Origin of the sequence: Hydrogenophaga sp. Root209 (assembly GCF_001428625.1) — a bacterium.
GTDB lineage: Bacteria > Pseudomonadota > Gammaproteobacteria > Burkholderiales > Burkholderiaceae_C > Hydrogenophaga.
Map to the genome: position 1 here is coordinate 165,228 of NZ_LMIE01000001.1, position 111,008 is coordinate 276,235.

At 66.1% G+C, this 111,008-nt stretch carries 106 protein-coding genes and 2 pseudogenes (2 of these 108 cut by a window edge); 47 read left to right on the top strand and 61 right to left on the bottom strand.

Annotated elements, in window-relative coordinates; genetic code table 11:
* The 3 genes from ASE11_RS00850 to corA all read left to right on the top strand — a co-directional run.
* A protein-coding gene (locus ASE11_RS00850; RefSeq protein WP_162258007.1) for a hybrid sensor histidine kinase/response regulator crosses the window boundary here: on the top strand, nt 1-78 show its 3' end. The gene continues 1,707 nt to the left of window position 1, outside the view; only the last 78 of its 1,785 coding nucleotides appear in the window; its start codon lies beyond the left edge, outside the window; the stop codon is at nt 76-78.
* Between the two features lie 4 nt (nt 79-82).
* The gene (locus tag ASE11_RS00855) at nt 83-1,330 is read left to right on the top strand and encodes a patatin-like phospholipase family protein (RefSeq protein WP_056264441.1); all 1,248 of its coding nucleotides are present in this window, start codon (nt 83-85) and stop codon (nt 1,328-1,330) included.
* A 209-nt stretch (nt 1,331-1,539) separates the two neighbouring features.
* Nucleotides 1,540-2,526: a magnesium/cobalt transporter CorA gene (gene corA, locus ASE11_RS00860; RefSeq protein WP_056264444.1), complete on the top strand. Its 987-nt coding sequence runs from the start codon at nt 1,540-1,542 to the stop codon at nt 2,524-2,526.
* Nucleotides 2,527-2,532: 6 nt separating this feature from the next.
* On the opposite strand, the gene ASE11_RS00865 is transcribed toward corA, so the two are convergent.
* The 6 genes from ASE11_RS00865 to ASE11_RS00890 all read right to left on the bottom strand — a co-directional run bounded on the left by ASE11_RS00865 (nt 2,533) and on the right by ASE11_RS00890 (nt 11,800).
* The gene (locus tag ASE11_RS00865; RefSeq protein WP_056264447.1) at nt 2,533-3,288 is read right to left on the bottom strand and encodes a 5'-methylthioadenosine/adenosylhomocysteine nucleosidase; all 756 of its coding nucleotides are present in this window, start codon (nt 3,286-3,288) and stop codon (nt 2,533-2,535) included.
* A gap of 13 nt (nt 3,289-3,301) precedes the next feature.
* The gene (locus ASE11_RS00870; RefSeq protein ID WP_056264450.1) at nt 3,302-4,990 is read right to left on the bottom strand and encodes a long-chain-fatty-acid--CoA ligase; all 1,689 of its coding nucleotides are present in this window, start codon (nt 4,988-4,990) and stop codon (nt 3,302-3,304) included.
* Between the two features lie 168 nt (nt 4,991-5,158).
* Nucleotides 5,159-8,602, bottom strand: a complete 3,444-nt coding sequence (locus ASE11_RS00875; protein WP_056264454.1) for a PAS domain-containing protein — start codon at nt 8,600-8,602, stop codon at nt 5,159-5,161.
* 197 nt (nt 8,603-8,799) lie between these two features.
* Complete coding sequence (locus tag ASE11_RS00880; RefSeq protein WP_056264457.1) at nt 8,800-10,224, bottom strand: NAD(P)(+) transhydrogenase (Re/Si-specific) subunit beta; 1,425 nt, start codon at nt 10,222-10,224, stop codon at nt 8,800-8,802.
* Nucleotides 10,225-10,309: 85 nt separating this feature from the next.
* A complete protein-coding gene (locus ASE11_RS00885) occupies nt 10,310-10,636 on the bottom strand; it encodes an NAD(P) transhydrogenase subunit alpha (RefSeq protein WP_056264460.1) in 327 nt (108 codons plus the stop codon).
* Between the two features lie 30 nt (nt 10,637-10,666).
* The gene (locus tag ASE11_RS00890) at nt 10,667-11,800 is read right to left on the bottom strand and encodes a Re/Si-specific NAD(P)(+) transhydrogenase subunit alpha (protein ID WP_056264464.1); all 1,134 of its coding nucleotides are present in this window, start codon (nt 11,798-11,800) and stop codon (nt 10,667-10,669) included.
* A gap of 115 nt (nt 11,801-11,915) precedes the next feature.
* Here ASE11_RS00890 and ASE11_RS00895 point away from each other — a divergent pair, with 115 nt between their 5' ends.
* A complete protein-coding gene (locus ASE11_RS00895) occupies nt 11,916-12,410 on the top strand; it encodes an NUDIX hydrolase (protein WP_056264469.1) in 495 nt (164 codons plus the stop codon).
* On the opposite strand, the gene ASE11_RS00900 is transcribed toward ASE11_RS00895, so the two are convergent.
* The gene (locus ASE11_RS00900) at nt 12,377-14,374 is read right to left on the bottom strand and encodes a sensor histidine kinase (RefSeq protein ID WP_082585421.1); all 1,998 of its coding nucleotides are present in this window, start codon (nt 14,372-14,374) and stop codon (nt 12,377-12,379) included. The genes ASE11_RS00895 and ASE11_RS00900 overlap by 34 nt on opposite strands.
* 303 nt (nt 14,375-14,677) lie before the next feature.
* Entirely contained in the window at nt 14,678-14,986 is a 309-nt protein-coding gene (locus ASE11_RS26085) for a hypothetical protein (RefSeq protein ID WP_162258008.1), read from the bottom strand.
* A 3-nt stretch (nt 14,987-14,989) separates the two neighbouring features.
* On the opposite strand from ASE11_RS26085, the gene ASE11_RS00905 reads away from it, so the two are divergent.
* From ASE11_RS00905 to ASE11_RS00915, 3 genes are all read left to right on the top strand, one after another.
* Entirely contained in the window at nt 14,990-16,639 is a 1,650-nt protein-coding gene (locus tag ASE11_RS00905; RefSeq protein ID WP_162258009.1) for an ATP-binding protein, read from the top strand.
* On the top strand, nt 16,636-17,670 hold the full coding sequence (locus ASE11_RS00910; protein WP_082585423.1) for a response regulator: 1,035 nt from the start codon (nt 16,636-16,638) through the stop codon (nt 17,668-17,670). The genes ASE11_RS00905 and ASE11_RS00910 overlap by 4 nt, the downstream gene beginning before the upstream one ends.
* 76 nt (nt 17,671-17,746) lie before the next feature.
* On the top strand, nt 17,747-19,108 hold the full coding sequence (locus ASE11_RS00915; protein WP_056264483.1) for a DUF3422 family protein: 1,362 nt from the start codon (nt 17,747-17,749) through the stop codon (nt 19,106-19,108).
* 6 nt (nt 19,109-19,114) lie between these two features.
* Here ASE11_RS00915 and mnmA read toward each other — a convergent pair whose 3' ends face one another.
* The gene (gene mnmA / locus ASE11_RS00920; RefSeq protein WP_056264485.1) at nt 19,115-20,269 is read right to left on the bottom strand and encodes a tRNA 2-thiouridine(34) synthase MnmA; all 1,155 of its coding nucleotides are present in this window, start codon (nt 20,267-20,269) and stop codon (nt 19,115-19,117) included.
* Nucleotides 20,270-20,485: 216 nt separating this feature from the next.
* Between mnmA and ASE11_RS00925 the strand changes: the two genes are divergently transcribed.
* From ASE11_RS00925 to ASE11_RS00960, 8 genes are all read left to right on the top strand, one after another.
* Nucleotides 20,486-21,553 carry an extracellular solute-binding protein gene (locus tag ASE11_RS00925; protein ID WP_056264488.1) on the top strand — a complete coding sequence of 356 codons (1,068 nt, stop codon included), beginning with the start codon at nt 20,486-20,488 and terminating at the stop codon, nt 21,551-21,553.
* Between the two features lie 3 nt (nt 21,554-21,556).
* Nucleotides 21,557-22,672, top strand: coding sequence for an ABC transporter ATP-binding protein (locus ASE11_RS00930; RefSeq protein ID WP_056264491.1), 1,116 nt, complete (start codon nt 21,557-21,559; stop codon nt 22,670-22,672).
* Between the two features lie 5 nt (nt 22,673-22,677).
* The gene (locus ASE11_RS00935) at nt 22,678-23,544 is read left to right on the top strand and encodes an ABC transporter permease (RefSeq protein WP_056265565.1); all 867 of its coding nucleotides are present in this window, start codon (nt 22,678-22,680) and stop codon (nt 23,542-23,544) included.
* 84 nt (nt 23,545-23,628) lie between these two features.
* A complete protein-coding gene (locus ASE11_RS00940; RefSeq protein WP_056264494.1) occupies nt 23,629-24,495 on the top strand; it encodes an ABC transporter permease in 867 nt (288 codons plus the stop codon).
* A 117-nt stretch (nt 24,496-24,612) separates the two neighbouring features.
* A complete protein-coding gene (locus ASE11_RS00945) occupies nt 24,613-24,870 on the top strand; it encodes a PepSY domain-containing protein (protein ID WP_056264497.1) in 258 nt (85 codons plus the stop codon).
* Nucleotides 24,867-25,394 (top strand): cytochrome b/b6 domain-containing protein, encoded by a 528-nt coding sequence (locus ASE11_RS00950; RefSeq protein WP_056264500.1) that lies wholly within the window; start codon nt 24,867-24,869, stop codon nt 25,392-25,394. Before ASE11_RS00945 ends, ASE11_RS00950 begins: the two co-directional genes overlap by 4 nt.
* A 27-nt stretch (nt 25,395-25,421) precedes the next feature.
* Nucleotides 25,422-25,826, top strand: coding sequence for an alternative ribosome rescue aminoacyl-tRNA hydrolase ArfB (gene arfB / locus ASE11_RS00955; protein ID WP_056264503.1), 405 nt, complete (start codon nt 25,422-25,424; stop codon nt 25,824-25,826).
* Between the two features lie 165 nt (nt 25,827-25,991).
* Nucleotides 25,992-26,735 (top strand): hemerythrin domain-containing protein, encoded by a 744-nt coding sequence (locus ASE11_RS00960; protein WP_056264508.1) that lies wholly within the window; start codon nt 25,992-25,994, stop codon nt 26,733-26,735.
* On the opposite strand, the gene ASE11_RS00965 is transcribed toward ASE11_RS00960, so the two are convergent.
* A complete protein-coding gene (locus ASE11_RS00965; RefSeq protein WP_235501156.1) occupies nt 26,732-28,105 on the bottom strand; it encodes a GAF domain-containing protein in 1,374 nt (457 codons plus the stop codon). The genes ASE11_RS00960 and ASE11_RS00965 overlap by 4 nt on opposite strands.
* On the bottom strand, nt 28,102-28,599 hold the full coding sequence (locus tag ASE11_RS00970; protein ID WP_235501157.1) for a hypothetical protein: 498 nt from the start codon (nt 28,597-28,599) through the stop codon (nt 28,102-28,104). Before ASE11_RS00970 ends, ASE11_RS00965 begins: the two co-directional genes overlap by 4 nt.
* Nucleotides 28,600-28,734: 135 nt before the next feature.
* On the opposite strand from ASE11_RS00970, the gene ASE11_RS00975 reads away from it, so the two are divergent.
* Both ASE11_RS00975 and ASE11_RS00980 read left to right on the top strand, forming a co-directional pair.
* The gene (locus ASE11_RS00975; RefSeq protein ID WP_056265570.1) at nt 28,735-29,337 is read left to right on the top strand and encodes a TetR/AcrR family transcriptional regulator; all 603 of its coding nucleotides are present in this window, start codon (nt 28,735-28,737) and stop codon (nt 29,335-29,337) included.
* A gap of 65 nt (nt 29,338-29,402) precedes the next feature.
* The gene (locus ASE11_RS00980; RefSeq protein WP_056264514.1) at nt 29,403-30,290 is read left to right on the top strand and encodes an alpha/beta hydrolase; all 888 of its coding nucleotides are present in this window, start codon (nt 29,403-29,405) and stop codon (nt 30,288-30,290) included.
* A 24-nt stretch (nt 30,291-30,314) separates the two neighbouring features.
* Here the strand turns inward: ASE11_RS00980 and ASE11_RS00985 are convergent, their stop codons facing one another.
* Nucleotides 30,315-30,788: a MarR family winged helix-turn-helix transcriptional regulator gene (locus tag ASE11_RS00985; protein ID WP_056264517.1), complete on the bottom strand. Its 474-nt coding sequence runs from the start codon at nt 30,786-30,788 to the stop codon at nt 30,315-30,317.
* A 103-nt stretch (nt 30,789-30,891) separates the two neighbouring features.
* Here ASE11_RS00985 and ASE11_RS00990 point away from each other — a divergent pair, with 103 nt between their 5' ends.
* The 3 genes from ASE11_RS00990 to ASE11_RS01000 are packed head-to-tail and all read left to right on the top strand — an operon-like array spanning nt 30,892 to nt 33,888.
* Nucleotides 30,892-32,094 carry a 3-hydroxybenzoate 6-monooxygenase gene (locus tag ASE11_RS00990; protein WP_056264520.1) on the top strand — a complete coding sequence of 401 codons (1,203 nt, stop codon included), beginning with the start codon at nt 30,892-30,894 and terminating at the stop codon, nt 32,092-32,094.
* A gap of 14 nt (nt 32,095-32,108) precedes the next feature.
* Nucleotides 32,109-33,167: a cupin domain-containing protein gene (locus tag ASE11_RS00995; RefSeq protein WP_056264524.1), complete on the top strand. Its 1,059-nt coding sequence runs from the start codon at nt 32,109-32,111 to the stop codon at nt 33,165-33,167.
* A 19-nt stretch (nt 33,168-33,186) separates the two neighbouring features.
* Nucleotides 33,187-33,888, top strand: a complete 702-nt coding sequence (locus tag ASE11_RS01000) for a fumarylacetoacetate hydrolase family protein (protein WP_056264526.1) — start codon at nt 33,187-33,189, stop codon at nt 33,886-33,888.
* A 13-nt stretch (nt 33,889-33,901) separates the two neighbouring features.
* Here ASE11_RS01000 and ASE11_RS01005 read toward each other — a convergent pair whose 3' ends face one another.
* From ASE11_RS01005 to ASE11_RS27035, 12 genes are all read right to left on the bottom strand, one after another.
* Complete coding sequence (locus ASE11_RS01005) at nt 33,902-34,477, bottom strand: hemerythrin domain-containing protein (protein WP_056264530.1); 576 nt, start codon at nt 34,475-34,477, stop codon at nt 33,902-33,904.
* A 1-nt stretch (nt 34,478) separates the two neighbouring features.
* Nucleotides 34,479-34,883, bottom strand: a complete 405-nt coding sequence (locus ASE11_RS01010; RefSeq protein ID WP_056264533.1) for a hypothetical protein — start codon at nt 34,881-34,883, stop codon at nt 34,479-34,481.
* 13 nt (nt 34,884-34,896) lie between these two features.
* The gene (locus ASE11_RS01015; protein ID WP_056264535.1) at nt 34,897-35,556 is read right to left on the bottom strand and encodes a nitroreductase; all 660 of its coding nucleotides are present in this window, start codon (nt 35,554-35,556) and stop codon (nt 34,897-34,899) included.
* Nucleotides 35,553-37,967, bottom strand: a complete 2,415-nt coding sequence (locus ASE11_RS01020) for an adenosylcobalamin-dependent ribonucleoside-diphosphate reductase (RefSeq protein ID WP_056264538.1) — start codon at nt 37,965-37,967, stop codon at nt 35,553-35,555. Before ASE11_RS01020 ends, ASE11_RS01015 begins: the two co-directional genes overlap by 4 nt.
* 105 nt (nt 37,968-38,072) lie before the next feature.
* Entirely contained in the window at nt 38,073-39,314 is a 1,242-nt protein-coding gene (locus ASE11_RS01025; RefSeq protein WP_056264541.1) for an NAD(P)H-dependent flavin oxidoreductase, read from the bottom strand.
* Nucleotides 39,292-39,990 carry a carbonic anhydrase gene (locus ASE11_RS01030; protein ID WP_056264544.1) on the bottom strand — a complete coding sequence of 233 codons (699 nt, stop codon included), beginning with the start codon at nt 39,988-39,990 and terminating at the stop codon, nt 39,292-39,294. The genes ASE11_RS01025 and ASE11_RS01030 overlap by 23 nt, the downstream gene beginning before the upstream one ends.
* On the bottom strand, nt 39,987-40,844 hold the full coding sequence (locus tag ASE11_RS01035; RefSeq protein WP_056264546.1) for a peptidylprolyl isomerase: 858 nt from the start codon (nt 40,842-40,844) through the stop codon (nt 39,987-39,989). The genes ASE11_RS01030 and ASE11_RS01035 overlap by 4 nt, the downstream gene beginning before the upstream one ends.
* A gap of 24 nt (nt 40,845-40,868) precedes the next feature.
* Nucleotides 40,869-41,600 (bottom strand): respiratory nitrate reductase subunit gamma, encoded by a 732-nt coding sequence (narI, locus tag ASE11_RS01040; RefSeq protein WP_056264549.1) that lies wholly within the window; start codon nt 41,598-41,600, stop codon nt 40,869-40,871.
* Nucleotides 41,597-42,310: a nitrate reductase molybdenum cofactor assembly chaperone gene (gene narJ, locus ASE11_RS01045; RefSeq protein ID WP_056264552.1), complete on the bottom strand. Its 714-nt coding sequence runs from the start codon at nt 42,308-42,310 to the stop codon at nt 41,597-41,599. The genes narI and narJ overlap by 4 nt, the downstream gene beginning before the upstream one ends.
* Before the next feature lie 141 nt (nt 42,311-42,451).
* Complete coding sequence (narH, locus tag ASE11_RS01050; protein ID WP_056264555.1) at nt 42,452-43,984, bottom strand: nitrate reductase subunit beta; 1,533 nt, start codon at nt 43,982-43,984, stop codon at nt 42,452-42,454.
* A 29-nt stretch (nt 43,985-44,013) separates the two neighbouring features.
* Complete coding sequence (locus ASE11_RS01055; RefSeq protein WP_056264557.1) at nt 44,014-47,832, bottom strand: nitrate reductase subunit alpha; 3,819 nt, start codon at nt 47,830-47,832, stop codon at nt 44,014-44,016.
* 45 nt (nt 47,833-47,877) lie between these two features.
* A complete protein-coding gene (locus ASE11_RS27035) occupies nt 47,878-48,327 on the bottom strand; it encodes an MFS transporter (RefSeq protein WP_414842417.1) in 450 nt (149 codons plus the stop codon).
* A gap of 26 nt (nt 48,328-48,353) precedes the next feature.
* On the opposite strand from ASE11_RS27035, the gene ASE11_RS27040 reads away from it, so the two are divergent.
* The gene (locus ASE11_RS27040) at nt 48,354-48,629 is read left to right on the top strand and encodes a hypothetical protein (protein WP_414842418.1); all 276 of its coding nucleotides are present in this window, start codon (nt 48,354-48,356) and stop codon (nt 48,627-48,629) included.
* Nucleotides 48,630-49,003: 374 nt separating this feature from the next.
* Here ASE11_RS27040 and ASE11_RS27045 read toward each other — a convergent pair.
* From ASE11_RS27045 to ASE11_RS01085, 6 genes and pseudogenes are all read right to left on the bottom strand, one after another.
* Nucleotides 49,004-49,462 (bottom strand): annotated as a pseudogene (locus tag ASE11_RS27045) (antiporter); the annotation flags it as partial.
* A gap of 24 nt (nt 49,463-49,486) precedes the next feature.
* Nucleotides 49,487-50,755: an MFS transporter gene (locus ASE11_RS01065; protein ID WP_056264560.1), complete on the bottom strand. Its 1,269-nt coding sequence runs from the start codon at nt 50,753-50,755 to the stop codon at nt 49,487-49,489.
* A gap of 172 nt (nt 50,756-50,927) precedes the next feature.
* On the bottom strand, nt 50,928-51,269 hold the full coding sequence (locus ASE11_RS01070) for a hypothetical protein (RefSeq protein WP_056264564.1): 342 nt from the start codon (nt 51,267-51,269) through the stop codon (nt 50,928-50,930).
* Between the two features lie 13 nt (nt 51,270-51,282).
* A complete protein-coding gene (locus tag ASE11_RS01075) occupies nt 51,283-51,966 on the bottom strand; it encodes a response regulator (RefSeq protein WP_056264567.1) in 684 nt (227 codons plus the stop codon).
* Entirely contained in the window at nt 51,963-53,873 is a 1,911-nt protein-coding gene (locus ASE11_RS01080) for a type IV pili methyl-accepting chemotaxis transducer N-terminal domain-containing protein (RefSeq protein WP_056264569.1), read from the bottom strand. Before ASE11_RS01080 ends, ASE11_RS01075 begins: the two co-directional genes overlap by 4 nt.
* Before the next feature lie 9 nt (nt 53,874-53,882).
* Nucleotides 53,883-54,398: an RrF2 family transcriptional regulator gene (locus tag ASE11_RS01085; RefSeq protein ID WP_056264570.1), complete on the bottom strand. Its 516-nt coding sequence runs from the start codon at nt 54,396-54,398 to the stop codon at nt 53,883-53,885.
* 111 nt (nt 54,399-54,509) lie between these two features.
* Between ASE11_RS01085 and ytfE the strand changes: the two genes are divergently transcribed.
* From ytfE to ASE11_RS01100, 3 genes are all read left to right on the top strand, one after another.
* Nucleotides 54,510-55,214, top strand: a complete 705-nt coding sequence (gene ytfE / locus ASE11_RS01090; protein WP_056264573.1) for an iron-sulfur cluster repair protein YtfE — start codon at nt 54,510-54,512, stop codon at nt 55,212-55,214.
* A 76-nt stretch (nt 55,215-55,290) separates the two neighbouring features.
* A complete protein-coding gene (locus tag ASE11_RS01095) occupies nt 55,291-55,698 on the top strand; it encodes a SirB2 family protein (RefSeq protein WP_056264575.1) in 408 nt (135 codons plus the stop codon).
* Nucleotides 55,695-56,123, top strand: coding sequence for a YbaN family protein (locus ASE11_RS01100; RefSeq protein ID WP_056265573.1), 429 nt, complete (start codon nt 55,695-55,697; stop codon nt 56,121-56,123). Before ASE11_RS01095 ends, ASE11_RS01100 begins: the two co-directional genes overlap by 4 nt.
* A gap of 83 nt (nt 56,124-56,206) precedes the next feature.
* Here ASE11_RS01100 and ASE11_RS01105 read toward each other — a convergent pair whose 3' ends face one another.
* The 4 genes from ASE11_RS01105 to ASE11_RS01120 all read right to left on the bottom strand — a co-directional run bounded on the left by ASE11_RS01105 (nt 56,207) and on the right by ASE11_RS01120 (nt 61,345).
* Nucleotides 56,207-57,403: a phosphoglycerate kinase gene (locus ASE11_RS01105; RefSeq protein ID WP_056264576.1), complete on the bottom strand. Its 1,197-nt coding sequence runs from the start codon at nt 57,401-57,403 to the stop codon at nt 56,207-56,209.
* A 95-nt stretch (nt 57,404-57,498) separates the two neighbouring features.
* Complete coding sequence (locus ASE11_RS01110) at nt 57,499-59,226, bottom strand: phosphoethanolamine transferase (protein ID WP_056264581.1); 1,728 nt, start codon at nt 59,224-59,226, stop codon at nt 57,499-57,501.
* A 74-nt stretch (nt 59,227-59,300) separates the two neighbouring features.
* On the bottom strand, nt 59,301-60,644 hold the full coding sequence (locus ASE11_RS01115) for a sensor histidine kinase (protein ID WP_056264582.1): 1,344 nt from the start codon (nt 60,642-60,644) through the stop codon (nt 59,301-59,303).
* Nucleotides 60,641-61,345, bottom strand: coding sequence for a response regulator transcription factor (locus ASE11_RS01120; protein ID WP_056264585.1), 705 nt, complete (start codon nt 61,343-61,345; stop codon nt 60,641-60,643). The genes ASE11_RS01115 and ASE11_RS01120 overlap by 4 nt, the downstream gene beginning before the upstream one ends.
* Nucleotides 61,346-61,440: 95 nt before the next feature.
* Between ASE11_RS01120 and ASE11_RS01125 the strand changes: the two genes are divergently transcribed.
* Nucleotides 61,441-62,193: a phosphatase PAP2 family protein gene (locus ASE11_RS01125; protein ID WP_056264588.1), complete on the top strand. Its 753-nt coding sequence runs from the start codon at nt 61,441-61,443 to the stop codon at nt 62,191-62,193.
* 3 nt (nt 62,194-62,196) lie between these two features.
* Here the strand turns inward: ASE11_RS01125 and ASE11_RS01130 are convergent, their stop codons facing one another.
* From ASE11_RS01130 to def, 4 genes are all read right to left on the bottom strand, one after another.
* Nucleotides 62,197-62,532, bottom strand: coding sequence for an AzlD domain-containing protein (locus ASE11_RS01130; RefSeq protein ID WP_056264592.1), 336 nt, complete (start codon nt 62,530-62,532; stop codon nt 62,197-62,199).
* On the bottom strand, nt 62,525-63,268 hold the full coding sequence (locus tag ASE11_RS01135) for an AzlC family ABC transporter permease (RefSeq protein ID WP_056264595.1): 744 nt from the start codon (nt 63,266-63,268) through the stop codon (nt 62,525-62,527). The genes ASE11_RS01130 and ASE11_RS01135 overlap by 8 nt, the downstream gene beginning before the upstream one ends.
* Complete coding sequence (gene fmt / locus ASE11_RS01140) at nt 63,268-64,248, bottom strand: methionyl-tRNA formyltransferase (protein WP_056264598.1); 981 nt, start codon at nt 64,246-64,248, stop codon at nt 63,268-63,270. Before fmt ends, ASE11_RS01135 begins: the two co-directional genes overlap by 1 nt.
* A 104-nt stretch (nt 64,249-64,352) precedes the next feature.
* Nucleotides 64,353-64,874: a peptide deformylase gene (gene def / locus ASE11_RS01145; protein WP_056264601.1), complete on the bottom strand. Its 522-nt coding sequence runs from the start codon at nt 64,872-64,874 to the stop codon at nt 64,353-64,355.
* 273 nt (nt 64,875-65,147) lie between these two features.
* Here def and ASE11_RS01150 point away from each other — a divergent pair, with 273 nt between their 5' ends.
* Together ASE11_RS01150 and dprA are read left to right on the top strand one after the other, a co-directional pair.
* Nucleotides 65,148-66,398 (top strand): LysM peptidoglycan-binding domain-containing protein, encoded by a 1,251-nt coding sequence (locus ASE11_RS01150; RefSeq protein ID WP_082585425.1) that lies wholly within the window; start codon nt 65,148-65,150, stop codon nt 66,396-66,398.
* 5 nt (nt 66,399-66,403) lie between these two features.
* On the top strand, nt 66,404-67,507 hold the full coding sequence (gene dprA, locus ASE11_RS01155; protein WP_056264604.1) for a DNA-processing protein DprA: 1,104 nt from the start codon (nt 66,404-66,406) through the stop codon (nt 67,505-67,507).
* 9 nt (nt 67,508-67,516) lie between these two features.
* On the opposite strand, the gene ASE11_RS01160 is transcribed toward dprA, so the two are convergent.
* The 8 genes from ASE11_RS01160 to ASE11_RS01200 form a co-directional block, all read right to left on the bottom strand.
* The gene (locus ASE11_RS01160; RefSeq protein ID WP_056264605.1) at nt 67,517-68,155 is read right to left on the bottom strand and encodes an MBL fold metallo-hydrolase; all 639 of its coding nucleotides are present in this window, start codon (nt 68,153-68,155) and stop codon (nt 67,517-67,519) included.
* Between the two features lie 689 nt (nt 68,156-68,844).
* Complete coding sequence (locus tag ASE11_RS01165) at nt 68,845-69,057, bottom strand: hypothetical protein (protein ID WP_056264608.1); 213 nt, start codon at nt 69,055-69,057, stop codon at nt 68,845-68,847.
* A gap of 61 nt (nt 69,058-69,118) precedes the next feature.
* Nucleotides 69,119-69,454: a cupin domain-containing protein gene (locus tag ASE11_RS01170; protein ID WP_056264611.1), complete on the bottom strand. Its 336-nt coding sequence runs from the start codon at nt 69,452-69,454 to the stop codon at nt 69,119-69,121.
* A 313-nt stretch (nt 69,455-69,767) separates the two neighbouring features.
* Nucleotides 69,768-70,433 carry an FMN-dependent NADH-azoreductase gene (locus ASE11_RS01180; protein WP_056264618.1) on the bottom strand — a complete coding sequence of 222 codons (666 nt, stop codon included), beginning with the start codon at nt 70,431-70,433 and terminating at the stop codon, nt 69,768-69,770.
* Between the two features lie 30 nt (nt 70,434-70,463).
* Nucleotides 70,464-71,582, bottom strand: coding sequence for an ABC transporter ATP-binding protein (locus ASE11_RS01185; RefSeq protein ID WP_056264620.1), 1,119 nt, complete (start codon nt 71,580-71,582; stop codon nt 70,464-70,466).
* Between the two features lie 34 nt (nt 71,583-71,616).
* Entirely contained in the window at nt 71,617-72,408 is a 792-nt protein-coding gene (locus tag ASE11_RS01190) for an ABC transporter permease (protein WP_056264624.1), read from the bottom strand.
* Nucleotide 72,409: 1 nt separating this feature from the next.
* Nucleotides 72,410-73,159: an ABC transporter permease gene (locus tag ASE11_RS01195; RefSeq protein WP_200959299.1), complete on the bottom strand. Its 750-nt coding sequence runs from the start codon at nt 73,157-73,159 to the stop codon at nt 72,410-72,412.
* Nucleotides 73,160-73,389: 230 nt separating this feature from the next.
* Nucleotides 73,390-74,526, bottom strand: a complete 1,137-nt coding sequence (locus ASE11_RS01200; protein ID WP_200959300.1) for a spermidine/putrescine ABC transporter substrate-binding protein — start codon at nt 74,524-74,526, stop codon at nt 73,390-73,392.
* 263 nt (nt 74,527-74,789) lie between these two features.
* Here ASE11_RS01200 and ASE11_RS01205 point away from each other — a divergent pair, with 263 nt between their 5' ends.
* The 5 genes from ASE11_RS01205 (at nt 74,790) to ASE11_RS01230 (ending at nt 80,460) form a co-directional block, all read left to right on the top strand.
* Complete coding sequence (locus ASE11_RS01205) at nt 74,790-75,509, top strand: DUF1989 domain-containing protein (protein ID WP_056264629.1); 720 nt, start codon at nt 74,790-74,792, stop codon at nt 75,507-75,509.
* Nucleotides 75,506-76,399: a polysaccharide deacetylase family protein gene (locus tag ASE11_RS01210; protein ID WP_056264633.1), complete on the top strand. Its 894-nt coding sequence runs from the start codon at nt 75,506-75,508 to the stop codon at nt 76,397-76,399. The genes ASE11_RS01205 and ASE11_RS01210 overlap by 4 nt, the downstream gene beginning before the upstream one ends.
* Nucleotides 76,389-77,744 carry an amidase family protein gene (locus ASE11_RS01215; RefSeq protein ID WP_162258010.1) on the top strand — a complete coding sequence of 452 codons (1,356 nt, stop codon included), beginning with the start codon at nt 76,389-76,391 and terminating at the stop codon, nt 77,742-77,744. The genes ASE11_RS01210 and ASE11_RS01215 overlap by 11 nt, the downstream gene beginning before the upstream one ends.
* Nucleotides 77,692-78,627 carry a LysR substrate-binding domain-containing protein gene (locus tag ASE11_RS01220; RefSeq protein ID WP_162258011.1) on the top strand — a complete coding sequence of 312 codons (936 nt, stop codon included), beginning with the start codon at nt 77,692-77,694 and terminating at the stop codon, nt 78,625-78,627. Before ASE11_RS01215 ends, ASE11_RS01220 begins: the two co-directional genes overlap by 53 nt.
* A 1,014-nt stretch (nt 78,628-79,641) precedes the next feature.
* Entirely contained in the window at nt 79,642-80,460 is an 819-nt protein-coding gene (locus ASE11_RS01230) for a hypothetical protein (protein WP_056264647.1), read from the top strand.
* 20 nt (nt 80,461-80,480) lie between these two features.
* Here the strand turns inward: ASE11_RS01230 and ASE11_RS01235 are convergent, their stop codons facing one another.
* Nucleotides 80,481-81,389, bottom strand: coding sequence for an AraC family transcriptional regulator (locus ASE11_RS01235; RefSeq protein ID WP_056264650.1), 909 nt, complete (start codon nt 81,387-81,389; stop codon nt 80,481-80,483).
* Nucleotides 81,390-81,550: 161 nt separating this feature from the next.
* Between ASE11_RS01235 and ASE11_RS01240 the strand changes: the two genes are divergently transcribed.
* The 3 genes from ASE11_RS01240 to ASE11_RS01250 are packed head-to-tail and all read left to right on the top strand — an operon-like array spanning nt 81,551 to nt 85,327.
* Nucleotides 81,551-82,024, top strand: coding sequence for a (2Fe-2S)-binding protein (locus ASE11_RS01240; RefSeq protein WP_056264652.1), 474 nt, complete (start codon nt 81,551-81,553; stop codon nt 82,022-82,024).
* Nucleotides 82,025-82,035: 11 nt separating this feature from the next.
* A complete protein-coding gene (locus ASE11_RS01245) occupies nt 82,036-84,273 on the top strand; it encodes a xanthine dehydrogenase family protein molybdopterin-binding subunit (RefSeq protein ID WP_056264653.1) in 2,238 nt (745 codons plus the stop codon).
* 7 nt (nt 84,274-84,280) lie between these two features.
* On the top strand, nt 84,281-85,327 hold the full coding sequence (locus ASE11_RS01250; RefSeq protein ID WP_056264656.1) for an XdhC family protein: 1,047 nt from the start codon (nt 84,281-84,283) through the stop codon (nt 85,325-85,327).
* Between the two features lie 3 nt (nt 85,328-85,330).
* On the opposite strand, the gene ASE11_RS01255 is transcribed toward ASE11_RS01250, so the two are convergent.
* Complete coding sequence (locus ASE11_RS01255; RefSeq protein ID WP_056265585.1) at nt 85,331-86,122, bottom strand: exodeoxyribonuclease III; 792 nt, start codon at nt 86,120-86,122, stop codon at nt 85,331-85,333.
* Nucleotides 86,123-86,132: 10 nt separating this feature from the next.
* Between ASE11_RS01255 and pyrE the strand changes: the two genes are divergently transcribed.
* The gene (pyrE, locus tag ASE11_RS01260) at nt 86,133-86,849 is read left to right on the top strand and encodes an orotate phosphoribosyltransferase (RefSeq protein ID WP_056264659.1); all 717 of its coding nucleotides are present in this window, start codon (nt 86,133-86,135) and stop codon (nt 86,847-86,849) included.
* A gap of 11 nt (nt 86,850-86,860) precedes the next feature.
* A complete protein-coding gene (locus ASE11_RS01265) occupies nt 86,861-87,553 on the top strand; it encodes a DUF4124 domain-containing protein (protein WP_082585429.1) in 693 nt (230 codons plus the stop codon).
* A gap of 27 nt (nt 87,554-87,580) precedes the next feature.
* Here ASE11_RS01265 and gatB read toward each other — a convergent pair whose 3' ends face one another.
* The 3 genes and pseudogenes from gatB to gatC form a co-directional block, all read right to left on the bottom strand.
* Nucleotides 87,581-89,062 (bottom strand): Asp-tRNA(Asn)/Glu-tRNA(Gln) amidotransferase subunit GatB, encoded by a 1,482-nt coding sequence (gatB, locus tag ASE11_RS01270; RefSeq protein WP_056264664.1) that lies wholly within the window; start codon nt 89,060-89,062, stop codon nt 87,581-87,583.
* A 2-nt stretch (nt 89,063-89,064) separates the two neighbouring features.
* Nucleotides 89,065-90,566 (bottom strand): annotated as a pseudogene (gene gatA / locus ASE11_RS01275) (Asp-tRNA(Asn)/Glu-tRNA(Gln) amidotransferase subunit GatA).
* Entirely contained in the window at nt 90,563-90,862 is a 300-nt protein-coding gene (gene gatC, locus ASE11_RS01280; RefSeq protein ID WP_056264667.1) for an Asp-tRNA(Asn)/Glu-tRNA(Gln) amidotransferase subunit GatC, read from the bottom strand. The pseudogene gatA and the gene gatC overlap by 4 nt, the downstream one beginning before the upstream one ends.
* A 294-nt stretch (nt 90,863-91,156) precedes the next feature.
* On the opposite strand from gatC, the gene ASE11_RS01285 reads away from it, so the two are divergent.
* Genes ASE11_RS01285 through mrdA form a run of 4 tightly spaced genes read left to right on the top strand, consistent with a single transcriptional unit; the run spans nt 91,157 to nt 95,711 of the window.
* Entirely contained in the window at nt 91,157-92,200 is a 1,044-nt protein-coding gene (locus tag ASE11_RS01285; RefSeq protein WP_056264671.1) for a rod shape-determining protein, read from the top strand.
* A gap of 60 nt (nt 92,201-92,260) precedes the next feature.
* Nucleotides 92,261-93,199, top strand: a complete 939-nt coding sequence (mreC, locus tag ASE11_RS01290) for a rod shape-determining protein MreC (RefSeq protein WP_056264674.1) — start codon at nt 92,261-92,263, stop codon at nt 93,197-93,199.
* The gene (gene mreD / locus ASE11_RS01295) at nt 93,196-93,726 is read left to right on the top strand and encodes a rod shape-determining protein MreD (protein WP_056264677.1); all 531 of its coding nucleotides are present in this window, start codon (nt 93,196-93,198) and stop codon (nt 93,724-93,726) included. Before mreC ends, mreD begins: the two co-directional genes overlap by 4 nt.
* A gap of 2 nt (nt 93,727-93,728) precedes the next feature.
* Nucleotides 93,729-95,711 (top strand): penicillin-binding protein 2, encoded by a 1,983-nt coding sequence (mrdA, locus tag ASE11_RS01300; protein ID WP_056264680.1) that lies wholly within the window; start codon nt 93,729-93,731, stop codon nt 95,709-95,711.
* Between the two features lie 115 nt (nt 95,712-95,826).
* Here mrdA and ASE11_RS01305 read toward each other — a convergent pair whose 3' ends face one another.
* Nucleotides 95,827-96,585, bottom strand: coding sequence for a sulfite exporter TauE/SafE family protein (locus ASE11_RS01305; RefSeq protein ID WP_056264684.1), 759 nt, complete (start codon nt 96,583-96,585; stop codon nt 95,827-95,829).
* 275 nt (nt 96,586-96,860) lie between these two features.
* On the opposite strand from ASE11_RS01305, the gene ASE11_RS01310 reads away from it, so the two are divergent.
* Both ASE11_RS01310 and ASE11_RS26950 read left to right on the top strand, forming a co-directional pair.
* Entirely contained in the window at nt 96,861-98,258 is a 1,398-nt protein-coding gene (locus ASE11_RS01310) for an ammonium transporter (protein ID WP_082585430.1), read from the top strand.
* A 123-nt stretch (nt 98,259-98,381) separates the two neighbouring features.
* Nucleotides 98,382-98,822 carry a hypothetical protein gene (locus ASE11_RS26950; protein WP_321166253.1) on the top strand — a complete coding sequence of 147 codons (441 nt, stop codon included), beginning with the start codon at nt 98,382-98,384 and terminating at the stop codon, nt 98,820-98,822.
* Here the strand turns inward: ASE11_RS26950 and ASE11_RS01320 are convergent.
* From ASE11_RS01320 to ASE11_RS01330, 3 genes are read right to left on the bottom strand one after another with little or no spacing between them, the layout of a single operon-like run.
* Nucleotides 98,819-100,462 carry a GMC family oxidoreductase gene (locus tag ASE11_RS01320; RefSeq protein WP_056264686.1) on the bottom strand — a complete coding sequence of 548 codons (1,644 nt, stop codon included), beginning with the start codon at nt 100,460-100,462 and terminating at the stop codon, nt 98,819-98,821. The genes ASE11_RS26950 and ASE11_RS01320 overlap by 4 nt on opposite strands.
* Nucleotides 100,459-100,755: a putative signal transducing protein gene (locus tag ASE11_RS01325; RefSeq protein WP_056264689.1), complete on the bottom strand. Its 297-nt coding sequence runs from the start codon at nt 100,753-100,755 to the stop codon at nt 100,459-100,461. The genes ASE11_RS01320 and ASE11_RS01325 overlap by 4 nt, the downstream gene beginning before the upstream one ends.
* A 13-nt stretch (nt 100,756-100,768) precedes the next feature.
* The gene (locus ASE11_RS01330) at nt 100,769-102,286 is read right to left on the bottom strand and encodes a CoA-acylating methylmalonate-semialdehyde dehydrogenase (RefSeq protein WP_056264692.1); all 1,518 of its coding nucleotides are present in this window, start codon (nt 102,284-102,286) and stop codon (nt 100,769-100,771) included.
* 107 nt (nt 102,287-102,393) lie between these two features.
* On the opposite strand from ASE11_RS01330, the gene ASE11_RS01335 reads away from it, so the two are divergent.
* The gene (locus tag ASE11_RS01335) at nt 102,394-103,344 is read left to right on the top strand and encodes a LysR family transcriptional regulator (RefSeq protein ID WP_056264696.1); all 951 of its coding nucleotides are present in this window, start codon (nt 102,394-102,396) and stop codon (nt 103,342-103,344) included.
* Nucleotides 103,345-103,369: 25 nt separating this feature from the next.
* Here the strand turns inward: ASE11_RS01335 and ASE11_RS01340 are convergent, their stop codons facing one another.
* Genes ASE11_RS01340 through ASE11_RS01350 form a run of 3 tightly spaced genes read right to left on the bottom strand, consistent with a single transcriptional unit; the run spans nt 103,370 to nt 106,163 of the window.
* Complete coding sequence (locus ASE11_RS01340) at nt 103,370-104,365, bottom strand: Bug family tripartite tricarboxylate transporter substrate binding protein (protein WP_056264700.1); 996 nt, start codon at nt 104,363-104,365, stop codon at nt 103,370-103,372.
* Nucleotides 104,362-105,102, bottom strand: coding sequence for an antibiotic biosynthesis monooxygenase family protein (locus tag ASE11_RS01345; protein WP_056264703.1), 741 nt, complete (start codon nt 105,100-105,102; stop codon nt 104,362-104,364). The genes ASE11_RS01340 and ASE11_RS01345 overlap by 4 nt, the downstream gene beginning before the upstream one ends.
* A complete protein-coding gene (locus ASE11_RS01350; RefSeq protein ID WP_056264706.1) occupies nt 105,099-106,163 on the bottom strand; it encodes a zinc-dependent alcohol dehydrogenase in 1,065 nt (354 codons plus the stop codon). The genes ASE11_RS01345 and ASE11_RS01350 overlap by 4 nt, the downstream gene beginning before the upstream one ends.
* A 122-nt stretch (nt 106,164-106,285) precedes the next feature.
* Here ASE11_RS01350 and ASE11_RS01355 point away from each other — a divergent pair, with 122 nt between their 5' ends.
* The gene (locus tag ASE11_RS01355; protein WP_056264709.1) at nt 106,286-107,209 is read left to right on the top strand and encodes a LysR family transcriptional regulator; all 924 of its coding nucleotides are present in this window, start codon (nt 106,286-106,288) and stop codon (nt 107,207-107,209) included.
* A gap of 18 nt (nt 107,210-107,227) precedes the next feature.
* On the opposite strand, the gene ASE11_RS01360 is transcribed toward ASE11_RS01355, so the two are convergent.
* Nucleotides 107,228-108,157: a LysR family transcriptional regulator gene (locus ASE11_RS01360; RefSeq protein ID WP_056264712.1), complete on the bottom strand. Its 930-nt coding sequence runs from the start codon at nt 108,155-108,157 to the stop codon at nt 107,228-107,230.
* 84 nt (nt 108,158-108,241) lie between these two features.
* On the opposite strand from ASE11_RS01360, the gene ASE11_RS01365 reads away from it, so the two are divergent.
* Nucleotides 108,242-108,985 carry a sulfite exporter TauE/SafE family protein gene (locus tag ASE11_RS01365; RefSeq protein ID WP_056265596.1) on the top strand — a complete coding sequence of 248 codons (744 nt, stop codon included), beginning with the start codon at nt 108,242-108,244 and terminating at the stop codon, nt 108,983-108,985.
* Nucleotides 108,986-109,163: 178 nt separating this feature from the next.
* Nucleotides 109,164-110,051 (top strand): Tim44 domain-containing protein, encoded by an 888-nt coding sequence (locus tag ASE11_RS01370; RefSeq protein ID WP_056264715.1) that lies wholly within the window; start codon nt 109,164-109,166, stop codon nt 110,049-110,051.
* Nucleotides 110,052-110,124: 73 nt separating this feature from the next.
* Here the strand turns inward: ASE11_RS01370 and ASE11_RS01375 are convergent, their stop codons facing one another.
* Together ASE11_RS01375 and ASE11_RS01380 are read right to left on the bottom strand one after the other, a co-directional pair.
* Nucleotides 110,125-110,553 carry an ankyrin repeat domain-containing protein gene (locus ASE11_RS01375; protein WP_056264719.1) on the bottom strand — a complete coding sequence of 143 codons (429 nt, stop codon included), beginning with the start codon at nt 110,551-110,553 and terminating at the stop codon, nt 110,125-110,127.
* Nucleotides 110,550-111,008, bottom strand: partial view of a hypothetical protein gene (locus ASE11_RS01380; protein ID WP_156406186.1) — the 3' portion only. 231 nt of this gene lie beyond the right edge of the window; only the last 459 of its 690 coding nucleotides appear in the window; the start codon falls outside the window, past its right edge; the stop codon is at nt 110,550-110,552. Before ASE11_RS01380 ends, ASE11_RS01375 begins: the two co-directional genes overlap by 4 nt.

Below are 111,008 nucleotides of genomic sequence, written 5' to 3' on the forward strand. Positions count from 1 at the left end.
CACAAACCGGTGGACTCCGCAGAGCTGCAGCAGTTCATCGCACGCGCGCGCCGGGCCGTCTCCGCTCCAACCCTGTAATCCCATGTCCCTCGACACCATCATCACGCACAACATGCTGGCGACTTCTTCATACGAAGTAAGGCCCGATGCGTGTGCACTGGTGTTGATGGGCGGTGGCGCGCGCACCGCCTACCAGGCCGGTGTGCTCAAGGCGCTGGCGGCCATGCAGCCACCGGGAAGCCACGCGTTTCCGTTTCAGTGGTTGTTCGGCACCTCGGCAGGCGCACTCAATGCGGCCTACCTGGGTAGCATCGCCCTGCAAGGCCTGCCTGCACTGCCGCAGCTGGCAACGTTCTGGATGGGACTGCGCTCGGAGCAGGTCTATCGGCTGGAGGCGCCAGGCTGGGTGCGAGCCAACCGCCTGGTGGCGGGCTGGACGCTGGCGCGTCAGGTCAAGCGCCACCGCGCCCTGCTCGACACGCTGCCGCTGGTGAACACACTGCACCGGGCGATCGATCTGCCGGGCCTGGAGTACGCGCTGGAGCAAGGCGCCATCCACGCGCTGGGCGTGACCGCCTCCAGCTACACGAGCGGCGAACACTGGACCTTTTGCCAGACCAGCACCGGCCACACCGTGCAGCCGTGGCACCGCCCGGGACGCCGGGCCGCTTTCCAGCCCATCACCATCGAGCACCTGATGGCGTCCAGCGCCATCCCGTTCCTCTTTCCGTCCGTGCCGCTGTGGGTCGAAGGCCACAAGGAGCATTTCGGCGACGGCTCGATGCGCCAGCTCTCGCCGCTGTCGCCGGCCATCCATTTCGGCGCGCGGCGGGTGCTGGTCATCGGCGTCGGGCAGCCCCAGCGCTCTGGCATGGTGGCGCGCACGGCGGGCGACCCCACGGCCGGCACCATCGCAGGCCACGCCATGGCCAGCGTGTTCCACGACACCCTGCAGGCCGATGTGGAGCAGGCCCAGCGCGTGAGCCAGACCCTGTCGCGCCTGCCTGCGGCCCTGGCCGCGGCCCTGCCCTACCGCCCGGTCGATGTGCTGGCCATCCAGCCGAGCTTTTCGCTCGATGAACTGGCGCGCAAGCACATCGGTGAATTGCCCGCGCCCACCCGCAATACCCTGGCCGGGCTGGGCGCGCTGGACACCGCGCGCGGTGCGGCCGGCAGTGCGGCATCGCTGGCCAGCTACCTGTTGTTCGAGCCGGGTTTCGTGCATGCGCTCATCGAGCTCGGCGAACACGATGCCTGGCGCCGGAAGGACGAACTGATGCGCTTCATGGCGCCTCACGCACCGCTTCCAGAAGCAGTGTCGGTGCCATAATTCGCCGGTCGAATCCACCCACGGAGAGCCTCATGGACAGCACGCCCCCCAGTTGCGTGCTTTCAGCCACCCCTGTCACCGTCTGACCGCTGCGCCTGGCGCGGCCATCTGGGTCGGGCGGTCCGCTGGCTGAAAGCACCCTACCCCGCCTTCGGGTCCGCCTGCGCGGCCCCGCCCTTTCAGACAGCAGACTTCGCCGGGAGCGCTCCATGCTCAACGTATTCACCCTGGCCAATGGCCGCCTCTTCCAGGAAGAGATCGAGTCGCTCGAAGAGCTGGCTCAATTCAAGCCGATCTGGGTCGACCTGGAAGACCCCACCCCCGAAGAACGCCGCTGGGTCAAGCAGCACTTCGGCTTGTCGATTCCCGAAGACGCGATGGACGAGGACATCGAGGAGTCGGCCCGTTTCTTCGAGGAAGACAACGGCGAACTGCACGTGCGCTCCGACTTTTTGATCGACGACGAGGAAGACCCGCGCGCGGTGCGAGTGGCCTTCATCCTCAACGAGCACAACGACACCTTGAAGAGCCAGGGCGTGCTGTTCTCCATCCACGACGAGGACGTGCCGGTGTTCCGCCTGCTGCGCATGCGCGCGCGCCGCATGCCCGGCCTGATCGAGGATGCCAAGGACGTGCTCCTGATGCTGTTCGACGCCGACGCCGAGTACTGCGCCGACACGCTGGAAGACATTTACGACGAGATCGAAACCGTGAGCAAAAAGGTGCTCAACAGCAACGCCTCGGACAACCTGCTGAGCGAGGCGCTGTCGGCCATCGCGCGCCACGAGGACATGTCGGGCCGCATCCGCCGCAACGTGATGGACACGCGCCGCGCGGTCAGCTTCATGATGCGCAGCCGACTGCTGAGCGCCGAGCAGTTCGAGGACGCGCGCCAGATCCTGCGCGACCTGGACTCGCTCGACAGCCACACCGCCTTCCTGTTCGACAAGATCAACTTCCTGATGGATGCGACGGTCGGTTTCATCAACATCAACCAGAACAAGATCATCAAGATCTTCTCGGTGGCCAGCGTCTCGCTGCTGCCTCCCACGCTGGTGGCCAGCAGCTACGGCATGAACTTCGCGTTCATGCCCGAGCTGCAGTGGCACTACGGCTACCCGTTGGCGCTGGCGCTGATGGTGTTGTCGGCCGTGGTGCCGATGCTGTACTTCCGGAAAAGAGGATGGCTGCGGTAGCCCGGATCAGCGCTGCGTCAAGAACGCGTCGATGATCGCGCTGCTGTAGCGGCTAGCCACCTCGCGCAGGAAGCGCGGAAAGTCCACGTGCGCGGCGTCGTCGGCGCGGTCCGAGATGGTGCGCACCACGGCCAGCGGCACACCGTAGTCGTGGCACACCTGGGCAAACGCCGCACTCTCCATTTCCACCGCAAGCGCCTCGGGCAGGGCCTCGCGCAGGGCCAGGCTTTCGGCGGTGGTCGAGACGAAGCGATCGCCGCTGATCAGCAGGCCTTGGTGGCAGCGCGGCGCTTGCAAGCCGAAGGCATTCAACACGTCGGTACCGAGCTGCGATGGCAGGGCACGCAGCACTTGCTCGCTCGCGCGCACCAGTTGCGCGGTGATCACAGCGTCGGCCTCAAAGGTGGAGCGGCCATAACCGGGCACCTCGTGACGTGGAAAGATCGGCGAGGCGTCCATGTCGTGTTGCAGAAACCGCTGTGCCACGACGACATCGCCCACATTGACGCCGTCACCCAGGCCACCGGCCACGCCGGTGAACACAATGCGCTGCACGCCGAAGCGTTCGATCAGTGCGGTGGCCGTGGTGGCCGCGGCCACCTTGCCAATCCCCGAGAGCACGGCCACCACGTCGTGACCGTGCAGATGGCCGCGCCAGAAGGCCCGACCTCCGATGGTCTGCTGCTGCTCGTCGGGCATGAGCGCCAGCACGGCGGCCAGCTCTTCATGCAGGGCGCTGACGATCGCAACGGGGGTCGTCAAGCGCAGGCCTCCTTCACTTCTTGTCACGCAACTCGCGGCGCAGGATCTTGCCCACCGGGGTCTTGGGCAGCTCGGTGCGGAACTCCACCACCTTGGGCTGCTTGTAGCCCGTGAGGTTGGCCTTGCAGTAGTCGCGCACCTGCGCTTCGGTCAGCGCCGCGTCCTTCTTGACGATGACGAGCTTGACCGCTTCACCCGATTTGTCATCGGGCACACCGACCACGGCGCACTCCATCACGCCGGGCAGTTGCGCCACCACGTCCTCCACCTCGTTGGGGTACACGTTGAAGCCGCTCACCAGCACCATGTCTTTTTTGCGGTCGACGATTTTGAAGTAGCCGCGCTCATCCATCACGCCCACGTCACCGGTCTTGAAGTAGCCATCCGGCGTCATGACCTTGGCGGTCTCGTCGGGTCGCTGCCAGTAGCCCGCCATCACCTGCGGGCCCTTGATCGCGATCTCGCCGGGCTGACCCAGCGGCACTTCGTTGCCATCATCGTCCAGGCACTTCATGTGGGTGTTGGACAGGGGCAAGCCGATGGTGCCGCTGTAGGCGGCGCTCGTGGTCGGATTGCAGGTGGCCGACGGGCTGGTTTCGGACAGACCGTAGCCTTCGCAGATGGGGCAGCCGGTCTTCTCCAGCCAGAGCTTGGCCACGGCGCCTTGCACCGCCATGCCGCCGCCCACAGACACCTTGAGGTTGCTCCAGTTCACGGTGTTGAAGTCGGGGTGGTTGGCCAATCCGTTGAACAAGGTGTTGACCGCGGGGAAGCTGTGGAAGGTGTGCTTGCTCAGCTCTTTCAACACCGCCGGCAGATCGCGCGGATTGGGGATCAGGATGTTCATGGCGCCGGTGCGCATGCCCAGCATCATGTTCACTGTGAACGCGAAGATGTGATACAGGGGCAAGGCACACACGCTGGTGGGCTGCTCGCCTTCTGGCACACGCTTCATCACCGGCTCGTTCCAAGCGTCGGACTGCAGCAGGTTGGCGATCACGTTGCGGTGCAGCAGCACGGCACCCTTGCTCACGCCGGTGGTGCCACCGGTGTACTGCAGCACGGCCATGTCGTCGGGCTTGATGTCGGGGCGCTTGAGCGTGCCGCGCGTGCCCTTGGCAATGGCTTCGTTGAAGCGCACGGCCTGGGGCAGGTTGAAGGCGGGCACCATCTTCTTGACGTTGCGCACCACATAGTTCACCAGCGCGCCCTTGAGCAGGCCAAGCTGGTCGCCCATGGCGGTGAGCACCACGTGCTTGACCGGCGTGTTGGCGATGCACTGCTGCAAGGTGCTGGCGAAGTTCTCGATGATGACGATGGCCTTGGCGCCCGAATCCTTGAGCTGGTGCTCCAGTTCGCGCGGCGTGTACAGCGGATTCACATTGACCACCACCAGTCCCGCGCGCAGGATGCCGGCCACCGCCACCGGGTACTGCGGCACGTTGGGCATCATGATGGCCACACGATCGCCCTTGACCAGCCCCAGGCCCTGGAGATAAGCCGCAAAGGCCAGAGACAGGCTGTCGGTCTGCGCAAACGTGATCTGCTTGCCCATGAAGCTGTAGGCTGGCCGGCTGGCGAACTTGCCGAAGCTCTCTTCCATGAGGTGCACCAGCGAGCTGTATTGCGTCACGTCGATGTCGGCGGGCACACCGGGTGAATACGAGCCCAGCCAGGGACGGTCGGCCGTTGAGTCGGTCATTCGGAATTTCCTCATTCTTGTGGATACAGCTGCCGCGCATTGTCTGTGGAAAGCAGGGCACGGGTCCTCGTGTTTTTCCCTTACGCGTGGCTGGCAGGCTACCTCAAAACCGCGTGGCAGGCTGTCGGGCTGCTACAAGAACCAGAGGGCCGGTGTCACGACCGGCCCTCAGTTTGCCCGTGGTGTGTCGAGGTGCTCGCTGATGGCTGCGCAGGTGCGCCCGATCTCTGAAGCAAAGCGCGCGATCTCATCGGGGTCGCGCACCCCCGTTCGCAGGTGCTCCTCCAGATGGCTGGCGACCTTGGCCGCCGCCATCAGCGCCAGTGCCGAGGCGCTGCCTCGCGTCTTGTGCACATGACGGATGAGGTCTTCATTGTCCAACGCATCGGCACGCTGCGCCTCGTCCTCATGCTCCTGCACAAAGCGGTGAAGATGGTGACGATAGTGCGCAAGGTCTTGCCACAGCTGCAACCCCACATTGAAGTCCACCAGCATCAGTTCGCCCGAAGACTCGGTCGGCGTCCCGGGCGACGGTGCATCGCTGGCCATCCCTTCACTCTCGGCAAGACCTCTGCCGAGGCGGAACAGCAGTTGGACAAGGCCATCAACATCAAACGGCTTGGTGACCACGGCGTCCATTCCGGCCGCCAGTGCGGCATCTCGCTGCTCGTTGAAGGCACTGGCCGTCAACGCCACGATGGGCAAGGTCTCGCACCCTGGCAGCTGGCGTATCCGCGACGTCGCCTGCATACCGTCCATTCCAGGCATCTGCAGGTCCATGAGAACGATGTCGCACACACTCCGGTCGACCTGCAGCATGTCCACCGACGCCTGTCCGTCGGCAGCCGTGATGACGGAAGCCCCTTGGCTGGCCAGAATGCTGCTGGCCAGCTCCCGGTTGGTGTCGTTGTCATCCACCACCATCACGCGGATGCCCCGCAGGGGCGTGGACTCACTTCTGGTCTTGCCATCCAACTCCGGTGACCGACCGCAGCGACGCATGGCTCTGTCGACGCTCTCTCGAAGCGTCGACGGCGTCACGGGCTTGACAAGCAAGGCGTCGAGCACCCCTTCGTCCACCAGCGACTCCAGAGAAAGCGTCTCACGGGCGCGAACCACCGCCACCAGCCCCAAGCTCCGTCGCGCCGTTGCCTCGCGCAGCTGTCGTGCCAGCGCAGGACCCAAGCCGTCGTCCGACCCCCATTCGATCAGGACCACATCCACCACGGGTTCTGCGCCGCTCCCGGCCACGGCAGTGGCAGCCGTCTCGCCGATGGCCGCGCTGGACACGCACCAGTCGAGCCCACGACAGATTTGAATCAGGTTGTCTCTGGTGCGCTCACGGGTCATCGCGAGCAGCGCATGCCGCCGCGCAAACGCCTCGGGCGCCGGCCACTCACCATCGTTGCCCAGCCCGACCTCTACCGTGAACCTGAATGCACTGCCACGCCCCTTGGTGCTTTCCACAACGATCTCGCTGCGCATCAGCTCCACCAGTTGTTTGGAAATCGACAGGCCCAGCCCGGTACCACCAAAGCGTCGCGAGGTCGACGCTTCGGCTTGCATGAATGGCTTGAAGAGGCTTGCCACCTCTTCGCGGGTCATGCCGATGCCCGTGTCTTCCACCGAAAACCTCAGGGTGACGCGGTCCTGAGCCCTGTCAACCACCGCGACCGACAGTTCAACGTGACCTTCGTGGGTGAACTTCAACGCGTTGCCCGCCAGGTTGATCAGGACCTGCTCGATCCGGAACGCGTCGCCCACCAAGTGCTGGGCTCCCATGGGCAGTGGAGCGACCAGCACCTCCACGGCCTTGCTCGACACCACCGAACCCATGATGACGGCGACGTTGTCGAACACCTTTTGCAGATCGAACGGGGCATTCTCGATCTTGAGCAAACCCGCCTCGATCTTGGAGAAGTCCAGAATGTCGTTGATCAGATTCAGGAGCGAGTGGCCGGCGCGCGCGATCTTTTCGAGTTTTTCTCGCGTGGAAATTTCACGGGTTTCGCGCTCCGCCAGATACGCCATGCCCAGCACCGCATTGAGCGGGGTGCGAATTTCATGGCTCATGTGGGCCAGAAATTCGCCTTTGGCCCTTGATGCCGCCTCGGCTGCCTCGCGCGCGCGCCGCTCGACTTCGGCTCGCCGCCTTTCCGTCTGGTCCAGCACGTAGGTGACCCGCAGCTGTTGCTCGCTGTCCAACATGGCCGACCCCACCAGCACAGGAACCCGCCGTCCGTCACGATGGAGCAGTTCCTTTTCGTACGGGCCGCACGCTCCCGTGAGGCGGATCTCGTCTGCGGTACGTGCGTCGGCCTCTTCATGCCCTTGCGGCGTCAGGCGGTCCCAATGCAAGTGGCCGGACAGCACATCCGAGCGCGAATAGCCCAGCATGTCGAGAAAGGCGTCATTGGTCTCTTCGATGCGCCCGTCGGCATGCCAGAACAGCACACCGATGATGTTGGACTCCACCAGACGATGGATCCTGTCCTGGTGTGCGCGCAATTCGCCGATGTCCCGCCCGACCAGCAGCACGCTGCCGACAAGATTCTGGGCGTCGAGCTCGGGCGTCAGGCTGACCAGGAAGTACGCCGGGCGACCTCTTGCGTCGGTCCAGTTCAGCTCAAAGTGCTGCGGCTCGCCACCTTGCAGACAAGCAAGCATTCGGTGCCTCAGCTCTTCACCCGGGTCCGCTCCCAAGCACTCCGCCGGCGTCATTCCGATCAGCGCGCCAGGTTCGCTGTGCGTGCGCTGGGCGAGCGCGGGATTCGCGTAAAGGCAGCATGAAGCCGCGTCGAACCGCGCGATGAGATCAGGCGAGTTCTCAACCAATGTGCGGAACTGGCGCTCCTTCGCCTCAAGCGCCTCCTGCAGGGCCAGCCGGGCCGAGACATCACGCGAAACCGTGATGAAGTGTGGCGCCTCTCCCTCGCCCATCGGCATCTTGGAGACCGACAGCTCGTACCAATGACGTCCTTGGGCGGTGTCGACGGAGATCACCTTCCCGAACGAAAGGCCCTTTTCGTCGGCCTCGCGAAACGCCGCCTTGGCGATCGCTGCGCTTGCGGGTGAAAGCACCTCGTCAAGCGTGCGCCCCAGCATGAAATCCCGCGATGCCGCGAGCAGTTCCGGATTCTTCGTCCACGTGTTGAGGTAGCGCCCTTCGGCACTGCCCTCAAACAGAAAGTCCGGAAAGGCATCGACAATGCCCTGCACGAAGGCGAGGGTTCGCTTCAACTCCTGCTCGACATCCCCTGGAGGATTGAGTTCGCCGGAATACAGCACCAGGAAGCGCTGGTCGCGCAAACTCAACGCCTGAAGACGGAACTTCGTGGCAACACGACGGCCGTCGACGGCCTCGTGCCACGACTGCCATTGAGTGGAACCGTCAGGTCGCCAGCGGGGGTTCGCAACTTCCGACCATTCCTGCCAGAGAGCCGCGTCGATGTCCTGAACGCACATCTGCAAAAGCTGCTGGCGATCACAGCCGCGCCATTGGCACGCTGCGTCGTTCGCGAACACCACTCTGCCGGCTGCGTCGGCGATCATGACCACCGAAGGATAGGCGCTGAGCCACCCGAGCAGCAACGCCGGCACCGGGTCGGACATGGCTTCTGCAGAGGTTGGCTCTTTCCAATGTTCCACAGTCCCTCGCGTCCTGCGCTTTTGGAATTTTCAGTTTAAGTCAGCTGGGAGCCAGCCGCTATCCCGTGTCCTCCCTGTGCTTGAGGCCATGGTCGCCGTGACCGGGGTCGTCGCTGATGAGCCAGGCAATGCCGCTCCAGAGACCCCCGATCAGGCCACACTCACTCGATCGCCTTGGTCATGTCCTCGACGACCTTCTTCGCGTCACCAAAAACCATCATGGTCTTGTCCATGTAGAACAGTTCATTGTCCAGGCCGGCATAGCCCGCGGCCATGGAGCGCTTGTTCACGATGACTGTCTTGGCCTTGTAGGCCTCCAGAATCGGCATGCCGTAGATGGCGCTGCCCTTCTGCAGCGCAGCCGGGTTCACCACGTCGTTGGCGCCCAGGATGATGGCCACGTCGGCCTGTCCGAACTCACCGTTGATGTCTTCCATCTCGAACACCTGGTCGTACGGCACCTCGGCCTCGGCCAGCAGCACGTTCATGTGCCCCGGCATGCGCCCGGCCACCGGGTGGATGGCGTACTTCACGGTGATGCCTTTTTCGGTGAGCTTGTGCGCAAGCTCTTTCACCGCGTGCTGCGCGCGCGCCACCGCCAGGCCGTAGCCCGGCACGATCACCACGGTCTCGGCGTTGCCCAGCACAAAGGCCGCGTCGTCGGCACTGCCACTCTTGACCGGCCGCGCCTCGGCCTTGGCGCCGCCGGCTGTTGCCGCCTCGCCACCGAAGCCGCCCAGGATCACGTTGAAGAACGAGCGGTTCATGGCCTTGCACATGATGTAGCTCAGGATCGCGCCCGAGCTGCCCACCAGCGAGCCGGCGATGATCAGCATGGAGTTGTTCAGGCTGAAGCCGATGCCCGCGGCCGCCCAGCCCGAGTAGCTGTTGAGCATGGACACCACCACCGGCATGTCGGCGCCGCCGATGGGGATGATGATCAGCACGCCCAGGATGAAGCCCAGAGCGATCACCAGCACGATGTCGATCCAGCTCTGCGAATGCCAGAAACCAAAAATGAAGAAGACGGTGGCCAGGCCCAGCAGCAGGTTGAGCTTGTGCTGGCCGGCGAACTGCACCGGCGCGCCCTGGAACAGGCGGAACTTGTACTTGCCCGAGAGCTTGCCGAAGGCGATCACCGAGCCGCTGAAGGTGACCGCGCCGATGAAGGCGCCCAGCGCGAGTTCGATGCGGTTGCCGCCCGGGATGGCCTCGCCCTTGGCGACGATGCCGAAGGCCCAGGGCTCGGCCACCACGGCCACGGCGATGCAGACCGCGGCCAGGCCGATCATGCTGTGCATGAAGGCCACCAGCTCGGGCATCTTGGTCATCTCGACCCGGTTGGCCATGATGGCACCAATGGTGCCGCCCACCAGCAGCCCGCCCAGCACCCAGACCATGCCTTCGGCCTTGCCGCCGGCAAGTTCCACGATGAGCGCGGCCGTGGTGAGGATGGCGATGGCCATGCCGGTCATGCCGAAGATGTTGCCGCGGATGGAGGTGGTGGGGTGGCTCAGGCCCTTCAAGGCCTGAATGAAGAAGACGCTGGCGACGAGGTACAGCAGCGTGACGAGGTTCATGGACATTATTGGGCCCCCACGTTTGTCACTGGCGTGTACTCACTGCCCCCCAAGGGGGTGCGAGCTTGCTTGAAGCGGTTCTGCGCGGCGCTCATTTGTGCGCTCCTTCTGCAGCCACAGGCGCCTTGCGCTCTTTTTTCTTGAACATCTCCAGCATGCGCCGCGTGACCAGGAAGCCACCGAAGACGTTGACCGCGGCCAGCGCCACGGCCAGCACGCCCATGGTCTTGCCCAGGTTCGTTTCGGTGAGCGCGGCGGCCAGCATGGCGCCGACGATGACGATGGCGGAGATCGCGTTGGTCACGGCCATCAGCGGCGTGTGCAGCGCGGGCGTGACGTTCCACACCACGTGATAACCCACGTAGATGGCGAGCACGAAGATGATGAGGTTGAGAACGGTGGGGGATACGGCGTCCATGGTCTTGTCCTTGGTGTCTCTGCGCTGGGTTCAGCTCTTGCGTTTCACTTCACCGCCCTGCGTCATCAGGCAGGCCGCGACGATGTCGTCTTCCATGTCCACGTGCAGCGCACCGTCCTTGTTGACGATGAGCTTGAGGAAATCGAGCACGTTGCGCGCGTACAGCGCCGAGGCGTCGGCCCCCACCATGGCGGCCAGGTTGGTCTCGCCGACGATGGTCACGCCGTGCTTGACGACCGTGCGGTCGGTCTCGGTGATCGGGCAGTTGCCACCGACGCCGTTGGCACCCTTGCCGGCGGCGATGTCCACGATCACGCTGCCCGGCTTCATCGACTGGACCATGTCTTCGGTGATGAGCACGGGCGCAGCACGCCCGGGAATGAGCGCGGTGGAGATGACCACATCGGCCAGCGCCACGCGCTTGGCGACCTCTGCCTTCTGGCGCTCCAGCCAACTGGGTGGCATGGGCCGGGCATACCCGCCCACACCTTCGGCGGCTTCTTTCTCTTCGGCGGTTTCGTAAGGCACGTCGATGAACTTGCCACCCAGCGACTCGACCTGCTCTTTCACGCTCGGGCGCACGTCGGACGCTTCGATCACCGCGCCCAGGCGCTTGGCCGTGGCAATGGCCTGCAGGCCCGCCACGCCCACACCCAGAATGACCACCCGCGCGGCCTTGACCGTGCCCGCCGCCGTCATGAGCATGGGGAAGAAGCGCTGGTAGTGATGGACCGCCAACATCACGGCCTTGTAGCCGGCGATGTTGGCCTGCGAGGACAGCACGTCCATGCTTTGCGCACGGGTGGTGCGGGGCGCCGCTTCCAGTGCAAAAGCGGTGAGACCGGCACGCGCCATGCGCTGCAGGCCATCGGCATCGAAGGGATTGAGCATGCCGACCACGGTGGCGCCGGGCTTCATCAGGGTCAGCTCGTTGTCGAACGGGGTGCGCACCTTGAGCACCAGGTCGCAACCCAGCGCGCCCGGGGCGTCGGTGATCTCGGCGCCCACCGCGGTGTACGCCGCGTCGGTCACGCTGGCGGCCACGCCGGCCCCGGATTGAACGCGAACCGTGTGGCCCTGCGCCACGTATTTCTTCGCCGTCTCGGGTGTGACGGCCACTCGGGTTTCGCCCACTGTGGTCTCAGTGGGTACGCCAATCATCATGAACGTCTCCTCGCTCGCGGGTTGGGAATTCGACGGCCGAGCTTAACTGAAAGTCTTGTCCAGCCCAGTCTTTCAAGGGCAAGCCAGCGGTGGCACGGGTGGAGATAATCGGCTCATGCCCATCCGTTGGAAACCCAGTGTCACCGTGGCCGCCGTCATCGAGCGCGATGGCAGGTACCTGTTGATCGAAGAGCACACGCCTGAGGGCTTGCGCCTGAACAATCCAGCCGGCCACCTGGACCCTGGTGAAAGCCCGGCCGAAGGTGTGGTGCGCGAGACGCTGGAAGAGACCACTCACCGCTTCACGCCCACAGCGCTGGTGGGCGTGTACCTATCGCGGTTTCAACGGGCCGGCCAAATCCCCGCCGAGGACGAGGACATCACCTACCTGCGGTTTGCGTTCTGCGGCGAGTTGGGGGATGTGGTGCCGGGTGTCAGCCTGGACACCGGCATCGTCAGGACGTTGTGGCTCACGCCCGATGAGATCCGTCGCAGCGCGCCACGCCATCGCAGCCCCCTGGTGCTGCGCTGCATGGAAGACCACCTGGCGGGTCAGCGCTACCCCCTGGCCCTGGTTCAAACCGATCTCTCCGTCAGAGAGGCTGGCTGAAGGTCAACCGCCCTGGCCAGGCTCGCCGACTGTGATCGCGTCAGCGGGATGCGCAGCGAAAAGCAAGAGCCGCGGCCCGGCACGGATCGCAACGACAGACCGATGTCCAACATCGCGGCGCAGCTCTTGACGATGAAGAGGCCCAGCCCGACACCGTTGTCGCTCTCGGTCTCGGGCTCCCCCCGAAAGTATTCGGTGAAGATGGTTTCGTGGTGAGCCGGAGCTATGCCCGCACCGGTGTCCCAAACCTGCAGCAGCAGACACGCCCCGCTGAGACGACAAGACACCACCACGCCACCGGACTGGGTGAAGCGCACGGCGTTGGACACCAGGTTGTTGACCATGCGTTCCAGCAGCAAGGGGTCGCTGTGCACACAGGCGATGCTCGGTGTGACCACCCAGCGCAGCCCCTTGGCCGTGGCCTGGGGCGCGAAAGTCAGGTCCACCCGATCCAGCAACGGCTGGATGGAGAAATCGGACATGTTCGCTCTCAGTGAGCCGGTTTCCAGACGTGCCATGGTCATGATCGAGTCCAGCAATCCGTTGGCCGACACGAGTGCAGATTTCATCTGCATCACGGTGGGGTCGTGCCTAGGCTCGCGCGCATGCAGGCTCTCAGTGGCCAGGCCCATGGCGAACAGCGGCTGCCGCAGGTCGTGGCTGACCGCCGCGAGAAACCGCGATTTTTCGATCGATTGACGCTCAGCCTCCTGTTTCTTCACCTGCTCACGCAAGCCCATGGACAGCGCCAGATCCTTCGCTTCGCGATCGGCCTTGATGCGATCGGCCAAGGCAAACGACAGCAGCAGCATCTCGACAGCCGAGCCGACCATGACAGGATGCGCCAGCAGCGTGTTCGCCGGCAACCAGCCCAGCGAAATCAGGGACTCGGCAACACCGCACACCATCAGCAGAGCCCAGGCCAGCAAGAAATAGCGTGCGCCCCGGCGTCGGGCCATGAGCCGATTCCACCCCGCGAGCATGAGCGGCAGGATGGTGGCAATGACCATGGCGATCAGGACATGAGCCGCCAGCTTGTAGTCCATCCATGGCCGAAGCACGATGTAGATGGACCAACAGACCAACAGCCCGCGCAGAACGCGGTCCAGCCACGGCAACTCATCGGCACTGTGCAGGAACCGGCGCCCGAAGAGGAGGGCCGCGAGGCCGCACGCTGCGTAGCCCAAATGCAGCGCGAGGTTGTTCCAGTCCGGTCGCTCCGGCCAGAGAAACTGGGCACCGAAACCGGAGGTGGTGAGTTGGGCCACACCCATGGCGGCGACGAACGCAATGTAGTAGAGGTATACCCGGTCGCGAACCGCCACATAGAGCAGCAGGTTGTAGGCGAACAAGCCTGTCAGCAGACCGAAGTACAAGCTCAACAGCGAATACAGGCGGTGGTCCTGGCTCAAGAGGGCCTGGGGCTGCAGCAGCGTGACGGGGATTTGCAAAGAGCTGGAGGACTGAACGCGCAGCACCACGGTGCGTGGACCGGCCCCGTTGAAAACCAGCGGGAAAACCAGATGTCTGTGTGGGACAACGCGCGCCGAAAACGGCAGCTCATCGCCGCCCATGGACCGGCTGAGGCGACCACCGGGCTCCACGACAAACACCTCGACACGATCCAGTTGCGGGTTGGCGACCTGCATCAACCAGTGATCGGGCGCATGCGCAGAGACATCCAGTTCAGCTTTGAGCCACAGGGTGGCGCTCTGGTAACCGAAGTTCGGTGTTGCAGCGCCTTGCCGCAGAGGCGTCAAGCGCCACGCTTCATGGCGAGCCAGCACCTCGCGCACGGACAGCGTCCCGCTGTCGTCAAGCCGGTAGGTGAACGCCGTGGACAAGTCGTAGGCCTCAGCTTCTCCCAGCACAAGTGCCTGGGCCGGAGCGCACAGGAGCCAGATCGACCAGAGCAACGCCCGGACCCACCTCCCCCCCTCCTGTGCGCGTTGGCGAAACGTCATGACTCCCGCGACTCCCTGTTCGATTCAGTAGGTAGGTCTGAAATGCGCTCCAAGGGCCATCGTCTCGCGTCACGGCGAATCATCCGGTTTCCATACGGCGATTTCGATCTGCATTCTGCAAATGGGGTCGATTCACCGCCAATACTGCATCAGCACTATATTGATTTCCAATTAGACGCAGCCGTGCGTTCTGGAATGGATGCATCGGCCATCAATTGAATCTTGCGTATTTTCAGTCATTGAGAATTGATATTGAAAAGGATTGATCGCGAACAACTGCTCAAGAGGCTGTCGGGGCTGCATTCAAAATACTGCCATCGCGGTATGTGGCCATTCCTCGATACTGAATACGATCAATCTTTCAGCGATCGCCACACAATCCGGAGTCAATTCTTCAATGAATCCGAAACGATGTATCGAGACGCTATCAGAAAATTTTCCGCCCTGTCTCATTTGATCAATATCATGCAATCCCGATTCAAACTGATTAGATACTTCAGCATCACCAGTTGGGTTGCATTTGGCTGTGTGGCCGCGGCATTGATCCACTTCCACGCCAGCGAATCGAAACTCGTGAAGTCCGTGCAGAACCAGGACGCTCAGACCATTCATGAGATGCAGACCTTGTTGGTGAACCGCGCGGAGGAGGTCGCGCGCCGCGATCTGTTGACCGCGCACGAGGACAGCAATGTCCAACTGGCTCGCCTCCTGTCGAATGCGCTGTGGGAAGACCCGCTGGCGCCGTTTCTTGCCGCGGCCCGAGCCATCGATTTCACCCACTGCCTGAACCTGAGCAAACACGAAGGCACGGTCCCCGCGCCCATGCCTTCAGCGCAGACGCGGGCATGCTTGAGGCAACTAGGGGCACGCGTTCGGGCACTCCCCCAGTTCGCCGCGCTCGACACCCGGTTGCTCGGCGCCATGCGCGGCAGCCGGGTCGTGAAGATCCGGATGCACGACCTTCAAGGCATCACCCTGTATTCCACCGACCACCCCCAAGTGGGTGAAGACCAGTCGGGCCATCCCGGCTGGCGGCGCGCAGCACGCGAGGGGCAACCCGCCAGCGAGCTTTCATTCCCGGATCGGTCCGCCGCCTTGCGAGACTTGGTCGACAACCGCGATGTCATCGCCAGTCATTGGCCGGTTGTTGATCCACGCACGAACAAGACCATCGCTGTCTTTGAAGTGCATTCCGATATCACCGCCGACCTCAACCAGATCCAACAGACCTCCGCCGATGTCCGTCGGACTGCCGCCGACAACCAGGCCGGCCTGGAACGGCAGATGCAGGACAACCGCGACCAGGTGCAGCGCTCGGAGCAGATGCAACTCGTGATGCTGGCGGGCCTGCTCGTGCTCCTGTACGCGGTGCTCCACGCCATCGTGCGGCGGGCTCAGGCGATGCTCGAAAAGCAGGCGCAAGAGAGCGAGGCGAACAAGCAGCGGCTCGCGCAGTCCGAGAAGATGGCCTTGCTGGGACAAATGGTGGCGAGCGTTGCCCACCAGCTCAACACGCCGCTGGCATTCTCCAAAAGCAACGTGTTCATGGCCATCCAGGCGCTGGACGACATGGCGCCCGGCATCCGCAGCGCATCCCGGGCGCTGGAGCGTGCGACCACCAGCGCGGGAGACACGGCGGCATCCCGGCCACTGGAGCTCGACACCGATTCGGTGCGATCGCGTCTGGACCAGTTTCCCGACGAACTCCGCATGACGCAGGACATGCTGGGTGATGTGTTGATGGGTCTGGACCAAATGAATGAGATGGTGGACAACCTGCGCAGTTTCACCCGGCTGGATCGTTCGCGCACCGCGGTTGTCGACCTGAACGCCACCCTGGCCAGCGTGATCTACATCGCCAAGGCCGTGATCTCCACCAAGATCCGGGTGGTCCACAAGTTCTCCAGGCTGCCCAGGCTGGCGTGCCACGCCTCGCAGCTCAACCAGGCCTTTCTGAACCTGATCCTGAACGCGGCCCATGCCATCGACGGTGCCGGCGTGGTCACCGTGTCCACCGCCGCGGGCGGTCAACGCATACGCATCACGGTCGAAGACACCGGCAACGGCATTCACGATGACGTCCTGCCGCGCATCTTCGATCCCTACTTCACCACCAAGCCCGTGGGTGCGGGCACCGGGCTGGGCCTGGCCATCGCCCGGGACATCGTGACCGAACACGGCGGAACCCTGACCGTGAAGACCCAGGTGGGCGTCGGCACCACCTTCCAGATCGAACTTCCCATCCCAGCAGGCCAAGCCGCATGAATGCCCTCAGCAAGCCCCGTGTCCTTTGTGTGGACGATGAACCCAGTGTGCTGCGCTCGCTCAACTGGCTGATGCAAGACCGCTTTGACGTGTCGTCGGCCACCGACGCCTGCGAAGGCCTCGAGCTCGTTTGCAACAGCGATTTCGACGTGGTGATCAGCGACCAGCGCATGCCGGGCATGACCGGCACCGAGTTCCTCAAACGGGTCAAGGAAGCGTCCCCCAACACCATGCGACTGCTGCTCACCGGGTACTCGGAATACGCCGACGTGCTGCGCTCGGTCAATGACAGCGAGGTGTTCCGCTTCCTCAACAAGCCCTGGAACAACCAGCACCTGATCGACACGGTCGCCTATGCAGCGACGGTGGCGCGCGAGGTCCCCCTGCCCCGACCTTCGAACCCGACGAGCACCACGGAAATCGACATGGACGGCCTGCGTGGCAGGCGCACCGAAGCCGTGCTCTTGATGGACGAAGACCCTGCCATCGAACACCAGCTCCGAGCCATTCTGGGCGACGAGATGTTGCTGTTGTGGGCGCGAAACCCGAGCGACGCGATCAGGCTGCTCCACCGCCACAAGGTGGCCGTGATCGTGGCCGACACCCGCGCGGGCTACGGCTCCACCCTGGATCTCATCCGGGCAGTGAAGCGCTGCAGCCCGAACATCGTCCCCATGATCTACACCACGGAAGGCGACGGCGGCAACATCGGCCGACTGATCAACGAAGGTCAGATATTCCGCTTCATTGCCAAACCCGCGGGCCCGAGCTACGTGAACCGCATGATCAGATCGGCACTCCAGAAGCACCGGGATCTCATGGCACAACCTGCCCGCATCGCAAGGCACGCGGTGGAGGTGTCGCACAGTCGGGAGCTCGAACACGCCGTCGATGGAGCGACTGGGTGGAATCCCACCGAAGGGGCTCCTCGGGGCGCATCCTTCGACCTGGTCATGGCTGCTCGCGAGACGACGAGCACCGCGCCCGTCTCCGGCGTGGCCTGGCTCAAGCGCCTGTTCGGCAAATCCTGAGCGGGCGCTGCGGGTGCGGCGCTCCCGCCTTGGCATACAGTTGACGGCAGCCCCAAATCCTGGAGTCCACGCGCCGATGAATTCGCCCACACAAGCTGCCGACAGTCCCGTCCCGCCCAGTGCATTGCCGCCCGACGACGCCCTGCGCGAAGAGCTGCACAACGAAGTGCATGCGCGGCCTTCCGCGCGCATCCGCCTGCCGGTGCTCATCGTCTTTGTGGCGGTACTCAACGACGGCGTGAGCCGCGAGCAGGAATGTGAGCATCTGCGCCGACTGCCCGGGCAGGACGCCCTGACCCCCGAACAGTTGCGCGGCAACTTTCTGCGCCTGCGCTTCGAGGGCTACACGCTCAAATGGGAGCGCCACACCGAGTTCACCCGCTACTCCATCGTGCAGCCCCTGCCCGAAGGCACGGGCCTGGGCACGAGCGAGCCGGCACTGCTGGACGCACTGGTCACGCCGCCGGGCTGGCTGAGCGAGATTCCGGGGCGCACGGTGGCCGCGATCAAGATGGTCATGCTGCAGGCCGTGCTGCCCGATCAGAGTCCGGCGGCCCAGGCCGCCCTGATGGGGCCCGCGCAGCGCTGGTTCGGCGGACGCACCGTGGTCGCCTCACAACTGGGTGGCGGCCATTCCTGGGCACTGACGGACTTCCACCTGCGGCCCTCGGGTTTCGAGCGCATGCTGGTCATCACCCCGCAAGACACGAGCGAAACCCGGGCCGGTCGCATTTCCCAGCGCCTGTTCGAAATCGAGACCTACCGCCTGATGGCACTGCGCGGCCTGCCCGCGGTCAAGACGCTGACGCCGATGCTCGCGCAGGCCGAAACCCAGCTGGCCTCCATCACGGCACAACTGGAGAACAAGTCCACGTCCGAGCAGGAGCTGCTGGACCAACTGATCTCGCTGGCGGCCCGGGTGGAGCGCGCCACGGCCGAGAACACCTACCGCTTCGCGGCCACGCGCGCCTACGACGCGGTGGTCACGCAGCGCATTGCCGAGTTGCGCGAGAAGCCGATTCCGGGCACGCAGACCATCGGCGAGTTCATGCAGCGCCGGCTCTCGCCAGCCATGGCCACGGTGGCCGCGAGCGCGCAGCGCCTGGCTTCGCTGTCCGAGCGCGTCTCGCGCGCCAGCGCGCTGCTGCGCACTCGGGTCGACATCGTCACGGAAGCACAAAACCAGCAGTTGCTGGCCAAGCTCACCCGGGGCCAGGAACTGCAGCTGCAACTGCAGGCCACGGTGGAAGGCCTGTCGATCGCGGCCATCTCGTACTACGTGATCAGCCTGCTGCTCTACATCGCCAAGGGCGCCAAGGCCGCGGGTCTGCCGATCCAGCCGGAGATGGCCGCAGGCGCTCTGGTGCCACTCGTGCTGTGGGTCGTGTGGCGCACCACGCGGCGCATTCACGCTCGCCTGGGCGCGCCCGCGCATTGAGCCGCTTCAGGCCGGCACGGGCCCCGAGCGGGCGAGTGTCTCGGCGGCCATGGACGCGGCATCGGAGGTGATCACACCGCCGCCCAGGCACACCTCGCCGTCGTACAGCACCGCGCTTTGCCCGGGGGTCACGGCCCACTGGGGGTCGGTGAACGCGAGCGCGAAACCGGTGTCACCGTCGGCCTCGAAACGGCAGGGCGCATCGGCCTGGCGGTAGCGCGTCTTCGCGGCCATGTCGCCGGTGGCCGGCGCGTGGCCCGAGACCCAGCTCGCGTCCTGCGCGCGCAACCGCGGCGTGAGCAGCCAGGGGTGGTCGTGGCCCTGCACCACCCACAGCGTGTTGGTCTTGATGTCCTTGCGTGCGACGAACCAGGGCGCGTGTTCGTTGCCGCCCTTTTGCGCGCCCTTCTCGCGCACCCCCCCGATGCCCAGGCCCTGGCGCTGCCCCAGGGTGTAGAAGCTCAGGCCCACATGCTGGCCGAGCACGCGGCCCTTGTGGTCCTTGATCGGCCCGGGTTCCTTGGCGATGTAGCGGTTGAGGAAATCCCGGAACGGCCGCTCGCCGATGAAGCAGATGCCGGTGCTGTCCTTCTTCTTCGCATTGGGCAGGGCGATCTCGGCCGCGATGCGGCGCACCTCGGTCTTGGGCAGCTCGCCCACCGGAAACAGCGTCTTGCTCAGTTGGGCCTGGTTCAGGCGGTGCAGAAAGTAGCTCTGGTCCTTCAGCGGATCGCGTCCCTTGAGCAGCTCGAACGATCCATCGCGCTCGCGCACCCGGGCGTAGTGACCGGTGGCGATCTTCTCGGCGCCCAGGCGCATGGCGTGGTCCAGGAAGGCCTTGAACTTGATTTCGGCATTGCACAGGATGTCGGGGTTGGGCGTGCGCCCGGCCTGGTACTCGCGCAGGAACTCGGCGAACACGCGATCCTTGTATTCGGCAGCGAAGTTCACGTGTTCGATGTCGATGCCCAGCACGTCGGCCACGCTGGCGGCGTCCAGAAAATCCTGCCGGGTCGAGCAGTATTCGCTGTCGTCGTCGTCTTCCCAGTTCTTCATGAAGATGCCGATGACCTCAAAGCCCTGTTGTTTGAGCAGGTACGCGCTCACCGCGGAGTCCACGCCCCCGCTCAACCCGACCACCACCCGTTGTTTGTTTGCCATCGAGGGATTATCCCAGCCACGCACATGGCCCCGCGCGTTGCGGGGCTGTCACCGGACCGTCACCCGTTGGACGTACGCTGATGTCGGCTCGCTTCGTGCCTGCTGTCTTGACAAGCCATGCCGTTGGACCATAGTGGCGCTTCGCCTGTCACACCCGGTCCATCCCGTCGTCACGCTGTCTTCATTGTTCTGTCACCTTTGAAAGTGAGTCACCACATGAGCCGACCCCTCCACCGCATGGCCCTGGCCACCCTGGCGTTGTGCGCCGCCACCGGCGCCAGTGCGCAAGACAAGACGCTGCGACTGCTCACCTGGGGCGGTTACGCGCCCAAGGAAGTGGTCGAGCAGTTCACCAAGGAAACCGGCATCAATGTCGAGGTCACGCTCTCGAACAACGAGGAAATGATCTCCAAGCTGCGCGCCACCGCGGGCGCCGGCTTCGATCTGGTGCAGCCCAGCCAGGACCGCATCGCTGGCCCGCAGACCGAATTCAAGATCTACAAGCCCATGGACCTGAGCAAGCTCAAGTCCGAGCTGTTCATCCCGTCCATGCTTGACGCCACCAAGAAGAACACCACCGTGGCCGGCAAGGTCTATGGCGTGCCGCACATCTGGGGCACCGACGGTCTGGTCGTCAACACCAAGACCTCCAAGGCCACCGATTACGCCGACCTGTGCGCCGCAGAGAACGCCGGCAAGGTCAGCATGCGCCTGAAGCGACCCACACTGATTGCGATGGCGTTTGCATCCGGCAAAGACCCGTTCAAGCTCTACAACGACCCCAAGGCCTACACCGCCCTCATGGATGACATGGGCAAGAAGCTCGCCGAGTGCAAGAAGAACGTGAAGTTCTACTGGGACGGCAAGGACCAGCTGCTCGCGGGCATCCGCTCGGGTGAGCTGACCACCGCCATGATGTGGGACACCGGCGGCTGGGAACTGAACAAGGCCAACCAGGACATCAAGTTCATCGCGCCCAAATCCGGTGCGCTGGGTTGGGTCGACACCTTCGCCCTGCCCGCCAAGGGCAAGAACGACGAAGCGGCCTACGCCTGGATCAACTTCAACATGCGCCCTGAGGTCGCCGCCAAGGTGGCCAGTGCCGCAGGCAACTTCACCGCCAGCAAAGGCGCCGACCAGTTGGCCGACGCCACACTCAAGAAGCAGTTCGCCGACAGCTTCCCCGAGGCCGCGCTGAAGAACATCAAATGGTACCCCCCGGTGCCCGCCGGCATTGAAGACATCGAAGGCCGCGTGCTCGACCGCGTCAAAGCCGCCAAGTAAGCGGTGCCCACACCCGGCGCCGGATCCCCCGGCGACAACGATCTCGAAGTCCTGGCCGTCGACAAACGCTATGGCGCGTTTGCGGCGGTGCAGGCCTTGAGCTTCAACGTCCGCCGCGGCTCGTTCTTCTCCATCCTCGGCCCTTCGGGCTGCGGCAAGACCACGCTGCTGCGCATGATCGCGGGCTTCATCGCGCCCGACAGCGGGGACCTGCGCATCAAGGGTGCGTCCATGCTCGGCGTGCCACCCAACCGGCGGCCGGTGAACATGGTGTTCCAGCACCTGGCCCTGTTCCCCATGATGAGCGTGGGTGAGAACATCGCCTACGGCCTGGAACGCCGCGGCGTCAAAGGCCCGACCATCCAGGCCAAAGTCACCGACATGCTGCAGCGCGTGGGCCTGCCCGGCAGTGCCGACAAGCGCATCGACCAGCTCTCCGGCGGGCAGAAACAACGCGTGGCCATCGCGCGCTCGCTGGTGCTGGAGCCCACCCTGCTGCTGCTCGACGAGCCGCTGGGCGCGCTGGACCTCAAGCTGCGCGAGCACATGAAGGTCGAGCTCAAGCAGTTGCAAGCCGAGATCGGCACCACCTTCGTCTACATCACGCACGACCAGTCGGAAGCACTGGTGATGTCGGACCAGGTCGCGGTGATGAACCAGGGTCGCTTCGAGCAGCTCGGCAGCCCGCAGCAGCTGTATTACGAGCCGGCCACGTCCTTCGTGGCGGGCTTCGTGGGCAACAACAACCGTTTCGAGGGCCACGTGGAGCAGCTCAACGGTGCCCAGGTGCAGCTGCGCACCGGCAGCGGCATGGCCCTGTGGGCGAAGGCCGTGGGCACAGTCACCGTGGGCCAGACCGCGGTGCTCTTCGTGCGACCCGAGGCCATCGAAATCGGGCGCAGCCCGAAAGAGCTGCCCGCCGGCGACCCGGCCTGGAGCGCTGTGGTCGACAGCGTGCTGTTCGACGGCGGCAACTCCACCGTGCAGGTGCGCGAGGCGCGCAGCAACACGCCGCTGCACATCGCCCTGCCTCTCACCGGACGCCTGGCCGATCTGAAGCCGGGTGAGACGGTGCACTTCGCCTACCAGAGCGCACAGGCCTGGTGCTTCGCGGCCTGATCACCATGACCCCGAGCACCCACCGCCGTTTCTTTCTGGGCGTGTTGTTCGCGCCGGCGCTGCTGTGGCTGCTGGGTCTGGTGATCCTGCCGCATGTGGAACTGCTGGTGCTCTCGCTGCAGGCGCGCACCGGGCCGGGCAAGTACGGCTTCAGCCTGGCGCAATACCGCACCTTCGTGGACGAGCCGCTGTACTGGAACACCTTCGTGCGCACCGCCACGCTCTCGGTGCTGGCCACGCTGCTCACGCTGCTGCTGGCCTTTCCGGCCGCCTGGTACATCGCCAAGGTGGCACGCGGCCGCGCCAGGGCCATGCTGCTGGTGCTGTGCCTGCTGCCGTTCTGGGTCAGCGAGTTGGTGCGCACGCTGGGCTGGCTGATCCTGCTGCGCGAAACCGGTGTGGTCTCCAGCCTGCTGCAGAGTCTGGGCCTGGCCAGTGCACCGGTGGAGCTGCTCTACCGCGACACCACCATCCTGGTGGGTCTGGTCTACGCCTCGTTGCTCTTCATGGTGATCCCGCTGGTCAACAGCCTGGAGAGCCTGGACGACAGCCTGATCGAAGCCGCCTACGACCTAGGCGGCAGCACCACCAACATCGTGCGCCGCATCGTCATTCCCCACGCGGCACCGGGCATCGCGGCCGGTTGCATCGTGGTCTTCATGCTGTGTCTGGGCAACTACCTCACGCCCACGCTGCTGGGCGGCAAGAACTCGCTGTGGTTCACCGAGCAGATCTACACGCAGTTCATCACCCGCTTCAACTGGAACCAGGGCGCGGCCTTCGGTTTCCTGCTGCTGTTTCTGTCCACCGTGCTGGTGTGGGTGGGCCTCAAGCTCACCGGCCAGCGCTTTGGCGCGGTGATGAAGACCTGACGACATGAAGCCCCCACGTTCACTTCGTTTTCTGCCCCCCGAGGGGGCGCTCAGTGTCCTTCGGGCGGCCGTGCGGCCACTGACATGATCCCGAGCCTTCCCCGTTCCCTCACCCAGCGCATCGGCCTCAACACCTTCGTGGTGCTGTTCTTCGTGTTCCTGTTCGTGCCGCTGCTGGTGGTGGCGCTGTTCGCGTTCAACAACGCGCCTTACCCCACACCGCCCTGGATGGGTTTCACGCTCGACTGGTTCGTGGCCAACAACGACAGCCGCACCGGCCTGCTGGCCGACGGCGAGCTGATCCAGAGCCTGGGCACCAGCGCCTGGGTCGCCATCTGGGTCACGGTGCTCTCGGTTGGCGTGGGCACCTGCAATGCCTTCCTGCTGGAGCGTTTCGACTTTCCCGGCAAGAACGCCATCGCCCTGCTGAGCATGCTGCCGCTGGTGATCCCGGGCGTGATCCTGGGCATCTCCATCCTCGCGTTCGCCAGCCGCATCGCCAACTTCGCTGACGAGACCTGGGGCCTGGAGCTTGACTTCCTGCGCCCGGGTCTGCCGCTGGTGATCCTGGGGCAGTTCTGCTACATCGTCACCATCGCCACGCTCACCATCTCGGCCAGCCTGCGCCGCTTTGACCGCACGCTGGAGGAAGCCGCCTACAACCTCGGCGCCAGCCGCGCCGCCGTGCTCTGGACCATCACCCTGCCCTACCTGCGCCCGAGCATGATCGGCGCGGCGGCCATGGCCTTCCTCATGTCGTTCGAGAACTTCAACACCACGCTGATGCTCGTGGGCTCGGACTCGCCGCTCACCGTGCTGATGTACAGCCGCATGCGCGAAGGCGCCACACCGGTGCTCAACGCGATCAGCCTGTTCCTCATGATCGCCTCCGCCCTGCTCGCGCTGATGCTGTTGTGGCGCAAGGCGCCCGATCGCGCCAATGGCCACTGAGCGGCTGCGTTACCGCTGCTGACATTCGTCACAAAGCGGTTTAAGCCTCATTTCAAGTTCGTTCGTTTCAATGCCTTCACCAGTAACCGCTGGCATCGATACACAAGGAAACGAATCATGAAATCTGTTGTTCTCTCCGCTCTTCTTCTCGCTGTGGCCGGTGCCGCTGTCGCCGGCCCGGCGTGCAACGCACCGAAGGAAAAGTGGATGCCCGAAGCGGCCTTCAAGAAGGATGTGGAAGCCCAGGGCTACCAGATCAAGACCTTCAAGGTGAGCAAGGGCCAGTGCTACGAGATCTACGGCACCGACAAGGCGGGCAAGAAGGTCGAGATCTACTTTGATCCGGTGAGCGGCAAGCCGGTCGAGCAGAAGTGACCACCGTCGCATCGAAGCGGGTCTGGGACCCGCTGGTGCGCGTCTTCCACTGGTCGCTGGTGGCTTGCGTGCTGCTCAACCTGTTCGTGGTGGAGGACGGCGAAGCCCTGCACCAGTGGCTGGGCTACGCGGCCGCCACGCTGGTGGGCGTGCGCGGGGTGTGGGGCTTCATCGGCCCGCGCCACGCGCGCTTTGCCGACTTCTTCCCGACGCCGCGCCGCATGGTGCGGCACATCCGCGCCTTGGCAACGGACGAACCCGAGCGCCACTGGGGCCACAACCCGCTGGGTGGGCTCATGGTGCTCGGCCTCATGGCCATGGTGCTGGCGCTGGGCCTCACCGGCTGGATGCAGGGCCTTGACGCCTTCTGGGGCGAGGAGTGGCTGCAAGACCTGCACGAAGGCCTGGGCGAGTGGTTGCTGCCGATGGTCGGCTTGCACGCAGCAGCGGCCATCGTCATGGGCCGCATCGAGCGCACGCGCCTCGTCAAGGCCATGGTCACCGGCGTGAAGGAACGCTACTGACTCGGCACTGCATGGCACACTGCGCCGATGCCGATCACCATCGATCCTGCCGAGGTCGAGTTCACCGCCATCCGCGCCCAGGGCGCGGGTGGACAGAACGTCAACAAGGTCTCCAATGCAGTGCACCTGCGCTTCGCTGTGCACGCCTCCTCGCTGCCCGACGCGGTCAAGGAACGGCTGCTCGCGCTGAGCGACCAGCGCATCACCACCGAGGGCGTGGTGGTCATCAAGGCGCAGACCAGCCGCAGCCTGGAGCAGAACAAGGCCGAAGCGCTGGAGCGCCTGCAGGCGCTGGTGGACAGCGTGGCCACGTTGCCCAAGGCGCGCAAGCCCACCAAGCCCACCTTCGGCTCGAAGCAGCGCCGGCTGGAGGGCAAGGCCACGCGCGCCACCGTCAAACAACTGCGCGGTCGTGTGCGCGGACTCGACTGAAACAGCTGCCGCCCGCTTCGCTTAAGGTTTTTTTACGATTCCTTTAAGCGCTATTTAGCAGCGCGCGCCGCGGTGGATTCCTAGACTTGCCTCCATGATTCGCTGCACATGGGGTGCTGCGGTCATCACGAGACAAGCCGGGCTCTGCCCGCCCAAGGAACCACCATGCAATCCCACGCACTCGAAATGGCCCACGTGGCCGCCACCGCCCGCACCCACCTCGGCCGATTCAACATGTACGCCGGCATCCACAAGGCCTTGCGCGCCTTGATGGCCGACACCCTGATCACCGTCGGGCGCACCGACCCCACGGACGCCGCCGATGTGGCGCATGCCTCGACCCGGGTGGGTGAACTCATGGACCTGTGCGCCAGCCACGTCGTCCACGAAAACAACTTCGTGCACCCCGCACTCGAGGCGCGTTGCCCCGGCGTCTGCGGGTCCGTCGCGCGAGACCACGAAGGCCATCTGCACCACATCGCCCACCTGCGCGACGCCGCCCAGGCCCTCGTCGGCCTGGAGGCCGCCGAGCGCGAGGCCGCGCTGCAGGCGCTGTACCTGGCGCTGGCGCTGTTCGTGGCCGACAACTTCCAGCACATGCATGTCGAAGAGACGGTGCACAACACCGCGCTCTGGGCCGCCTACAACGACGCCGAACTGATCGGCATCCACGACGCCCTGCTCGCCACCATCCCGCCGGCCGAGATGATGCTGGTGATGCGCTGGATGCTGCCGCAACTCAACGCGCCCGAGCGTCTGGGCGTGATGCAGGGCATGCGCGCAGGTGCACCGGCGCCGGTGTTCGACGGCATGCTGAGCGCAACGCAAGGACTGCTGAACCAGCGCGACTGGACCAAGCTCGCGCGCGGCCTGGACGTGCCGCCCGTGCCGGGTCTTGTTGTCGGCTAAGCGGCCATCTCTTCGAGCTCGACCGGGCCGTTCGCCTCGAAGCGAAAACAACCGCGCCCGGTCTTCTGGATGCGCAGTTGCGGGCATTGCTCGGCCAGCCGGCGGTGCAGCAGCAGCAAGCGGGCTTCGAGGTTGTCGGCCACGTCGGGCAGGCGCAGCGAGCGGTCCAGCCGCAGTTCGCGGTTGGTGAACTCGCTGCGGCCCTGCTGGCTGTGGCGCAACAGCTTCCACAGGATGGCGCCCGCCACACCTTTGATCAGGTAGGCGTTGTTGATGAACACGCTGTCGTTGCTGCGGTAGTGCCGAACGCACAGAGCCGGGCCAGCCGCGACCGGGAGAGCTTTCGCCGTGGCGGCCTGCGCCTCGTCCGCGGAGCACGGTTCTTCGGCCTCCTGCATGACGTCGATGACCGCGCCCAGCTGGCCGCCCAACGCCACCAGCAGATCTTCGTCTTCGAAGCTGAACTGCATGTCCAGCGGACTCTCGACAAACAGCACACCCACCACCCGACCGGCCGAGCGCAGCGGCACCGCCAGCTGGCTGTGCGGCTCGGGCAGGCCGGGGTAGGGGATGTCGGTGTTTTGCGGGTGCGCATCGCCCAGGCTGTTGCGCATGGCGCGGCTGTAGAGGTAGGCGCTGGTCATGTGGGTGATGCGCACCGGCGTGCACTCGCGCGCGGCCACACCGATCACGCCATCACCCAGTGCGATCTCGGAGCCCACGCCCGAGGTCTCGTAGCCACGGCTGGCCACGGTGTAGAGGCGCTGCGTGGAGGCGTCCAGTATCAACACCATGGCGTGACGCACGGCCAGGCCTTGCTCCAGCGTGTCCAGCGTAGCCTCGAGTGCCGCGCCCAGGCTGCGCGCGGCCGAAAGGCGCGCACTGCCGCGGCGCAGGACGGCGAGAAAGTTGGGCTTGGGCGGCGGCGGCGACAAAGCTTCGGACAGCGGCTCCTGCGGCAAGCGCTCGACCTCCATCACCTCGTGGATGTCCGACCCGCGCAGCCGAAACACGTCGGCCATGCCGGTGTGCGAGGCAATGCCGGCCAGCTGCGCTTTCATGCTCTCGAACACCGGACCGGCATCTTCGGTGCGCAGATAGCGCAGGTGCAATCGGTAGAAAACGGCGTTGTGCGGGTTGAGCACCAGCACGGTCGAGCGCGGGTTGGCCAGCAGGTTCTGTCGCGTCTTGTTGAAAAACTGGAACGACAGCGCCACGTGGCCTTCGTCCACGTAGTGGACCTGCGAGATGTAGGCCACGTTGGGCGTGCCGTCGGCCGCGCAGGTGGCCATGATGGCGGGGATGGCGCCTTCCAGACAGGGTCGCACCTCACCCAGGTCCACCACGGGCACAGAGATAGCCGCCGTCACGGCGTCCCCGCAATGGGCTGGCCCGCCTTCGAGCCGGGTGTCTGGTCGAAGGCCAGCTCAGGCTCGAACTCGATGGCCACCACGTCGTCGAGCCGGTGCGCGAGCATGGCGCGCGCATAGCGCGGGCCGAAGCCGATCTGGGTCAGCTCGCGCTCCATGCCGCGCAGGTAACGCTGCAGCGCAGGCGCGTCGTCCTCGCGCGCCTCGCGCAGCCTGGCGCCACGTGTCTTGAGCTGCACGGTCTTGTGGCTGCTGGGCTGGCTGAACACCACCGCCAGGCGCCCACTGCGTGCGACATCGCCGAGCAACTGCGCCGCCTGACTGCGGCAGACGTACACGGTGATGTGGCGGCCCTGCGCCTGCACAAGGCTGCCGACGGCGCGCATCACGCTGGGCGTGAGATCGGGGCCGCAACTGCTGGCGATGACCGAGACGCCCCCGTCCATCATGGCCAGGTGCGCCGGTGTCAACAGGGGTGGGCTGGGTTGTTCCAAGGGGGCCGGCGTCGGTGGACGGGACGCCGCGATCATAGCCAGCAGGTGCCGCAACGCCAAGCGCCCAGGCACGCGACACGGCCCGCGCGACATCCGTTGCTTGCTTTTTCGCACGATCGTGCCAAAATGCCGCGCATGGATGCCCGAACCCAGAAAAGTGAAATGACGCGCGCCGCCATCGTGGGCGCGGCGCTGGACCTGGCTTCGTCCGACGGGCTGGAAGCCATCACGCTGCAGGCGGTGGCCGACCGCATCGGCGTTTCCAAGAGCGGCGTGTTCTCGCGCGTGGGCTCGCGCGAGGCCCTGCAGAAGGCGGTGATCGAGGAATTCGGCCGCCGCTTCCTTGCCGACGTGTTCGTGCCGGCGATGCAGGCGCCCAAGGGGCTGCCGCGCCTGAGCGAGATCGTGCGGCGCTGGTTCATCCGCCTGCGCGATGTCGAGGCCCACACCGGCTGCCTCTATACCTCGGGCGCCTTCGAACTCGACGACCGCGAGGGCGAGCTGCGCGACCTGTTGCTGGGCGAAGTCACCCGCTGGCGCGCCGCGCTGCGCCGCACCGTGCTGCAGGCCGTCGAGCTTGGCCACCTCCAGCCCGGCACCGACCCCGAGCAACTGGTGGGCGAGATCTGCAGCCTGGCAATCGGGCTGGTGCACGACGTGCGCTTTCTGCGCGACCCCCGCGCCACCGAGCGCGCGCAGGCCACCTGGGCGCGGCTGGTCAAGACCTATCAGACCTGATCCCTTTTCTGCTCGGACTTTTTTTGAACCAATTTCGCACAACTGTGCGATTACAGGAGCATTCCATGACCACCAACCCACTTCAGACCGCTTCCGCCTACTACCAGGCCAGCCCCGGCACGCGTTGGCTGCGCTGGGCGTTGGGTCTGTCCGAGCGCCTCTGGCCGGCGCTGGCCGTGCGCGGCGCCTACCGCCTGTTCGGCACCCCGCTGCCACCGAAATGGTTGCACCGCCGGCAGCCCGCACTGGCCACCTGGCAGGCCACACCCTGGCCGTTCGAGCAGGCCAACCTCACGCTGTACCAACCACCGCCCGGCCCACCCGGCCCGGTGGTGCTCCTGCTGCACGGATGGGGAGGCCACGCCGCGCAGATGCTGCCACTGGCGCAGGCCCTGATGACCCAGGGCCTGCGGCCCATGCTGGTGGACCTGCCCGCCCATGGCCGCAGCCAGGGCAGTACCAGCAACCTGCCGCAGTTCGCGCGCGCCATCGAGTACGTCACCGCCCGCCTGCAGCAACAAGGCCATGAGGTGCGCGCCGTGGCGGCGCATTCGCTGGCCGCCAACGCGCTGGCCTACGCCGCCGCGCGCGGCCTGCCGGTGGCACGGCTGGCGCTGCTGGCGCCACCGGCCTCGCCCCACGCCTACACGCGCCTGTTCGCCATGGTGTTCGGCCTGAGCGAGGACACGCGCTCGCGCATGCAGCAACGCGTGGAAGCGCGCGAAGGCATTCTGATGCGCCAGTTCGAGCCGGCCGCGGTCGGCCCGCGCGTGGCCGTGCCCACGCTCATCGTGCACGACCGCGAAGACCGCATCAACCGCTTTGCCGACGCCGAGGCCTACCGCGATGCGATCGCTGGCGCGCAGTTGATGGAAACCAGCGGCCTGGGCCACACCCGGCTGCTGCGCGACGAGCAGGTGCTGCAGGCGGTGGTGGCACACCTGCGGAGCTAAGAGCCTGCTCTAGCCCCACCGCGCTCACTTCATCGCTTCGCTCGGCGCGCGGCTGTGTTCGTTGTTGGTGTCCACCAGCAGGCGCAGCAGCTTCATGAACTGGGCGCGCTGGCGCTCGGAGAGCGGCCCCAGGATCAAGTCTTGCGCGCCCAGCATGGCCGGCACCGCCTCGCCCAACAGTTGCACGCCGGCGTCGGTGAGCGCAAGCTGGCGGGCCCGGCGGTCTTCGGGCGCGGTCTTGCGCTCCAGCCAGCCACGTGCTTCCAGCCGGTCGACCACACCACCGGTGGTGGAGGCGTCCAGCGCGATCGTGCGCGCCAGCGTGCGCTGGTCGATTCCAGGGTGGTTGGCCACGGTCTGCAGGGCGGCGTATTGCACCGGGGTGATGCCGATCTCGCCCAGCTCCTGCAGGAAGATGCCCACCGATATCTGGTGCAGCCGGCGGATGTAGTGGCCGGGCTGGTGGTCGATGTCGACGGCGGGTGGGCTGCGTTTCATGGAGAAGAGGCGTCGAGAGCGGGGGGGGTTGCGGGAATCCTAGCACCGGTCATACAATAAGTACACTGATCATCAGCATACGATGCATATCGAGGAGACACCGATGAGCGCACCCCCTTCAGACCTGCCCGTCATCGTGGCCGGCGGCGGCATCGGCGGCCTGGCCGCCGCCCTGGCCCTGGTGCGCCAGGGCTTTCGCGTCCAGGTGCTGGAGCAGGCGGCCGAGCTGGGCGAGATCGGCGCGGGCATGCAGCTGGGGCCCAACGCCTTTCACGCGTTTGATGCGCTGGGCGTGGGCGAGGCCGCGCGCAAGCGCGCTGTGTACACCGACTTCATGGTCATGCACGACGCCATTGACGAATACCAGGTCGGCAAGATCCCCACCGGCGAAGCCTTCCGCCAGCGTTTCGGCAACCCCTACGCGGTGATCCACCGGGCCGATGCGCACACCTCGTTGCTGGAGGGCGTGCAGGCCAGCGGGCAGATTCAGTTCCACACCTCCACCCGCGTGGCGCGCGTCGAGCAGGACGCCGATGGCGTGACAGTGCACGACCAGCACGGCAACGCCCACCGCGGTCTGGCGCTCATCGGCGCCGACGGCGTGAAGTCGGTGGTGCGCCAGCAGTTCGTGGGCGACGAGGCGCGCGTGACCGGCCACGTGGTCTACCGCGCGGTGGTCGACAAGGCCGACTTCCCCGAAGACCTGCGCTGGAACGCGGCCAGCATCTGGGTCGGGCCCAATTGCCACCTGGTGCACTACCCGCTGCGTGGCGGCGAGCAGTACAACGTGGTGGTGACGTTCCACAGCCGCGAGCCCGAAGAATGGGGCGTGACCGAAGGCAGCCAGGCCGAAGTGCAGAGCTACTTTCAAGGCTTGTGCCCCAGGGCGCGCCAGCTGATCGAGCTGCCCAAGAGCTGGAAGCGCTGGGCCACGGCCGACCGCGAGCCCATCGGGCAGTGGAGCTTTGGCCGCGTCACGCTGCTGGGCGACGCGGCCCACCCCACCACGCAGTACATGGCGCAGGGCGCGTGCATGGCGATCGAAGACGCGGTGACGCTGGGCGAGGCCTTGCGCGTGCACAGCAACGACATCGAGAAGGCCTTCGACCTCTACCAGCGCTCGCGCGTGGCGCGCACCGCGCGCATCGTGCTGAGCTCGCGCGAGATGGGCCGCATCTACCACGCCAAAGGTGTCGAGCGCCTGGTACGCAACGACCTTTGGAAGGGCCGCACGCCCGAACGTTTTTACGACGCGATGGAGTGGCTCTACGGCTGGAACGTCGAAAACTGCCTCGCCCCGCACTGAACACAGGAGACACCATGAACGACCTCGGACGACTCGAAGACCTGCCCGCCGACTACGTGGCCGAGCTGCGCGCGCTCAACCTGGTGCCGCTGTGGCCCAGCCTGCGCGGCGTGTTGCCGCCCAACACGCCCACGCGCCAGACGCAGGCCACGCACTGGCCCTACAAAACCATCAAGCCGCTGTTGCTGAAAGCCGGTGAACTCACCCCCATCGAGAAGGCCGAGCGCCGTGTGCTGGTGTTGGCCAACCCGGGCCACACGCTGGAGAAGATGCAGGCCAGCGCGGCCATGTACCTCGGCATGCAACTGCTCATGCCCGGCGAGTGGGCACCGAGCCACCGCCACACGCCCAATGCCGTGCGCATGGTGGTGGAAGGCGAAGGCGCCTGGACCACGGTCGACGGTGAACGCTGCCCCATGTCGCGCGGCGACCTGATCCTCACGCCCACCGGCCTGTGGCACGAACACGGCCACGACGGCAGCGAGCCGGTGATCTGGCTCGACGTGCTCGATCTGCCGCTGGCTTACTACCTGGAGGTGAGCTACCACCTCAACGGCGCCCGCCAGGACACCAAGCCCGGCCAGGGCGACCGCGCCTATGCGCGCGCCGGCGTGGTGCCCACGCCCGTGTTCGGCCGCAGCGGCAAGCGCTACCCCATGCTGCGTTACCCCTGGGCCGATGCGAAGGCCGCGCTCGAATCGCTCGCGGCCGACCGGCCCGACGTGGACGCGGTGCAGGTGACCTATGTGAACCCGGAAACCGGCGAAGACGTGGAGAACATCCTCGGTTTCCACGCCATGATGCTGCGCCCGGGCCAGACGCTGCAACTGCCCGCGCGCTCACCGGCCGCCGTCTACCACGTGATCGAGGGCGCGGCTCGCGTGGCCACCGAGGCGCAGGGTTTCGACCTCGTGGCCGCCGACACCTGCTGCATCCCCGGCTACACCGCCACCACACTCACCAACGCCTCGGCCAGCGCAGCGGCCTTCCTCTTCATCGCCGACGAATCGCCGCTGCACCGCAAGCTCGGCGTGTACGAAGTGCGTCCCGACAACCAGCCCCACATGCCCTGAGACGGCCTTGAGCCCCGCCATGACCACCTACCTCTTCCCCCCACCCCCCGTCGCGTCCGTGCCCGTGCGCGGCAAGACCGAACTCTTCCCCGTCAACCGCCTGTTCTTCGTCGGCCGCAACTACCACGCGCACGCGGTGGAAATGGGCAAGCCGGTGGACAAGTCGGTCGAGCGGCCGTTCTACTTCACCAAGGCGCCGCAGACGCTGGCGCTTTCAGGTGCGACCACGCCCTACCCGAGCGAGACGGCCAACTACCACTTCGAGATGGAGCTCGTGCTGGCGATCGGCAAACCCGGCTTCCGCGTGAAGGCCGAAGACGCCCACGAAATCATTTACGGCTATGCGGCCGGCCTGGACATGACGCGGCGCGACCTGCAGCTGGTGGCGCGCGACAAGGGCCGCCCCTGGGACCTGGGCAAGGACGTTGAGGATTCGTCGGTGTGCAGCGAGATCGTGCCCATGCCGGGTGTGGTGATCGAGCACGGCGCGATCGAGCTGTCGGTCAACGGTGCGGTGAAGCAGAAGTCCGACGTGAACAAGCTGATCTGGAACATCCGCGAAATCATTGCCGACCTCTCGCTCTTCTACCACCTGCAACCTGGCGACCTGATCTACACCGGCACGCCCGAAGGCGTGGGCGCGGTGCTGCCGGGCGACCGCATCACGGGCTCGGTGGAAGGCGTGGGAGAAGTCTTGCTGACGGTCGGACCGAAGACCTGACAAGGCCCGACGTTCAGGCGGGCTCCAGCCCGCGGCGGCGCATCATGTCGGCGCTCATCGATTGCATGGCATCGGCAGACAACTGGGCCTGTGCGACCGGGTACACCAGTCCTTCCTCCTCACGCAGGTGGTGGTCGTACAGCCGGGCGAAGCCGATGAGCGCGGCCTCTTCCTGCGGGCTGAAGTGGGCCCACCCCGGGGGTGGCGCCTGCGCCACAGACGCCAGCGCTGCACGCACCGTCACCCAGGCCGCCTCCATGTCGCGGTGGTCCTGCTGCAGGCCTTGCACCACCTGGCGCAGCGCCGCGTCATCGCCGGCCAGCAGAGGCGGGAACACATGGCGCTCCTCGTCTTCGTGGTGCAGCGGGGCGGCCAGATCGAAATAGCGCATCACGTCCAGCGCGGCGCTGGCCACGCTCTCGTCCCAACCGCGCAGCAGCACGTGTCGCTGCAGCTTGGTCAACAGGCTCAGCATGCGCTCGACGCGCTCGTGGCAGGCGCCCAGCATGTCGAAGGGCGCCTCAAAACCGGCGGCGGGCGCGCGGTGTCCGGGCAGGGTGATGGACGTGAGGGGGATCGACGTGGCCATTTCAACCCAGGGCCACGGCCTGCCCTTGGGGGTCGAACGGGATGAAGGCCTGCAGCTGGCCCTGGCGGATCGCCTCCACCATGTCCTGCAGCGGCTGTTCGGCCTCGGCGCTCTCGGGCTGTCGGCCCGGCGTGCCCGCCAACGCAGCAGCAAACACCATGCCCCAGGGCTGACCAAAGGCCTCGGCCTCTTGCACCAGTTGATCAAACGAGTGGAGTTCGTCCAGCCCCTTGTCCACGCACATCTGCGGCACCAGCGCGCCGCCCTCGCCGCGTTCGAATTCGAGCCGCTGGGCCTCGGTGGCGTCGTCTGGCAGCTCCACGCCGGCAAATACGAACAGCAGGCGCTGGGGCAGGGGTTGCAGGCGCGCGGCGCTCAGCAGGTCGTCGAAGGTTTGAATGTTCATGGGTTCTCCAGATTCAGTTGGCGTTCACTGGCGCGGGGCCCAGCGTGCTGCAGTAGTCGGCCACGGTCGGGCGCGCGCGCGCGGGCCGGCGCGCCGCCACCGTGCCCACGCTCATAAAACACAGGGCATGTTCGCCCGCGCTCAGGCCGAAGCGCTGGCGCAAGGCGGTGGCGCCCAGCGCCTTGCCGCTGGTGAGCGCCGAGCCAAAGCCCATGGCGGTGGCCATGAGCAGCATGTTCTGCACCGCGCACCCGGCCGAGAGGATGCGCTCGGACAGGTCCACCGCCGGGTCGCCGCGCTGCCCGTCGACCACCACCAGCAGCAGGAAGGGCGCGCGGTGCGCCTTCTCGCGCGCCTGGTCCAGCTGCTCGGGCGTGGCGCTGGCATCGCGCTCGCACAGGGCCTGCGCGAACACCTCGGCCAGCGAGCCGCGTTCGCTCCGCGGCACGATCACGAAACGCCAGGGCAGCAACTGACCGTGGTCGGGCGCGGCGGCGGCGGCCCCCAGCAAGGTCTGCAGCTGGTCGGCATCCGGTCCCGGCGCCAGCAGGCGTTTGGGCAACACGGTCTGGCGCGCGTGGATCAGGTCGGCCGCCGTGCGGGCGCATTCACGCTCGACCCCATCGACATCGAACGTCGCCTGCGTTGGCCTGTTGCGCAGCACCGTGGTCATCCGCACACCCCGAGATGGCCGCATTGCGTGCAGTAGTCGCAGCCGTCCTTGCGGATCACCGCGTGCGCGCCGCACTCGCCGCACTTCTTGCCCGGCATGAGGCCCGGCGTGGCCGCCACCACCACCGGCGGCGGGGGCAGGCCCGCGGGCGTGACGCCGGCGCGCTGCGCGATCAGGGTCTGCACCGCGTAGGCGATGGCCGCGACCACCGAGTCGTGCCACATCGGCACGTGCGTGCCATCGGCTTTCTGGTGCGTGCCCATGCGCACCGGTCCGCGGTCCCAGGCCACCTTGCGCATGTCGCGCAGGGCGCGTTCGAGGAAGCCGCCGCGCGCGGCCAGCGAGAGCAACCGCATGCTGGACGACACCCACTGCTGCGACTCGCCGCTCTGCCCCACCGGCATGAAGAACTCGATCGCGCGCTCGACCGTGCCCGAACCGTCGGCACTCGGCACCGGCAGGAAGGACACCAGCAGGTACAGGGTCTGGTGGCCTTCCTGCGTCCAGTACTCGATCTTGTCGGCCACCGCCGACAGCGCGCCCGGTGGCCTGCTCTCGATCACGCTTCGCATCGGGTCCACGGTGGCCACGCTCGCTGTTGTCTCGGGCGTGGGGCCGGTGTCGAGCACCGAGCCCAGGATGGCGTTGGGCCGGTAGGTCGCCAGCCCCTTGAGCTGTGCACGCCAGGCCTGGCGGTAGAGGTCCTTGAAATCGTCGTACGGGTAGTCGGCCGGCACGTTCACCGTCTTGGATATCGCCGTGTCCACGAAGGGCTGCACCGCCTCCATCATGGCCAGGTGGTCGGCCGCCGGCATGGACAGTGCGCTCACGAAGAATTCGGGCAGCTGCGCCATGTCGCCACCGAGCTCGCGGTAAAGCCGCCAGGCGTGGTCTTCAACCGCGTAGTCGGTGGTCGTGCCGTCGGCCTCGCGCTTCTTGCGCCGGTACATCCAGGAAAACGGCGGCTCGATGCCGTTGGACGCGTTGTCGGCAAAGGCCAGGCTGACCGTGCCGGTGGGCGCGATGGAGAGCAGGTGGCTGTTGCGGATGCCGTGCGTGCGGATCGCCGTGCGCAGCGCCTCGGGCAGGCGGCTGGCGAAAGTGCCCTCGGCCAGGTAGCCATCGGCGTCGAATCTGGGGAACGCGCCCTTCTCCTGCGCCAGCGCCACCGAGGCCGTGTAGGCCGCGTCGCGCATGCGCTCGGCGATCTGCGCCGCCAGGGCGCGGCCTTCGGCGCGGTCGTAGCGCACGCACAGCATGGCCAGCGCATTGCCCATGCCGGTGAAACCCACGCCAATGCGCCGCTTGGCCGCCGACTCTTCGCGCTGCTGCGGCAGTGGCCAGAAGGTCAGGTCCAGCACGTTGTCGAGCGCGCGCACCTGCAGCGCCACCGCCTGCTCGAAGGCTTCGAAGTCGAAGCTGGGCAAGCCGCCGAAGCCGAAGGGGTGGCGCACGAAACGCGGCAGGATCACCGGCCCGAGGTCGCAGCAGCCGTAGGGCGGAAGTGGCTGCTCGCCGCAAGGGTTCGTCGCCTCGATGGTCTCGCAGTAGCGCAGGTTGTTGTCGCGCTGGATGTGGTCGAGAAACAGGATGCCGGGTTCGGCGAAGTCGTAGGTCGAGCGCATCACCGTGTCCCACAGCTCGCGCGCGGACATGCTGCGGTAGACCCACAGGCCGTCGGTGCGCTGGTGGGCGCCCTGTGCCAGCAGCGCCGCGCCAGGGCGCGCGCGGTGCACCAGCTCCCAGGGCTGGTCGTCGGCCAGCGCGCGCATGAAGGCGTCGCTCACGCCCACCGACACGTTGAAGTTGTTCCAGCGGCCGGGTGTGCGCTTGGCGGTGATGAACTCGATCACGTCGGGGTGGTCGATGCGCAGCACGCCCATCTGCGCGCCGCGCCGCGCGCCCGCGCTCTCCACCGTGGCGCAGGACTGGTCGAACACGTTCATGTAGCTGCACGGACCCGAGGCCAGCGAGGCCATGGCCTTGACCTCGGCGCCGCGCGGGCGGATGCGCGAGAAGTCGTAGCCCACGCCGCCGCCACGGCGCATGGTTTCGGCGGCTTCGCGCAGTGCTTCGTAGATGCCGGGGTAACCGCCGTCGTCCACGCCCTGGATGCAGTCGCCCACCGGCTGCACGAAGCAGTTGATCAGCGTGGCCTGGATCGCCGTGCCAGCCGCGCTCATGATGCGGCCAGCCCCGATGGCGCCGGCCTGCAGGTTGTCGAAGAAGCGCTGTTCCCACAGCGCGCGGTCGGCCTCGGGCTCCACCGAAGCCAGGGCGCGCGCCACGCGGCGGTAGATGTCCTGCTCGCTGGTCTCGCCGTCCTTGAGGTACTTCTCCTTCAACACGTCCAGCGTGATGGGTTGCTGGCCGATGGTGGTGCTGGCCGATTTCAGAGCGTCGCGTTTCATGTTCAGACTTTCTTTTCAATCAGTTGCCACACCGCACCGAGCGGCGTGCCTTGTTCCAGAGACACCGAGGAGCCGGCTTTGCCGGGCCTCAGGTGTCGCCCCCCTTCAGGGGGGTGGCGCCGAAGGCGACGCGGGGGGTCCTCCCAGCAGCCACAGCATGAGGTCTTTGACCGGGCGGATCTGCTGGCCGAACGGCAGCACACCCGCACCCCGGAAAAACAGGCCCTTCTGCGCGTCGCCGTCGAGCGCGTGACCGAGTTGCTGGTCGATGCAGAACTGCCCCATCTCGCCCTTGCCGTCTCGCAATCCGCAATGGGCCAGGCAGTCAAACGCCATGTTGCACTTTTTCTTCACATGCGCAACCGCCTTCAGTCGCGGCTCCAGGCGCAGGTATTTCTCCAGCCAGGGCGTGCGCACGGCGCGCGCGGGCAGGCCGGCCACGCTGATGAACTCCACCAGGTCCTCGGGTCGGGCCTCGGCCAGCACGCGCTTGAAGGCGGGGTCGGCGTCGCATTCTTGCGTGACGGCGAACGCCGTGCCGAGCTGCGCCGCGCTGGCGCCCAGGGCCTGCAGGCGCAGGATGTCGTCGCGGCAGCCGATCCCGCCGGCCGCGATGAGCGGGATCTCGCGCTCGATGCCGGCGGTCTTGAAGAACTCGAGCACCTGCGGGATCACGACCTCGAAATCGAACCGGGTGTCCTGCAGATCGGCCACCTTCGCCGCGCCGAGGTGGCCACCGGCCAGCCGGGGGTTCTCGATCACGATGGCGTCGGGCAGGCGGCCTTTTTTCTCCCACTTGCGCACCAGCAGCTGCACGCCGCGCGCGTCCGACAGGATGGGGATGAGCGCGGTGTCGGGGTGGTCGCGCGCCAGTTCGGGCAGGTCCAGCGGCAGGCCCGCGCCCACCACCACCGCGTCGGCGCCGCTTTCCAGCGCCAGCCGCACGTACTGTTCGTATGCGCTGAGCGCCTTCATCACGTTGACCGCGACCAGGCCGCGGCCCTGCGCGATGGCCTTGGCGCCACGGATCTCGCGGTCCAGCGCGACCAGGTTGGCGGTGTCGATGCGCGAACGTGCGTCGGGCTCCTTGTCCAGGTGGGCGGTGGCGGCCATCAGGTCGGGGTGGCGGCGGCGCAGATCGACCGCGGAGATCGTGCCCAGGCCACCGAGGCCGGCCACGGTGCCCGCCAGCGAGGCCGCCGACACCCCCACGCCCATGCCGCCCTGCACCACGGGCAGCAACTCGCGCCCGCGCAGGCGCCAGGTGCGCAGGCCGCCATCGCGGGCCAAGGTCTGGAGTTCGGCCGCCAGTGCCACGGCGTCTTCAGTAACTGATGACTTGTCCATCGTGTTCCACATAAGGTTGGTACGGCCCGGTGCCGCTGTTGGAGGCTAACGAAGCCGCGATGAAGTCACCTTGTTGTGCATCAAACACATGCACTTCTCCTTCTTCGATCACGTAGTGCCAGCCATGCAACGTGAGCCGGCCGGCCTCGACCTCGCGCCGCACCATGGGGTAACCCATGAGGCGTTCGAGTTGCAGCACCACCGCGCGCTGTTCGGTGCGGCGCATGGATTCGGCGCAGGGTTGCACCGGCAGCAGGGCCTCGTCCACCAGCTTGAGCCACGCGGTGAGCGCCACCGCCTCGGCGGGCGCGCCTTCGTAGGCGGTGCGGATCGCGCCGCAGTGGCTGTGGCCGCAGACCACGATGCGCTCCACGTGCAGGCTGAGCACGGCGAACTCGATCGCGGCCATCGTTCCATGCAGGCCGTGCGATTGATCGTAGGGAGGTATCAATGCTCCAACATTGCGCACGATGAAGAGCTCACCCGGACCGGCGCCGGTGAGCAGGTAGGGCACGAGGCGCGAGTCGGAGCAGCCGATGAACAGCGTCTTGGGGTGCTGGCCCTCGGCCACCAGGTCCTGAAAGCGCTGCTGGTGGCGCGGGAAGTAGTCGGAGCGGAAATGCCGCAGGCGCAACAGCAACTCGTCCGCTGATGCGCCTGCGGCCGGTTCGTTCATTGCACCAGCGGGGTGTCTGCCCCCTCCAATTCGACGCCCTCAAGTTGTGCCTGTCCCACCAGCAGCTGCATGTACTGGCGAAGCGCCGTGGCCTGCGACTGCAGGGCCAGCCGCGCGCCGATCTGCGCCTGCAGCTCGGTGAACTCGGGCAGGCGCCCAGCCTGGCGCTCCAGCACCTCGACGATGTGCAGACCGAAACGGCTGTGCACCAGGCGCGGGTGCAGGCCCACGGCCTGGATGGCGTCGTTCTGCAGGAACAGCGCCTTGGCCAGTTCGGGCGCGCAGTCCTGCGGCGTGATCCAGCCGAGGTCCCCGCCCTGGGCGCTCGATGGGCAGTTGGAGAGCTCGGCCGCAAGCTGCGCAAAACGATCAGCGGACACGCCCTGGCGCGAGAGCTCCAGCAGCGCGGCTTCGGCGCGCTGGGCCAGTGCGTTCACCGGCACGCCCGGCGTGACCGCGAACAGGATGTGCCGCACGTGCAGCGCCTGGCCAACCACGAAGCGCGGCTTGTGGGCCTCGTAGTGGCGCCGGCATTCCTCGGCGCCCGGCTCGGGCGAGTGCACCTCGGCTTCGAGCAGGGCCTCGATCGCGCGGCGCGTGGCGTCGTCGGGCTCGGGCGCGGTCAGGCCGGTGAAACGCGGCAGCAGGCCGGCGTGCACCGCCTGCTGGCGCAGCAGCTCGGTGCAGGCGCGCTCGCGCAGGGTCTGAGCGTCCAGCACCTCGCCAGCTTCGTGCAGGTGGATGCCATTGACACTGGCGATGTTGACCGGGAGCGCAGCGGCCGCAGGGCCTTTGCACGCGCAGGCGCTGCTGCCGCAACCGGTGGAGGGCGATGTGGAAAGGTCTTGGCTCATGGGGGCTCCCATCGGTGGGGTGGATCAGCGGGGCTGGGTCGGGTGGGTCGGATTGGTCGGGTTGGCCGGCACGCCCAGGCGGCGGCTGCGCACCACCTGGTAAGGCCGCACGAGGTAGGCCACGCTGGCAAAGCCACTCCACACATGCACCAGCCGGGAGAACGGGAACAGCAGGAAGATCGTCATGCCCAGCACCAGGTGCACCTTGTAGGGCCAGTCCATGTTGACCAGGGCCGAGGCATCGGGGCGGAAGGTGACGATGCGCTGCGCCCACTCGGCCAGCACCAGCATGGCGCTGCCGTCGGCGTGCGAATACGAGTACGGCAGCGTGATCAGGCCCAGCGTGAGCTGCACCCACAGGATGACCAGGATGGCGATGTCGGTGCGGTGGCTGGTGAGGCGGATGCGCGGGTCGAAGATGCGCCGGTGCAGCAGCATGGACAGGCCCACGAAACAGATCACGCCGGCGGTGCCGCCCGCGTAGATGGCAAGGCGTTGCTTGACCGCGGCGTCCAGGAAGCCTTCGTAGAAGAAATGCGGCGTGAGCAGGCCCACGGCGTGGCCGAAGAACAGGAACAGGATGCCGATGTGGAACAGGTTGCTGCCCCAGCGCAGCTGGCCCTTGCGCAGCAGCTGCGAGGAATCGCTTTTCCAGGTGTACTGGTCACGGTCGAAGCGGGCCAGGCTGCCCATGAGGAAGACCGCCAGGCAGATGTAGGGATAGACGCCGAAGAGGAAGTGGTGCAGTGAGGTCATGCCTGTGCTCCTGGTGGGGGGGATGGGTGGCGGCCGGTGGCCGCCTTCACGATGCGGATGGGTTGCGGCTGGCCGGGCCGGGCCTGGCCTTCGGTGGAGCAGCCACCAAAGACTTCGGGTTCGGCCCAGCTCTCGTCGATGCCGGGGTCGGCGGCCACCGGCACCGGCTCGGCTTTCTCACCGGCGATCTCGAGCACCGCGGCCAGCACGCTGGCGTACGGGCTCTCGCGCTTCTGCAGCGCGCTGAAGATCACCCGCACGATGTGCGCGCTCTCGCCGAGGAATTCGCGCGCCACCGCAGCGGGCTGGGTGGAAGCGAATTCGAGCAGCACGCTGAGGTGGTCGGGCAGCTCGGCCGGGCCGAAGAAAAGGCCGGCCTTTTCGTAGGTCTGGATCAGGTCGATCATGGCCGGGCCACGGTCGCGCGAGTCGCCCAGCACGTGCTCGAACAGGTGCAGCGCGGTGCTGCGCCCGCGGTCGAACAGCTCGACATAGTCGGCCTCGACGTCGAGTGCCGGCTGCTGGCTCAGGTGCACCAGCAACGCGTCAAGCTCAACCAGCCGCGTGGGCGGCAAGGCGGCCTCGGCGCGCAGCGCGTCGCGCAGTTCACCGGCGTGCTCGCGCAGCTCGGGGGTGGGGTAACGCAGCAGGTGGGCGAGCACGCGCAGCGTGTGCACGGCGGGCTTTTGGGGGGAAGAGAAAAATGCCATGTCAGTGCTCCATCGCGCCGAAGAGCAACCCGCGACGAATGAGAAGGTCCAGCCGGGAGATACCGTCGAGCCGGCTTTGCCGGACGACAGGTATCGCCCCCTTGAGGGGGTAGCGCGAAGCGCTGCAGGGGTGTTTCATTTCTAGACCCCCGCCTTGATCGGAATCGTTCGTTTTTTCTCGCTGCCGAACAGGCTCGTTTCCGTCTGCCCTTCCGAGCAACCGTTGCCGAAACTGAAGCCGCAGCCGCCCTTGATGTTGAAGGTGTTCTCGGCGTATTCACGGTGGGTGGTGGGAATCACGAAACGGTCCTCGTAGTTGGCGATCGCCATGGTCTGGTACATGTCCTCGACCTCGCGCACGCTCAGTTGCACCTGATCGAGCACGTCCTGGTTGATCACGCCGTCCACGTGCTTGGCGCGCTGGTAGCTGCGCATGGCCAGCATGCGTTCGAGCGCGCGCACCACGGGGATCGTGTCGCCGGCGGTCAGCAGGTTGGCGAGGTACTTCACCGGGATGCGCAGCTGGCTCACGTCCGGGATCTCGCCGTTGTCGCCCAGGTGCCCGGCGTTGGCCGCGGCGGTGATGGGCGAGAGCGGCGGCACGTACCAGACCATGGGCAGCGTGCGGTACTCGGGGTGCAGCGGCAGCGCCACTTTCCAGTCCACCGCCATCTTGTAGACCGGGCTGTGGCGCGCGGCCTCCAGCCAGTTGTCGGGGATGCCGTCGGCGCGCGCCTGCGCGATCACCGCCGGGTCGTGTGGGTCCAGGAAAAGGTCGATCTGCGCCTTGTAGAGGTCCATCTCGTTGGGCACGCTGGCGGCTTCCTGGATGCGGTCGGCGTCGTACAGCAGCACGCCCAGGTAACGGATGCGGCCCACGCAGGTCTCGCTGCACACGGTGGGCTGGCCGGCCTCGATGCGCGGGTAGCAGAAGATGCACTTCTCGGCCTTGCCGCTCTTCCAGTTGTAGTAGATCTTCTTGTAGGGGCAGCCGCTCACGCACATGCGCCAGCCGCGGCACTTGTCCTGGTCGATCAGCACGATGCCGTCTTCCTCGCGCTTGTAGATCGAGCCCGAGGGGCACGAGGCCACGCAGGCCGGGTTGAGGCAGTGCTCGCACAGGCGCGGCAGGTACATCATGAAGGTGTTCTCGAACTCCCCCACCATGGCCTTCTGCGCGGCCTCGAAGCCGTTGAAGTTGGCATCCTTGCTGCGTTTTGAAAACTCGCCGCCCAGGATCTCTTCCCAGTTCGGGCCCCACTCGATCTTCTCCATGCGCTTGCCGGTGATCAGGCTGCGCGGGCGCGCCGTGGGCGTGTGCTTCATCTCGGGCGCCGACTGCAGGTGGTCGTAGTCGAAGGTGAAGGGTTCGTAGTAGTCGTCGATCTCCGGCAGGTGTGGATTGGCGAAGATCTTCATCAGCAGCTGCCACTTGCCCCCTTGCTTGGGAACGATGGAGCCGTCGGCGCGGCGCGTCCAGCCGCCCTGCCACTTTTCCTGGTTCTCCCACTCCTTGGGGTAGCCGATGCCGGGCTTGGTCTCGACGTTGTTGAACCAGGCGTATTCCACCCCGGGGCGGTTGGTCCAGACGTTCTTGCAGGTGACCGAACAGGTGTGGCAACCGATGCACTTGTCCAGGTTGAGCACCATGCCGATTTGCGCGCGTATTTTCATGATTCAGGCTCCTTCGGTTCGGCGGGTGTTCAGGGGTTCTCGCCCTGGGACTGGTAGGCACGGATCAGGTGGTCGTCGGCCGGTGTGTCGAGCCAGTCCACCTTGTCCATCTTGCGCACCACGACGAACTCGTCGCGGTTGGTGCCGATCGTTCCGTAGTAGTTGAAGCCGTAGCTGAGCTGCGCGTAGCCGCCGATCATGTGGGTCGGCTTGAGCACGATGCGCGTGACCGAGTTGTGGATGCCACCGCGCACGCCGGTGATCTCCGAGCCCGGGGTGTTGATGATCTTTTCCTGCGAGTGGTACATCATCACCATGCCCGGGTTCACGCGCTGGCTGACCACCGCGCGCGCGGCCACCGCGCCGTTGATGTTGAACAGCTCGACCCAGTCGTTGTCCTCGATGCCGGCGCTCTTCGCGTCGTCCTCGCTCAGCCAGACCACGGTGCCGCCCCGGTTGAGGGTGAGCATCATCAGGTTGTCGCTGTAGGTCGAGTGGATGCCCCACTTCTGGTGCGGTGTGATGAAGTTCAGCACGATCTCCGCGTTGCCGTTGGACTTGATGTTGTGCACACCCGAGGTGGCCTTCAGGTCCACCGGCGGGCGGTAGCTGCCCAGGCCTTCGCCGAAGGCAATCATCCAGGGGTGGTCCTGGTAGAACTGCTGGCGCCCGGTGAGGGTGCGCCATGGGATGAGTTCGTGCACGTTGGTGTAGCCGGCGTTGTAGCTCACCGTTTCGCTCTCGATGCCGCTCCAGGTCGGGCTGCTGATGATCTTGCGCGGCTGGGCCTGGATGTCACGGAAGCGGATCTTCTCGTCCTCTCGGTGGATCGCCAGGTGCGTGTGGTCGAGCCCCGTCTGCTTGCCCAGCGCCTCCCAGGCCTTCACCGCCACGTGGCCGTTGGTCTCGGGCGCCAGGTGCAGGATGACTTCGCAGGCGTCGATGTCGGTCACGATCTTCGGCATGCCCTTGGTCACGCCCTCGTCGAGCGTGGTGCCGTTGAGCTGGCCGAGCTGTTCCACCTCGGTGCCGGTCTTCCAGCCGATGCCCTTGCCGCCGTTGCCCAGCTTGTCCAGCAAGGGGCCCAGCGCCGTGAAGCGCTTGAAGGTGTTGGGGTAGTCGCGTTCCACCACGGTGATCTGCGGCGCGGTCTTGCCGGGGATGAGTTCGCAGTGGCCCTTGCGCCATTCCTTGACATCAAACGGTTGCGCGAGTTCGCCGGGGGTGTCGTGCATGATGGGCGTGAGCACCACCTCTTTCTCCACGCCCAGATGGCCCACGCAGACCTCGCTGAAGGCCTGCGCAAAACCCTTGTAGATCTCCCAGTCACTGCGGCTCTGCCACACCGGGTCCACCGCCGCCGACAGCGGGTGGATGAAGGGGTGCATGTCGCTGGTGTTGAGGTCGTTCTTCTCGTACCAGCTCGCGGTGGGCAACACGATGTCCGAGTACAGGCAGGTGGTGCTCATGCGGAAGTCCAGCGTGACCAGCAGATCGAGCTTGCCTTGGGGCGCGTGCTCGTGCCACACCACCTCTTCGGGTTTGGCTTCGTCGCGGCCCAGGTCCTTGCCCTGCACGCCGTTTTCGGTGCCCAGCAGGTGCTTGCAGAAATACTCGTGGCCCTTGCCGCTGGAGCCCAGCAGGTTGCTGCGCCAGACGAACATGTTGCGCGGCCAGTTCTGCGGCGCGTCCGGGTCTTCACAGCTCATGGCCAGCGTGCCGTCCTTGAGCGCGCGCACCACGTAGTCCTTGGCGTCGAGCCCGGCGGCGGTGGCGTCCTTCACCACCTGCAGCGGGTTGGTCTTGAGCTGGGGTGCACTGGGCAGCCAGCCCATGCGCTCGGCGCGCACGTTGAAGTCGATCATGCTGCCGCCAAACGCGGCCTTGTCGGCCAGCGGGCTCACGATCTCTTCCATGCCGAGCTTCTCGTAGCGCCACTGGTCGGTGTGCGCGTAGAAGAAGCTGGTGCTGTTCATCTGGCGCGGCGGGCGGATCCAGTCCAGCGCGAAGGCCAGCGCGGTCCAGCCGGTCTGCGGGCGCAGCTTCTCCTGGCCCACGTAATGCGCCCAGCCGCCACCGCTCTGGCCGATGCAGCCGCACATCATCAGCAGGTTGATCACGCCGCGGTAGTTCATGTCGGCGTGGTACCAGTGGTTCATGGCCGCGCCGATGATCACCATCGATTTGCCGTGTGTCTTGTCGGCGTTGTCGGCGAACTGTTGCGCCACGGTGATGACCTGATCGCGCGGCACGCCGGTGATGCTCTCCTGCCAGGCTGGGGTGTAGGCGGCGTTGTCGTCGAAGTCCTTCGCGCCACTGCCCAGACCACGGTCGATGCCGTACTGCGCGACCTGCAGGTCGAACACGGTGGCCACCATCGCATGGCGCTCTTCGCCGGCCTTGCCCAGGCGCAGGCGCACGGCCGGCACGCGGGCGTGGTTGATGGCGCCGTTCTGCGCGTTGGCGGTGAAGTGCGGCGCGGCGTTGCCACCGAAGTAGGGGAAGGCCACGTCCACCACCTGGGTGTCTTGCTCGCCGTCCTCGATCACCGAGAGCTTGAGCTTCACCTCGGTGTCGCTGCGGGCCTCCTTGGCTTCCAGGTTCCACTTGCCTTCGTCGGCGCGACCGGCCTCGCCCCAGCGGAAGCCGATCGAGCCGTTGGGCAGCACGGCCTTGCCGCCGGTGTCGAAGGCCACGGTCTTCCACTCGGGGTTGTTCTTCTGGCCGAGCTGGCCGTTGAAGTCGCTGGCGCGCAGGTAGCGGTCGGGCACCAGGGTCTTGCTGCCGTCGGCGAGAACGTGTTCCTTCAGCATCACCAGCAGCGGCAGGTCGGTGTAGCGGCGCGCGTAGTCGTCGAAGTAGCTGCTGCGTGGCTTGCCGCCTTCGGGGAAATAGAAGTTCTTGAGCACCACGTGGCCCATGGCCATGGCGAGCGCGGCGTCCGTGCCCTGCTTGGGGTGCAGCCAGAGGTCGGAGAGCTTGGCCACCTCGGAGTAATCGGGCGTGACGGCCACCGTCTTGGCGCCCTTGTAGCGCACCTCGGTGAAGAAGTGGGCGTCGGGCGTGCGCGTCTGGGGCACGTTGGAACCCCAGGCGATGATGAACGAGCTGTTGTACCAGTCGGCCGATTCGGGCACGTCGGTCTGCTCGCCCCAGACCTGCGGGCTGGCCGGCGGCAGGTCGCAGTACCAGTCGTAGAAGCTCATGCACACGCCGCCGATGAGCGAGAGGTAACGCGAGCCGGCGGCGTAGCTCACCATGCTCATGGCCGGGATCGGGCTGAAGCCGATGATGCGGTCGGGTCCGTGCTGTTTGATGGTGTAGACGTTGGCCGCGGCGATCAGCTGGTTGACCTCGTCCCAGCTGCTGCGCACGAAACCGCCCATGCCGCGCACCTGCTGGTAGTCGCGCCGGGCTTCGGGGTTCTCGACGATGGAGGCCCAGGCGTCGACCGGGGTCTTGGCCACGTTCAGCGCGGCGCGCCAGCGCTCCAGCAGTCGACCGCGCACCATGGGGTACTTCACGCGGTTGGCGCTGTAGAGGTACCAGCTGTAGGAAGCGCCGCGCGCGCAGCCGCGTGGCTCGTGGTTGGGCATGTCCCAGCGCGTGCGCGGGTAGTCGGTCTGCTGGGTTTCCCAGGTGACGATGCCGCCCTTGACGTAGATCTTCCACGAGCACGAACCGGTGCAGTTCACGCCGTGCGTGCTGCGCACGATCTTGTCGTGCGCCCAGCGGTTGCGGTAGGCGTCTTCCCAGGTGCGGTCTTCACCGGTGGTCTGGCCGTGGTTGCCCGAGAAGTTTTCGCGCGGCAGCGAGAAGTGGGAAAGGCGGTCGAGGAAATGGCTCATGGCTTGCTCCGTGAAAATGGGATGCGCGACAGCGTGGGTGCGGCGTCAAGGGTTGTGGATTTCAGAGCCCTTGCGCAGGTAGAACCACCAGTTCAAGACCAGACAGACGGCGTAGAAGATGGCGAAGCCGTACATGGCTAGCTGGGGTGTGCCAGCCTTGATCTGCGCACCGATCACCACCGGTGCGATGAAGGCGCCGTAGGCGGCCACGGCCGAGGTCCATCCGAGCACGGGGCCGGCCTGCTGGCGGTCGAAGATCACACCGATGGTGCGGAAGGTGGAGCCGTTGCCGATACCGCTGGCGGCAAACAACACCATGAACAGCGCCAGGAAGATGAAGAAGTACGTTTCCGGCGTTGCCGACTGGTAGGCGAGTTGCATCACATAGCCCACCGCCACACCAGCGACCACCATGACCGCGCACACCCATTGGGTGACGATGGAGCCCCCAACCTTGTCGGCGATCCAGCCGCCCAGCGGCCGGATCTGGGCCATTGGGGTTGACCAAGGTGTGCTTGAGGATGCCGCTGGCGTCCTGCACGTGGCTGACGCTGAAAATCACCTTCATCGAGAGCGGCAGCGCCATGGAGAAGCCGATGAACGAGCCAAACGTGACGATGTACAGGATGGTCAGCGACCACGTGTGTTTGTTGCTGAAGATCGCGAACTGTTTCGCGACGTTGTCTTTCATCGCACCAAACGCGGTAATCTTCATCACCATCAAGGTGCTCACGATGATCAACGGCATGGCCAGCCACATGTTGAGCACACCCAAGCCGCTGGGCGCGGGCAGGTAGAGGTACAGGCCAACGCCGGCCGGAATGAACGACAGGGTGTAAAGCCAGATGATCTTTAGAAACGCCGTGATCGGCCCGCCGGTGTCGGGCGAAACAGTCTTGAGGTTGTTCATGCCGAACCAGCACAGGATGGACAGGGGAACGAGCGACAACACCCAGGCAAAGCCGGCGTTCTGGATCCAGGTGGGGGTACCGGCCGGGATGGCCCCAAAGATCCACCCGCTTTCCTTCTGCAAGGTCATGGATTGACCCCCCACGTCGCCGAAGATGCTCACCGTCATCACCAGGGGGATGACGATCTGCATGGTGGTGACACCGAAATTGCCCAGTCCTGCATTTAGTCCCAGGCCGGTGCCTTGCAGGCGTTTGGGAAAGAACGAAGAGATGTTGGACATCGAAGAGGCAAAGTTCCCGCCCCCCACACCCGACCACAAGGCCATGAGTTGGAATGACCACAGCGGCCACTCGGGATGCTGCAGTACGATGCCGGTGCCGATGGCAGGGGCCAGCAACATCGCGGTGGTGAGAAAGATGGTGTTGCGCCCGCCCGAGAGCCTGATCAGGAATGAGGCCGGAATGCGCATCGTCGCGCCAGCCAGACCGGCGATCGCGGTCAGGGTGAAAAGCTCGGCCTGGCTGAAGGGGTAGCCCAGGTTGAGCATCTGCACCGTGATGATTCCCCACATGCCCCACACGGCGAAGCCGCACAGCAGCGCCGGCACCGAGATCCAGAGGTTGCGGTAGGCGATGCGTTTACCGGTGGTGTTCCAGAAGGTTTCATCCTCCGGGCGCCAGTCCACGATGTCGGGGCCGATCTTGTGTGTGTTGCTCATGGTGTTGTGAACCGACGCGTGGGGTCAGCTTTGAAGTGAAAAGGGTTTGGCGTTGGCGCCCATGACCTCGGTCTGGCGCACTTCGGTCCAGTACATCCAGATGAGCGAGACCCAGACCACGCCGTACATCAACATGAAGGCGCTGGAGCGGATGCCGGTGATGTCCATCAGCGCGCCGAACAGGATGGGCAGCACGAAGCCGCCGAGGCCACCGGCCAGGCCCACGATGCCGCTGATGGCGCCGATGTTTTTCGGGAAATCGTCGCTGATGTACTTGAAGACGCTGGCCTTGCCGAAGGCCCAGGCGATGCCCAGGATGAACATCAGCGCGGTGAAGAGGTAGACGTTGAGGCCAATGTGGAAGGTCCTGGGGCCGTCCACCGTGGCCACGGTGAAGTCGGTCTGCGGGTACGACAGCAGGAACAGGCAGATCCAGCTCACCCACAGCACCCACCAGGTGACCTTGTGCGCACCGAACTTGTCCGACATCACGCCGCCCACGGCACGCAGCACGCCACCGGGCAGCGAGAAACAGGCCGCCAGCAGCGCGGCCACGCGGATGTCCAGACCGAACTCGCCCACGTAGTACTGCACCATCCACAGCGAGAGCGCCACGTAGCCGCCGAAGACGATGCTGTAGTACTGGCAGTACTTGAGCACCTTGGGGTCTTTCAGCGCCTTGAGCTGGTCCATGAAGGACACGTTGCTCGGCACCAGGTGGGCGGGGTTGCTGTAGGTGAAGAGCCAGAACAGCACCACCGTGCCCAGCATGATGGCCGCGTACACCTGCGGCACCATGGTCCAGCCGAAGGCCACCAGCAGCACCGGGGCGACGAACTTGTTGACCGCCGCGCCCGAGTTGCCCGCGCCGTACACGCCCATGGCCATGCCCTGGCGGTGCTTGGGGAACCAGCGCGCCACGTAGGGCGTGCCGACCGAGAAAGAACCGCCCGCCAGGCCGACGAACAGGCCGATGGTGAGGAAGTGCCAGTAGGCGGTGGCGTAGCTCATGAGCCAGATCGCCGGCACGGTGATGGCCATGAGGATGGCCATCACGATGCGGCCGCCGAAGCGGTCGGTCCAGATGCCCAGCGGCACGCGCACCAGCGAGCCGGTGAGCACCGGCGTGGCCATGAGCAGGCCGAACTGGGTGGAGTTGAGGTCGAGCGCCTTCTTGATCGGGATGCCGATGACGCCGAACATCATCCAGACCATGAAGCAAACGGTGAAGGCCAGCGTGCTGACGAGCAGCACCGACCAGGCTTTTTTGTCGTTGTTCAGTTCAGAGGCCATGTTGTCTTTCTCCACGCGGGGCATGGCAAGACTGTCGGCGCTGAGCGCCGTCGTGGCTATCCGCCACCCGGGTGCCGGGGGCGGCTCTGAAGAACGATGGTGGCGGGACGCGGTGCGTCCGGAAGAACTAGCGCGGCCGGTTTGTGGCCATCACTTGATCTGGATCAAGGCCTCAGGGCCGATCCCCCACCCCCAGGACGATGGTGACCAGCACGCTGGCGTCTTCTACCGCGAGCAGGCTGTGCGGCACGCCCCCGCGCAAGAAGAGCAGCTGTTCGGCCTGCAGCCGCTGCACGCCCTCGGGCGTTTCAAAATCGATGGCGCCTTCGAGGCACTGCACGGTGATCTCGCCAGCGACCTGGTGCATCGGCATGGAGCGGCCCCGCGGCAGCATCAGCCGGATGACCTCGAGCTGCTCGGACTTGAACAAGGCGATGGACTGGGTGCTCAGCGCGTCGCCGCCCAGGTGGCGCAGGTTGGCAATTTCACCCGATTCGAGGTGGTGCAGGGCCATGGGGGTCTCCTGGTTAGGCGTGACGGGCGGCGAACACCGCCGCTTGCACACGCGAGGTGAGGTGGAGTTTGCGCAGGATGTGTTGCACGTGGATTTTGACCGTGGTCTCCGCGATGTCGAGCTGGCGGGCGATGTGTTTGTTGCTGTCGCCGCGTGCGATCAGGTGCAGGATCTCGAGCTCGCGCACCGAGAGCGAAGCAAGTGCGGCGTCGGTGGTGGCCACCGCTGCACCAGGCGCCTCACCCTGGGCGGGCGGCTGCGACCGCAGGGCCGACACCAGCTTGGTGGTCATCTCGGGGCTGACCACCGACTCGCCGTCCATCACCTTGACGATGGCCTCGCACAGGTGGTGCGACTCGACGGTCTTGAGCAGGTACCCGTCGGCGCCGGCCTTGAGCGCGGCCACCAGGTCGGCCTCGTTCTCGCTCACCGTGAGCATGAGGACGCGGGTGCCTGGCGCGGCCTCGCGCAGAGAGGGGATGGCGTCCACCCCCAGCACGCCGGGCAGGTGGTTGTCGAGCAGGATCACATCGGGCCGTTGGCGCGCCAGGCAGCGCAGCGCCTCGCCCACGTCGCCGGCCTCGCAGCTCACTTCGAAGCGCGGGTCCTGCGAGAGCAGCGCCGTCAGTCCGCGGCGGAACAGGGAGTGGTCGTCGACCACGAGCAACTGGATCGGGCGGGCGGATGGGTCGGTCATGAAACGGTGGGTTCGGCGACGGGGGCGGGGGTGGACGTGGCCGCCACCGGATGGGGTGGCAGGGTCAGGGTGACGGTGGTGCCCTGGCCGGGCTCGGAGCTCACGTCGACCCGTGCGCCGATGAGCTTGGCGCGCTCGCCCATGATCTTCAGCCCCACGTGGGAGGCATCGGGCGCGTCCAGCGCGTCAAAGCCCGCGCCATCGTCGCGCACGCGAAACAACCAGTGCGATCCCTTGACCACGTCGAGCTGCACGTGATTGGCGCCGGCGTGTTTGCGCACGTTGGACAGCGACTCCTGCAACACGTGCAGCACCTGCACCTGGACATCGGCCGGCAAGGGCAGGCCATGGCCTTCGACGTGCAGCCTGGCGGGCAGACCGGTCTGGTACTGGAACTTCTGCAGCGTCTCCTGCAGCGCGCGCTCGATGTCGTCGGTGTTGGTGCGGGTGCGAAAGTGCACCAGCAGTTCGCGCACGTCGTTGATGCTTTCGCGCAGGCCCTCGTCGAGCTCGTCGAGCGTGCTCAACACCCTCGCCTCCTGGCCCTTTTGCGCCGCGTTGCGCAGCAGCTGGACCTGGATCTTCAGGAAGGCCAGCGACTGCGCGATGGAGTCGTGCAGTTCACGCGCGATCAGCGCGCGCTCCTCGCCCACCGCCGCCTCGCGCTCCAGCGCGGAGGCGCGCAGGCTCTCCAGCGCATTGGCGAGGTGGCTGGCCAGGGCATCGAGCAACTCGGTCTCGCCCGTGCTCAGGCTGGCCTGCGAACGGTAGAACAGGTCGATTTCGCCAAGCACGCGGTTTTGAAGCCGCACGGGCACGCTCACCAGTGTCTCGAAGCCGGCGCGCGCGCAGTGGCGCACCGGGGCCTCGTCGTGGCTGTGGATGGGGATGACGCGCGTCCGCGCGTCGGGCTGCAGGCTGCCGCAAGCGCAGGCTCCGGCCAGCAGGCTGCGCTCTTCCTCCACCATGTCCTGGGGAAAGCAGTCGGAGGCCAGCATGAGGTAACGCTGGCTGGCCTCGTCGCTCCAGCGCACCGCGACCGCATCGGCCTTCACCACCGAGCGCACGCGCTGGGCAAATCCGCGCGAGAGCTCCTCGATGGAGCCGGCATGGGCCATGAAGGCACTGACCTCATACAAGGTCTCCAGCCGCGCGCGCTGCGCCTCGATGTGGCGCGTCTTGGTCTCGACCTGGCTCTCCAGTCCGGCGTACATCGACTGCAGCGTGGACGCCATGCGGTTGAAGCCGCCCGCCACCTGCCCGAATTCGTCCAGCGTCTCCACCTCCACCCGCGCCTTGAAGTCACCCGACTCCAGCCGTCGCAGGCCCTGGCGCAGGTGCACCAGCGGGTTGATCACATACATGTAGCCGGTGTAGAGCATCACCACCGCGCCGACGATGGCCAGCGCCATCATGAGGAACTGGAACAGGTTGAGGATGGCGGTGAAGCCCGAGAGCTGCTTTTCGATCGCGAGCACCAGGGCGTCGATGGCCTCGACGAAGGCGTCGGCCGCGGCCAGCGCCTGCGCCGGTTCGGGCGGGCCCTCCTGCAACCACAGCGGGCGCTGGTTCTGCCACAGCGCCTCCACCGTGGCGAACTCGCGGCCGACCGCGTCGTCCCAGGGCACGAAGAGTGGCCGGCTGGCATCGCCCTGGCGCAGCAGGTCCAGGCTGCGGTCGAACTCCTGCACCAATGCCGCCACATCGGCCGGTGCGCGCCCGGCCTGCGCCACGCTGGTGAGCCGCCAGGTCTGCATGCGCATGCGCCCGGCTTCGTTGACCGCGGCCGCACCGCCTTCGAGCTGCCAGGTCACCCACAGCGTGAGACCGATGGACGCCAAGGCGACGAGCAGCAGCCCGGCGCCAATGCGCACCAGCTTGGTCGACAACGATGCGGTGGACACCATGACGCGAGGTTAGCGGCTTTCGTCGCCGGCAGATACCCGCGAGCGACGGACCGCGACGTCGATCGGGCGCGGCAGGCCGGGCACAAAATGCAGCCGCTGGCCACCGCGCGCACCCGCGGCGGGTGCCACCAGGTCGGCCAGCGTGACCCCGTCGAGCACCTCCAGGTAGCGGTCCATGGCCTCGCGCAGCGCACCCTTGAGGCGGCAGTGGCCGTCCAGGCGGCAGCTGTTGTGTTCGGCGTCGAAACACTCCACCAGGGTGAAGTCGCTTTCGGTCTGTCGGACCACCTCGCCCAGCACGATGGTGTGCGCCGGCTTGAGCAGGCGCAGGCCACCGCCGCGGCCCCGCGTGGTCTCCAGCAGGCCCAGGCCGGAAAGCGTCATCACGATCTTGGTCAGGTGGCTGCGCGAGATGCCGTGGGCCTCGGCGATTTCACCGATGGTGGCGGGTTGTTCGCGCTGCTCGCTGGCGGCGCAGTACATCAGCACGCGCAGGCTGTAGTCGGTCCAGTTGGTCAGTCGCATGCCGCATCCTCCTGATGACCGATGTCCGTGTGGACGGTCTGAATATTCATGTTGCGTGCATTTTATGCGCTAATATATTCATTCCAAATGAATCTTTAAGGACCTTCAACCATGGACACCACCTTCGCCCCTGCAGACACCCTCGGACTCGGACGCGCGGACCAGCCCATCGGACAGATCGCGGTGGATCTGCCCGGTGCCACCGCCGTCTTTCGCCGTCTCAAGCTCGACTTCTGCTGCGGCGGCCAGATCGCCCTGCAACAGGCCTGCGAGAACAAGGGCCTGTCGGTCGACGCGGTGCTGGCCGAACTGGCGCTGCTGGAGCGCCCGGGAAACCAGGCCGTGCCGCAGGCGCCCGCCGAGATGATCGACCATATCCTCACGCGCTACCACGCCGTGCACCGCGAGCAGTTGCCCGAACTGATCCGCATGGCGCGCCGAGTGGAGGCGGTGCACCGCGAGCACCCCGATGTGCCCGCCGGCCTGGCCGAGCACCTCGAGGCCATCGAGGCCGAGATGCTGGAGCACATGGCCAAGGAAGAGAACATCCTGTTCCCCATGCTCAAGGCGGGCGGGCGCGGCATGGCCGTGCACCCCATCGGCGTGATGCGCGAGGAACACACCAGCCATGGCGAACAGCTCGACCGCCTGATGGCCATGACCCACGACGCCACGCCGCCCCAAGACGCGTGCAACACCTGGCGCGCGCTGTACGCGGGCGTCAACCAGTTCGCGGACGACCTGATCGCCCACATCCACCTGGAAAACAACCAGCTGTTCCCGCAGTACGAGCCAGCGCGCGCGGCCTGCTGCTGAGCCGTGCGCGGCATGGCGCCGCGGTGGGAACCGCTATGCTGGCGGTGACATTCCCCGACCGCGCCGCCACCACCCCATGCCAACACCGGACATCGCCTGGGCCTACCCGCTGCTCCTCAAGACCCATGTGAGCCTGGTCGCGGGCAGCGCGGGCCTGTTCGCGTTGCGGGGTCTGGGTGGGCTGCTGGGCCATGCCTGGCCCATGCGCCCGGGCTGGCGCCACCTGAGCGTGGCGATCGACACCGCCCTGCTCGCGGCGGGCGCCAGCCTGTGGTGGCTGCTGCAACTCAACCCGCTGCACACGCCCTGGCTGGGCACCAAACTCGCGCTGCTGCTGGTCTACATCGCCCTGGGCTCGATGGCACTCAAGCGCGCTCGCTCCACGCGTTCGCGCGCCTTGTTCCTGCTGGCCGCGCTGCTGTGCCTGGCCTTCATGGCCTCGATCGCACTGGCGCGGCACCCGCTGGGCTGGTGGGCGCCATGACCCATCCCCAACCGACAGCGCCAGACAGCGCCGCGCTGCACCGCTCGCGCGTGATGCGCTGGCTGTTGTGGCTGGCCGGCAGCGTGTCGCTGCTGCTGGGCCTCATCGGCGTGGTGCTGCCGGGTCTGCCCACCACGCCCTTCGTGCTGCTGGCCGCCGCCTGTTACGCCAAGGCTTCGCCGCGCCTGCACGGCTGGTTGCTCAACCACCGCTTCCTCGGACCCATGGTGCGCGACTGGGAGACCCACCGCAGCCTCACGCGGCGCAGCAAGACGGTGGCCCAGGTGTCGATGGTGGTGATGGTCGGCCTGTCGGCCTGGAGCTTTCGCGGCCAGCCGGTGGTGCTGGGGGTGTTGCTGGTCGCCGCCGTGATCGGGGTGCTGGTGGTGGCGCGCATCCCGACCCGCGGGCCGGATCGACGCTGACGATCCGGCGCCGGGCCGCCCCAAGCCGGATCAGCCCCCTCGGGGGGCAGCGACCCGCGCAGCGGCGCAGCGTGGGGGCTCGTTCAGCCTTTGGCGCGGCGCGCGAGCACCTCAAACGCCGGCAGCGTCTTGCCTTCGAGCACCTCGAGGAAGGCGCCACCGCCGGTGGAGATGTAGCCCACGTCCTTCTCGATACCGTACTTGGCAATGGCCGCCAGCGTGTCGCCACCGCCCGCGATGCTGAAGGCGCTGCTCCTGGCGATGGCCTCTGCGATCACCTTGGTGCCGTTCTCGAACGCCGCGAACTCGAACACGCCCACCGGGCCGTTCCACACGATGGTGCCGGCCTGCATCAGTTGCGCGGCCAGCTTCGCGGCGGTCTCGGGTCCGATGTCCAGGATCAGGTCGTCGTCGGCCACCTCGGTGGCCTTCTTCACCGTGGCGGGTGCGTCGGCGCTGAAGGCCTTGGCGGTCACCACGTCGGTGGGGATCGGCACCTCGGCGCCGCGCGCCTTCATGGCTTCGATCACGGCTTTCGCCTCATTGACCAGGTCGGCCTCGGCCAGGCTCTTGCCGATCTTCAGGCCGGCGGCGAGCATGAAGGTGTTGGCGATGCCACCGCCCACGATGAGCTGGTCCACCTTGCTGGCCAGGCTTTTCAGGATGGTGAGCTTGGTGCTGACCTTGCTGCCGGCCACGATGGCCACGAGTGGGCGTTTGGGCGCGAGCAGCGCGGCGGCAATCGCGTCCATCTCGGCGGCCAGGAGCGGGCCGGCGCAGGCGATGGGCGCGGTCTCGGCGATGCCATAGGTCGTGCCCTCGGCGCGGTGCGAGGTGCCGAAGGCGTCGTGCACGAAGATGTCGCACAGGGCGCCGAGCTTCTTCGCGAGTTCGGGGCTGTTCTTCTTTTCGCCCACGTTCAGGCGGCAGTTTTCCAGCAGCACGACTTCACCGGGGCTCACGGAGAAATCCCCATCGATCCAGTTGGCCACCAGGCGCACCGGGCGGTCCATCAGCTCACCCAGGCGTGCGGCCACGGGCTGCAACGAGTCTTCGGGTTTGAACGCTCCTTCGGTGGGACGGCCGAGGTGCGAGGTGACCATGACCGCCGCCCCCGCGTCCAGCGCCATCTGGATCGCCGGGATGCTCGCGCGGATGCGGGTGTCCTCGGTGATGTGGCCGGCGTCGTCCTGCGGCACGTTGAGGTCGGCCCGGATGAACACGCGCTGGCCTTTGGCCTGGCCACTGGAGCAGAGATCGGAGAAGCGGATGAAGGACATGGTGCTGTTCAGGTGGGGGGTGAAGGACAAACCCACGCATTGTAGAAAGGCCCCGCGCCCTGCGAAACGCCACAAACCCTCACACGGCCTGCCTTTCAGCTGGCGGGACGGCGCGGGGCCTCACCGGCCCGGGCGTACGCCGCAGCGCACGGCGCCAACATGTCCAGCGCCTGGTCGTGCGCCTGGGTCTGCACATCCATGAGACCCAGCACCGAGTGAAACAGGTGATCGTGCGAGACCGGCTTGTCGGCCTGGGCGCGCAGGCACTTCTCCCCCACGCCGCTGCGCTGCTGCAGGCCCGGCGAGAGCCAGGCCACCATGGGGACATGGGTTTGCTGCTCGGGTGCCAGCGCGTACGGCACACCGTGCAGGTACAGACCGCTCTCTCCCAACGATTCGCCGTGGTCGGACATGTAGATCAGCCCGGTCTGGAAGGCACCGCTCTGCTCGCGTTCCTTCAGCCACCGCAGTGACAGGTCAAGGAAGTGGTCGGTGTACGCGATCGAGTTGTCGTAGGCGTTCACCAGCTGCTCGGGCGGGCAGTCGGACAGCGTGTTGCTGGTGCACTCAGGCATGAAGGGTTTGCGCTCGGCGCTCGAGCGGTGCGAGTAGGCGGGGCCGTGGCTGCCCATCTGGTGCATCACCAGCACCACGCCGCGCGCGCGGCGCACCGGGTCGAGCGCGGCGATGCGCGCGTCCAGGCCGTCGAGCATGGCGGGGTCGAGGCACTCGCCGCCATCGCACAGGCCGGGCAGCTTCAGGTCCAGCGTGCTGGCGTTGGGCACCCGGGCGCACACGCCCTTGCAGCCCGCCTGGTTGTCAATCCACAGCACGGCCAGACCTGCGCGCTGCAGCACGTCGAGCAGGTTTTCGTGCTCGGGTGTCTGGTCGCCGCCCTGCGTGCGCGTGAGCGGCGAGAACATGCAGGGCACCGACACCTTGGTGTTGGTGCCGCACGAGTGCACCTGGCTGAAGTTGACCAGGCCTTCCTCGGCCTGCCAGCGCGCGAGCGCCGGCGTGGTGTTGCGTGCGTAACCATTGAGGCCGAAGTTCTGCGCGCGCGCGGTCTCACCCACGACCACCATCAACAGTGGCGGTTTGCTCTGGCCGCTGTAGCTGGCGCCGAGCCGGGCGTCCTCGCCCACGGGCTTGAGGGCCTGAACCTGACGGGGCAGCTGGTCCACCGCCAGGCGGCTGGCGGCATACACGGTGTTGACCGGGTTGACCATGTAGCGCAATTCCTTGTGGTTGCGCATGAGCGAGGCCAGGTCCTGGTAGGTGAGCAGGGTGGCGGCCACCACCGCGACCACGCCGACCAGGGCGCCCAGCGCGTTGCGCCCGGTCTGGGGCAACCAGCTGCGCATGGCCAGCGGCCGGCGCCAGATCACCCACAGCGGCAGGCCCGCCACCAGCAGCACGGTCAGCGGCAAGGCCCACGACATCAGGTCGCGCACCTCGCGCACGTCGGTCTGCACCACGTTGGCCAGCATGGTCGGGTCGATCACCGCGCCGTACTGCAGCATGAAATGCGTATTGAAGGCGCTCACCAGCACCAGCGCGGTGGCCACCGGGCGAAACACGCGCGGCCAGGCCAGCAGCGAGAGCAGGGCGGCGGTGATGCCGAGCACCACCAGGCCGAACCCCCCCAGCAGCGCCAGGCGTTGCGTGGGGGTACCGGCCAGTTCGTTCACCCGCAGCCACAGCGGCAGGTTGCCTGCCACGGCCAGCCACAGCGACAGCAGCCACACGGCGGTGGCGGGGCGCCAGGTCGGGCGGGGAAGTCGGATGCCGGCTGGCGGCGTCAGGGCTGGGGACGAAAGCATGGGCGAAACCTCGGGGTCGGCACATGCCGACCTGTGAAGCCTCGCGCTCGCGGGTTAAGTCAACCTTATGGCCATCAGCGCGGCCACCGAAGCCTGAAGCGGGTCGTCATGGGCGCCTCTGCTGTGTCACGCTGCAGCGTGGCGCCCAGCTGCTCGGCGATGCGCTCAACCAGGCGCAGGCCCAGGCCCAAGCCCCGCGGCACCTGCGCCTGGGTGGAAGGCAGCGCGTCGGCACGCTGGCCGTCGTCGCTGACCGACACGCCCACCTCGGTTGGGGTCTGCCAGACCTCCACCACCACCTGCGTGCCCGGCGGGGTGTGGCGCAAGGCGTTCTCGATCAGGTTGCGCAAGGCCAGCTCCAGCAGCGTGGGCTGCACGTGCAGGATCACCGGCGCATCAGGCTGCTCCAGCGACAGCTCGTGGCCGCGCTCAAAGCTTTCCTGTGCGTGCGAGGCGATCAAACCGGCCGCAACATTGCCCACCGACACGTCCTTCCAGGCCTCACGGCCCAAGCCGTCGCGCTGAGCGCGCGCGAGCTCCAGCAGCTGCGAGAGGATGTGGCCGGCCCTCAGCGCGGAAGCCTCCAGCTGCGCCAGCCGCTCGGGCGAGGGGTCGTGCTGCGCCGCGGCCGCCTGCAGCGACAGGGCCGCCAGGGGCGTGCGCAACTCATGCGCCACGTCCGACGCAAATTCCCGTTCGCGCCGGGCCTGTGTCTGCAGGGAATCCACCAGCGTGTTGATGGCGTGCACCGTGCTGGAGAACTCGTGAAAGCGGTGCTCGGTGTCCAGGCGCTGGCCACCGAGGCCGTCGAGCGCGGCCACGTCGCGCGACAGGCGCACCAGCGGGCTCAGGCCACGGCGCAGCGCCCACCAGAGCAGCAGTGCCACCAGGGGCAACACCAGCAGGGCCGGGCGTGCGAGCTTGAGTGCCATGTCGCGACCGAGGTCGACGCGGTGGTCCATGTCCATCAAGACAGCGACAAAATCGGCCGCGTGCTCACCCTGGCCCGCAGCGGCATACACGCGCCAGCGCACCTGGCCGCTGGGTGTGTTCTGCACCCGGTTGGAGAAGCCGACCGAAGGCGCGAAGTCCAGGCCCACGCTGGCGGCGAGCGTGTGGGTGTCGGTGAACAGCTGGCCGTCGACCCAGTGCAGCACGGCCACGTCCTGCACATAGGCGCGCGTGCGGCTGGAGGCGATGGGTTCGGGTGTGGACAGGGTCTGGTCGGGTTCGACCGACAGCCACAGGCGCGCCACCGCCTCCAGTTGCCCGTCCGTGATCTCCTCGGCCTCGTGGTGGCCTGTGTACCAGGCCACGATCAGCAGCGTGGTCCACACCACCAGCAGGGCGCCCATCACCCAGCTCCAGAGGTAGCGCCACAACGTGGGCAGGCGTGCCGTGGCGGTGTGCGCCGTCATGCGGGTGGGTCCTGCTGCGGCACGAAGTAGCCCACGCCGCGCACCGTCTTGATGAGCGACTCGCCGAGCTTGCGGCGAAGGTGGTGGATGTGCACCTCGATCGCATTGCTGTCCAGCGCTTCACCGAAGCCGTACAACGACGACTCCAGCCGCGACTTGGACAGCACCTGCGGGCGCGCCTGCAGCAGCGTCATCAACAGCGCGAACTCCTTGCCACCCAGCGGCACCGCCTCACCGGCGCGCAGCACCGTGTGGGCCGCCGGGTCCACCACCAGATCCCCATGGGTGATCACCGGACTGCTGCGCCCCACCGCACGGCGCAGCATGGCGCGCAGTCGGGCCAGCAACTCGTTGGCGTCGAAAGGTTTGACGATGTAGTCGTCGGCACCGCTGTCCAGACCGCTGACGCGGTCGCTCACGCCATCGCGTGCCGTCATGATCAGCACCGGCAGGTCGTTGCGGGGCATCGCTGCGCGACCGGCCACGGGGGCGGTCTGGCGGCGCAGACGGGCCAGCAGGTCCAGGCCATCACCATCGGGCAGGCCCAGGTCGAGGATCAGCACGTCGAAGGGCTCCACCGACAGCGCGTGCCACGCCGCGCCGAGCGTGCCACACAGGTCCACCGCATAGCCCGCCTGCCTGAGCGAGGCCTGCAGACCATTGGCGATGCCGGGATCGTCTTCCACCACGAGTGCGCGCATTGACGAATCGGACCTTGGGTCCGTTGGTTGGGGATCGCGCCATTATGAGTTTGCCGCTTAAGCCGCACTTAACCCAAGCGCCCGACACTGCGGCCATGCACGATTCGCGCTGCGCTGCAGCGACCTTCAGCACCGCCGTCGACACCCCGCCGCTGGCCTCGAACGCCTCGGCCTGGTGGTTGGGTGCGCTGCTGCTCACCGGCCTGTGGGACCTGAGCGGGCTGGACCTGGCGTTCATGCAGCAGTTCGGCACGCCGCACGGTTTTGCCTGGCAACACAGCTGGGTGCTGGAGCGCGTGCTGCACGAGGGCGTGCGCCAGGCCGCCACGGGCTTTTTCCTGTTGATCGCGCTCTGGACGCTGTGGCCCACGCGCTGGAACCAGCCCCGGCTGGTGGCTCTCGCCTTGCCACGGCGCGAGCGCCTCGCGGTGCTGCTGTCCGTGACGCTGTCGCTGGCTGCGGTCAACCTGATCAAGAACACCAGCCAGACCAGCTGCCCCTGGGACCTGCAGGCCTTCGGCGGCACCGCGGTCTACGTGTCGCACTGGACCTGGGGCCTGACCGACGGCGGCACCGGGCGCTGCTTTCCCGGTGGCCACGCCTCGAGCGCGTTCGCCTTTCTGGCGCTCAGCCTGCCCTGGCTGCTGCCGCACGCAGGCACGCCGCGCCGCCGCGCGGTGGGCCTGCGCTGGCTCGCCGGGGTGCTGGTGGCCGGCGCGCTGGCCGGCGCGGTGCAGACCGCGCGTGGCGCCCACTACCCCAGCCACACCCTGTGGACGATGGTGATCTGTGGCGGCGTGTCGCTGGCGCTCTGGCGCTTGATGCGGCCCCGGCGGGGGACCGCCTGAGTCTCACCAGCCAACCACCAGGCGCAGCGGCAGGTACACCGCCATGCCGCAGACGATGGTGCCGAGCACGCCGCGCTTCCAGAAGAACCACGCCGTGCCGGCGGCTGCGGCAAACAGCCGTGCGTCTTTCCAGCTGGCAATGAGCGCGCCGTGGCTCATGACGATCTCCGGAATGACCACCGCCGCCAGCGCCGCGATCGGCGCGTATTGCAGGCCGCGCTGCGCCCAGTGCGGCAGGCTCCAGGGTTTGCTGGAAATGAAGAAGAAGCCGCGCGTGATCACGGTGATGCAGCCCAGCAGCACGATGGTGAGCAGCGTCCAGGGATCGACATCAAACATGGTGCACTCCCTGTCCCTGAGTTGGAGGCCTGAGTTTTTCAAGCACCAGGCAGATCGCCACCGCGCTGGCGATCGCCACCAGGATGTTGAGCTTAAGTGGCAACGCCCAGGCCGCCACGGCCGCAGCACCGGCCACGCCCGCCGAGACCATGCGAAGCTTTGACGATGCCAGTGAACACAACACGCCCAGCAGCGCCAGAATGCCCGCGAAGCCCAGACCCCATTCCAGGGGAATCGCGTTGGTCAGCGAAATGCCGGCCAGGCTGGCGCCCATCCAGGCCACGTAGTTCACCGCGCAGTTGCCCATGAGGTAGGCCTGCTGACGCTCCAGCTCGTCGCGCGTGGTGCCCGGGTGCGGAAAACGGCGCGCAAAAAACACGTAGCTCAGGTCGCCGGTGATGTAGCCGCGGACCAGGCGCTCCCAGCGTGGCAGGTGCATGAGGTAGGGCCGCAGGTGGGCAGAAAACACGACGAAGCGCAGGTTCACGCAGAAGGCCGCCGCCAGGATCACCCACAGCGGCGCACCGGCGGCGATCATGGGCACGGCGGCCAGCTGGGCGCTGCCGGCATAAACGATGAGCGTCATGAGCACCGCCTCCAGCGGCGACAGGCCCGACTGCACCATGGCCACACCGGTCATCAGACCCCAGGCGCCGATGCCCATGGCCACCGACACCTGGTCGCGCGCGCCCTCCCAATACTCGGGGCGCTCTCGGTAGGCACGGCGATGGAACATCAGGCCCCCGCTTTCGACGAGGGCACTGCATCCAGCACCTGCCCGCGCGCCAGCGGGAAACCGCGCAGAAAATCCGCCACCGCCAGGCGCTTGCCACCCGCGCGCTGCAGCTCGGTGAGCACCAGCACGCCGGCGCCGGTGGCCACGCGAATGCCGTCGGCGTCGGCCGCCATCACCTCACCGGGCTCACCACCCGATGCCGTGTCGTCGGCGTGGGCCGCCCACACTTTGATGGCCTCACCGGCCAACGCGGTGGCTGCACCAGGGAAGGGATTGAAGGCTCGCACCCGCCGCGCGAGGCTGTCGGCGCTGGCGGTCCAGTCGATCGCGGCCTCCGCCTTGTCGATCTTGTGCGCGTAGGTCACGCCCTCGGCGGGTTGCTTCTGCCCGGTCAGGCCGCCGCAGGCCGCGATCTCCAGCGCCTCGACGATCAGGCGTCCACCGAGCACGGCAAGGCGGTCGTGCAGGCTGCCGGTGGTCTCCATGCTGCGGATCGGCAGGCGCTCCACCAGCAGCATGTCGCCCGTGTCCAGGCCGGCGTCCATCTGCATGATGGTCACGCCGGTCTCGGTGTCACCGGCTTCGATGGCGCGGTGGATGGGCGCAGCGCCGCGCCAGCGTGGCAACAAGGATGCGTGGATGTTGAGACAGCCCAAACGGGGCACGTCGAGCACCCACTGCGGCAGGATCAAGCCGTACGCGGCCACCACCATCACGTCGGCTTGCGCCGCTTCAATGGCTTCGCGCGCGGCGGCAGCGTCATCGGGGTACTTGCCGTCCAGCCGCAAGCTGCGCGGCTGCGCCACGGTGATGTGGTGCTCCAGCGCCAGTTGCTTCACCGGGGACGCGTGCAGCTTCATGCCGCGGCCTGCGGGACGATCGGGCTGGGTGAGCACCAGCGGCACCCGGAAGCCGGCGGCCAGCAAGCGGGCCAGGGCCACGCTGGCAAATTCCGGCGTGCCGGCAAAGACGAGTTTCATGACGGAAGGAGCTGAGGTCGGGCGGAATGCGGACCCGCGAAACGACCGGTGTCAGGGATGGGTGACGTCGACAGCGTCGTCGCCATGCGGCTGGTTGCATACCTTCATGCCTTCATCGCCTCCCGCTGGGCCTTGACCATCTTGGACTTGATGCGCGTGCGCTTGAGCGGGGAGAGGTATTCGACGAACACCTTGCCCAGCAAGTGGTCCATCTCGTGCTGGATGCACACGGCCAGCATGCCGTCGGCTTCGATCGTGCGATCGGCGCCATCCAGGTCCTGGGCCCGCACACGCACGGCCAGCGAGCGCTCCACACCGTCGTAGATGCCCGGCACCGACAGGCAGCCCTCTTCGCCCTTGCGCGTCTCGGGACTGGCCCATTCGAGCACCGGGTTGATCAGCACCAGGGGCTGGTCGCGCGTCTCGCTCACGTCGATCACGATCAGGCGCTCGTGCACATCCACCTGCGTGGCGGCCAATCCGATGCCGTGGGCGTCGTACATCGTTTCCAGCATGTGTTGGCTCAGCGTGCGGATGCGATCGTCCACCGCCTTCACCGGGCGGGCCACGGTATGCAGTCGCGGATCGGGGTAACAAAGGATGGGCAGCAGGGTCGGCGAGTTCATGAAAAACGGGTCAATCGAGGGGCTTGCAAGGAACCGCCCACTGTACCCGGGCGACGGCTGGCGGCAAGCTGGGGACGAGCGGAATGCGGTGTCGACATTTTCGCCACTTTTGCCACGACGCGTGAAAGCCCCCTGCCATAAACATTGCCTAATCAAAGGCTTGGGCGCAAAATCAAATGCGATTTGTCAAGACACGAGCGCCACCGGAGGGCAGTTGCGGTTTCCTGGAAACTCCCGCTGACAACCGGCCATCGCCGCCCCAGGGGCCACCACATGCCATTGAAGAACCGCTTGCCTGCCAACGTCCATCAAACGCGCCCCACCAGCCATCTCAGGCCCGCGGTTTGCGCCCTTGCCCTGTTCGCTGCTGCCTTTGCAGGCACCGTGTCGGCACAGAACTTCCCCATCACGCCAGGCCAGCGCGCCACCGCCAACCAGGTGGCCCAGACCGGCGTGCCGCTGTCCGAACTCGCATCCAACGCGCCCGACAGCTACACCATCAAGCGCGGCGACACCCTGTGGGCGGTGTCGGGCATCTTCCTCAAGACACCGTGGCGCTGGCCCGAGCTCTGGGGCATGAACCTCGAGGACATCCAGAACCCGCACCGCATCTACCCCGGACAGGTGCTCTTTCTGGACAAGTCCAACGGTCGCGCCCGCCTCACCACGCGCCAGCCCGGCAGCGGCGACACGACGACCGTGCGCGTCTCGCCGCGCACCCGTTACGACAGCCTGGGCGATTCGGCCATTCCGCCGGTCAACCTGCAGGCCATCGAGGCATTCCTGACCGAGCCCCTGATCGTCGACGAGGCCACGTTCTCGCGCGCACCACGCATCGTCGCCACGCAGGAAAACCGCGTCATGCTCAGCCGTGGTGATCGCGCCTATGCCCGTGCGCAGTACGCCGAAGGACCGGAATCCGAGCCGCTGGTGGTGATCGATGGCCGCTCCACCCAATACCGCGTGTTCCGCAACGCCACGCCGCTGCGCGACCCCACGACCAACGAAATCCTGGGCTATGAGGCGCAGTACGTCGGCAAAGCCAGCGTGGTCAGTGGGGAAACCACCCGCCCGGGCATCGGTCCCAAGGGCCAAGCCACGACCGAAGTGGTGCCCGCCGCCATCGACATCGTGGCCGCCAAGGAAGAAATGCGCGTCGGCGACCGGCTGCTGCCCGAGCCGCCGCGCGAGCTGACCAACTTCGTGCCGCGCGCCCCCCAGAGCACCCACACCGGACAGATCGTCTCGGTGTACGGCAACGCGGTCAACTTCGCTGGCCAGAACCAGGTGGTCACCATCAACCGCGGCAAGGACCACGGAATGGAGCGCGGCCATGTGCTTGCACTGCAGCGCGAGAGCGACCTCATCACCGACACCACGGACACGTCGCGCCCCCAGCTGCGCCTGCCCGGCGAGCGCAACGGTCTCATGATCGTCTTCCGCACCTTTGACAAAGTGTCTTACGCCCTGGTGCTGCAGATCAGCGACCGCGTCAAGGTCGGCGACCGCTTCATCAACCCGTAAAGGCGATGCAGCGCCAGGAGTTGGCCGCTTGGCTGCGGCTGCTGCTCACGCCTGGCGTGGGCAAGGAGACGGCTCGCAAGCTGCTGGCCGCCTTCGGCCTTCCCGAGGCCGTCTTCGCACAATCTCTTGCCGCCCTGCAGACCGTGGTGGGCCCCAAGACCGCCCACGCGCTGCAACAAGCCCCCGACGCACTCGATGCCCAGGTGGAGCAGGTGCTGGCCTGGCTGGCCGAGGGAGCCAACCGCCACGTGCTGACACTGGCCGACCCGCGCTTCCCCAGCGATCTGCTGCAGATGGACGACCCGCCCGTGTTGCTGTACGTGATGGGTGACCTGGAGGTGCTGGCGCATCCACGGCGCCTGGCCATGGTCGGCAGCCGCAACCCCACGCCCCAGGGCGAAGCCAACGCGCACCAGTTTGCACGCGCTCTTGGCCAGGCCGGCGTGTGCGTGGTCTCTGGCCTGGCGCTGGGTGTGGACGGGGCGGCCCACACCGGTGCGCTCGAAGGCGGCGCACCCACCATCGCCGTGGTGGGCACCGGGCTGGACCGCGTCTACCCCAGGCGCCACCTCTCGCTGGCCCACCGCATTGCCGCGCACGGCGCCATCGTGAGCGAGTACCCGCTGGGCACGCCCCCGCTGACCGCCAATTTCCCTCAGCGCAACCGATTGATTGCGGGTCTTTCCCAAGGCACGCTGGTGGTGGAGGCCACCTTGAAGTCGGGCTCGCTGATCACCGCCCGCCTGGCGGCCGAGCAGGGACGCGAGGTGTTTGCCATCCCCGGCTCCATTCACGCACCGCAGTCGCGCGGCTGCCATGCGCTCATCCGTCAGGGCGCCAAGCTGGTCGAGTCGGCACAAGACATCCTCGAAGACCTGCGCATGGTTGGTCCACGCGATCTGTCTGCAACGCCGGCCGACGCCGATGAAGGCGACAGACCCGACAGCCTGCTCGATGCAATGGGTTTCGACCCGGTCAGCCTGGACGCGCTGCAAGCCCGCACCGGGCTGGACACCGCGCACCTGCAGGCCCGCTTGCTCGAACTTGAGCTCGACGGCATGGTGGGGCGCCTGCCCGGCGGCCTGTTCCAGCGCCAGGGCCAGGCCTGAGCCCTGGCTTCAGGCGTCCCGCACGTGCGGGTTGTGCCGGCGCTCCGCGCCGAAGCTGCTCTCCGGACCATGGCCCGGTATGAACACCGTCTCGTCACCCATGGGCCACAGCCGTTCCCTGATGCTGCTGATCAGCTGCGCGTGGTTGCCCTGCGGGAAATCGGTTCGGCCAATGCTGCCGGCAAACAGCACGTCGCCCACAAAAGCGCGCTTGGCCTCGGTCGAGTGAAACACCACGTGCCCCGGTGTGTGGCCCGGGCAATGGCGCACCTGCAGGACGCTGTGCCCGATCTGCACGGTGTCGCCATCGGCAAGCCAGCGCGAGGGCGTGAACGCGCGCGCTGGCGGAAAGCCGAACATGGCGCCTTGTTGCGGCAGACCGGTGATCCAGAACTGGTCGCCCGGGTGCGGGCCGATGATGGGCAGGCCCAGCTGTTCGGCCAGATCGGCCGTGCCGCCCGCGTGGTCGATGTGCGCGTGCGTGAGCCAGATCGCCTTCAGGTTCACACCCAGGCGTTTCACTTCGGCCAGCAGCCGGTCCAAGTCGCCTCCGGGGTCGATGACGGCCGCATCCTTGGTTTCATCGCACCAGACGATGGAGCAGTTCTGGGCGAAGGCAGTGACGGGGACAGTGAGATAGCGCAGCATGGGAAGGTGTAGTTTGTTGCTAACAAAGATTGAAATTTGCTAACAAGGATTGAACAGAATATTCTCACGCGAGAAAGAAGGATCTCGTCCTGACAGCAGGCCGCAGAGGTGCCGAGATGGGGCGCCAGTTTGAGCAGGCCGCCCAGGATGCCGCTTGTTCTGTACGAATGTCTTGCAGGATGACTGTGTTGATGGCCGCTTGGAACAGTGCACAGTTGCCCGGAGTGGGTTGCAAAAGAGCTCCCAAAGTCGACCCTTTCGCGGCCGCGCCTTTGGGCCTAGTGGCTGCAAAGCCAGCGATTGCGGTCCTTCGCGGCCGAGGTCCGAACTGCCATTTCTCAGCAGCATGCGGCTCTGTTCAGCGTGGTTTCGTGGGCATTTGCGGAGCCGCGAGGAAAAAAGGAGCCAACGGCTGACCGATGCACGAGCGCCGAGGAGGAACAGGAAGACATAGGGGGCGAAATAGCCCAACTGCAGCCCCAGCACGTTCTGCCCGACCGGGAACCACTGTCGGATGGTCAATGCCGCCACGCCGACAAGCAGGGCGGCACTCAAAAGCCAGGCTCGCCCGCGCGGAACTGGCGCTTGAGGACTCGCGCTGCGCGGGGCGGCCCGCGACATCGTTCCTGTCCAGACGACCCAGACAAGCGTCAACAGGATCAGTGCCCAGGCAAACCACAGCGGCCCCATCACGAAGGTGCTTGAATGAACGAGGCTGGCGTGAAGTATCCGGCCAGCAGGAAGAACATACCCATGAAGAAGGACTGGTTCACTGCGCAGAAGAGCGTCAGGAGAAAGCTGCTGGGCCGTCCGCTGTCGGTCACTTCGCGATAGAACCAGAAGCCAGAGCCGCCGTAAGTGATAGCCGTGTGGTGCGAGATGACCAGCACCGTGAGCGCCACGCGCAGTCTGTCAATGAAGTCGGCTCGACCGCTTTCGCCTGCTTACCTTGCAGTGGTCATTTCAGACCGACCCCTTCTTCTCCACTACAAGTATCCGCGCCGCCCCCTGGGGATGCGCGACATGTTCGCAGCCAACGCCGGCATAGAACACGTCACCCGCCTCCAAGGCCACGATTTCAACCCCATCGGCCCCACGAACATGCATATCGACGCGTCCATCGAGCACCGCGAACACTTCGTCGCCGTCGTTCACATGCCACTTGTAGGGCGAGTCACTCCAGTGAAGGCGTACTGTGACGCCGCCCATCTCCGCGATGTCAGCAGCACCCCAGGCCCGCTCGGCCGTGAACTCACCAGCACGCGTCACGCCGTATGTCGTCTTCCCCGTTGCATTCATTGTTTCAAATCCTTCGGTTAAATCTCCACTTCCAGGAAAGTGGATCTCATTTTGGTTGACGGATAGCATGAACTCCCTTCATGCGCCAAGCATTTCGATATGGCCAGAACAGACCTCAAACCGCTTGCGCACCACTCACGACGAAACACCTCGCGGCAACTCAGTTTGAACGTCCAGTATGCGGTCTTGGCGTGGAGGATGACGCACCTGAACGGCCAAGTTCAACGGCTGCGCAGACTCAGGACTCTCCTAGAGGGCAACTTCAGGGCCCTCTTCTTGTTTTCATTGGAAAACAACGAAGGCTGACCTTCCTCTAAGCCCGAGCGGTCTCGATCGAGGCCAGATCTCTTGCGAGCGTCTTCGCTCGCTCGTGAGCATTCACCAAGCTTGTCGCAAAGCGTTCGTCTTTGAACTCCTGGTACTCCACGATGACGTTGTGGATCTCGTCCCGCGCAACACCCCAATAGTGGGCGCACGCCGCCAAAAGTGGGTCCAACGTATTCATCTTCTCACGCATCCCACCCGCGCCAAACCCGAACTCGCCCCTCGCTGAGAGAACGACCAGTGATTTTCCGGAAAGAATTCCTTGGATAGGGACGTCCCCGCGCGCAAGGTCGAACGAGAAAGTTTTACCAATTCTCGCGGTCTGATCGATCCAGCACTTGAGGGCTCCCGGCGCCCCGTAGTTGTACATGGGAACACCGACCACGATGAGATCAGCTGCCTCAAGCTCAGCAATCAGACGATCTGAAAGGGCAAGCCGCTCTTGCATTGCGGTGGTGCGATCCGAAGGTCGCGTGAAGGCAGCTGCGATCCATTCCGAATCAACAGGAGCCACCGGGTTAATGGCGAGATCGCGATAAGTTATTTGGGTGTCGGGAGCTGCACGAAGCAATTCCTGCAAAAAGACCTGTCCGAGTTGCCGGGTGATGGAACGTTCAATGGTCTGTGCGCTTGCGTCGATATGAAGAATGTTCATGATTACTGGTGGTCGCGATAACAAAAGTGATTAGTGATGCACCGTCTCTTTTGAGGTGCTTAGGTGCTGCATCAGATGGCAGTCTTCAGGGTGCCAGGAGGCATAGAACTTACGCCCCACCTCGAGGTCGATACTCTCCAGGTCTTTTGCTTGGAGTTGAATAACAATTCGATTGCCGTCTCCGGTTTCCAAATAGCCGTTGATCACAGAGCCGACGAACTCTTCGCTCACGAAGCTGCAAGCCACTTCGTTCGTTGCCCAGCCCGATTGGGGCGTGAGAGAGATCCGATCAGCGCGAACCACCATGTCGAGCTTGTCGCCGAGGTGCACGTTGATCTGAGGCGGAAGCATGGCGTGAAAGTCACCCTCCGAGGAGCGAATCACGACCTTGCCATCCTGGCAGGCCACAACCCGCGTGCTGAAAATGTTGTTTCCCCCGAGGAATTCAGCGACAAAGCGTGATGCGGGTCGGTTAAAAACTTGCAGAGGGGCGTCAATCTGCTGAATCTGCCCATCTCCCATGATGACCACTCGGTCCGCCATTGCGAATGCTTCCGAATGGTTGTGCGTTACGTAAATGAAGGCAATGCCAAGTTCGCGCTGGAGACGCTTGAGCTCGCCCTGCATCTTTAATGAGAGATGAGCATCCAGAGCGGACAGTGGTTCGTCCAGCAACAGCACAGGAGGCTCGGTGATCAGCGAGCGTGCGAGCGCAACACGCTGGCGCTGTCCGCCGGAGAGGTCCGCCACGTTGCGCGTGGCATAGCTCGACAATCCAAGACGTTCGATCCAGTCCTGCGATTTGCGGCGCCTCTCTGAAGAAGAGACCCCCCGCATCTTCAAGCCGAACTCCACGTTCTCGACCACGTTGAGGAAGGGAAACAGCGCGAGGCTCTGCCAGACAAGAGGCGTATTGCGTTGCCAGGCTGGCAGTTCGTTGATGCGGCGACCGTCCAGCAATATCTCCCCCTCACTGGGGACCTCAAGTCCAGCAAGCATGCGCAGAGTGGTCGTCTTACCGCAGCCGCTGGGGCCCATGATGGCGACAAACTCGCCGCGGTCGATTTGAAGGTTGACATCGCGCACCGCTTGCGCGCTGCCATAACGTTTGCCAACCTGGCGGAGTTCGATAAGTGGGGTCGAGTTCATACGTGTTCCTTCAAAAAGTCGGGAAACCAGGTGCTCACGGTAAGGTCCTGCGACGCAGTGCCCCCTTGTGAGCGAGCAACATCTGGGCAAGGACAATCAAGACGATGCTGACAACAAACACCACGGTGCCGATGGCATTGATACGTGGGCTCACCTGACCTTGCAGAAAGCCGAGCACTCGCACTGGAAGGGTTTCATTCAGACCACCAACGAACCAGGCGATTGCGAACTCGTCGAAGCTCACCGCGGCCGTGAGACATAGAGAGGAGACGATCGCGGGGGCCACAAATGGCAAGATCACTTCGCGCAGCGCCACCCACTCGTTTGCCCCGAGATTCCAGGCAGCTTGTTCAACCGAAGGGTCGATCTGAGAAAGTCTCAGGCGAATCAAAGCCATTGCAAACGGCGTGCAGATCACACTGTGTGCAAGGACGATGCTGTACAGCTGGTTTGCCAGCCCCAGGCGCGAGAGGTAGGCGAGCATGGCCAAACCAAGGATGATTGCAGGCACTGTGGGCGGCAAAAGCCCGAGCGCCAAGTACGCACGCTTTCCAAAGAACTTGTACCGGTAGTCAGCGTAGGCTGCACCAACGCCCAACAGGGTCGCGATCAAGCTGGTGCAGGCACTGACTATCAGCGAGTTCAGAAACGCTTCACGCACAAGCTCATCGTCAAGGATTGCTACGTACCAATCGAAGGTAAAGCTGCCAAGAGGCAAGGTCGGAAAGCGGTCGGAGTTGAAGCTGAAGACCACGCTGGCAGCAATAGGAGCAAAGACAAAAGAAAGAAGCAGTAGCAGGTACGCAATCAGTAGTCGCTTGGCCATCTCATCGTCTCCTGTAGGCGTAAGTGGTGGCGGCAATCGCTACCGCCATAAGGGTGGCAATCATCACGATGGAGACGACTGCGGCCCGCGGCCATTGCTGGCCGGCCTTGGTCGCATCGATGATCAGCATGGAGAGAGTTGGCGCAGTGCCGCCGCCCAGATACATGGGGCTGATGAAGTCACCGAAGCTGAAGATGAAGCAAAAAAGCGCCGCGATCGTGAGCCCCGCACGAGCGGAAGGGATCGTTACCTTGAACACGGTGCGAAATGGAGCGCAACCCAGGTTGTGTGCGGCCTCGATGTGATTGCGATCGACCATCGAAAGAGCCATGTACTGAATCAGCACGACCAGTGGCAGGCTCAGAGTGAGGTAGCCCACCATCGTGCCAAACGGAGTATTGAGCATTGGCACGGGTCCCACGCCAAACAATCCAAGTGCACCGTTCACGATCCCCTGATCACTCAGGAAGGTCTGCCACGCGTACACGCGCACCAGGTAGCTTGTGAAGAAGGGTGTCACAAGCAGGAAGCCCACCAGGCGGCGGCGTTGAGCGCTCAGAAAAAAGGCCATCGCGTAGGCGGCCGGAAAAGAAACTGCGCTTGTGATGACTGCTGCCGCACCGGCCTGGACCAACGTGCGTAAAAAGCTGCCACGGAAATGAGGCTGCTCGAACATGCGAATCCAATTCACCGTGTCGAAGGCCGGCATCAGCTGGAAGTTGCGAACCAACCAGAAGCTGAGGCCGATCAAGAAGACAAGTGGGCCGAGAAACAAGGCGATTTGGCATATCGCCATGGGTGCAGTCAGTACAACCGCGTATCCAGTGCGTGACCAACGAGCTCTGGCCAGAGGGTTCGAGCCGCATGGATCGGGTTCGCTACGGAACCCGTCCTTCCCGAGCGTGGGTGAGGGTATGGTCGACATGCTGTCTCCGTATCGTTTGAAGGCCGCGCGGTGATTGATTCGCTGCAGATGCTGCTTCACGCGTTTTTGTAGCGGCCCCAGAAGTCCACCCAATCCTGCAGGTCCTGCTGGCTCGGTTGGGCACGCGGTGTGATGCGTCCTTCGCGGATCTCGTGAAGCGCATTGCGCTCCTGAAGCAACATGTTCGAGCGCCGCGCTTCAGCAGGATCGCTGCGCGCAAGAAGTTCCCACGCCTTGCGGTTCGGCACCATGGCGGGATAGGCAGCCATACGTGCAGATCGAATCTGGCCCTGCGGCGACGTCATGTAACGAATGAAACTGCGAGCCAGCTCTGGACGGCGCGATCCGCGCCCAATGGACAACGACTCGGTCCACTGCAATCCTCCCTCTTCGGGAATAACACTGCGCACCGGCGCTCCGTTCTTCTCGAGTACTCCCGTGATCCAGTCCCCGATTCCAGCCATGAGGACCATCTGCCCGTTGCGCATCGATGAAAAGGTGCCACCGTAGTCGAAGAAGCCGCCCACGTTGGGGCGCAGTTGCGCCATGCGCTGCTGCACCTGCGCCCAGCGCGTGGCATCGATATCGAATGGTTTGCGATTCCCGGCAAGCAGACTAATCTGACCGATGCTGGGAAGGTGCCAGTCAAAGTGACCCACTCGACCCTTGTACTTGGGGTCGAAGTAGACCTTGTAGCTGCGAGCGTCTTTCTCACTCACAGCCTGGGTGTTGTATGCAACACCCAAGAAGCCGAAGCGCAGAAACACAGAGTAGAGCGCATCCCCGCGCCAGTGACCTGTGTACTTCTGAAACTCGGGGAAGAAGTCGTCGAAGGGGTAGTGCCGTGGGTCGAGAGGCTCGACCCAGTTGCCTGTGACGAGTTGCTCGACGTACTCGCTATCAGAAAGGATGACGTCGTAGGTGCCCGGGGGAGACTGTGAGATGAGCGCGAGCATGCTGTCGCCGCCTACGTAGTACTTGGGTCGAATACGCACGTTGTGCTGTTGCTCGAACTCGCCCACCACATCCTTTTCGGCATGGCCCTGCCAAGCCAGCATGGTCAGTTCTCTCGGGCTGTCACTGGCACGTGCTGAGGGCGAAAGCAGCGGAAATGACATGCCCAATGCAGCACTTTGCTGCAGGAAGCGACGGCGGGTCGGGGTAGTTCCCGGGGGCTTTGTCTCCATATTCATGGCTGTACCTCAATCAAAGTTTTTGGATCGGGTGTGACGCCATTTCCGAGAGAGTCGGTAGGCGCTGGTCGTAATGTGTCTTTGGATGTGGCTGCTGACAAACGCTGTTTTTGCGCGCGTCGCATGAGATTTCTTTTTGGAAGTTCTCTACCAGGGAAGGTGGTCCCTCGGATGAGGTCAGCTCATGCCACGAGCGAGAAATTCCCATTTGTGCGCTGCGTGCCACCTGACCACACTTCCTCTTCTTCCAAACAGGAGCGCATATGGACTGGGTCAATCCGGGTTACCGCAGCAACTCACAGTTCGATGGCATCAATCCATCTCTGCACGAACCAATATCCACTGATGGGATACCCGCATATGGGAAACGGTACGTCGTCCCGGCGCGGCAGGGACGCGCCGTGCTGGTGCGCGCAGGCGAGCAGCTTGAGCTCATCAACCCTCATGGCTCACAGGTCTGCGACCTCTGGGCTTTCTGTGCAGACGGCATGCACGAACACCTCTCAATGGAACACGTACGCGCCCACTTGGACCGGACCATTCCCCGAGTTGCCGATGCCCTGGTGACCAATCGCCGACGCGCCATCCTTACGCTTCTTGAGGACAGCTCTCCGGGCATCCATGACACGCTCATAGCAGCCTGCGACCTGCCCCGCTACCGCTCACTCGGAGTTAGCGGGTACCACGACAACTGTTCCGACAATCTGCGGATGGCGTTGGCTGCAATCGGGCGCCACGCTTCTGAAGTTCCAGCGCCCTTCAACGTGTGGATGAACAATCCCGTAGGCGTCGATGGAGGCATCAGCTGGCTGCCTCCTGTCAGCCGCCCTGGCGACCACGTCACACTGCGCGCCGAGATGGATGCCATCGTCGTGATGTCTGCATGCCCTCAGGATTTGGTACCCGTCAACGGTGAAGACTGTGTGCCTCGAGAGCTGATCTTCGTGGTGCATGCAGTCCAACGCCCGGGAGAGGCGTCATGACCGGCAAGGAGATTCTTTGCGCCTACAGCGTTGACTTCGATGCCGTGTCGGGCTGGCTAGGCAGCTACGGGGGAGAGCGCTCTCCATGCGACATATCGCGCGGCTTCTTCGCGGGCGAGATTGGTGTGCCACGGCTGTTGCAGCTGTTTCGTCGCAAGAACATTTTGACCACCTGGTTTGTGCCCGGCCATTCGATCGAAAGCTTTCCAGAACAGTCAGCGCAGATAGTGAGCGAGGGCCACGAAATCGGCTTACACGGGTACACCCATGAGAACCCGAGTGCCATGTCCCGCCAACAGCAAGCTGATGTTCTGGACAAGTGCATCGATCTGATAACGCGTCTTAGCGGACGTGTGCCGGTGGGCCACAACGCGCCCTGGTGGGAGTTCAGCGAGCACACGCACGAGTTGCTTCTCGAGCGTGGAATCCGATACGACCACAGCTTGATGCACCGTGACTTCGAACCCTATTTTCTGCGTCAAGGCGATCAGTGGACTGCAATTGACTACGAGTGCCCGGCGTCACACTGGATGTCGCCCGTAACGCGCGGCGAGGTCAGCGACTTGGTCGAAATTCCAGCCAGTTGGGACCTGGACGACATGGAGCCACTGCTCTACATCAAGGGCTTCGCCAATAGCCAGGGATATGTCGGTGCACGCAACGTTGAGCAACAATGGCGAGATCAGTTCGACTTCATGTACCGGGAGTACGATTTCGCGGTTTTTCCCATGACGATACATCCCGACGTATCGGGAAAGGCGCAAGCACTGCTGATGCACGAGCGGCTGATCGACTATTTCCTTTCATTTCCCGGGGTGCGCTTTGTCACCTTTGCCGAGATCGATGGCATCTTTCGCGAGCGGCAAGCCGCATTGCGCGATGACACCTGACCCCCATCTCGATGGCCTGTTGGCTCACGCAGTCCGTCGCCCGGATGTGTTCATCCGGGTAACCGCGGCATTGGCGCGGCACCAGGCTGCCGCCAGTGCCGCGCGTGCTCGGGAGGGTCGTTCGCTCGGTCCTGTAGACGGTCTGCGCGTGAGTTGGAAGGATCTCTTTGACATAGAAGGCACCGCAACCACATGCGGATCGCGTCTCACCACGCGCCAGCCTGCCAGGGCCGACGCCGCAGCTGTGGCCCGCTTGGCCGCAGCGGGTGCGGTGTGTATAGGCAAGACCAACCTAAGCGAATTTGCCTTCAATGGCCTGGGCACCAATCCCAACTTTGGCACGCCGCGCAATCCCGTCTTCCCCCGAAGCGAGGACCGGCTCTGCGGCGGTTCCTCAAGTGGAGCGGCAGCGGCAGTTGCGTTGGGCCTGTGCGAGCTCGCCATCGGCACCGACACGTCGGGATCGGTGCGCGTGCCCGCAGCCTTGTGCGGTCTGCTCGGGTTCCGGGCCAGCGGGCATCGCTACCCCCAAGCAGGACTATGGACCCTCTCCCCGACACTTGACACCATCGGTCTGATCAGTGGGCAAATGGCTTGGATTCGTGCGGTGGATGAAGCGCTCACTGATATTGCGGACAGAGACGAGCCATGCAGGGGTCCCTACGAGGCCCCTCAGTTCCTGCTCGACGTCGATCCCCATCTTGAACCAGCAGTTTCAGCGGCGTTGGTGCGTTTCGCTGGGGCACTTCGCGACGCAGGGTATCGGGTGGAGCATGCCCCCCATGCGCACCTGGCAGCGGTGCAAACGCTTTTCGACAAGCACGGTACGTTGGTGGGCTATGAGGCGTTGGACAGTATTGGTCACCAGGTTGCACGGGGCCAAACCGCTTTGCTTGATTCGCGCGTCGGGGAGCGTCTTCATGAAGCCCAGCGTCGGCTCACGCCAACTGCGTTGGAAACGCTCCATGCCGAGCGCCTCTCACTGATGCACAGGCAAGCGCAACTGTCAGAAAACGTTGTGTTCTTGGCCGCCACCACGCCAATGCCCGCGCCAAGGATGGGCGAACTCGCCAGTGCACGGCACTTTCATGCCCACAATCGACGCATACTGTCACTGACCATGCCGGCGAGTTTTCTAGATATGCCGGCAATCTCGGTGCCGATCGGACGTGACGAAGAAGGGGCCCCGATCGGGGCTCAGATGAGCGTGCCACAAGGCCGTGACAGATTCTTGTTGCACCTTGCAGCCTCGCTGGAAAATGATGGTCTGTTTACCGTGTCGAGTTCACCCGATGACCACACCGCGTCGCAAACTCCCTCCGCTCAATGCTTTGCGCGCCTTTGAGGCTGCAGCCCGGCACCTGAGCTTCAAAGAGGCGGCCGATGAGCTCTACGTGACCGCCACGGCTGTGAGCCATCAGATCCGTCATCTGGAAGGCTTGGTCGGTACGCGGCTCTTTGAGCGCCGGGCCCGCTCCATCTCGCTGACAACTGCGGGCATGCGCTTGTACCCCGTGCTGCGTGACAGTTTTGACCGCATTGCCGCCGGAGTCATCGAGCTATCGACTGCCAACCAGCACTTGCGCGTGAACACGACGCCCGCGTTCGCATCCAAGGTGATCGTGCCGGCGCTCGCCGAGTTCTACTGTAGTCACCCCGACCTGCTGCTCTCGTTGGACGCCACTGAAAAGGTGGTGGACCTGCGCCGCGGTGATGCCGACCTCGCGATCCGCTACGGTCGTGGAGACCACAGCCCTCTGAGTTCCCAAGCGCTGGCCGCTGACTGCTATCTGCCTGTATGTTCTCCGCAACTGACCAAAGGGCGACCCTTTACACCTGATGAAGTTGCAGGGAGCAAGTTGCTGCAGTTCGCATGGAGAAACGAACACCTGGGCGGACCCACCTGGGGTCGATGGATGGCGGCCGCAGGCGTTGATGGGTTTGAAGAGACACGGTGTCTCACGCTCAGCGAGGAGAGCTTGGTCATTCAGGCTGCTATCGAAGGCGCAGGCGTCGCCTTGTTGAGCAGCGTGCTGGTCGCTTCTGATCTTGCCAGTGGGCGACTGGTCCAAGTGCATCCGCTCAAGGTAGCCGGTCTCACATTCACAGCGGTATGGGCAACCGACAGCCCGAAGACTGCGTTGATTGAAACCTTTCTTCGGTGGCTTCGAGTACGCATAAGCAATGAGGGGAATGTGCCGCCTGACATTCGCCCTGAAAAAGGGTAAACGAAGGGTGACTTCAGGCTCAACGCCCCTTCGGCTTGTAGTTGGATAGCGCTCCAATCAAGAAGGCATTCACAAGCGCGCGGATGTAGCCGTTGACGTCGTTTGGATTGGTTGAGCTCACGTCGAATTTGGAAGGCTGCTCCCGAGGTGCTCAAACGGCTGCTCTCCGCCACCGGCGCGGCGTTTCGCTCACGCGACTTCGAACGGGACTGTCAAGCGCTGCGCATCGCGCACAAGTTGACCAGAGGCAACCAACCCATTTCGCATGCCATTGCATGGTTGCTCCCTGCAATGTGGGCATAGGCGGACATCACAAGGCTCATCTTGGTTAGTTCGGTGTGAGAAGTTCAAGCGAGCAGGTGATCCGGCTCGTTGAGGCTCTGGTTGATGGTGGCAACCAAAGCGTCCTTGGACTGGTAGATTGGGACGGATCTTGATCTGCACGAGAGCGAGTGCATGTGCTGTCTCCAACGGAGCGCGACGGACTTGAGTCACTGCTATTTGACCCTGTGCTCCTCTTTGCTTTGGTTGTAAGGGAAAAGCCTGATTTTGCTCAGAATAAAGGTCTGGTGAACAGTGGAGCGTCGTGCGTCAAGTTGCCGAATTGGGCGCTTGCTCGTTGGCAATTGGCGGTCGATTCGATCCAATCGCTTGTCCTTGGACCGCCGGGGAGCGCAATCACGCAGTCTGTCGAATACCTTAGCGGCCTGAAGCTGGGCTGCCTTTGGGCTCGGCATACGGATTGCTCGGAGCACATCGACGATCCGAAGATGAATACATTGCGCGTCGATGTAGCCCTGCAAAATGGCCTCTTGCAGCTCGGAAGCTGCCTCGGAGGATATTTCAATCTTTGTTAGCAAAAGGAGCGAAGTCCACGATTTGTTCAATCTTTGTAGCGAACATGCGTGCGGCCATAGGACTTCAAACCCACGTCTGACGACGCCGCTCGTTCAATCTCTGTTAGCAACAAACAGGTGCGTGATGTTTACCAACAAAGATGGAAAGACAAGCCTGATGCCATCATTTCGCCACAGTATCGCGCTGGGACTCGCTGGAGCCGACGCGAACGTGCTGTCGTGGTGGCGCGCGCTGTGCGCGCTCGCGGCGCTGAATGTGTGTCTGTGGCTGGCCGTGTGGCATTTCGGACCTGTCAGCGGTGTCCACGGGGGTCTGCAGCTCGCGCTGTCCGGCGTCTACGTGCTGGTGTGCGCTTACCGTTCGGTGCTTCCCCGGGTGGACCTCGAGCGGCTCGTGGTCGTGGACACGCGTCTGTCCAGCATCTTCCTGGGCCGCGCCGCAGCCACGGTGGCCGAGATCTGCTTTGCGGTGCAGCTGGGGCTGCTGGTCCACCAGCTCGGCGTGCACGCCGGCCTGCCGTGGGTGCAAAGCGCCGCCTGGGCGATACCGATCTTCATGGTGGTGGCACAGGGTTTCTGCTGGCACAGCGTGCTGACGCTGAATCACATCACCCAGGCCGCCGAGTCCTTGCTCTGGGCGGCCGGCTTTTCCTGGATGGCTGCCCTGTTGGGCGTCATCGCCATGGACAGCAGTGGCTGGGTCAACGCGTTGGCGATCTTCGGATTTCTCTGCTCGATGGTTTTCGTTGCCTATGTCCTGGGCGTGGACGCGCCGATGTACTGGCGCCGTTACCAGCACGGGCGCGCGTGCGGGCAGGCCTACATGCGCCTCGACCATGGCGCGCGCGACGCCTGGCACCGCCGCGTGCGCAGCGGCAGCTGGGCCGCGTGGAGGGCCGATGCGCTCTGGCTGACGCCCTACTTCAGCTTCGGTGTCTGGGTCAGCATCGCGATGGCGTGCGTTCCCGGCGCCTAGGGGCGGCACGGGATGGTTGGTCAGAACGATGACGCGCCGACGCCTTCGGCGGGCTGGTGCCGCATGCGCTTGATGTCGCGCTGGGGCGGCGCGCCAAACAGGCGGCTGTAGTCGCGGCTGAACTGCGAGGCGCTCTCGTAGCCCACGCGCGCCGCGGTGCTGCCGGCGTCCAGCGCCTGATGGAGCATGAGGTGTCGCGCCTGCTGCAGACGCAACTGCTTCTGGTACTGCAGCGGGCTCATGCCGGTGAAGTGGCGAAAGTGCAGCCGGAAGGTTGAAGGGCTCATGTGCACGCGGGCAGCGAGTTCGTCCATCAGCACGTCTTGCACGAAGTTCTGCGTGAGCCAGGCCATGGCATGTGCGATCTGGTGGCTGGGAGAGCCCGCCGACACGAGCTGGCGAAGGTACGGTCCGTGCGGGCCCGACAGCAGCCGCACCATGATCTCCTGCTGGATCAGGGGCGCCAGGCTGGCCACCAGCGCGGGCTCGTCCAGCAGGCGCACGAGGCGGATGGCCGCGTCCAGCAGCGATGCATCGAGCGTGTTCAACGAAAGGGCGCGCGGCGCTTCTTCGCGCGGCACGGGCGGCAGCTCCATCTCGGCCGCCTGCTGCATCAGGGCCCGCGCGTCCAGCGCGAGGAACAGGCACATGAACGGCCGGGCCGCGTCGGCCCGCGTGACGTGCGCCACCACGGGCAGATCGGCGGTGATCAGCAGGGACTGGCCCATGCCGTAGTCCAGGACCTGTTCACCCACGGTGACCTGTTTGCCGCCCTGCGCCACCACGGCCAGGCCCAGGCCGTAGATGCAGGGCATGGGGTCGGTCCTGCCGCTGCGCCGGTGCAGCGAGAGCTGAGGGATGGCGGTGGTGTGGTCGCCATCGATTCGGGCAATCCGGCCGATGTCGTGAGCCAAGGTTTCAATGGACATGGCCAACTGTAAAGCGGGCGGATTCGGGTCCAGCATCCGACGTCGGAAAAACATCGAAAAAGGCAAAACAAGCATCAGAAACGGCAAACACATCCGGCGCCGGGCGCCGACACTTCCGTTCACCGATCCGATCCCGGCCCACCCCACGGAGAACAGACTACATGAGCACACTCAACGTCAACGGCAAAACCCACACGGTCGACGCCGACCCCGGCACCCCCATCCTCTGGGCCTTGCGGGACACGCTGGGCATGACCGGCACCAAGTTCGGTTGCGGCGCTGCGCTGTGTGGCGCCTGCACAGTGCACCTGGATGGCCAGGCCATCCGCTCCTGCATCACGCCCATTGCCGCCGCCGAAGGCAAGAAGATCACCACCATCGAGGCCGCCACCAACGGCAGCGACCGCGTGGGCGCGGCCGTGCACAAGGCCTGGGTGCTGCACGACGTGGCGCAGTGCGGCTACTGCCAGAGCGGCCAGATCATGAGCGCCACCGCCTTCCTCAAGTCGCTGCCCAAAGGCAAACAACCCACCGCCGCCGAGATCGACTCGGCCATGGCCGGCAATGTGTGCCGCTGCGGCACCTATGCGCGCATCCGCGCCGCCGTGACCGACGCCGCCAAAGCCATCGCCTGAAGGAACACACCATGCTGAATCACATCGATCCTGTCGAGCTGCCGCGCGCCCTGCAACACATGCTGGAGCGCGAGCACGCTGACACACCCACCGCCCTGCCACGCCGCAGCTTCCTCAAAGTGGTGGGCGCCGGCGGCTTTGCGCTGGGCGCCTTCCCGCACCTGGCCACTGCGCAGACCACCCCGGCAGCCACCGGCCTCAAGCCGACCGAACAACCCCTGGCCTTCGTGCAGATCGCGCCCGACGGCTGGGTCACGGTCACCATCAACCGGCTCGAATTCGGCCAGGGCGTGCAGACCGGCCTGCCCATGATCCTGGCCGAGGAGCTGGACGCCGACTGGTCCAAAGTGCGCAGCCAGCACGGCAATGCTGACGCGGCCTACCTGGACCCGCTGTTCGGCATCCACCTCACCGGCGGCTCCACCGCCATCAAGCACAGCTACACGCAGTACCGCGAGCTGGGCGCGCGCGCCCGGGCGATGCTGCTGTCGGCGGCGGCCGCGCGCTGGAACGTGGACGTGTCCACCCTGCGCACCCAGGCCGGTACCGTCATCGGCCCCGGCGGGCGCAAGGCCGGCTACGGCGAACTGGCCCAGGCCGCCATGGCCTTGCCGGTGCCCGAGAAGGTCGTGCTCAAGGACCCCAAGAATTTCAGCATCATCGGCAAGCCCACGCCGCGCCTGGACGCTCGCGCCAAGAGCAGCGGGCAGCAGGACTTCGGCATCGACGTGCGCCGCCCGGGTCAGCTCACCGCGCTGGTCGCCCACCCGCCGGTGTTCGGCTCGAAACTGAAGGCGGTCGACGACAGCGCGGCGCGCGCCATCAAGGGCGTGAAGGCCGTGCTGCGCGTGCCGCTGGACCGCGGCGCCGAGGGCGTGGCCGTGATCGCCGACGGCTACTGGCCCGCCAAACAAGGGCGTGACGCGCTCAAACTGACCTGGGACGACTCGGCCGTGGAGAAGGTCGACAGCGCGCGCCAGCTGGTGCAGTACCGCGAACTGGCCAAACAACCCGGACCGCGCGCGTTTGATGCCGACATGGCGCCGCTGGCCAACGCGCCGCGCACGATCGAAGCCGAGTTCGTTTTCCCCTACCTGGCCCACGCGCCCATGGAGCCGCTGAACTGCACGGTGCAGCTCTCCGAGGGCCGCGCCGAGCTGTGGGTCGGCACCCAGTTTCCGGGTGTGGATGCCGCAGCGGCCGCGCGCGTGCTGGGCCTCAAACCCGAGCAGGTGGCCATGAACGTGCAGATGGCCGGTGGTGGCTTCGGCCGGCGCGGCCTGCCCAGCAGCGACTACGTGGTCGAGGCCTGCGAAATCGCCAAGGCCGCGCGCGCCGCCGGCATCAACGCCCCGGTGCGCATGGTCTGGAGCCGCGAGGACGACATCAAGGGCGGCTACTACCGCCCCATGCACCTGCACACCGCGCGCATCGGCTTTGACGAACGCGGCAACGTCCTCGCCTGGGACCATGTGCTCGTGGGCCAGTCCATCGTCTCGGGCACCTTCTTTGAAGGCGGCATGGTCAAGAACGGCATCGACGCCACCGCGGTGGAAGGCATGCGCGAACCCTACGGCCTGCCGATGCGCCTGACCGTGCACCACCCCAAGGTCAACGTGCCGGTGCTGTGGTGGCGCAGCGTGGGCTCCACCCACACCGCCTTCGTCATGGAGACCCTGCTCGACGACATCGCGCGCGCCACGAAGCAGGACCCGGTGGCCTACCGCATGCGCCTGTTTGGCGACAAGCACCCGCGCCACCGCGCCGCGCTGCAGCTGGCCGTGGACAAGAGCGGCTACGGCAAGAAGCAGTTGCCCGCCGGGCGCGCCTGGGGCGTGGCGGTGCACGAGTCGTTCAGCTCGGTCGTGGCCTACGTGGTCGAGGCCTCGGTGAAAGACGGCAGCCCGGTGCTGCACCGTGTGACGTCCGGCGTGCATTGCAACCTGGCCATCAACCCGAAGAGCGTGGAAACACAGGTGCAAGGCGCGGCCGTCATGGGCCTGTCCATGTGCCTGCCGGGTTCGGCCATCACGCTGAAGGACGGCGTGGTCGAGCAGAGCAACTTCGGCGACTACACCGTGGCGCGCATCACCGACATGCCCGAGATCAACGTGCACGTGGTGCCCAGCGCCGACCCGCCCACCGGCATCGGCGAACCAGGTCTGCCGCCGCTGGCACCCGCGTTTGCCAATGCCATCGCGCAACTCACCGGCAAGCCGCTGCGCGAGCTGCCGTTCAAGCTCGCCTGAGGCCAGCGTGGAAGATCTCGACACGCGCGTGCTTCGCACCGCGGTGGGCTGGCACGGCGCCGGCCTGCCGGTGGTGCTGGTGACGGTGGCGCGCACCTGGGGTTCGTCGCCCCGGCCACCGGGCTCGCTCATGGCCATCAACGGCCGCGGCGAGACGGTGGGCTCGGTCTCGGGCGGCTGCATCGAAGACGACCTGATCCACCGCATCCGCGAAGGCGGCGTGCAGGCGGCCTGCGCCACCGACACCCCCGCCGTGCTGCGCTACGGCATCTCGGCCGACGAGGCCCACCGCTTCGGCCTGCCCTGCGGCGGCACGGTGGAGCTGGTGCTGGAGCCGGTCTCGGCCCGCAGCCGGCTGCCCGAATTGCTGCAGGCCTGCCTGCAGCGCCGCAGCACCGAACGTGTGCTGAACCTGCACACCGGCGAGGTGGAATTGCAAGCGGGCCAGCGCGACGGCCTGCCGCAATTCGACGATCAACACCTCACCACCCACCTCGGGCCGCAGGCGCGGCTGATCGTCATCGGCGCGGGCGACCTCTCGCGCTTCTTGTGCCAGATGGCGCTGGGCCTGGGTTTCGAGGTGATCGTGTGCGACCCGCGCGAGGAGAGTCGCGCGAGCTGGCAGCTCGACGGCGTGGAACTCAGCCACGAGATGCCGGACGACCTGATCCTGCGCCTGAAACCCGACGCACGCACCGCCGTGGTGGCCGTGACGCACGACCCCAAGCTCGACGACCTGGCGCTGATCGACGCGCTGCAGTCGGACGCCTTCTACGTGGGCGCCATCGGCTCGCGGCGCCACAGCGAGCTGCGCAAGACGAGGCTGCACGAACACTTCGACCTGTCGCCAGACGCACTGCAAGTGCTGCACGGGCCGGCCGGTCTGTACATCGGCAGCAAGACCCCGGCCGAGATCGCGCTCTCGATCATGGCCGAGGTGGTCGCGGTGAAGAACGGTGTGGGGTCGTCTGCGGTGGTGCCGGTTGCGGAAGGCAAAGCCCGGGTCGAACACCCCGGTCGCGACGCGTTCACGGCACCGGTCTGCGCGGTCTGACGCTCACAGGCTCAGGTCGTACTCGATCGTGATCGGCGCGTGGTCGCTGAACTTCACGTCCTTGTAGATGTGCTCGCTGCGCGCCAGCGCCGCCAGGGCCGGTGTGGCCAGGTGGTAGTCCAGTCGCCACCCCACGTTGTTCGCATAGGCCTGCCCCCGATTGCTCCACCACGTGTAGCAGGTGTCGGTGGTGTCGGGCTGCAGGCGCCGGTACACATCGACCAGGCCGCCGTCGTTGAGCAGCGCCGTCATCCAGGCGCGCTCTTCGGGCAGGAAACCGCTGTTCTTCTGGTTGCTGCGCCAGTTCTTCAGGTCGGCCTGCTGGTGGGCGATGTTCACGTCGCCGCACAGGATGAATTCGCGCTCGCCCTTGAGCGCCATGAGGTGGGGGTGGAACGCCCCGAGAAAGCGGTACTTGGCCTCCTGCCGCTCGGGGCCGGATGACCCGCTGGGGAAGTAGGCGCTGATCAGCGAGATCTTGCGGCCCGGTGTGTCGAAGCGCAGTTCGGTGTAGCGGCCCTCGGCATCGAACTCGTCGCAGCGGAAGCCGGTGATCACGTCGCTGGGCTCGTGGCGCGTGTACACGCCCACGCCCGAGTAGCCCTTTTTCTGGGCGAAGTGGAAATGGCCCCGCAGACCGGCGAGTTGCTCGAAGCGCCCGCTGACATCGAGCTCCTGCGCCTTGACCTCCTGCACACAAATACAATCCGGCTGGTGCTCGGTCAGCCATTTCTCCAGCCCTTTGGTGGTGGCGGAGCGGATGCCGTTGAGGTTGAGGCTGGTCAGTTTGAACAAGGAAACCCCCATGGTGTTGGATACAGGCGCGGCCCCTGCGGGCGCCCCGGACGCTGCGCTCGCGCAGGAATTCGTGCAATTCTGTGTGGACGCTGGCGTGCTGCGCTTCGGCGAATTCAAGACCAAGGCAGGCCGGCTCTCGCCGTACTTCTTCAATGCCGGTCTGTTCGACGATGGCGCCAAGCTCGGGCGACTCGCGCAATTCTATGCAAAGGCCCTGATCGCCAGCGGCGTCGAATTCGACATGATCTTCGGCCCGGCCTACAAGGGCATTCCGCTGGGCGCGGCACTGGCCATCGAGCTCGCGCGCCTGGGCCTCAACGTGCCCTTTGCCTACAACCGCAAGGAAGCCAAGGACCACGGTGAAGGCGGCTCGCTGGTCGGCGCACCGCTCAAAGGCCGCGTGCTGATCATCGACGACGTGATGTCGGCGGGCACCGCGGCGCGCGAGTCGATCGCCCTGATCCGCGCCGCTGGCGCCACGCCCCACGCCGTGACCATTGCGCTGGACCGGCAGGAAAAGGCAACCGAGGTCGGTCCGGACGGCACCGTTCGCGACGTGGATCACAGTGCCGTGCAATATGTGCAGCAACAGCTCGGCCTGCAGGTTTGCGCAATTGCCACCCTGGCGGATTTGCTGCAGTATCTGAGCGTTCACACCGGGGGGGAGCTTGATGCACACCGCCAGCGAGTACAGGCCTACCGCCTGCGCTACGGCGTGAACTGACTCCCCAAACCATGAACATCGCCCGACCCCCCATCCTCTCCTGGCCACGCACAGCGCGCTGGAACGCGTGCGCCATGGTGATGGGCGCTGGCCTGTGGGCCATGGCCAGCGCGCAGGCACAGGGCATCTACACCTGCATCGACGGCAAGGGCCGGCGCATCACCTCGGACCGTCCGATCGTGGAATGCCTGGACCGTGAGCAGCAGCAGTTGGGCAAGACAGGCATCGTGCGCCAGGTGGTGCCTCCGAGCTACACCGCCGACGAGCGCGCCAGGATCGAAGAAAAGCAACGCGCGGAGAACGAGATCAAGGCCCGCGCAGCCGAGGAGAAACGCCGCGAGCGCGCCCTGCTGATCCGCTACCCGAATCAGGGGGTGCACGACAAGGAGCGCGCCGAAGCCCTGGCCCAGATCGACGAGGTGATTGCTGCCGTGAACAAGCGCGAAGTGGCGCTGAAGCAGCAGCGCAAGGAAGTCGACGTGGAGATGGAGTTCTACCAGGCCGACCCGAGCAAGGCGCCGTTCTGGCTGCGCCGCAAGCTCGAAGACAGCGAGAAACAGATGGTGGTGCAGAAGCGGTTTCTGGAAGAACAGGCCCAGGAGAAACAGCGCATCAACCAGCGCTTCGACGAAGAGCTGGCCAAGCTGCGCCAGCTCTGGTCGCCCACCTCGGCCGCCGGCAACGCTGGCACCATCAAGCGCTGAAACCCACCCTCTGGGGGTGGGTTCAACTCACTGCAGTTTCCGGCGCAGCACGTCGTTGACCTGCTGCGGGTTGGCCTTGCCCTTGCTGGCCTTCATGACCTGCCCCACCAGGGCGTTGAACGCCTTTTCCTTGCCGGCTCGGAACTGGGCCACGTTGTCGGCGTTGGCGGCCATCACCTCGTCGATGATCTTTTCCAGCGCGCCGGTGTCGTTCATCTGTTTGAGGCCCTTGGTCTCGATGACAGCGTCCACGTCGCTGCCGTCCCCCGTCCACAAGGCGTCGAAGACCTGCTTGGCCGCGTTGTTGGAAATCGTGCCGTCGGCAATGCGCGCGATCAGCGCGGCCAGCTGCGCGGCGCTCACCGGCACGCTGGCCATGTCGCCTTCGTCGGCGTTCAGCCGGCGAGACACCTCGCCCATGATCCAGTTGCTCACCAGCTTCGCCTGGCCACTGGCTTTCGCAGCCGTCTCGAAGTAGGCGGCCATCGCCGGGCTTTGCGTGAGCGTGGTGGCGTCGTATTCGGGCAGGCCGTAGTCGCGCACAAGGCGCTCGGCCATGGCGCGTGGCAGCTCGGGCATGTTGGCGCGCACCTGCTCCACCCAGTCGCGCGCGATCACCAGCGGCGGCAGATCCGGGTCGGGAAAGTAGCGGTAGTCGGCCGCGTCTTCCTTGGTGCGCATGGCGCGCGTCTCGCCGGTGTCGGGGTCGAACAGCACCGTGGCCTGCTGGATCGCGCGACCGTCCTCGATCTCCTCGATCTGCCAGCGGATCTCGTAGTCGATCGCCTGCTGCATGAACTTGAAGCTGTTGAGGTTCTTGATCTCGCGGCGCGTGCCCAGCTCCGCGCCGGGTTTGCGCACCGAGACGTTGGCGTCGCAGCGGAACGAACCTTCCTGCATGTTGCCGTCGCAGATGCCGATCCAGGTGACGATCTTGTGGAGCTCTTTCGCGTAGGCCACGGCCTCGGCGCTCGAACGCATGTCGGGCTCGGTCACGATCTCCAGCAGCGGTGTACCGGCGCGGTTGAGATCGATCCCGCTCTGGCCAATGAAGTCTTCGTGCAGGCTCTTGCCGGCGTCTTCTTCCAGGTGCGCGCGCACCAGCCGCACGGTCCGTTTTTCCGATTGCCCTGAGCCTGTCGAATGGGCGCCGAGGAAGAAGCTCACCTCGCCGCCCTGCACCACCGGGATCTCGAACTGGCTGATCTGGTAGCCCTTGGGCAGGTCGGGGTAGAAGTAGTTCTTGCGCGCGAACACGCTCTGCTCGGCGATGTGTGAGCCCAGCGCCAGGCCCAGACGGATCGCAAGCTCCACCGCGGCTTTGTTCATCACCGGCAGCGTGCCCGGCAGCGCCAGGTCCACCGCACAGGCCTGCGTGTTGGGCTCGGCGCCGAAGGCCGTGGGCGCCCGGCTGAAGATCTTGGATTGCGTGGCGAGCTGGGTGTGGGTCTCGAAGCCGATGACGACCTCGTAACCGTGAACCAGCAGGGATTTGCTTGTGTTGCTCATGATCAGAATCCCGAGGGCGAACGGGTGTGCCAGTCGGTCGCCTGCTGGAAGGCGTGCGCGGCCTGCAGCAGCGCGCCCTCCTGGAAATAGTTGCCCACGAGTTGCAGGCCCACCGGCATGCCACCGGCGCCAAAGCCCGCCGGCACGCTCATGCCGGGCAGGCCGGCCAGGCTGGTGGACAGGGTGTAGATGTCGGCCAGGTAGTTGGCCAGCGGGTCGTCGCTCTTCTCGCCGATCTTCCACGCCACGGTGGGCGCCACGGGGCCGGCGATGAGGTCACAGCGCTCGAACGCGGACTGGAAGTCCTGCGCGATCAGGCGGCGGATCTGCTGCGCCTTGAGGTAGTAGGCGTCGTAGTAGCCATGGCTCAGCACGTAGGTGCCGATCATGATGCGGCGCTGCACCTCGGGGCCAAAGGCCTCGCTGCGCGACTTCTTGTACATATCGAGCAGATCGTCGTATTTCGCCGCGCGGTGGCCGAACTTCACACCGTCAAAACGGCTGAGGTTGCTCGATGCTTCGGCCGGCGCAATGATGTAGTACACCGGGATGGACAGTTCGGTGCGGGGCAGCGAGATGTCGACCAGCGTGGCCCCGAGCTTCTCGTATTCGCCCAGCGCGCCGTGCACGGCAGCCAGCACATCGGGCGCACAGCCCGCGCCAAAAAACTCGGTGGGCAAACCGATGCGCAGGCCCTTGAGCGGCTGGGCGGCGGTGGCCCCTTCGCGCGGGTCGTGGATGGCTGCGCTGTAGTCCTCGGCGGGGTGATCGAGGCTGGTGGAATCGCGGTCGATGTCGGGCCCGGCCATGGCGCTGAGCAGGGCGGCGCAGTCGGCGGCGCTGCGCGCCATCGGGCCGGCCTGGTCGAGGCTGGAGGCGAAGGCCACCATGCCGTAACGCGAGCATCGGCCGTAGGTGGGCTTGATGCCGGTGATGCCGGTGAAGCTGGCGGGCTGGCGGATCGAGCCGCCAGTGTCGGTCCAGTGTCGGTACCGGTGGCCGCGGGGATCAGGCGTGCGGCCACGGCGGTGGCGGAACCGCCCGACGAGCCGCCTGGCACGCGTGTCGCGTCCCAGGGGTTGTGCACCGGCCCATACGCGGAGTTGTCGTTGCCCGAACCCATGGCGAATTCGTCGCAGTTGAGCTTGCCCAGCGACACGGCGCCGGCCTTGGCCAGATTGGCCACCACGGTGGCGTCGAACGGGCTCTGGTAACCGGCGAGCATCTTCGAGCCAGCGGTGGTGGGGAAATCTTTCGTGACGAAGATGTCCTTGTGCGCCAGCGGCACACCCAGCAGCGGCGTGCGCTCGCCGGCGGCGATGCGTGCGTCCGCCGCGCGGGCCTGGACCAGCGTGGCTTCTTCGTTGAAGGCGAGGTAAGCGCCCAGCGAGGCGAACTGTTTCGCGCGGGCCAGCAGGTGCTGTGCGGCTTCGACGCTGCTGGTCTGCTTGTGGCGAATAGCGGCGGCGAGCTCGGTGACGCCCAGGGTGTGCAGATCGTTCATTCGATCACCTTCGGCACGAGGAACAGGCCTCGCTCAACCGCCGGGGCGCTTTTCTGGTTGGCTTCACGGTTGTTGGGTTCGCTCGCCACGTCGGGGCGCAGGCGCAGCGAAACGTGGTCGATCACGGCGGTGGGGTGGGCCAGTGGCTCCACGCCGGTGGTGTCCACCGCGTTCATTTGTTCCACGGTATCGAAGAAGCCATTGAGCTGGGTCAGCATGCGCTCGCTCTGCGGCTCGGTGAGCTCCAGGCGCGCCAGGTTGGCGATGCGACCGATATCGGACAGGGTCAGGGACATGTCGAGGTGGTTCCGAAAGGATGGATCTGCGGTGCCCCAAGAGCCGTCATCAGCGCTGAAACGCCGTGTAAATCGCAGAAATGGGGCCTGCTTGCATGCAGTTATGCACAGGGGATACGGTATTATCCAAGGTTTAACGGCAGACCCCGTGCCGCCACGGTTTTTGCCTTGGAATCAAACACTTAGAACCGATGTCCGGCCTCCCTTCTGGCTCCATCCCAGGTCCCGCATTCGGCCTCATTTCCGGCTTGGAGCGCGCCATGCCGCGCCCCGGCTCCACAGGATCCATCCACCATGTTTGAAGCTTTCCGTCGGCAATTCTCGACCGACCTGGCCATCGACCTCGGCACCGCCAACACCCTCATCTACGTTCGCAACAAGGGCATCGTGCTCGACGAACCCTCGGTGGTCTCGATCCGCCACGAAGGCGGGCCCCAGGGCAAGAAGACCATCCAGGCGGTCGGCCACGAGGCCAAGGCCATGCTGGGCAAGGTGCCCGGCAACATCGAAGCCATCCGCCCCATGAAGGACGGCGTGATCGCCGACTTCACCGTCACCGAGCAGATGCTCAAGCAGTTCATCAAGATGGTGCACCCGCGCTCGATGTTCAAGCCGAGCCCGCGCATCATCATCTGCGTGCCCTGCGGCTCGACCCAGGTCGAACGCCGTGCCATCCGCGAATCCGCCCTGGGCGCCGGCGCCTCCGAGGTCTACCTGATCGAGGAACCCATGGCCGCGGCCATCGGCGCCGGCCTGCCGGTGTCGGACGCCTCGGGCTCCATGGTGGTGGACATCGGTGGCGGCACCACCGAGGTGGGCGTGATCTCGCTGGGCGGCATGGTCTACAAGGGCAGCGTGCGCGTGGGGGGTGACCGTTTCGACGAAGCCATCATTGCCTACATCCGCCGCAACTACGGCATGTTGATCGGCGAGCCCACGGCCGAGGCCATCAAGAAGCAGATCGGCTCGGCCTTCCCCGGCTCGGAAGTCAAGGAAATGGAAGTCAAGGGCCGCAACCTCTCCGAGGGCGTGCCGCGCAGCTTCACCATCTCCAGCAACGAAATCCTCGAAGCGCTCACCGATCCGCTGAACAACATCGTGACCGCCGTCAAGATGGCGCTGGAGCACACGCCGCCCGAGCTGGGCGCCGACATCGCCGAGCGCGGCATGATGCTCACCGGCGGCGGCGCGCTGCTGCGCGACCTGGACCGCCTGCTGGCCGAGGAAACCGGCCTGCCGGTGCTGGTGGCCGAAGAGCCGCTGACTTGCGTGGTGCGCGGTTGCGGCATGGCCCTGGAGCGCATGGAGCGCCTGGGCACCATCTTCACCAGCGAATAAGGCACGCGCCGCACTCCGGCGCACGTTCACCCACACACCACCAGACCCACCCCGAGCGTCATGCCACTGGGCACCCTGGACCGCACTCCGCCCCCCTTCTTCAAGCAGGGGCCGTCGGCCCTGTCCAAGCTGGTGGTGTTCAGCGCGCTGGCGCTCTTTCTCATGGTGGCCGACCTGCGCTTTGAAGTGGCGCGCCCGGTGCGTGCGTCCATCGCCGCAGCGCTCTACCCGGTGCAGTGGCTGGTGTTGCAGCCGGTGCAGGCCATGGCGGGCGTGGGCGGGTATTTCACCTCGCTGCACAACGCGCAGCAAAGCGAAGGCGACGCGCTCAAGCGACTGGCCACCCAGGCCGATCGCACCTTGCAACTGGAGCAGATGGCGCTGGAAAACCAACGTCTGCGCGCTCTGCTGGCCATGCGCGAGCGCACTGGCACACAGGCCCTGGGCGCGCAGGTGCTGTACGACGCTGCCGATCCGTACTCGCGCAAGATCGTGATCGACCGGGGCCAGACGCAAGGCGTGCAGGCCGGCTCGCCCGTGATCGACGAAAGCGGCGTGCTCGGCCAGGTCACGCGTGTGTACCCGCTGGTGTCCGAGGTGAGCCTGCTGATCGACCGCGACATGGCCATTCCCGTGCTCAACACCCGCACCGGCGTTCGCAGCGTGGCTTACGGCCAGCCGTCGACCAAGGGCGACGGCATGGAACTGCGCTACACCCTGGCCAGCGCCGACATCGCCCAAGGCGATCTGCTCACCACCAGCGGTGTGGATGGCGTGTACCCGCCCGGCCTCCCCGTGGGCCGCGTGACGCTGGTGGAGCGCCAGGCCGAATCGTCCTTTTCGCGCATTGAAGCCGAACCGCTGGCCCAGGTGCAGGGCACGCTGCATGTGCTGGTGCTCACGCCGACCGGCACCACGCTGCCGCCCCCCCCGATGTCCGGCCCCGCCCGTGCGGCCAGCCCGACCGATCGCCCGGGTGTCCGGAGCAACGCGCCATGATCATGCGTCCCGGCCAGCAGCTCCTGCTGCCCGCCAACCCGGCCTTCATCTGGTTCAGCCTGATCGCTGCACTGATGTTCAACATGCTCATGAACATGGGGTTGTGGGGTCGCGCGGCCTGGGTGCCCGACCTGCTGGCGGTGGCGCTGGTGTTCTGGAGCGTGCACCAGCCGCTGCGCATTGGCGTGGGCGTGGCGTTTGCCTTCGGGCTGGCCATGGACGTGCACCAGGGCTCTCTGCTGGGCCAGCACGCGCTGGCCTACACGGCGCTCGGTTTTCTGGCCATTTCCATGCACCGCCGCCTGCTCTGGTTCGGTGTGCCCAACCAGGCGGTGCAGGTGCTGCCGTTGTTTGTGGCTGCGCACGTGCTGGAGCTGCTGGCTCGCATGGCTGCGGGCGGCAGTTTCCCGGGCATGCTGTACTTCCTGGCGCCCGGCATGGAGGCGGCGCTGTGGCCGGTGGTGAGCGTCTTGCTGCTCGCACCGCAACGGCGCGCTCCCAACCCCGACGACAACCGACCCTTGTAGCCATGACCGAACTGCGAAACGTCGAAGCCGATCTGGCTCAGTTCCGCACCCGCTTGCTGGTGATCGGGCTGGCGGTGGTGTTCGCGTTTGGCCTGATCGCGGCGCGCATGGTGTACCTGCAGGTGGTGCGTCACGACGATCTGCTGGCGCAGGCCGAGAGCAACCGCACAGCAGTGCTGCCGGTGGTGCCCAACCGGGGCCAGATCGTGGACCGCAACGGCCGCGTCCTGGCCACCAACTACTCGGCCTACACGCTGGAGATCACGCCCTCGCGCGTGCTCGACATGGAAGCGACCATCGCCCAGCTCGGCGAGCTGATGGAAATCACTCCGCGCGACCAGCGCCGGTTTCGCAAACTGCTGGAAGAGTCGCACAGCTTCGACTCGCTGCCCATCCGCACCCGCCTGACCGACGAGGAGGTCGCGCGGTTCACCGTGCAGCGCTACCGCTTTCCCGGTGTGGACGTGCGAGCACGGCTGCTGCGCCAGTACCCCAATGGCGAGATCGCCAGCCACGTCATCGGCTACATCGGACGCATCAACCAGCGCGAGAAGGAAGCGATCGCCGACTGGGACGAGGAAGAGCAGGCCAACTACCGCGGCACCGAGTACATCGGCAAGCTCGGCGCGGAACAGAGCTACGAACAGACGCTGCACGGCACCACCGGCTTCGAGCGGGTGGAAACCTCGGCGGGCGGCCGGGCAGTGCGCTCGCTGGCCAACACGCCCGCCACGCCCGGCGACACCGTGGTGCTGTCGATCGACATCCAGTTGCAGAAACTGGTCGAGGACATGTTCGGCGAGCGGCGTGGCGCGCTGGTGGCCATCGATCCGCGCAGCGGCGAGGTGCTGGCATTTGTGAGCAAGCCCACCTTCGACCCCAACCTGTTCGTTGAGGGCATCGACGTGGAGAACTGGCGCGCACTCAATGAGTCGTTGGACAAACCGCTGCTGAACCGGGCCCTGCGCGGCACCTACCCACCAGGCTCCACCTACAAGCCCTTCATGGCCCTGGGCGCGCTGGAGACGGGCACCCGCAGCGCGAACTTCGTCATGAACGATCCGGGCTTCTGGATGTTCGGCAACCACCGCTTCCGCAGCCACGGCGACGGTGGTCTGGGCGCGGTGGACATGAAGCGCAGCATCGTGAAGTCGAGCAACACCTACTACTACTCGCTGGCCAACGAGATGGGCGTCGACGCCATGCACGACTTCATGAAACCGCTGGGTTTCGGGCAGATCACCGGCATCGATCTGCGTGGCGAGGTGCGCGGCGTGCTGCCCAGCCAGGCCTGGAAGCGCAAAACCTACAAGCGCCCGGACCAACAGCGGTGGTATCCCGGGGAAACGATTTCGCTGGGCATCGGCCAAGGCTACAACAGCTTCACCATGCTGCAACTCGCCCACGCCATGGCCACGCTGGCCAACGGCGGCGTGAAGTACGCGCCCCACCTCACCATGGCGACCGAAAACGTGATCACGCGCGAGCGCAGCCCGCTGCCCACGCCGCCGGCGGTGAGCCTGGGCTACAAGCCCGAGCACGTGCGCACCGTGCTGGAAGCCATGCAGGCCGTGACCACGGAGGGCACCTCCACGCGCGTGTTTGCCGGCGCCGGTTACGCCAGCGGGGGCAAGACAGGCACCGCGCAAGCCGTGACCATCGGCCAGCGCGACCGCTACGACGTGCGCAAGCTGGAAGAATTTCAGCGCGACCATGCGCTGTACTTGGCCTTCGCTCCGGTCGACCAGCCGCGCGTGGCGATTGCGGTGGTGGTGGAGAACGCGGGCTTTGGCGCGGCGCACGCAGCGCCCATCGCGCGGCGTGTGTTCGATTACCTGCTGCTGGATCAGTATCCGAACCCGCAGGACCTGGCGGCAGTGAGCGTGGGCCAGGCCAGCGCCCCCATGGGCACCCCGCTCAAGGCCAGCGAGATGCCCTGGCCACCGTTGGTGGCCACCCCCGCGCCGCTTCGCGTCACCCCGTAGAGCAAGCCCCCTCCGGGGCGAAATGTCCGAACCGGGAACGCCGCGGAACTGGCTTTGCCAGTCCGCAGGCGTTGCCCCCTTGAGGGGGTGACGCGAAGCGGCGCGGGGGTGAGCCTTACCTGATCCAGGCGTCGTAGGTCGTCTTCAGGATCAGCGCCGAGACCACCACGATGAACGCGATGCGCACAAACCCGCTGCCGTGTTTGAGCGCCAGGCGCGTGCCGAACAAGCTGCCCACCACGTTGGCGGTGGCCATGGCCAGCACGAAGTGCCACCAGACGTGGCCCTTCCAGGCGAAGAGCATCAGTGCGGCCAGGTTGGTGGCGGTGTTGATGAGCTTGGCGCTGGCACTGGCGTGCAGGAAGTCGTAGCCCAGCCAGCGCACGAACAGGAACACGAAAAAGCTCCCGGTGCCGGGACCGAAAAAACCGTCGTAGAAGCCGATCGTCAAGCCCAGCACGCAGGCGGCGGCGGCCTCTTGCCGGCCGCTGAAGCGTGGCGCGTGGTGGCGCCCCAGATCCTTGCGCGCCAGCGTGTAGCCCAGCACGAGCACCAGCACCAGGGGCAGCGCGCGGCGCAGGAAGTCGGGCGAGATCACGGTCACCGTCCAGGCGCCGGCCATGGACCCCACAAAGCCCACGGCCGCGGCCGGCAGCAGGGCATGCCACGGCATGTTGACGCGCCGGGCGTATTGCCATGTGGCCGCTGCGGTGCCCCACACCGAGGCCCCTTTGTTCACGCCGAACAGCGTGGCCGGGTGGGTGGCGGGAAACATGGCGAACAACGCGGGCACCAGGATGAGGCCACCGCCACCCACGATCGAATCCACGAAACCGGCGAACAACGAGGCCAGCGAGACAAGCAGCAATTCCATTCCGGGATTGTCACCTCACGCACCGGCGAAAAAAAACCGACCCTCTCGGGTCGGTTTGAGCAATCGGGCATCTCTGGAGGACGCTGAAACACGTTTTTGTGATTGGACTGGGTTGTCTCCTCGGTCCCCCGCGGTCACCAGCGCAGTGCGCTTGAGCGAGTGCATGCACTGTAGCGGCCTGCACCAGTGGTGTGCATCCGGGCTTTCCCTTGGCCGGGAGAACCCTTGGCACAGCTTATGCACTGGCCTCGGGGTCGTTGGAATCAGGTAACAAAATGCACCATAACCGTGTAACGGCCCTTCTTCGCCCACCCCGCCACCGGAGAAACATTCTTTCACCGCCCGCGCTGCTCGCCCTCCTGCTCGGACCGCTGACATCTGCTGCACAAACCGCCCCCGCCGCCACACCACCGGCGGCGGCCCTCACTGCACCCGGACTGCTGGCGGCCAGCACGATCCAGGGCGCAGACACCGCCTGGCTCATGGTGAGCACCGCGCTGGTCCTGCTCATGACGCTGCCGGGCATCGCCCTTTTCTACGGCGGCATGGTGCGTCGCTTCAACGTGATCAACACCATGGCCAGCGTGGTGGGCATCGCTGCGGTGGTGAGTCTGCTGTGGTTTGGCGTGGCGTATTCGCTGGCGTTCACGCCCGGGGGTGCCATGGGTGGCTTCATCGGCGGCGTGGAGCGCATCGGCTTCTCGGGCATGGAGTTCCTCGGCTCCACCGGACAGGTGGCGGTGAGCCACATCGCCAAACACCTGCCCGAGTCGGTGTTTGCCATGTTCCAGCTCACCTTTGCCATCATCACCTGCGCGCTGGTGGTGGGCGCACTGGTCGAGCGCATGCACTTCGGCGCGTTGCTCACCTTCACGGGCCTGTGGCTGCTGCTGGTGTACGCGCCCGTTGCCCACTGGGTGTGGGAGCCGGGCGGCTGGCTGGCGCAACTCGGCGCGCTGGACTTTGCCGGCGGCTCGGTGGTGCACGTCAACGCCGGCGCCGCCGCGCTGGTCTGCGCCTACGCCCTCGGCCCGCGCGAGGGCTATGGCCGCGAGCCGTTCATTCCCTTCAACCTGGGCCTCACCATGGCTGGCACCGGCCTCTTGTGGGTGGGCTGGTTCGGCTTCAACGCCGGCTCCGCGCTGGCGGCCGACGGCCGCGCCGGCCTGGCCATGCTGGTCACGCACATCGCGGCGGCCGCGGGCGCGCTCTCGTGGATGGGCGCGGAGTGGCTGGCGCGCAAACGCGCGTCGCTGCTGGGCCTGTGCTCGGGCGTGGTGGCGGGCCTGGTGGCCATCACGCCGGCGGCGGGCTTCGTGACGCCGCGCAGCGCACTCGTCATCGGCCTGGTGGCGGGTGTGGCCTGCTACTGGGGCGCCACCGCCCTCAAGCGCAAGCTGCGCGCGGACGACTCACTCGACGTTTTTGGCGTGCATGGTGTAGGCGGCCTGGTGGGCGCATTGCTCACCGGCTTGCTGGCCGACCCGGCCATCTCCGGCGTGGAGGCCAGCTTCATGGCGCAGGTGATCGCGTGTGTGGCCGTGCTGGCCTACAGCCTGGTCATGACGGCCGTGGTGCTGTGGATCACCTCGCGCTTCACCACACTGCGCGTGCGCGAGTTCGAAGAACGTGCCGGGCTCGATGTGTCCTTGCACAACGAAAGCTTGAGTTGACCCCCTGCGCGCCTGCCGCGCTTCCCCCAAGGGGGACGCCGCCTGGGGCCGGCGGAGCCGGAACCGCAGCGGCCCTTGACGAAGACCTGGCGCGCGCGTCGTGCCGTGATGAAGGAGCAGGCCATGAGCACCACTGATGTCTTTGCCATCGCAGCCCACCTGCATGTGTTGCTGCGTCGCAAAACCGGCCGGGTGACCGACACGGAGTGGCTGGCCAGCAACGCGGACTACGCGCGCGAGATCGTGCGGTTCACACGCGAGAAGGCCACGGCAGGCGAACACGCCGACCTGCTGGCCCTGGCCGACAAACTCGAAGCGGCCATCCCGCTGATCGCCGCCCCCGGGCGCAAGCCCTTGCTGCAGGTGGCCGCCGACACCTTGAAGGCGGGCCAGGTCAGCGCGGCGGCAGCGCAGCGCGCAGCCACACCAAGATCAGGCGGGTTTGCCCATTCGGTGCCCGGGCAACACAGTGGCTTCATCGAATCCGCTCTGATCTCGGCCTTCGGCGGGCCGCGCAAGGAAGGCGATGACCCGGATGCCCGCTACGTCGGCGGCATCCGTTAGTTCCCAGCCACCAGCCAGCGAGCCGCCTTCTCCGCAATCATGAGCGTGGGGCTGTTGGTGTTGCCGCTGGTGATGGTGGGCATCACGCCCGCGTCCACCACACGAAGGCCCGCCACGCCGCGCACGCGCAGGTGGCTGTCCACCACCGCCATGGCATCGTCGGCGCGGCCCATCTTCGTGGTGCCCACCGGGTGGAAGATGGTGCTTGCAATGTCGCCGGCCAGGCGGGCCAACTCTTCGTCGCTCTGGAACTGCACGCCGGGCTTGTGCTCTTGCGGCTGGTATTTCGCGAGTGCGGGCTGGGCCACGATGCGACGGGTCACGCGCAGGCTGTCGGCGGCCACCTGGCGGTCTTCGGGTGTGCTCAAGTAGAGCGGCGCGATCGCCGGGGCGGCGTCGGCCTTCGCCGAGGTGATGCGCACATGGCCACGGCTGGTGGGGTTGAGGTTGCACACGCTGGCGGTGAAGGCCGGGAAGCTGTGCAACGGCTCGCCAAAAGCGTCCAGGCTGAGTGGCTGCACGTGGTATTCGATGTTGGGCCAGGGCTGCGCCGGGTCGCTGCGGGTGAAGGCGCCGAGCTGGCTGGGCGCCATGCTCATGGGACCGCTGCGCTTGAGCGCGTACTCCAGCCCGATCTTCGCCTTGCCCCACAGGCTGCCGGCCAGCACGTTGAGCGTGGGGGCGCCCTGCACCTTGAACACCGCGCGGATCTGCAGGTGGTCCTGCAGGTTCTCGCCCACGCCGGGCAGCTCGTGCTGCACCGCAATGCCGTGCTGCTGCAGCAAGGCGGCCGGGCCGATGCCGGAGCGCTGCAGGATGGCTGGCGAGCCGATGCTGCCCGCGCTGAGCACCACTTCTTTCGAGGCCGACACGCGCACCGTCTGCCCGCCGCGCAACAGCTGCACGCCGGTGCAGCGCAGCTGGCCGCCGGGGTCGCGCTCCAGCACCAGTCTGTCGGTGGCGGTTTCGGTCCACACGGTGAGGTTGGGGCGGCCTTGCGCCGGCCGCAGGAACGCTTTCGATGCGTTCCAGCGCCAGCCGCTTTTCTGGTTGACCTCGAAGTAGCCCACGCCTTCGTTGTTGCCGGTGTTGAAGTCGGTGCTGGCGGGCACGCCGGCCTGCTGCGCGGCCTGCGCGAACGCGTCGAGCACGTCCCAGCGCAGGCGCTGCTTCTCGATGCGCCACTCACCGCCATGCCCGTGCAACTGCGCAAAGGCCGGGTCTTGCGCTGCGTCGAGGCGGTGGTGGTCTTCGTGCGCCTTGAAGTCGGGCAGGCAGTTGTCCCAGCGCCAGTCGTCGTCACCGGTGAGCTGCGACCACTGGTCGTAGTCGCGGCTCTGGCCACGCATGTAGATCATGCCGTTGATGCTGGAGCAGCCGCCCAGCCCCTTGCCGCGCGGGTAGCGCAGCCGGCGGCCGTTGAGGCCGGCGTCGGGCTCGGTCTGGTAGAGCCAGTCGGTGCGCGGGTTGCCGATGCAATACAGGTAGCCCACGGGGATGTGGATCCAGTGGTAGTCGTCCTTGCGGCCGGCCTCGACCAGCAGCACGCGTTTCGTGGCGTCGGCCGAGAGGCGGTTGGCCAGCAGGCAACCCGCGGTGCCGGCGCCGATGACGATGAAGTCGAAGCTCGTGTTGTTCATGAGGGCGTCTCCTCGCCAAGGTGGTCGTCGCTGAGTCCGTAGTCGCCGCGCTCGAACGCCACCAGCACCGCCTCGGCATGGGCGCGGCGGTGCACGGGCACCTGCACACGCACGGGGATCGCTCCGGCGAGCAGCGTGTAGGCCTGCACCAGGTGCGCATCGGCCACCGCCGCCGGCACTCCGGCGGCTTGCAGCACCCCGCGAAGCAGGTAGGCCTCGGTCGGGCTGAACACGGTGATCAGCGTTTGCCAGTCACCGTTGTCCGGGTCGTAGGGACTGTTGCCGTCGCTCACGCCCGGCCCTGTTTCACTTGGCGGTCGGCATGACGAATTCAGCACCTTTGGAAATCGATTCCGGCCAGCGCTGCATGATCGATTTCTGCTTGGTGTAGAAGCGCACGCCCTCTTCGCCATACGCGTGCATGTCGCCGAACAGGCTCTTCTTCCAGCCGCCGAAGCCGTGCCAGGCCATGGGCACCGGGATCGGCACGTTGATGCCGACCATGCCCACCTGAATGCGCCGCGCAAATTCACGCGCCACGTTGCCGTCGCGGGTGAAGCAGCTCACGCCGTTGCCGAACTCGTGGTCGTTGATGATCTGCACCGCCTTCGCGAAATCGGGCACGCGCACACAGCTCAGCACCGGGCCGAAGATCTCTTCCTTGTAGATCTTCATGTCGGTCGTCACGTGATCGAACAACGTGCCGCCCATCCAGAAACCCTTGCTGCAACCCTCGCCGGTCTTCGCGGCGTCGAAGCCGCGGCCATCCACCACCATCTGCGCGCCTTCTTGTGCACCGGCTTCGATGTAGCCGGTGATGCGCTGGTGCGCGGCGGCCGTGACGATGGGGCCCATCTCGGCGGCCAGGTTGGTGCCGTTGAGCACCTTCAGCGCCTTCGTGCGTTCGATCAGCTTGGGCATGATCTTGTCGGCCACATCACCCACCAGCACCGCCACGCTGATGGCCATGCAGCGCTCGCCGGCGCTGCCATAGGCCGCGCCGATCAATGCATCCACCGCCTGGTCCAGGTCGGCGTCGGGCATCACCACCATGTGGTTCTTCGCGCCGCCCAGGGCCTGCACACGCTTGCCGTGGTGGGCGCCGGTCTCGTAGATGTAGTTGGCGATCGGCGTGGAGCCCACGAAGCTGATGGCCTTCACGTCGGGGTGCACCAGCAGCGCGTCCACCGCTTCCTTGTCGCCCTGCACCACGTTGAACACGCCATCGGGCAGACCGGCCTTTTTCAGCAGATCGGCCATGAAGAGCGAGGCCGACGGGTCGATCGGGCTGGGCTTCAAGATGAAGGTGTTGCCCGCGGCGATCGCCACCGGGAACATCCACATGGGCACCATGACCGGGAAGTTGAACGGCGTGATGCCGGCCACCACGCCCAGCGGCTGGCGCAGCGTCCAGTTGTCCATGCCGGTGGAGACCTGGTCGGTGAAGTCGCCCTTGAGCAGCTGCGGGATGCCGCAGGCGAATTCGACGATGTCGATGCCGCGCGCTACCTCGCCCTGAGCGTCGGTGAACACCTTGCCGTGCTCCGCGGTGATCAGGTGGGCCAGCTCGTCCTTGTGCCGGTTCACCAGCTCCAGGAACTTGAACATCACGCGCGCCCGACGGATCGGCGGCGTGTCGGCCCAGGCGGGGAACGCGGCCTGCGCGGCGGCCACGGCGGCGGCCACATCGGCATGGTTGGCCAGCGCGACCTTGCCGGTCACGGCCCCGGTGGCGGGGTTGTAGACGTCCTGGTGGCGCGGCGACGTGCCGGCAGTGACGCCGCCCTGGATGAAGTGGTCGATCGGGATGGGAGCGTTCAACATGGGATGACCTGTTCAGCAAGTGGAATCGGGCCAGTTTAGGCCGACCCGTCCTTCACGCATAGTGCGCAGACTTGAACGGATTGTTCGATATGGTGAACAATAGACGCATGAATTCCGAAAAAGTGGAAACCCTCTGGGTGCACCTGCACTGGCTCACCGTGCTCGCGCAGCAGGGCAGCTACACCGCCGCCGCGCAACGGCTGGGCGTGAGCAAGGCCGCCATGAGCCAGCGCATCAGCGAGCTGGAGCGGGCTGCCGGCGTGCCGCTGGTGCAGCGCACCACACGCAGCGTGCGCCTCACCGAAGCCGGGCAGCAACTGGTGGATGGCATGCGCGAACCGTTCGAGCGCATCGCGCAGAGCTTCTCCAGCGTGCGCGACCTCGCCGAACTGCCGGCCGGGCGCGTGCGCGTGACCGCACCGGTGGCCTTCGCGCGCCAGCAACTGGTCCCGCGCATCGCGGAGTTCCTGCGCGCCCATCCCCAGGTGCGGCTCGAACTCGAACTCTCGGACCGCCTCAGTTCGCTTGCCACCGAAGGTTTCGACCTTGCCATCCGCCACACCGCCACACCGCCCGACACGCACGTGGCCTGGGCACTGTGCGCCACCCGTTCGGTGCTGGTGGCCAGCCGTGCCTACCTGCGCCGCCGTGGCACCCCCACCGCGCCGCAAGACCTGGCACAACATGACTGCCTGCACTACCCGCGCGGACAGGACACGCCCGCCTGGCACTTCCAGCCGACCGACTCCCGCCGCAAGGGCGGCACGCAGCGCACCACCGTTCCCGTGTCCGGACCCTTCAGCGCCAACAACAGCGAGGCCTTGCGCGACGCGGCCATCGCCGGTCTGGGCATTGCACTGGTGCCCGACTTCAGCGCCCAGTCCGCGCTGCAGGCGGGCAAGCTGGTCGAGGTGCTCGATGACTGGGAGTCGGTGGGCGGTTTCAGCACGCACCTCTACGCCATCCGGCCCTACGCCAGCCATGTGCCGCGCGCGGTCGCGGCCTTCGTGGCCTGGCTGCGCGGGGCGCTGGCGGAAGGGTTCCCGACCCGCGCGTGAGGCCCGGTCTTGCGCCTGAGCTGGCTCAGTCGATGCGGATCTTGTTGCGCGCAATCAGATCGCGGTAGGTGGCGGTGTCCTGCGCGATGCGCGCGCTCAGGCTTTTGGGGCTGGGATCGTCCACCCGCCAGCCTTGCTGGAACAGTTTCTGGCGCATCTCGCGCTGGTTGAGGATCTTGCCCAGTTCGCTGCTCAGCAGCGCCTGGTGGGCCGCCGGCATGCTGGACGGGGCCATCACGGCGTTCCACACCTCGATGTTGACGCCCTGGGCACCAATGTCTTCCATGGAGGGCAGCGTGGGGGCGAGCGGGCTGCGCCGGGCCGAGGTGACGGCCACGGCCTCGAGCTTGCCGGCCTGCACCAGCGGGTTCACGGTGGAGGCCGGCAACAAGCTCATCTGGATGTGCCCGCCCAGGATCGCGTTGATGATCGGCGGCCCGCCATTGAAGGGCACGTCCAGCGGGTTGATGCCCACCGCCTGCTTGAGCAGTTCCATGCCCAGGTGCCCGCCCGACCCCGGCCCGATGGAGCCATAGGACAGCTTGTCGCCGTCGGCGCGCATCTGCTTCAACACCTCGGCGATGGGCCGCTCGGCACCCGCCTTGTTCGTGACCCAGACCAGGGGCGCGGCGCCGATCAGCGCGATCGGTGCGAACGCGGTGGCCGGGTCGTAGGGCAACTTCGTGTACAGGTACTTGGAACTGGTCAGTGGCCCGTTGCCGATGACGCCGATGGTGTGGCCGTCATCGGCGCGCGCCAGCAGATCGGCGCCGATGTTGCCGCTGGCGCCGGGCCGGTTCTCGACCACCACCGGTTGCCCCAGCGCGCGGGACAGCGGATCGGCAATCAACCTGGCCTGCATGTCGGGCGAAGAACCGCTGGGGTAGCCCACCACCAGACGGATCGGCTTGGTGGGCCAGGGCGCGGCGGACTGCGCCGAGGCGCTCAGGGGCGGGACAGCAAGGCCGAGTGCGAGCAGGCCGGCTCGGGCAAGAAAGGTGCGCTTGGGGTGGGTGTTCATGGTGTCTTGTCTCCTGGGTTGAATGCATGGAACAGGTCGCCGCGCGCCGGTTGGCGGCTGGAGAGCGGCGCCTGCAGCGCGCTCTGGCGAACCTGGGTGAGCTGCTCGAAATACGCCGGCCCACCCAGCGTCCGGAAGTCGGGGCCGAGCGAGCGCAACAGGGCTTCGGTGCCGTGGCGCAACGCGGACAAATCCCCATGCTGCAACAACACCACCAGGCTGGCCGCGCCAGACGCGCCGCCGAGAGGCGGGTTGGCGAGGGGATGGTCGTCGCTGGGTCGGCACAGCCCCCAGTGTGCGCACACCAGGTTGGCCCCGTCCACCTGCCGCTGCAGCAGGGTCCGCAGGCGGGCGGCCGCCTCCGACGTGTGTGCCTCCAGGTGCAGTGTGGCCAGGCGGCTGGCCGACGAGACGCCGATCGTTGCGCCAAGCTCGCACGGCAGGCGCAGGAAGCCGCTGAGTTGGCTGCGCATGCGGGCCGACCACGGCGTCGGATGGTCCACCAGCGCGCGGTATTCGGGTGTGGTCAAGGCGTCGAGCGAGCGCAACCAGTAACAGGTGAAGTAGCGCACGGGGCCGTCCACCGATCGGTAGCGGATGCCCTGAACGAAGCCGGGCGAGCCGACGCGCTCGGGCACGTGTTCGAAGGTGTGCCAGACCTCGTACTCGGGCACCGCGCCCGCATCGGCGACGCCGTTCCACAGCGCGAGAAAGGCCGCTGCCGGCCCGACACTCATGGCGCCACGCTTTCTTCGGCCCATTCGGCGTCGGGCTGCACCATGACCTTGGTGGCGGTCCGGTTGCGCGCCAGGGCAAAGCCCTCTCCCGCACGGGAGAGCGGCACGCGGTGCGTGATCATGTGGCGCAACAGGGCCTGATGCCGGCCCATGAAGGCCACGACATCCGGCCAGGCGCTCTCGGGCGAACGGTACGAGCCGCGCAGGGTCTGGTGCCGGCGCACGAGGGCGGTGAGATCGATGGCCACAGGGGCCGCATGGATGCCGGTGATCACGAGAACGCCATGGGCCTTCAAAGCCTTCAGAGCGGGGGCCACGACGGCCGACGCGCCCGTGGCCTCGATGACGACATCAAAATGCCCTGCGTCGAGGTAAGGCGCCAATCCCCGCTCCAGGCCGATGTCGGCCACGTCGACGAGGTCGTCGAAACCCAGGCGGCGCAGCACGGCCATGCGCGGCGCATCGCCGTGCCCCGCCACCACGACCTGTGCCGCGCCCGCCTCGCGGGCGAACAGCGCGATGCCCTGGCCGATGTTGCCCGGGCCCAGCACCAGCACACGGTCGTCGGCCTTCACGCCCCCGGTGCGCACCGCCTCCAGGCTCACCGACAGCGGCTCGGCCAGCGCGGCCACCAGCGGGTCCATGCCCGCAGGCACGGGCACGCAGTTGCGCGCTGGCACCACGACCCAGTCGGCGAAGGCACCGTGGCGCATGACGCCGATGCCCTGGCGCGTGGTGCAGGCGTCGAAGTCCTGGGTCAGGCAGGCGGCGCAGCGGCCGCAGACCACCGAGGGACGCACGGTGACCAGCTGGCTGGGAGCCAGGCCCGTGACGCCCTCGCCCCACGAAGCCACCTCACCGCTGAATTCGTGGCCGATGGTGACCGGCAGGGCGCTGGTCATGAAGTGGTAACTCGGCGTCCATTCGTCGATGTGCAGGTCGGTGCCACACACGCCGGTGGCCTTGATCCGGATGAGCACCTCGCCCGGGCCGGGCGCGGGCGGCTCACTCTCGTGCAGTTCCAGGCCGGGGCCCGGGGCAGGTTTTCGCAGGGATTTCATGGGCGCCATTCAAGCTGTGTTGGCCCGCAGTCTCGGCCGTCCTGACATATACGTCAAATACTCATTTCATATGAAAAACATACGCATGAAGTATGCTTTCGAGACACCGCCGGAGACACCCCATGGAACTCAGACACCTGCGCTATTTCGTGGCCGTGGCCGATCTCGGCAGCGTGAGCCGCGCGGCGAGCAAGCTGTTCATGGCGCAGCCCCCCTTGTCAGCCCAGATCCGGCAACTGGAGGAAGAGGTCGGCGCCAGCCTGCTGGTGCGCCTGCCACGCGGCGTGCGCCTCACCCCCGCCGGCGAGTCCTTCCTGGTGGATGCCCGGGCGATCCTGGCGCGGGCGCAGCAGGCATCGTCGCGCGCCCGCGAGCTGCAGTCGGGCCAGCGCAGCATCCTGCGCGTGGGTCTCATGCCCTCGGCCACGCAGACCGTGTTGCCGGGCCTGCTGAAACGCCTGTGGCGCGATGGGCTGGAGGTGAGCGTGGAGGCGCACGAGATGATTCCGTCGGCGCGCCAGCTGCAGGCCCTGCGCAACGCCGAGATCGACCTGGGCTTCATCCGGCCGGGCACGAGCACCCCGCCTCCCGAAACAGTGGCGGGCATCGATGACCCCTACTGCCTGGCCTTTGCCGCCGACCACCCCCTGGCCAGCGCCGCCGGGGCACTGGCACTCAAGTCGGCGGCGCACGAGCCCTTCGTGAGCTTCTCGCGCTACGCGGAGAGCGACTACTTCGACCAGACCGCCGCGCTGTGCGAAGAGGCCGGCTTCGCGCCCGACCTGCGGCACTCGGCCGGGCAGTTCGTCAGCGTGCTGGCCATGGTGGGCAGCGGCCTGGGCGTGGCCATCGTGCCGGCGTCCTGCATCCTGATGGCACCGCCCCAGGTGGTGATGCGCCGGCTCAAGGGCACGAGCCGCAAGAGCCGGCTGGTGATGGTGCGCGGCGAGCACCAGATGCAGGACGAGTGGGGCAGCCAGGTGGTGCGCGCCGCCACGCTGGAGCTGCAGGCGCTGGAGGCCCGGGTGAAGAAGAAGATGCCTTGAGCCCTGCGGTGCCCGCCCTCATCGCCCGGGCGGGCCACCCGCCTGCTGCGCCAGGAACCCGTACAAGGCCGCCGCGCCCGCGCCCGGCGGCGCGTCGCCCGCCGTGCACAGCAGCAGTTGCCGCGTGGCCCAGGCGTCGCTGAGCGGGCGCACCACCACGCGCTCGTTGACCAGCCGCTGCGCGGTGGCCAGCGGCACCACCGCCACGCCCACGCCCTCGCCCACCAGCTGCATCACCGCATCGAGCCCGCGCACGCGCACGCGGTGGTGCAGGCCTCGGCCGTGTTGCAGGGCCCTGTCGTGCAGCAGCCGGCTGATGCCGCTGTCGCTCGGCAGACCGACGAAGGCGTGTTCGAGCAGGTCCACGAAGGGCATTGCGCGCCGCGTGGAGCGCGCGCCCAGCTTCGGCAACACCGCCACGAGGCGGTCCTCGCGGAAGAAGCGCGTGCTCAGGCCTTCGGTGCCCACGTGGTCGGCGACGATGCCGATGTCGGCCTGCTCCTGGCGCATGGACACCAGCGCGTCGCGGCTGCCGAGTTCGCGCAGCTCGATGTCGATGTCCGGGTGCGCCACCAGGAAGCGGCCGAGCAGCGGCGGCAGGTGCTCGGTCATGGCGGCGGTGTTGCACAACACCCTCACCGTGCTGCGCACGCCGTGCGCGTGGGCCGCCATGTCGGCGTGCAAGGCCTCCATGTCACGTTGCAAACGGCCGGCGTGCAGCAGCAGCGTGCGGCCGGCGTCGGTGGTGCTCACGCCGCGCTTGGAGCGCAGCAGCAGGGTGGCGCCGATGGCGTGTTCGAGCTGCTGCAGCCTCGTGCTGGCAGCGGCGAGCGAGAGGTGAATGTGACGTGCGCCGGCGGTGATCGAACCTTGTTCCACGATCGCGGCAAACAGGCGCAGGTCGAACGGATCGATGCGGTAGGTGGGTGTGGCACGTGGGGCTGTCATGGGGCTCGATCCTCCTGAATGGGCGAAGGATACCTCTGGCGGTGCGCGATGGACGCGGCCGCGGACGCCCTGCACGATAGGCCCATGAACAACCCCCTCTTCTGGCTGATCGGCGCCGTCTTCGTCGCGGCGGGCGCCGTCAAGGGTGTCTCGGGCATGGGTCTGCCGACGTTCGCGATCGCACTGCTCGGACAGGCCATGCCACCGGCCACCGCCGCCACGCTGGTGCTGCTTCCTTCGCTGTTGACGAATATCATGCAATGCATCGGGCCACACGCCCGCACACTGGTTCGGCGCCTCTGGCCGCTCTGGCTGGGCGTGGCCGGGGCCACGGTGGGGAGCCCGCTGCCCGACCTCGGCACAGCGGGCAACGACGCGCGCATCATCCTGGGCGCGGTGCTCGTGGTCTACGGCGCATGGGGCCTGGCACGCCCCGCGCTGCCAGACCTTGCGCGCCACACACGGGTGCTCGGCGGGCTGGCCGGTGTGTTGTCGGGCGCGTTGACCGCGGCCACCGGCGTGTTCGTGATGCCGCTGGTGCCCTACCTGCAATCGCTGCGGCTGGAGAAGGACGCCTTCATCCAGGCCCTGGGCCTGAGCTTTCTGGTGGCCACGCTGGCGCTGGCGGTGCGCCTGGGGCACATGGCGAGTTCGGGTGTTCCGGTGCCCGCCATTGGCCACGTCATCGCGTTGGCCGCGGCCTGCCTCGGGTTGTGGATCGGGGCGCACTGGCGCCAACGCCTCCCGGCCCCGATGTTCCAGCGCGCGCTCTACAGCGTGTTTCTCGGGCTGGGCGCGCTCATGCTGGCGCGCGCACTGGCGGCGTGAAGACCTGGCATGCCGCCCGAACCTCGTTGCTGAGGCCTCGTTGTGACCGACGGCCGCAAAACGCTCGCTTGTGATGTTCTTCTTTTTACGAACCTGATGTCTCGTTATTTCTGCTTTTTCGGAATCATCAGTGCCTGTACCCTGCGGCGTGTTTTAACTTCTATTGACGGAGACTCTGATGAAAAAGTGGCTTTCCCTTCTTGCCGTGGTCATGACCCTGGGTCTGGGCGCGGCTCATTTCGATGCGGAAGCGAGACGCATGGGCGGTGGCAAGTCGTTCGGCATGCAACGCCAGTCGGCCCCACCGGCCAAGGCGCCCGCACCCACCGCGGCTCCTGCTGCAGCGGGAGCCGGCGCCGCTGCGGCCAGCACCGGCCGCAGTTGGATGGGGCCGATCGCCGGTCTCGCCGCCGGTCTGGGCCTCATGGCGCTGGCGTCGCACCTGGGTTTTGGTGAAGGCATGGCCAACATGTTGATGATCGGCCTGTTGATCGCCGCCGCCATCGCCGTGTTCGGCTTCATCATGCGCAAACGCGCCATCGCCCAGCAGGGTGGTTCGGGCGGTCTGGCCTACGCCAGCGCCGGCGCCAGCCGCCAGCGCACGCCCGACGTCCATGCCTTGCGCACGCCTGTGAATGCTGGCGGCGGTTCGATGATCGGCAGCTCGTTGGGTGGCGGCGTTGCCAGCAGCATCCCGGCTGACTTCGACGTGCAGGGCTTCGAGCGCAATGCCAAGGTGAACTTCATCCGCCTTCAAGCCGCCAACGACGCCGGCAATCTCGACGACATCCGCGCCTTCACGACGCCTGAGATGTTTGCCGAGTTGCAGATGGATCTGAGCGAGCGGGGAGCGACCAGTCAGCACACCGACGTGGTGCAGATCCACGCGGAGGTGCTCGAAGTGGAAGAAGGCGACAGCCGCTACGTGGTCAGCGTGCGCTTCACCGGCGAGACGCGCGAGAACGGTGCCGAGCTGGCCGAAAGCTTCGACGAAATCTGGCACCTGACCAAGCCGCGCCAGGGCAGCGGCGGCTGGCTGCTGGCCGGCATCCAGCAAAGCGCCTGATGCCGCTGCGGGTCGTCCCCCGCTGCTGACATGGCGACTGGGCCCTGGCACTCACGTGTCAGGGCCTTTTTCGTCAAGTCGGCTTGAACGGCACCGCTTGCCGCTGCAGCCGGTCCCAGTCCTTGAGGGCCTGCTGCAGACGGTTCTTCGAGTCGGGGTGGCCCTTGCTGAAGGTCTTGGTCAGGAACGAGCGCAGACCTTCATCGGGCGCGGGCGCACCGGTGGCCTTGAGTGCGTCGATGAGCATCATCACCACCTGAAAACTCTTCGAGCGGGCCGCCATGTGCAGCATGCCCTGGCCGGTCGGGGTTCGGTCCTGCACGTTCGCGCCGTGCTCGATCATGTAGCGCACCAGACCGGCCTTGCCTTCGCTGCAGGCCCAGTGCCACGGCACGAGGCCTCCCTCGGCCGGGGCGCTGAAGTCGGCGCCGGGCGCGAGCAGCTCGGGCGCCAGCGGCCAGCCCGAGGCCTTGATCATTTGCTGGGTCTTCCAATCGGTCATCTGTTCATGTCGTGAGTTGAAGTGGGGTTATCGCACGATTCCACCCGCAGCCCGGCCGATCGCAGTCGCTCGGTGATGTCGCTCGGGTCCGGCTGCACCACCAGCCAGCGCACCGGGTGCAAAAACCGGGGTGATGAACGCGCCATCCCGGTGATGGCATCCAGCAACGCCGCCTCGGGCCAATCCACCGCCACCACGAGCGTGGCCCGGCGCGGCTCGAACCGCGCGAGTGCCGCGCGTGCGGCGGGCTCGTTCAGCGCGTAACCGCAGTCCCACGGATCGGTGGGCCGGCGTCGGCGCCACCACGCCACGTCGCAAGCCTTCACGCGCAGTCGCAGCAGCAAACCCGCCCAGGCGCCACCGGCCGCCAGCAGCTGATGGCTGCCGTCGAGGTGTCGGCTGAAGGCTTCGATCACATCGCGCCGCGCGCTGTTGGCCGCAGCCGGCCACACCGC

Bases quoted from the DNA above. Each gene is read 5' to 3' on its own strand.
- ASE11_RS00855 (WP_056264441.1), top strand. From the start codon at position 83: ATGTCCCTCGACACCATCATCACGCACAACATGCTGGCGACTTCTTCA.
- corA (WP_056264444.1), top strand. From the start codon at position 1,540: ATGCTCAACGTATTCACCCTGGCCAATGGCCGCCTCTTCCAGGAAGAG.
- ASE11_RS00870 (WP_056264450.1), bottom strand. From the start codon at position 4,990: ATGACCGACTCAACGGCCGACCGTCCCTGGCTGGGCTCGTATTCACCC.
- ASE11_RS00875 (WP_056264454.1), bottom strand. From the start codon at position 8,602: ATGTCCGACCCGGTGCCGGCGTTGCTGCTCGGGTGGCTCAGCGCCTAT.
- ASE11_RS00880 (WP_056264457.1), bottom strand. From the start codon at position 10,224: ATGTCCATGAACCTCGTCACGCTGCTGTACCTCGTCGCCAGCGTCTTC.
- ASE11_RS00885 (WP_056264460.1), bottom strand. From the start codon at position 10,636: ATGGACGCCGTATCCCCCACCGTTCTCAACCTCATCATCTTCGTGCTC.
- ASE11_RS00890 (WP_056264464.1), bottom strand. From the start codon at position 11,800: ATGATGATTGGCGTACCCACTGAGACCACAGTGGGCGAAACCCGAGTG.
- ASE11_RS00895 (WP_056264469.1), top strand. From the start codon at position 11,916: ATGCCCATCCGTTGGAAACCCAGTGTCACCGTGGCCGCCGTCATCGAG.
- ASE11_RS00900 (WP_082585421.1), bottom strand. From the start codon at position 14,374: ATGACGTTTCGCCAACGCGCACAGGAGGGGGGGAGGTGGGTCCGGGCG.
- ASE11_RS26085 (WP_162258008.1), bottom strand. From the start codon at position 14,986: ATGAATGGTCTGAGCGTCCTGGTTCTGCACGGACTTCACGAGTTTCGA.
- ASE11_RS00905 (WP_162258009.1), top strand. From the start codon at position 14,990: ATGCAGACCTTGTTGGTGAACCGCGCGGAGGAGGTCGCGCGCCGCGAT.
- ASE11_RS00910 (WP_082585423.1), top strand. From the start codon at position 16,636: ATGAATGCCCTCAGCAAGCCCCGTGTCCTTTGTGTGGACGATGAACCC.
- ASE11_RS00915 (WP_056264483.1), top strand. From the start codon at position 17,747: ATGAATTCGCCCACACAAGCTGCCGACAGTCCCGTCCCGCCCAGTGCA.
- mnmA (WP_056264485.1), bottom strand. From the start codon at position 20,269: ATGGCAAACAAACAACGGGTGGTGGTCGGGTTGAGCGGGGGCGTGGAC.
- ASE11_RS00925 (WP_056264488.1), top strand. From the start codon at position 20,486: ATGAGCCGACCCCTCCACCGCATGGCCCTGGCCACCCTGGCGTTGTGC.
- ASE11_RS00935 (WP_056265565.1), top strand. From the start codon at position 22,678: ATGACCCCGAGCACCCACCGCCGTTTCTTTCTGGGCGTGTTGTTCGCG.
- ASE11_RS00940 (WP_056264494.1), top strand. From the start codon at position 23,629: ATGATCCCGAGCCTTCCCCGTTCCCTCACCCAGCGCATCGGCCTCAAC.
- ASE11_RS00945 (WP_056264497.1), top strand. From the start codon at position 24,613: ATGAAATCTGTTGTTCTCTCCGCTCTTCTTCTCGCTGTGGCCGGTGCC.
- arfB (WP_056264503.1), top strand. From the start codon at position 25,422: ATGCCGATCACCATCGATCCTGCCGAGGTCGAGTTCACCGCCATCCGC.
- ASE11_RS00960 (WP_056264508.1), top strand. From the start codon at position 25,992: ATGCAATCCCACGCACTCGAAATGGCCCACGTGGCCGCCACCGCCCGC.
- ASE11_RS00975 (WP_056265570.1), top strand. From the start codon at position 28,735: ATGGATGCCCGAACCCAGAAAAGTGAAATGACGCGCGCCGCCATCGTG.
- ASE11_RS00980 (WP_056264514.1), top strand. From the start codon at position 29,403: ATGACCACCAACCCACTTCAGACCGCTTCCGCCTACTACCAGGCCAGC.
- ASE11_RS00985 (WP_056264517.1), bottom strand. From the start codon at position 30,788: ATGAAACGCAGCCCACCCGCCGTCGACATCGACCACCAGCCCGGCCAC.
- ASE11_RS00990 (WP_056264520.1), top strand. From the start codon at position 30,892: ATGAGCGCACCCCCTTCAGACCTGCCCGTCATCGTGGCCGGCGGCGGC.
- ASE11_RS00995 (WP_056264524.1), top strand. From the start codon at position 32,109: ATGAACGACCTCGGACGACTCGAAGACCTGCCCGCCGACTACGTGGCC.
- ASE11_RS01000 (WP_056264526.1), top strand. From the start codon at position 33,187: ATGACCACCTACCTCTTCCCCCCACCCCCCGTCGCGTCCGTGCCCGTG.
- ASE11_RS01005 (WP_056264530.1), bottom strand. From the start codon at position 34,477: ATGGCCACGTCGATCCCCCTCACGTCCATCACCCTGCCCGGACACCGC.
- ASE11_RS01010 (WP_056264533.1), bottom strand. From the start codon at position 34,883: ATGAACATTCAAACCTTCGACGACCTGCTGAGCGCCGCGCGCCTGCAA.
- ASE11_RS01015 (WP_056264535.1), bottom strand. From the start codon at position 35,556: ATGACCACGGTGCTGCGCAACAGGCCAACGCAGGCGACGTTCGATGTC.
- ASE11_RS01020 (WP_056264538.1), bottom strand. From the start codon at position 37,967: ATGAAACGCGACGCTCTGAAATCGGCCAGCACCACCATCGGCCAGCAA.
- ASE11_RS01025 (WP_056264541.1), bottom strand. From the start codon at position 39,314: ATGGACAAGTCATCAGTTACTGAAGACGCCGTGGCACTGGCGGCCGAA.
- ASE11_RS01030 (WP_056264544.1), bottom strand. From the start codon at position 39,990: ATGAACGAACCGGCCGCAGGCGCATCAGCGGACGAGTTGCTGTTGCGC.
- ASE11_RS01035 (WP_056264546.1), bottom strand. From the start codon at position 40,844: ATGAGCCAAGACCTTTCCACATCGCCCTCCACCGGTTGCGGCAGCAGC.
- narI (WP_056264549.1), bottom strand. From the start codon at position 41,600: ATGACCTCACTGCACCACTTCCTCTTCGGCGTCTATCCCTACATCTGC.
- narJ (WP_056264552.1), bottom strand. From the start codon at position 42,310: ATGGCATTTTTCTCTTCCCCCCAAAAGCCCGCCGTGCACACGCTGCGC.
- narH (WP_056264555.1), bottom strand. From the start codon at position 43,984: ATGAAAATACGCGCGCAAATCGGCATGGTGCTCAACCTGGACAAGTGC.
- ASE11_RS01055 (WP_056264557.1), bottom strand. From the start codon at position 47,832: ATGAGCCATTTCCTCGACCGCCTTTCCCACTTCTCGCTGCCGCGCGAA.
- ASE11_RS27035 (WP_414842417.1), bottom strand. From the start codon at position 48,327: ATGGCCCAGATCCGGCCGCTGGGCGGCTGGATCGCCGACAAGGTTGGG.
- ASE11_RS27040 (WP_414842418.1), top strand. From the start codon at position 48,354: ATGCCGCTGGCGTCCTGCACGTGGCTGACGCTGAAAATCACCTTCATC.
- ASE11_RS01065 (WP_056264560.1), bottom strand. From the start codon at position 50,755: ATGGCCTCTGAACTGAACAACGACAAAAAAGCCTGGTCGGTGCTGCTC.
- ASE11_RS01070 (WP_056264564.1), bottom strand. From the start codon at position 51,269: ATGGCCCTGCACCACCTCGAATCGGGTGAAATTGCCAACCTGCGCCAC.
- ASE11_RS01075 (WP_056264567.1), bottom strand. From the start codon at position 51,966: ATGACCGACCCATCCGCCCGCCCGATCCAGTTGCTCGTGGTCGACGAC.
- ASE11_RS01080 (WP_056264569.1), bottom strand. From the start codon at position 53,873: ATGGTGTCCACCGCATCGTTGTCGACCAAGCTGGTGCGCATTGGCGCC.
- ASE11_RS01085 (WP_056264570.1), bottom strand. From the start codon at position 54,398: ATGCGACTGACCAACTGGACCGACTACAGCCTGCGCGTGCTGATGTAC.
- ytfE (WP_056264573.1), top strand. From the start codon at position 54,510: ATGGACACCACCTTCGCCCCTGCAGACACCCTCGGACTCGGACGCGCG.
- ASE11_RS01095 (WP_056264575.1), top strand. From the start codon at position 55,291: ATGCCAACACCGGACATCGCCTGGGCCTACCCGCTGCTCCTCAAGACC.
- ASE11_RS01100 (WP_056265573.1), top strand. From the start codon at position 55,695: ATGACCCATCCCCAACCGACAGCGCCAGACAGCGCCGCGCTGCACCGC.
- ASE11_RS01105 (WP_056264576.1), bottom strand. From the start codon at position 57,403: ATGTCCTTCATCCGCTTCTCCGATCTCTGCTCCAGTGGCCAGGCCAAA.
- ASE11_RS01110 (WP_056264581.1), bottom strand. From the start codon at position 59,226: ATGCTTTCGTCCCCAGCCCTGACGCCGCCAGCCGGCATCCGACTTCCC.
- ASE11_RS01115 (WP_056264582.1), bottom strand. From the start codon at position 60,644: ATGACGGCGCACACCGCCACGGCACGCCTGCCCACGTTGTGGCGCTAC.
- ASE11_RS01120 (WP_056264585.1), bottom strand. From the start codon at position 61,345: ATGCGCGCACTCGTGGTGGAAGACGATCCCGGCATCGCCAATGGTCTG.
- ASE11_RS01125 (WP_056264588.1), top strand. From the start codon at position 61,441: ATGCACGATTCGCGCTGCGCTGCAGCGACCTTCAGCACCGCCGTCGAC.
- ASE11_RS01130 (WP_056264592.1), bottom strand. From the start codon at position 62,532: ATGTTTGATGTCGATCCCTGGACGCTGCTCACCATCGTGCTGCTGGGC.
- ASE11_RS01135 (WP_056264595.1), bottom strand. From the start codon at position 63,268: ATGTTCCATCGCCGTGCCTACCGAGAGCGCCCCGAGTATTGGGAGGGC.
- fmt (WP_056264598.1), bottom strand. From the start codon at position 64,248: ATGAAACTCGTCTTTGCCGGCACGCCGGAATTTGCCAGCGTGGCCCTG.
- def (WP_056264601.1), bottom strand. From the start codon at position 64,874: ATGAACTCGCCGACCCTGCTGCCCATCCTTTGTTACCCCGATCCGCGA.
- ASE11_RS01150 (WP_082585425.1), top strand. From the start codon at position 65,148: ATGCCATTGAAGAACCGCTTGCCTGCCAACGTCCATCAAACGCGCCCC.
- dprA (WP_056264604.1), top strand. From the start codon at position 66,404: ATGCAGCGCCAGGAGTTGGCCGCTTGGCTGCGGCTGCTGCTCACGCCT.
- ASE11_RS01160 (WP_056264605.1), bottom strand. From the start codon at position 68,155: ATGCTGCGCTATCTCACTGTCCCCGTCACTGCCTTCGCCCAGAACTGC.
- ASE11_RS01170 (WP_056264611.1), bottom strand. From the start codon at position 69,454: ATGAATGCAACGGGGAAGACGACATACGGCGTGACGCGTGCTGGTGAG.
- ASE11_RS01180 (WP_056264618.1), bottom strand. From the start codon at position 70,433: ATGAACATTCTTCATATCGACGCAAGCGCACAGACCATTGAACGTTCC.
- ASE11_RS01185 (WP_056264620.1), bottom strand. From the start codon at position 71,582: ATGAACTCGACCCCACTTATCGAACTCCGCCAGGTTGGCAAACGTTAT.
- ASE11_RS01190 (WP_056264624.1), bottom strand. From the start codon at position 72,408: ATGGCCAAGCGACTACTGATTGCGTACCTGCTACTGCTTCTTTCTTTT.
- ASE11_RS01200 (WP_200959300.1), bottom strand. From the start codon at position 74,526: ATGAATATGGAGACAAAGCCCCCGGGAACTACCCCGACCCGCCGTCGC.
- ASE11_RS01205 (WP_056264629.1), top strand. From the start codon at position 74,790: ATGGACTGGGTCAATCCGGGTTACCGCAGCAACTCACAGTTCGATGGC.
- ASE11_RS01210 (WP_056264633.1), top strand. From the start codon at position 75,506: ATGACCGGCAAGGAGATTCTTTGCGCCTACAGCGTTGACTTCGATGCC.
- ASE11_RS01215 (WP_162258010.1), top strand. From the start codon at position 76,389: ATGACACCTGACCCCCATCTCGATGGCCTGTTGGCTCACGCAGTCCGT.
- ASE11_RS01220 (WP_162258011.1), top strand. From the start codon at position 77,692: ATGACCACACCGCGTCGCAAACTCCCTCCGCTCAATGCTTTGCGCGCC.
- ASE11_RS01230 (WP_056264647.1), top strand. From the start codon at position 79,642: ATGCCATCATTTCGCCACAGTATCGCGCTGGGACTCGCTGGAGCCGAC.
- ASE11_RS01235 (WP_056264650.1), bottom strand. From the start codon at position 81,389: ATGTCCATTGAAACCTTGGCTCACGACATCGGCCGGATTGCCCGAATC.
- ASE11_RS01240 (WP_056264652.1), top strand. From the start codon at position 81,551: ATGAGCACACTCAACGTCAACGGCAAAACCCACACGGTCGACGCCGAC.
- ASE11_RS01245 (WP_056264653.1), top strand. From the start codon at position 82,036: ATGCTGAATCACATCGATCCTGTCGAGCTGCCGCGCGCCCTGCAACAC.
- pyrE (WP_056264659.1), top strand. From the start codon at position 86,133: ATGGTGTTGGATACAGGCGCGGCCCCTGCGGGCGCCCCGGACGCTGCG.
- ASE11_RS01265 (WP_082585429.1), top strand. From the start codon at position 86,861: ATGAACATCGCCCGACCCCCCATCCTCTCCTGGCCACGCACAGCGCGC.
- gatB (WP_056264664.1), bottom strand. From the start codon at position 89,062: ATGAGCAACACAAGCAAATCCCTGCTGGTTCACGGTTACGAGGTCGTC.
- gatC (WP_056264667.1), bottom strand. From the start codon at position 90,862: ATGTCCCTGACCCTGTCCGATATCGGTCGCATCGCCAACCTGGCGCGC.
- ASE11_RS01285 (WP_056264671.1), top strand. From the start codon at position 91,157: ATGTTTGAAGCTTTCCGTCGGCAATTCTCGACCGACCTGGCCATCGAC.
- mreC (WP_056264674.1), top strand. From the start codon at position 92,261: ATGCCACTGGGCACCCTGGACCGCACTCCGCCCCCCTTCTTCAAGCAG.
- mreD (WP_056264677.1), top strand. From the start codon at position 93,196: ATGATCATGCGTCCCGGCCAGCAGCTCCTGCTGCCCGCCAACCCGGCC.
- mrdA (WP_056264680.1), top strand. From the start codon at position 93,729: ATGACCGAACTGCGAAACGTCGAAGCCGATCTGGCTCAGTTCCGCACC.
- ASE11_RS01305 (WP_056264684.1), bottom strand. From the start codon at position 96,585: ATGGAATTGCTGCTTGTCTCGCTGGCCTCGTTGTTCGCCGGTTTCGTG.
- ASE11_RS01310 (WP_082585430.1), top strand. From the start codon at position 96,861: ATGCACCATAACCGTGTAACGGCCCTTCTTCGCCCACCCCGCCACCGG.
- ASE11_RS26950 (WP_321166253.1), top strand. From the start codon at position 98,382: ATGAGCACCACTGATGTCTTTGCCATCGCAGCCCACCTGCATGTGTTG.
- ASE11_RS01320 (WP_056264686.1), bottom strand. From the start codon at position 100,462: ATGAACAACACGAGCTTCGACTTCATCGTCATCGGCGCCGGCACCGCG.
- ASE11_RS01330 (WP_056264692.1), bottom strand. From the start codon at position 102,286: ATGTTGAACGCTCCCATCCCGATCGACCACTTCATCCAGGGCGGCGTC.
- ASE11_RS01335 (WP_056264696.1), top strand. From the start codon at position 102,394: ATGAATTCCGAAAAAGTGGAAACCCTCTGGGTGCACCTGCACTGGCTC.
- ASE11_RS01340 (WP_056264700.1), bottom strand. From the start codon at position 104,365: ATGAACACCCACCCCAAGCGCACCTTTCTTGCCCGAGCCGGCCTGCTC.
- ASE11_RS01345 (WP_056264703.1), bottom strand. From the start codon at position 105,102: ATGAGTGTCGGGCCGGCAGCGGCCTTTCTCGCGCTGTGGAACGGCGTC.
- ASE11_RS01350 (WP_056264706.1), bottom strand. From the start codon at position 106,163: ATGAAATCCCTGCGAAAACCTGCCCCGGGCCCCGGCCTGGAACTGCAC.
- ASE11_RS01355 (WP_056264709.1), top strand. From the start codon at position 106,286: ATGGAACTCAGACACCTGCGCTATTTCGTGGCCGTGGCCGATCTCGGC.
- ASE11_RS01360 (WP_056264712.1), bottom strand. From the start codon at position 108,157: ATGACAGCCCCACGTGCCACACCCACCTACCGCATCGATCCGTTCGAC.
- ASE11_RS01365 (WP_056265596.1), top strand. From the start codon at position 108,242: ATGAACAACCCCCTCTTCTGGCTGATCGGCGCCGTCTTCGTCGCGGCG.
- ASE11_RS01370 (WP_056264715.1), top strand. From the start codon at position 109,164: ATGAAAAAGTGGCTTTCCCTTCTTGCCGTGGTCATGACCCTGGGTCTG.
- ASE11_RS01375 (WP_056264719.1), bottom strand. From the start codon at position 110,553: ATGACCGATTGGAAGACCCAGCAAATGATCAAGGCCTCGGGCTGGCCG.